The 111,817-nt window shown below is 71.4% G+C and carries 114 protein-coding genes (2 of these 114 running past the window's edge); 61 read left to right on the forward strand and 53 right to left on the reverse strand.

From position 1 onward, the window contains the following. The 6 genes in view from VA596_RS32745 to VA596_RS32770 are tightly spaced (at most 31 nt apart) and all read left to right on the forward strand, a layout consistent with a single transcriptional unit that may run on beyond the window. Positions 1–154: the final stretch of a carbohydrate ABC transporter permease gene (locus tag VA596_RS32745; protein WP_323332083.1), read on the forward strand. 737 nt of this gene lie to the left of the window's left edge; the window shows 154 of its 891 coding nt (coding positions 738–891); its start codon lies off the left edge, out of view; it ends in the stop codon at positions 152–154. A gap of 7 nt (positions 155–161) precedes the next feature. Continuing rightward, on the forward strand, positions 162–1,043 hold the full coding sequence (locus tag VA596_RS32750) for a carbohydrate ABC transporter permease (protein ID WP_323332084.1): 882 nt from the start codon (positions 162–164) through the stop codon (positions 1,041–1,043). Beyond that, complete coding sequence (locus tag VA596_RS32755; protein WP_323332085.1) at positions 1,040–3,325, forward strand: glycosyl hydrolase family 95 catalytic domain-containing protein; 2,286 nt, start codon at positions 1,040–1,042, stop codon at positions 3,323–3,325. Before VA596_RS32750 ends, VA596_RS32755 begins: the two co-directional genes overlap by 4 nt. After that, positions 3,325–4,275 carry an acetylxylan esterase gene (locus VA596_RS32760; protein ID WP_323332086.1) on the forward strand — a complete coding sequence of 317 codons (951 nt, stop codon included), beginning with the start codon at positions 3,325–3,327 and terminating at the stop codon, positions 4,273–4,275. Before VA596_RS32755 ends, VA596_RS32760 begins: the two co-directional genes overlap by 1 nt. Before the next feature lie 22 nt (positions 4,276–4,297). Next, positions 4,298–5,644, forward strand: coding sequence for an ABC transporter substrate-binding protein (locus VA596_RS32765; protein ID WP_323332087.1), 1,347 nt, complete (start codon positions 4,298–4,300; stop codon positions 5,642–5,644). Positions 5,645–5,675: 31 nt separating this feature from the next. Beyond that, on the forward strand, positions 5,676–6,347 hold the full coding sequence (locus VA596_RS32770; protein WP_323332088.1) for a GntR family transcriptional regulator: 672 nt from the start codon (positions 5,676–5,678) through the stop codon (positions 6,345–6,347). A gap of 126 nt (positions 6,348–6,473) precedes the next feature. On the opposite strand, the gene VA596_RS32775 is transcribed toward VA596_RS32770, so the two are convergent. Continuing rightward, positions 6,474–7,037, reverse strand: a complete 564-nt coding sequence (locus tag VA596_RS32775) for a snapalysin family zinc-dependent metalloprotease (protein WP_323332089.1) — start codon at positions 7,035–7,037, stop codon at positions 6,474–6,476. A gap of 187 nt (positions 7,038–7,224) precedes the next feature. Next, the gene (locus VA596_RS32780; RefSeq protein ID WP_323332090.1) at positions 7,225–7,716 is read right to left on the reverse strand and encodes a winged helix-turn-helix transcriptional regulator; all 492 of its coding nucleotides are present in this window, start codon (positions 7,714–7,716) and stop codon (positions 7,225–7,227) included. Positions 7,717–7,816: 100 nt separating this feature from the next. On the opposite strand from VA596_RS32780, the gene VA596_RS32785 reads away from it, so the two are divergent. The 3 genes from VA596_RS32785 to VA596_RS32795 all read left to right on the forward strand — a co-directional run bounded on the left by VA596_RS32785 (position 7,817) and on the right by VA596_RS32795 (position 10,520). Then, positions 7,817–8,521, forward strand: coding sequence for an SDR family oxidoreductase (locus VA596_RS32785; RefSeq protein ID WP_323332490.1), 705 nt, complete (start codon positions 7,817–7,819; stop codon positions 8,519–8,521). A gap of 144 nt (positions 8,522–8,665) precedes the next feature. Beyond that, positions 8,666–9,229: a TetR/AcrR family transcriptional regulator gene (locus VA596_RS32790; protein WP_323332492.1), complete on the forward strand. Its 564-nt coding sequence runs from the start codon at positions 8,666–8,668 to the stop codon at positions 9,227–9,229. Positions 9,230–9,326: 97 nt separating this feature from the next. After that, positions 9,327–10,520 carry a cytochrome P450 gene (locus VA596_RS32795; protein WP_323332091.1) on the forward strand — a complete coding sequence of 398 codons (1,194 nt, stop codon included), beginning with the start codon at positions 9,327–9,329 and terminating at the stop codon, positions 10,518–10,520. 213 nt (positions 10,521–10,733) lie between these two features. Here the strand turns inward: VA596_RS32795 and VA596_RS32800 are convergent, their stop codons facing one another. From VA596_RS32800 to VA596_RS32810, 3 genes are all read right to left on the reverse strand, one after another. Beyond that, positions 10,734–11,630 (reverse strand): phosphotransferase, encoded by an 897-nt coding sequence (locus tag VA596_RS32800; RefSeq protein WP_323332092.1) that lies wholly within the window; start codon positions 11,628–11,630, stop codon positions 10,734–10,736. Positions 11,631–12,434: 804 nt separating this feature from the next. Next, a complete protein-coding gene (locus tag VA596_RS32805) occupies positions 12,435–13,226 on the reverse strand; it encodes a siderophore-interacting protein (RefSeq protein WP_323332093.1) in 792 nt (263 codons plus the stop codon). After that, entirely contained in the window at positions 13,223–15,496 is a 2,274-nt protein-coding gene (locus VA596_RS32810) for an excinuclease ABC subunit UvrA (RefSeq protein WP_323332094.1), read from the reverse strand. Before VA596_RS32810 ends, VA596_RS32805 begins: the two co-directional genes overlap by 4 nt. Before the next feature lie 76 nt (positions 15,497–15,572). Here VA596_RS32810 and VA596_RS32815 point away from each other — a divergent pair, with 76 nt between their 5' ends. Beyond that, positions 15,573–16,358 carry a TetR/AcrR family transcriptional regulator C-terminal domain-containing protein gene (locus tag VA596_RS32815; RefSeq protein ID WP_323332095.1) on the forward strand — a complete coding sequence of 262 codons (786 nt, stop codon included), beginning with the start codon at positions 15,573–15,575 and terminating at the stop codon, positions 16,356–16,358. Here VA596_RS32815 and VA596_RS32820 read toward each other — a convergent pair. The 8 genes from VA596_RS32820 to VA596_RS32855 form a co-directional block, all read right to left on the reverse strand. Then, the gene (locus VA596_RS32820) at positions 16,345–17,100 is read right to left on the reverse strand and encodes a class I SAM-dependent methyltransferase (RefSeq protein ID WP_323332096.1); all 756 of its coding nucleotides are present in this window, start codon (positions 17,098–17,100) and stop codon (positions 16,345–16,347) included. The two genes, VA596_RS32815 and VA596_RS32820, sit on opposite strands and share 14 nt — an antisense overlap. 10 nt (positions 17,101–17,110) lie before the next feature. After that, a complete protein-coding gene (locus VA596_RS32825; RefSeq protein ID WP_323332097.1) occupies positions 17,111–17,341 on the reverse strand; it encodes a putative acetyltransferase in 231 nt (76 codons plus the stop codon). Further along, positions 17,338–17,568 (reverse strand): glutaredoxin domain-containing protein, encoded by a 231-nt coding sequence (locus VA596_RS32830; RefSeq protein ID WP_323332098.1) that lies wholly within the window; start codon positions 17,566–17,568, stop codon positions 17,338–17,340. The genes VA596_RS32825 and VA596_RS32830 overlap by 4 nt, the downstream gene beginning before the upstream one ends. Beyond that, positions 17,565–19,685, reverse strand: a complete 2,121-nt coding sequence (locus VA596_RS32835) for a phage holin family protein (RefSeq protein ID WP_323332099.1) — start codon at positions 19,683–19,685, stop codon at positions 17,565–17,567. The genes VA596_RS32830 and VA596_RS32835 overlap by 4 nt, the downstream gene beginning before the upstream one ends. Further along, on the reverse strand, positions 19,682–20,284 hold the full coding sequence (locus VA596_RS32840; RefSeq protein WP_323332100.1) for a DedA family protein: 603 nt from the start codon (positions 20,282–20,284) through the stop codon (positions 19,682–19,684). The genes VA596_RS32835 and VA596_RS32840 overlap by 4 nt, the downstream gene beginning before the upstream one ends. Continuing rightward, entirely contained in the window at positions 20,281–21,075 is a 795-nt protein-coding gene (locus VA596_RS32845) for an MBL fold metallo-hydrolase (protein WP_323332101.1), read from the reverse strand. Before VA596_RS32845 ends, VA596_RS32840 begins: the two co-directional genes overlap by 4 nt. A 206-nt stretch (positions 21,076–21,281) precedes the next feature. After that, a complete protein-coding gene (locus VA596_RS32850; RefSeq protein WP_323332102.1) occupies positions 21,282–21,467 on the reverse strand; it encodes a hypothetical protein in 186 nt (61 codons plus the stop codon). A gap of 1 nt (position 21,468) precedes the next feature. After that, complete coding sequence (locus tag VA596_RS32855) at positions 21,469–23,646, reverse strand: terpene synthase family protein (RefSeq protein WP_323332494.1); 2,178 nt, start codon at positions 23,644–23,646, stop codon at positions 21,469–21,471. A 317-nt stretch (positions 23,647–23,963) separates the two neighbouring features. Here VA596_RS32855 and VA596_RS32860 point away from each other — a divergent pair, with 317 nt between their 5' ends. Continuing rightward, a complete protein-coding gene (locus VA596_RS32860) occupies positions 23,964–24,260 on the forward strand; it encodes a GNAT family N-acetyltransferase (RefSeq protein ID WP_323332103.1) in 297 nt (98 codons plus the stop codon). Positions 24,261–24,566: 306 nt separating this feature from the next. Further along, positions 24,567–25,583: a S1 family peptidase gene (locus VA596_RS32865; protein WP_323332104.1), complete on the forward strand. Its 1,017-nt coding sequence runs from the start codon at positions 24,567–24,569 to the stop codon at positions 25,581–25,583. 76 nt (positions 25,584–25,659) lie between these two features. Here the strand turns inward: VA596_RS32865 and VA596_RS32870 are convergent, their stop codons facing one another. Next, complete coding sequence (locus VA596_RS32870) at positions 25,660–26,283, reverse strand: SAM-dependent methyltransferase (RefSeq protein ID WP_323332106.1); 624 nt, start codon at positions 26,281–26,283, stop codon at positions 25,660–25,662. Between the two features lie 77 nt (positions 26,284–26,360). After that, positions 26,361–27,941 (reverse strand): discoidin domain-containing protein, encoded by a 1,581-nt coding sequence (locus VA596_RS32875; RefSeq protein ID WP_323332107.1) that lies wholly within the window; start codon positions 27,939–27,941, stop codon positions 26,361–26,363. A gap of 214 nt (positions 27,942–28,155) precedes the next feature. On the opposite strand from VA596_RS32875, the gene VA596_RS32880 reads away from it, so the two are divergent. Further along, a complete protein-coding gene (locus VA596_RS32880; RefSeq protein ID WP_323332108.1) occupies positions 28,156–29,373 on the forward strand; it encodes a cytochrome P450 in 1,218 nt (405 codons plus the stop codon). A 320-nt stretch (positions 29,374–29,693) separates the two neighbouring features. Beyond that, positions 29,694–30,926 (forward strand): glucuronyl esterase domain-containing protein, encoded by a 1,233-nt coding sequence (locus VA596_RS32885; protein ID WP_323332110.1) that lies wholly within the window; start codon positions 29,694–29,696, stop codon positions 30,924–30,926. On the opposite strand, the gene VA596_RS32890 is transcribed toward VA596_RS32885, so the two are convergent. Then, positions 30,923–31,786, reverse strand: a complete 864-nt coding sequence (locus VA596_RS32890) for an SDR family NAD(P)-dependent oxidoreductase (protein ID WP_323332112.1) — start codon at positions 31,784–31,786, stop codon at positions 30,923–30,925. The genes VA596_RS32885 and VA596_RS32890 overlap by 4 nt on opposite strands. A gap of 399 nt (positions 31,787–32,185) precedes the next feature. On the opposite strand from VA596_RS32890, the gene aspS reads away from it, so the two are divergent. The 3 genes from aspS to VA596_RS32905 all read left to right on the forward strand — a co-directional run bounded on the left by aspS (position 32,186) and on the right by VA596_RS32905 (position 35,085). Then, positions 32,186–33,421 (forward strand): aspartate--tRNA(Asn) ligase, encoded by a 1,236-nt coding sequence (aspS, locus tag VA596_RS32895; protein ID WP_323332113.1) that lies wholly within the window; start codon positions 32,186–32,188, stop codon positions 33,419–33,421. A gap of 10 nt (positions 33,422–33,431) precedes the next feature. Further along, the gene (locus VA596_RS32900; protein ID WP_323332115.1) at positions 33,432–34,265 is read left to right on the forward strand and encodes an SCO6745 family protein; all 834 of its coding nucleotides are present in this window, start codon (positions 33,432–33,434) and stop codon (positions 34,263–34,265) included. 64 nt (positions 34,266–34,329) lie between these two features. Further along, a complete protein-coding gene (locus VA596_RS32905) occupies positions 34,330–35,085 on the forward strand; it encodes an SDR family NAD(P)-dependent oxidoreductase (protein WP_323332116.1) in 756 nt (251 codons plus the stop codon). On the opposite strand, the gene VA596_RS32910 is transcribed toward VA596_RS32905, so the two are convergent. Both VA596_RS32910 and VA596_RS32915 read right to left on the reverse strand, forming a co-directional pair. After that, positions 35,082–35,489, reverse strand: coding sequence for a VOC family protein (locus VA596_RS32910; protein ID WP_323332117.1), 408 nt, complete (start codon positions 35,487–35,489; stop codon positions 35,082–35,084). The genes VA596_RS32905 and VA596_RS32910 overlap by 4 nt on opposite strands. Positions 35,490–35,512: 23 nt before the next feature. After that, the gene (locus VA596_RS32915) at positions 35,513–36,049 is read right to left on the reverse strand and encodes a CGNR zinc finger domain-containing protein (RefSeq protein WP_323332118.1); all 537 of its coding nucleotides are present in this window, start codon (positions 36,047–36,049) and stop codon (positions 35,513–35,515) included. 104 nt (positions 36,050–36,153) lie between these two features. Here VA596_RS32915 and VA596_RS32920 point away from each other — a divergent pair, with 104 nt between their 5' ends. Next, complete coding sequence (locus tag VA596_RS32920) at positions 36,154–37,005, forward strand: alpha/beta fold hydrolase (protein WP_323332120.1); 852 nt, start codon at positions 36,154–36,156, stop codon at positions 37,003–37,005. 339 nt (positions 37,006–37,344) lie between these two features. On the opposite strand, the gene VA596_RS32925 is transcribed toward VA596_RS32920, so the two are convergent. From VA596_RS32925 to VA596_RS32950, 6 genes are all read right to left on the reverse strand, one after another. After that, a complete protein-coding gene (locus VA596_RS32925) occupies positions 37,345–37,749 on the reverse strand; it encodes a hypothetical protein (protein ID WP_323332121.1) in 405 nt (134 codons plus the stop codon). Continuing rightward, positions 37,749–38,567, reverse strand: coding sequence for a heavy metal-binding domain-containing protein (locus VA596_RS32930; protein WP_323332122.1), 819 nt, complete (start codon positions 38,565–38,567; stop codon positions 37,749–37,751). The genes VA596_RS32925 and VA596_RS32930 overlap by 1 nt, the downstream gene beginning before the upstream one ends. Before the next feature lie 9 nt (positions 38,568–38,576). Then, the gene (locus VA596_RS32935) at positions 38,577–39,374 is read right to left on the reverse strand and encodes a heavy metal-binding domain-containing protein (protein WP_323332123.1); all 798 of its coding nucleotides are present in this window, start codon (positions 39,372–39,374) and stop codon (positions 38,577–38,579) included. Between the two features lie 76 nt (positions 39,375–39,450). Beyond that, complete coding sequence (locus VA596_RS32940) at positions 39,451–40,269, reverse strand: heavy metal-binding domain-containing protein (RefSeq protein ID WP_323332124.1); 819 nt, start codon at positions 40,267–40,269, stop codon at positions 39,451–39,453. 570 nt (positions 40,270–40,839) lie between these two features. After that, positions 40,840–41,553, reverse strand: a complete 714-nt coding sequence (locus tag VA596_RS32945; protein ID WP_323332126.1) for a heavy metal-binding domain-containing protein — start codon at positions 41,551–41,553, stop codon at positions 40,840–40,842. Continuing rightward, positions 41,550–42,581, reverse strand: coding sequence for a carbohydrate kinase family protein (locus VA596_RS32950; RefSeq protein ID WP_323332128.1), 1,032 nt, complete (start codon positions 42,579–42,581; stop codon positions 41,550–41,552). The genes VA596_RS32945 and VA596_RS32950 overlap by 4 nt, the downstream gene beginning before the upstream one ends. 117 nt (positions 42,582–42,698) lie before the next feature. Here VA596_RS32950 and VA596_RS32955 point away from each other — a divergent pair, with 117 nt between their 5' ends. Further along, complete coding sequence (locus VA596_RS32955; protein WP_323332129.1) at positions 42,699–43,457, forward strand: DeoR/GlpR family DNA-binding transcription regulator; 759 nt, start codon at positions 42,699–42,701, stop codon at positions 43,455–43,457. Continuing rightward, positions 43,454–44,749 (forward strand): 6-phospho-beta-glucosidase, encoded by a 1,296-nt coding sequence (locus tag VA596_RS32960; RefSeq protein ID WP_323332130.1) that lies wholly within the window; start codon positions 43,454–43,456, stop codon positions 44,747–44,749. Before VA596_RS32955 ends, VA596_RS32960 begins: the two co-directional genes overlap by 4 nt. On the opposite strand, the gene VA596_RS32965 is transcribed toward VA596_RS32960, so the two are convergent. After that, a complete protein-coding gene (locus VA596_RS32965; RefSeq protein WP_323332132.1) occupies positions 44,726–45,451 on the reverse strand; it encodes a nucleotidyltransferase domain-containing protein in 726 nt (241 codons plus the stop codon). The two genes, VA596_RS32960 and VA596_RS32965, sit on opposite strands and share 24 nt — an antisense overlap. Before the next feature lie 10 nt (positions 45,452–45,461). Further along, a complete protein-coding gene (locus VA596_RS32970) occupies positions 45,462–46,169 on the reverse strand; it encodes an SDR family NAD(P)-dependent oxidoreductase (protein WP_323332496.1) in 708 nt (235 codons plus the stop codon). A 225-nt stretch (positions 46,170–46,394) separates the two neighbouring features. Between VA596_RS32970 and kstD the strand changes: the two genes are divergently transcribed. Further along, entirely contained in the window at positions 46,395–48,128 is a 1,734-nt protein-coding gene (gene kstD, locus VA596_RS32975) for a 3-oxosteroid 1-dehydrogenase (protein ID WP_323332134.1), read from the forward strand. On the opposite strand, the gene VA596_RS32980 is transcribed toward kstD, so the two are convergent. From VA596_RS32980 to VA596_RS33000, 5 genes are all read right to left on the reverse strand, one after another. After that, positions 48,125–49,153: an LLM class flavin-dependent oxidoreductase gene (locus VA596_RS32980; protein ID WP_323332136.1), complete on the reverse strand. Its 1,029-nt coding sequence runs from the start codon at positions 49,151–49,153 to the stop codon at positions 48,125–48,127. The genes kstD and VA596_RS32980 overlap by 4 nt on opposite strands. A 7-nt stretch (positions 49,154–49,160) precedes the next feature. Then, positions 49,161–50,360, reverse strand: a complete 1,200-nt coding sequence (locus VA596_RS32985) for a Glu/Leu/Phe/Val dehydrogenase dimerization domain-containing protein (protein WP_323332137.1) — start codon at positions 50,358–50,360, stop codon at positions 49,161–49,163. 20 nt (positions 50,361–50,380) lie between these two features. Further along, the gene (locus VA596_RS32990; protein WP_323332139.1) at positions 50,381–50,968 is read right to left on the reverse strand and encodes a TetR/AcrR family transcriptional regulator; all 588 of its coding nucleotides are present in this window, start codon (positions 50,966–50,968) and stop codon (positions 50,381–50,383) included. 32 nt (positions 50,969–51,000) lie between these two features. After that, positions 51,001–51,828: a hypothetical protein gene (locus VA596_RS32995; RefSeq protein WP_323332140.1), complete on the reverse strand. Its 828-nt coding sequence runs from the start codon at positions 51,826–51,828 to the stop codon at positions 51,001–51,003. Positions 51,829–52,749: 921 nt separating this feature from the next. Next, positions 52,750–54,450 carry a TIGR03086 family metal-binding protein gene (locus tag VA596_RS33000; RefSeq protein WP_323332141.1) on the reverse strand — a complete coding sequence of 567 codons (1,701 nt, stop codon included), beginning with the start codon at positions 54,448–54,450 and terminating at the stop codon, positions 52,750–52,752. An 87-nt stretch (positions 54,451–54,537) separates the two neighbouring features. Here VA596_RS33000 and VA596_RS33005 point away from each other — a divergent pair, with 87 nt between their 5' ends. Next, a complete protein-coding gene (locus VA596_RS33005; RefSeq protein WP_323332142.1) occupies positions 54,538–55,167 on the forward strand; it encodes a TetR/AcrR family transcriptional regulator in 630 nt (209 codons plus the stop codon). Positions 55,168–55,316: 149 nt separating this feature from the next. Further along, a complete protein-coding gene (locus VA596_RS33010; RefSeq protein ID WP_323332144.1) occupies positions 55,317–56,144 on the forward strand; it encodes a hypothetical protein in 828 nt (275 codons plus the stop codon). A gap of 63 nt (positions 56,145–56,207) precedes the next feature. Here VA596_RS33010 and VA596_RS33015 read toward each other — a convergent pair whose 3' ends face one another. Both VA596_RS33015 and VA596_RS50730 read right to left on the reverse strand, forming a co-directional pair. Next, entirely contained in the window at positions 56,208–56,978 is a 771-nt protein-coding gene (locus tag VA596_RS33015) for a trypsin-like serine peptidase (RefSeq protein WP_323332146.1), read from the reverse strand. 138 nt (positions 56,979–57,116) lie between these two features. Beyond that, positions 57,117–57,209, reverse strand: a complete 93-nt coding sequence (locus VA596_RS50730) for a helix-turn-helix domain-containing protein (protein ID WP_410171945.1) — start codon at positions 57,207–57,209, stop codon at positions 57,117–57,119. Positions 57,210–57,283: 74 nt separating this feature from the next. Here VA596_RS50730 and VA596_RS33020 point away from each other — a divergent pair, with 74 nt between their 5' ends. Next, positions 57,284–57,850, forward strand: coding sequence for a hypothetical protein (locus VA596_RS33020; RefSeq protein ID WP_323332147.1), 567 nt, complete (start codon positions 57,284–57,286; stop codon positions 57,848–57,850). A 160-nt stretch (positions 57,851–58,010) separates the two neighbouring features. Here VA596_RS33020 and VA596_RS33025 read toward each other — a convergent pair whose 3' ends face one another. After that, on the reverse strand, positions 58,011–58,631 hold the full coding sequence (locus tag VA596_RS33025) for a rhomboid family intramembrane serine protease (protein ID WP_323332498.1): 621 nt from the start codon (positions 58,629–58,631) through the stop codon (positions 58,011–58,013). Between the two features lie 232 nt (positions 58,632–58,863). Here VA596_RS33025 and VA596_RS33030 point away from each other — a divergent pair, with 232 nt between their 5' ends. Genes VA596_RS33030 through VA596_RS33040 form a run of 3 tightly spaced genes read left to right on the forward strand, consistent with a single transcriptional unit; the run spans position 58,864 to position 61,744 of the window. After that, on the forward strand, positions 58,864–59,991 hold the full coding sequence (locus VA596_RS33030; protein WP_323332148.1) for a sigma-E factor regulatory protein RseB domain-containing protein: 1,128 nt from the start codon (positions 58,864–58,866) through the stop codon (positions 59,989–59,991). Then, positions 59,988–60,905 carry an ABC transporter ATP-binding protein gene (locus tag VA596_RS33035; protein ID WP_323332149.1) on the forward strand — a complete coding sequence of 306 codons (918 nt, stop codon included), beginning with the start codon at positions 59,988–59,990 and terminating at the stop codon, positions 60,903–60,905. Before VA596_RS33030 ends, VA596_RS33035 begins: the two co-directional genes overlap by 4 nt. Beyond that, entirely contained in the window at positions 60,902–61,744 is an 843-nt protein-coding gene (locus VA596_RS33040; protein WP_323332151.1) for an ABC transporter permease, read from the forward strand. Before VA596_RS33035 ends, VA596_RS33040 begins: the two co-directional genes overlap by 4 nt. Here VA596_RS33040 and VA596_RS33045 read toward each other — a convergent pair. Then, positions 61,734–62,540, reverse strand: coding sequence for an esterase/lipase family protein (locus VA596_RS33045; RefSeq protein WP_323332153.1), 807 nt, complete (start codon positions 62,538–62,540; stop codon positions 61,734–61,736). The two genes, VA596_RS33040 and VA596_RS33045, sit on opposite strands and share 11 nt — an antisense overlap. 102 nt (positions 62,541–62,642) lie before the next feature. Between VA596_RS33045 and VA596_RS33050 the strand changes: the two genes are divergently transcribed. From VA596_RS33050 to VA596_RS33060, 3 genes are all read left to right on the forward strand, one after another. Continuing rightward, positions 62,643–62,990, forward strand: a complete 348-nt coding sequence (locus tag VA596_RS33050; protein WP_323332155.1) for a VOC family protein — start codon at positions 62,643–62,645, stop codon at positions 62,988–62,990. A 46-nt stretch (positions 62,991–63,036) separates the two neighbouring features. Beyond that, positions 63,037–65,400: an excinuclease ABC subunit UvrA gene (locus tag VA596_RS33055; RefSeq protein WP_323332156.1), complete on the forward strand. Its 2,364-nt coding sequence runs from the start codon at positions 63,037–63,039 to the stop codon at positions 65,398–65,400. Positions 65,401–65,488: 88 nt separating this feature from the next. Continuing rightward, complete coding sequence (locus VA596_RS33060; RefSeq protein WP_323332158.1) at positions 65,489–65,662, forward strand: hypothetical protein; 174 nt, start codon at positions 65,489–65,491, stop codon at positions 65,660–65,662. On the opposite strand, the gene VA596_RS33065 is transcribed toward VA596_RS33060, so the two are convergent. The 3 genes from VA596_RS33065 to VA596_RS33075 form a co-directional block, all read right to left on the reverse strand. Beyond that, entirely contained in the window at positions 65,655–66,851 is a 1,197-nt protein-coding gene (locus VA596_RS33065) for a glycoside hydrolase family 64 protein (protein WP_323332160.1), read from the reverse strand. The two genes, VA596_RS33060 and VA596_RS33065, sit on opposite strands and share 8 nt — an antisense overlap. A 146-nt stretch (positions 66,852–66,997) precedes the next feature. Beyond that, positions 66,998–67,948: an MBL fold metallo-hydrolase gene (locus tag VA596_RS33070; RefSeq protein ID WP_323332162.1), complete on the reverse strand. Its 951-nt coding sequence runs from the start codon at positions 67,946–67,948 to the stop codon at positions 66,998–67,000. A gap of 250 nt (positions 67,949–68,198) precedes the next feature. Beyond that, positions 68,199–69,464, reverse strand: coding sequence for a ricin-type beta-trefoil lectin domain protein (locus tag VA596_RS33075; RefSeq protein WP_323332164.1), 1,266 nt, complete (start codon positions 69,462–69,464; stop codon positions 68,199–68,201). Positions 69,465–69,876: 412 nt separating this feature from the next. Between VA596_RS33075 and VA596_RS33080 the strand changes: the two genes are divergently transcribed. From VA596_RS33080 to VA596_RS33095, 4 genes are read left to right on the forward strand one after another with little or no spacing between them, the layout of a single operon-like run. Further along, positions 69,877–70,353, forward strand: coding sequence for a PTS system mannose/fructose/N-acetylgalactosamine-transporter subunit IIB (locus tag VA596_RS33080; protein ID WP_323332166.1), 477 nt, complete (start codon positions 69,877–69,879; stop codon positions 70,351–70,353). A gap of 7 nt (positions 70,354–70,360) precedes the next feature. After that, positions 70,361–71,983: a PTS system mannose/fructose/sorbose family transporter subunit IID gene (locus tag VA596_RS33085; RefSeq protein WP_323332168.1), complete on the forward strand. Its 1,623-nt coding sequence runs from the start codon at positions 70,361–70,363 to the stop codon at positions 71,981–71,983. A 9-nt stretch (positions 71,984–71,992) separates the two neighbouring features. Next, positions 71,993–72,385: a PTS sugar transporter subunit IIA gene (locus VA596_RS33090; protein ID WP_323332170.1), complete on the forward strand. Its 393-nt coding sequence runs from the start codon at positions 71,993–71,995 to the stop codon at positions 72,383–72,385. Then, entirely contained in the window at positions 72,382–73,680 is a 1,299-nt protein-coding gene (locus VA596_RS33095) for a hypothetical protein (RefSeq protein WP_323332172.1), read from the forward strand. Before VA596_RS33090 ends, VA596_RS33095 begins: the two co-directional genes overlap by 4 nt. On the opposite strand, the gene VA596_RS33100 is transcribed toward VA596_RS33095, so the two are convergent. Further along, positions 73,677–74,444, reverse strand: a complete 768-nt coding sequence (locus VA596_RS33100) for a GntR family transcriptional regulator (RefSeq protein ID WP_323332174.1) — start codon at positions 74,442–74,444, stop codon at positions 73,677–73,679. The genes VA596_RS33095 and VA596_RS33100 overlap by 4 nt on opposite strands. A 429-nt stretch (positions 74,445–74,873) precedes the next feature. Between VA596_RS33100 and VA596_RS33105 the strand changes: the two genes are divergently transcribed. Continuing rightward, positions 74,874–75,221 (forward strand): hypothetical protein, encoded by a 348-nt coding sequence (locus VA596_RS33105; protein WP_323332175.1) that lies wholly within the window; start codon positions 74,874–74,876, stop codon positions 75,219–75,221. A 13-nt stretch (positions 75,222–75,234) separates the two neighbouring features. Then, entirely contained in the window at positions 75,235–75,501 is a 267-nt protein-coding gene (locus VA596_RS33110; RefSeq protein WP_323332177.1) for an SH3 domain-containing protein, read from the forward strand. A 1-nt stretch (position 75,502) separates the two neighbouring features. Here the strand turns inward: VA596_RS33110 and VA596_RS33115 are convergent, their stop codons facing one another. From VA596_RS33115 to VA596_RS33130, 4 genes are all read right to left on the reverse strand, one after another. After that, positions 75,503–76,396, reverse strand: a complete 894-nt coding sequence (locus VA596_RS33115; protein ID WP_323332179.1) for a Kelch repeat-containing protein — start codon at positions 76,394–76,396, stop codon at positions 75,503–75,505. Between the two features lie 62 nt (positions 76,397–76,458). After that, entirely contained in the window at positions 76,459–77,685 is a 1,227-nt protein-coding gene (locus tag VA596_RS33120; protein ID WP_323332181.1) for an RNA polymerase sigma factor, read from the reverse strand. Beyond that, positions 77,676–77,990 (reverse strand): YciI family protein, encoded by a 315-nt coding sequence (locus VA596_RS33125; protein WP_323332183.1) that lies wholly within the window; start codon positions 77,988–77,990, stop codon positions 77,676–77,678. Before VA596_RS33125 ends, VA596_RS33120 begins: the two co-directional genes overlap by 10 nt. Before the next feature lie 3 nt (positions 77,991–77,993). Then, positions 77,994–78,323: a YciI family protein gene (locus tag VA596_RS33130; protein ID WP_323332500.1), complete on the reverse strand. Its 330-nt coding sequence runs from the start codon at positions 78,321–78,323 to the stop codon at positions 77,994–77,996. A 440-nt stretch (positions 78,324–78,763) separates the two neighbouring features. Here VA596_RS33130 and VA596_RS33135 point away from each other — a divergent pair, with 440 nt between their 5' ends. The 10 genes from VA596_RS33135 (at position 78,764) to VA596_RS33180 (ending at position 87,954) form a co-directional block, all read left to right on the forward strand. After that, positions 78,764–79,744: an ABC transporter substrate-binding protein gene (locus VA596_RS33135; RefSeq protein ID WP_323332185.1), complete on the forward strand. Its 981-nt coding sequence runs from the start codon at positions 78,764–78,766 to the stop codon at positions 79,742–79,744. A gap of 235 nt (positions 79,745–79,979) precedes the next feature. Beyond that, the gene (locus tag VA596_RS33140) at positions 79,980–80,771 is read left to right on the forward strand and encodes an ABC transporter ATP-binding protein (protein WP_323332187.1); all 792 of its coding nucleotides are present in this window, start codon (positions 79,980–79,982) and stop codon (positions 80,769–80,771) included. 89 nt (positions 80,772–80,860) lie between these two features. Beyond that, on the forward strand, positions 80,861–81,568 hold the full coding sequence (locus VA596_RS33145; RefSeq protein ID WP_323332189.1) for an ABC transporter ATP-binding protein: 708 nt from the start codon (positions 80,861–80,863) through the stop codon (positions 81,566–81,568). 43 nt (positions 81,569–81,611) lie between these two features. Beyond that, the gene (locus VA596_RS33150; protein ID WP_323332191.1) at positions 81,612–82,463 is read left to right on the forward strand and encodes a branched-chain amino acid ABC transporter permease; all 852 of its coding nucleotides are present in this window, start codon (positions 81,612–81,614) and stop codon (positions 82,461–82,463) included. 2 nt (positions 82,464–82,465) lie between these two features. Further along, on the forward strand, positions 82,466–83,542 hold the full coding sequence (locus VA596_RS33155) for a branched-chain amino acid ABC transporter permease (RefSeq protein WP_323332193.1): 1,077 nt from the start codon (positions 82,466–82,468) through the stop codon (positions 83,540–83,542). Then, complete coding sequence (locus VA596_RS33160) at positions 83,529–84,842, forward strand: ABC transporter substrate-binding protein (RefSeq protein WP_323332194.1); 1,314 nt, start codon at positions 83,529–83,531, stop codon at positions 84,840–84,842. The genes VA596_RS33155 and VA596_RS33160 overlap by 14 nt, the downstream gene beginning before the upstream one ends. A gap of 61 nt (positions 84,843–84,903) precedes the next feature. Further along, entirely contained in the window at positions 84,904–85,488 is a 585-nt protein-coding gene (locus VA596_RS33165; protein ID WP_323332196.1) for a TetR/AcrR family transcriptional regulator, read from the forward strand. 20 nt (positions 85,489–85,508) lie between these two features. Then, positions 85,509–86,444: a GlxA family transcriptional regulator gene (locus VA596_RS33170; RefSeq protein WP_323332197.1), complete on the forward strand. Its 936-nt coding sequence runs from the start codon at positions 85,509–85,511 to the stop codon at positions 86,442–86,444. After that, positions 86,441–86,707 carry a hypothetical protein gene (locus tag VA596_RS33175; RefSeq protein WP_323332198.1) on the forward strand — a complete coding sequence of 89 codons (267 nt, stop codon included), beginning with the start codon at positions 86,441–86,443 and terminating at the stop codon, positions 86,705–86,707. Before VA596_RS33170 ends, VA596_RS33175 begins: the two co-directional genes overlap by 4 nt. 158 nt (positions 86,708–86,865) lie before the next feature. Continuing rightward, positions 86,866–87,954 carry a Cmx/CmrA family chloramphenicol efflux MFS transporter gene (locus VA596_RS33180; protein ID WP_323332199.1) on the forward strand — a complete coding sequence of 363 codons (1,089 nt, stop codon included), beginning with the start codon at positions 86,866–86,868 and terminating at the stop codon, positions 87,952–87,954. Between the two features lie 331 nt (positions 87,955–88,285). Here VA596_RS33180 and VA596_RS33185 read toward each other — a convergent pair whose 3' ends face one another. Next, positions 88,286–89,407, reverse strand: coding sequence for an erythromycin esterase family protein (locus tag VA596_RS33185; protein WP_323332200.1), 1,122 nt, complete (start codon positions 89,405–89,407; stop codon positions 88,286–88,288). A 71-nt stretch (positions 89,408–89,478) separates the two neighbouring features. Here VA596_RS33185 and VA596_RS33190 point away from each other — a divergent pair, with 71 nt between their 5' ends. Continuing rightward, complete coding sequence (locus tag VA596_RS33190; RefSeq protein ID WP_323332202.1) at positions 89,479–90,168, forward strand: TioE family transcriptional regulator; 690 nt, start codon at positions 89,479–89,481, stop codon at positions 90,166–90,168. Here VA596_RS33190 and VA596_RS33195 read toward each other — a convergent pair. The 3 genes from VA596_RS33195 to VA596_RS33205 all read right to left on the reverse strand — a co-directional run bounded on the left by VA596_RS33195 (position 90,141) and on the right by VA596_RS33205 (position 92,246). Beyond that, positions 90,141–90,320, reverse strand: coding sequence for a hypothetical protein (locus tag VA596_RS33195; protein ID WP_323332204.1), 180 nt, complete (start codon positions 90,318–90,320; stop codon positions 90,141–90,143). The genes VA596_RS33190 and VA596_RS33195 overlap by 28 nt on opposite strands. A gap of 85 nt (positions 90,321–90,405) precedes the next feature. Beyond that, positions 90,406–91,056 carry a response regulator transcription factor gene (locus VA596_RS33200; protein ID WP_323332206.1) on the reverse strand — a complete coding sequence of 217 codons (651 nt, stop codon included), beginning with the start codon at positions 91,054–91,056 and terminating at the stop codon, positions 90,406–90,408. Continuing rightward, positions 91,044–92,246 (reverse strand): sensor histidine kinase, encoded by a 1,203-nt coding sequence (locus VA596_RS33205; protein WP_323332208.1) that lies wholly within the window; start codon positions 92,244–92,246, stop codon positions 91,044–91,046. The genes VA596_RS33200 and VA596_RS33205 overlap by 13 nt, the downstream gene beginning before the upstream one ends. A 133-nt stretch (positions 92,247–92,379) precedes the next feature. On the opposite strand from VA596_RS33205, the gene VA596_RS33210 reads away from it, so the two are divergent. The 5 genes from VA596_RS33210 (at position 92,380) to VA596_RS33230 (ending at position 97,680) form a co-directional block, all read left to right on the forward strand. Next, positions 92,380–93,114, forward strand: a complete 735-nt coding sequence (locus VA596_RS33210) for an ABC transporter ATP-binding protein (RefSeq protein WP_323332210.1) — start codon at positions 92,380–92,382, stop codon at positions 93,112–93,114. A 2-nt stretch (positions 93,115–93,116) separates the two neighbouring features. After that, complete coding sequence (locus VA596_RS33215; RefSeq protein ID WP_323332502.1) at positions 93,117–95,663, forward strand: ABC transporter permease; 2,547 nt, start codon at positions 93,117–93,119, stop codon at positions 95,661–95,663. Between the two features lie 215 nt (positions 95,664–95,878). Next, positions 95,879–96,223: a hypothetical protein gene (locus VA596_RS33220; RefSeq protein WP_323332212.1), complete on the forward strand. Its 345-nt coding sequence runs from the start codon at positions 95,879–95,881 to the stop codon at positions 96,221–96,223. 137 nt (positions 96,224–96,360) lie between these two features. After that, on the forward strand, positions 96,361–97,020 hold the full coding sequence (locus tag VA596_RS33225) for a glycoside hydrolase family 11 protein (protein WP_323332214.1): 660 nt from the start codon (positions 96,361–96,363) through the stop codon (positions 97,018–97,020). Between the two features lie 3 nt (positions 97,021–97,023). Further along, positions 97,024–97,680, forward strand: coding sequence for a polysaccharide deacetylase family protein (locus VA596_RS33230; protein ID WP_323332216.1), 657 nt, complete (start codon positions 97,024–97,026; stop codon positions 97,678–97,680). A gap of 33 nt (positions 97,681–97,713) precedes the next feature. Here VA596_RS33230 and VA596_RS33235 read toward each other — a convergent pair whose 3' ends face one another. After that, positions 97,714–98,388, reverse strand: a complete 675-nt coding sequence (locus tag VA596_RS33235) for a hypothetical protein (RefSeq protein ID WP_323332218.1) — start codon at positions 98,386–98,388, stop codon at positions 97,714–97,716. A 75-nt stretch (positions 98,389–98,463) separates the two neighbouring features. Here VA596_RS33235 and VA596_RS33240 point away from each other — a divergent pair, with 75 nt between their 5' ends. Next, on the forward strand, positions 98,464–99,312 hold the full coding sequence (locus VA596_RS33240) for an alpha/beta hydrolase (RefSeq protein ID WP_323332220.1): 849 nt from the start codon (positions 98,464–98,466) through the stop codon (positions 99,310–99,312). On the opposite strand, the gene VA596_RS33245 is transcribed toward VA596_RS33240, so the two are convergent. After that, positions 99,309–99,911, reverse strand: a complete 603-nt coding sequence (locus VA596_RS33245; protein WP_323332221.1) for a response regulator transcription factor — start codon at positions 99,909–99,911, stop codon at positions 99,309–99,311. The two genes, VA596_RS33240 and VA596_RS33245, sit on opposite strands and share 4 nt — an antisense overlap. Further along, a complete protein-coding gene (locus VA596_RS33250) occupies positions 99,908–101,050 on the reverse strand; it encodes a sensor histidine kinase (RefSeq protein ID WP_323332223.1) in 1,143 nt (380 codons plus the stop codon). Before VA596_RS33250 ends, VA596_RS33245 begins: the two co-directional genes overlap by 4 nt. 108 nt (positions 101,051–101,158) lie before the next feature. Between VA596_RS33250 and VA596_RS33255 the strand changes: the two genes are divergently transcribed. The 8 genes from VA596_RS33255 to VA596_RS33290 all read left to right on the forward strand — a co-directional run bounded on the left by VA596_RS33255 (position 101,159) and on the right by VA596_RS33290 (position 109,119). After that, a complete protein-coding gene (locus VA596_RS33255) occupies positions 101,159–102,043 on the forward strand; it encodes an ABC transporter ATP-binding protein (protein ID WP_323332225.1) in 885 nt (294 codons plus the stop codon). A gap of 14 nt (positions 102,044–102,057) precedes the next feature. Further along, on the forward strand, positions 102,058–102,777 hold the full coding sequence (locus VA596_RS33260; protein WP_323332227.1) for an ABC transporter permease: 720 nt from the start codon (positions 102,058–102,060) through the stop codon (positions 102,775–102,777). 404 nt (positions 102,778–103,181) lie between these two features. Beyond that, entirely contained in the window at positions 103,182–104,009 is an 828-nt protein-coding gene (locus VA596_RS33265; RefSeq protein ID WP_323332503.1) for a phosphotransferase, read from the forward strand. A gap of 51 nt (positions 104,010–104,060) precedes the next feature. After that, entirely contained in the window at positions 104,061–104,228 is a 168-nt protein-coding gene (locus VA596_RS33270; protein ID WP_323332229.1) for a CopG family transcriptional regulator, read from the forward strand. Then, positions 104,228–104,566 carry a VOC family protein gene (locus VA596_RS33275; protein ID WP_323332230.1) on the forward strand — a complete coding sequence of 113 codons (339 nt, stop codon included), beginning with the start codon at positions 104,228–104,230 and terminating at the stop codon, positions 104,564–104,566. The genes VA596_RS33270 and VA596_RS33275 overlap by 1 nt, the downstream gene beginning before the upstream one ends. Beyond that, positions 104,563–105,846 (forward strand): MFS transporter, encoded by a 1,284-nt coding sequence (locus tag VA596_RS33280; RefSeq protein WP_323332232.1) that lies wholly within the window; start codon positions 104,563–104,565, stop codon positions 105,844–105,846. The genes VA596_RS33275 and VA596_RS33280 overlap by 4 nt, the downstream gene beginning before the upstream one ends. A gap of 13 nt (positions 105,847–105,859) precedes the next feature. Beyond that, on the forward strand, positions 105,860–108,970 hold the full coding sequence (locus VA596_RS33285) for a BTAD domain-containing putative transcriptional regulator (protein ID WP_323332234.1): 3,111 nt from the start codon (positions 105,860–105,862) through the stop codon (positions 108,968–108,970). Then, on the forward strand, positions 108,967–109,119 hold the full coding sequence (locus VA596_RS33290; protein ID WP_323332236.1) for a hypothetical protein: 153 nt from the start codon (positions 108,967–108,969) through the stop codon (positions 109,117–109,119). Before VA596_RS33285 ends, VA596_RS33290 begins: the two co-directional genes overlap by 4 nt. A gap of 221 nt (positions 109,120–109,340) precedes the next feature. On the opposite strand, the gene VA596_RS33295 is transcribed toward VA596_RS33290, so the two are convergent. The 3 genes in view from VA596_RS33295 to VA596_RS33305 are tightly spaced (each overlapping or abutting the next) and all read right to left on the reverse strand, a layout consistent with a single transcriptional unit that may run on beyond the window. Beyond that, entirely contained in the window at positions 109,341–110,084 is a 744-nt protein-coding gene (locus VA596_RS33295; RefSeq protein ID WP_323332237.1) for an ABC transporter permease, read from the reverse strand. Beyond that, entirely contained in the window at positions 110,081–111,004 is a 924-nt protein-coding gene (locus tag VA596_RS33300) for an ATP-binding cassette domain-containing protein (RefSeq protein ID WP_323332239.1), read from the reverse strand. Before VA596_RS33300 ends, VA596_RS33295 begins: the two co-directional genes overlap by 4 nt. After that, positions 111,001–111,817, reverse strand: the 3' portion of a protein-coding gene (locus VA596_RS33305; protein ID WP_323332241.1) for a cytochrome P450. It continues 410 nt past the right edge of the window; the window shows 817 of its 1,227 coding nt (coding positions 411–1,227); the start codon falls outside the window, past its right edge; the stop codon is at positions 111,001–111,003. Before VA596_RS33305 ends, VA596_RS33300 begins: the two co-directional genes overlap by 4 nt.

The raw sequence follows: 111,817 nt of genomic DNA on the forward strand, positions 1-111,817 counted from the left end.
GAAGGTGCTGCAGATGTACATCTACGACAAGGCGTTCGGCCAGTTCGACTTCGGTTACGCCGCGACGATGTCGCTGGCCCTGTTCGTCCTGCTGGCCGCCGTCACCTTCGCCCAGCTCCGGATGGCTCGCGCGGGCGAGTCCGACACCAACTAGGAGGGTCGTGCGCAAGCGGATCTCCCCGGGCCGGGTCGTCGCCTGGGCCTACCTCGTGATCGTCCTCGTGGTGACGATCTTCCCGTTCTACTGGATCGTCCGGACCGCGCTGTCGAACAACTACGCGATGGCGACGGACCCGTCTTCGCTGGTCCCGGTCGACGTTACGGTGGGCGCGTTCAAACGCGCGCTGGGCCTGGCGTCCCCGGCCGAAGCCGCGGCGCAGGGTGGGTCGGCCGCATCGATCGATCTGCTGTCGGCGTTGCGGAACTCGATCGTCTACGCGGTGCTGCTGACCGTCTGCACGGTGTTCTTCTCCGCGCTGGCCGCGTTCGCCTTCGCGCGGCTGCGGTGGAAGGGCCGCAACGCGCTGTTCGCGGTGCTGCTGACCGCGCTGATGGTGCCGCAGGTGCTGACGCTGCTGCCGAACTTCGTGCTGATCAAGGACCTCGGGCTGCTCAACAGCTTCGGCGGGATGATCCTGCCGACGGCGTTCTTCTCGGCGTTCAACATCTTCTTCCTGCGCCAGTTCATGCTCGGCCTCAGCAACGAGGTCGAAGAGGCCGCGATCATCGACGGCGCCGGCCCGCTGCGCGTCTGCTTCCGGATCGTCCTCCCGATGAGCGCCGCCCCGATCGCGACCTTGGGCCTGCTGACGTTCATCAACACCTGGAACGACTACCTGTGGCCGCTGCTGGTCACCAACGACGACACCGTCCGCCCGCTGACCCTGGCGCTCGCGGTGTTCAAGCAGTCCTCGCCGCAGGCGGCGCTGGACTGGGCCGGCCTGATGGCCGCCACGCTCGTCGCCGCGCTCCCGATGCTGCTGCTGTTCGTGGCGTTCGGCCGCCGGCTGGTGAACTCGATCGGCTTCACGGGGTTGAAATGACGGATCTCCAGCTCTCCTGGCCGCACCCGGCCGCGGAATGGACCGAGGCCATGCCGATCGGCAACGGCCGGCTCGGCGCGATGGTCTTCGGCGGCGCCGGGCGCACGCGGATCCAGGTCAACGACGCCACGGTCTGGTCCGGCACGCCGCATGGTCCCGCATCGGCGTTGAAGGACATCGACGCCGGGCCGGAGCGCCTCGTCGAGGTCCGCGAGGCCGTGTTCGCAAAGGACTTCCGTCGCGCCGAAGCACTCCTGATGGCCTTCGAAGGCCCGTACAGCCAGGAGTTCCTGCCGTACGTGGACCTCTGGCTGACCCTGCCCGAAGGCACCTCCCACGGCCGGACGCTGAACCTGGACAACGGGATCACGACCGAGCACCTGACCGTCGACGGCCACGACGTCGAGCGGACGACCTGGGTGAGCCGTCCCGCGCAGGTGCTGTGCGTCGCGCTGTCCGGCTCGATCGAGGTCGACGTCGACGTGTCGACACCGTTGCGTGAGGTCTCGCGAGACGGTCTCGACCTGGGCATCGAGATCCCGATCGACGGCGCACCCAGGCACGAACCGCAGGTGGAGGAGCCGCTGCGGTACGGGACCGTCGAGGGCTACGACCCGTTCGGCGCGGTTTCCGTCCGCGTCGCCCGGACAGAAACGGGCGTCCTGATCGTCCTGGCCAGCTCGACCAGTGCGTACGACGCCTGGATCGGCGATCGCCAGCACACCCGCGACGAACACCGGCGACGCGCGGCCGTGCTGGCCGAGCAGGCGATCGAGACCGGGATGGCGGAGCTGCGTCGCGCGCACGAGGCCGACCTGCGCCCGCTGCTGAGCGCGTCCTCGCTGAGGATCGGCGAACGACGCGGCGGCACCCACGACGTCGCCGAGCTGCTGTCCGGAAAGGACGAGCAGCTCACCGCGACCGTCCTGTTCCAGTTCGGCCGTTACCTCCTGGCCAGCGCGTCCCGGCCCGGGGCGCCGCCCGCGAACCTGCAGGGCATCTGGAACGACGACCTCCGCCCGGCCTGGTCGTCCAACTACACGATCAACATCAACACCCAGATGAACTACTGGGCCGCCGAGACGACTGGCCTCGGCGAATGCCACCTCCCGCTGTTCGACCTGCTCGGCAAGCTCGCGGTCACCGGCGCCGACGTCGCGCGTGAGCTGTACGGCGCGCGCGGCTGGGTCACCCACCACAACACCGACCCGTGGGGCTGGGCGCTGCCCGTCGGCATGGGGCACGGCAACCCGTCGTGGGCGCTCTGGCAGTTGGGCGGCGCGTGGCTGGTCCAGCACGCCTGGGAGCACTGGGACTTCACGCGCGACCGCGCGTTCCTGGCTTCCACGGCTTGGCCGATGCTGCGTGGTTGCGCCGAGTTCTGCCTCGACTGGCTGGTTGAGAAGGACGGCCTCCTCGAGACATGCCCGTCGACGTCCCCGGAGAACCTCTTCCTCTCCGAAGCCGGGACGAAGGAGTCGCTGACGTACTCGGTGACGATGGACGTCGCGCTGATCCGCGCGGTGTTCGAGCGGTGCCTCGCCGCGGCCGACGCGCTCGACGTCCACGATCCGCTGTGCGCCGAGATCGCGCTGGCGTTGCCGCGCCTGCGTCCGCTCACCGTCACCGAAGGCGGCTGGCTGCAGGAATGGGCGGAGGACTTCCCGGAGGACGACCCCGCCCACCGGCACATGTCGCAGATGGTGGCGCTCTACCCGCTCGGGCAGATCGACGCCGTCGCGACGCCGGACCTCGCCTCCGCCGCGCGTGCCCTGCTCGAACGGCGTGGACCAGGGGCGATGGGCTGGTCGTGGGCGTGGAAGATCGCGTTGCGCGCCCGGCTCGGCGACGGCGAGACCGCGCGCGAACTGCTGAGCGAGGCGTCGCAGCCGTTCACCGGCGACCGCCACCGCGACGCCCCGGTCGACGGCTCCGAGTGGGGCGGGCTGCTGCCCAACCTGTTCAGCACGCACCCGCCGTTCCAGATCGACGGCAACTACGGCTTCCCCGCGGGGCTCGCGGAACTGGTGCTGCAGAGCCAGAACGACGTTGTCACGCTGCTCCCGGCATTGCCCGCGGACTGGCCGTCCGGCGAGGCCCGCGGGCTGCGGTGCCGCGGTGGGCTCGCGGTGGACCTCGAATGGCGCGAAGGTGAGCTGGCCTACGCCGTGCTGCGGCGGCTGTCCGGCGACCCGGCCGACGTGGTGCGCGTGCGCTACCGCGGCCGGGAGACCGAGCTGCGGCTGCGGGCCGGCGAGTCCACCGTCCTGAAAGGACTTTGATGCTCACCGACCTCGGTCTCGCCGCGCTGCAGGAGTACCGCAGCGACTACGCCGCCCCCGCCGACTTCGACGAGTTCTGGACGTCGACCCTCGACGACGCCCGGGACCACGACCTGGCCCTGGAAGTCACACCGGTCGAGACGCCGCTGCGCACCCTCGACGTCTTCGACGTGACGTTCGCCGGGTTCGGCGGCCACCCGGTCCGAGCCTGGCTGCGGCTGCCTCGCGGCATCCAACAACCCCGGCCCGCGATCATCCAGTTCCACGGCTACGGCGGCAGCCGGGGGAGCGCGCTGCAGGAGCTGACCTGGGCGTCCGCCGGGTACGCGCACCTGCAGGTCGACGTCCGCGGCCAGGGCGGCGTGACCCCCGACCCGGTCGGCAGCGGCCCTGCGTACCCCGGCCACCTGACCCGCGGCATAGAGAGCCGCGAAACCTATGTCTACCGGCGGATCTTCACCGACGCGGCCCGCGCGGTGGACGCCGTGCGCGCGCTCGACGCCGTCGACCCGGCGCGGGTCGCGGTGCTCGGCAACAGCCAGGGTGGCGGCATCGCGCTCGCCACCGCGGCGCTCGTCCCGGACGTCGCCGCGCTGCACGCCCAGGCGCCGTTCCTCTGCGATTTCAAGCGGGCCAGCCTGGTCGCGGGGGAGCGGCCGTACCTCGAGCTGACGCGGTACCTGGCCGACAAGCGGGACGCCGTCGCGAGGACGTTCGAAGTGCTGTCCTACTTCGACGGCGTCGGCTTCGCGGCCCGCGCGACCGCGCCCGCCTGGTTCTCCGCCGGGCTGATGGACGGGATCGTGCCGCCGTCCACGGTGTTCGGCGCCTACCACGCCTACAAGGGCCCGAAGCGGATCGGCGTCTGGGAATACAACGGCCACGACGCCGGCGGCGCCGACGACGTGCAAGCAGTGCTCGACGGGTTCCGGCCGATTCTGCGGCCATGACCATCCACAATGGAGTGATCTGATGAGAGTTTTGGCGATCGGCCTGGTGGCGACGCTGGGCGCGCTGGTGGCCGCCTGCGGTGGCGGCTCGGCGAGCGGCGGCGGGAACACGGTCAACTGGTGGACCTGGGACGACAAGCAGGCGGCGGCCTACCAGACTTGCGCGTCGGCGTTCGAGAAAACCAACCCCGGCACCACGGTGAAGATCACGCAGTACAACGTGGACGACTACTTCACCAAGCTGACCGCCGGGTTCGTCGCGGGCACCGCGCCCGACGCGTTCCAGAACAGCGTCCAGTACTTCCAGGCCTACGCCTCGCAGCACCAGCTACTGCCGCTGGACGACCTCATCGCCCGCGACAAGTTCGACCTGAAGCGGTTCTCGGTCGGCGTCGACGCGTGGAAGTTCACCGACGGCAAGCAGTACGCGCTGCCGCTCGACTGGTCCGCGACCGGGCTGTACTACAACGTCGACACCATCACCAAGGCCGGCTACACCCCCGCGGACCTGGCGAACCTGACGTGGAACCCCGACGACGGCGGCACGTTCGAGAAGGTCGCGGCGCACCTGAGCGTCGACAAGAACGGCGTCCGCGGCGACCAGCCCGGCTTCGACAAGGACCACGTCGCGACCTTCGGCACCGGTCAGCTCGCCTCACGCGACTTCATCGGCGAGTCCACGTGGAGCTCGTTCGCCATGACCACCGGCTGGCGCCTGGCCGACAAGCAGTCCTGGCCGACGAAGTTCGGGTACGACGACCCGGTGTTCGCCAGGACGATGCGCTGGGTGCGCTCGCTGACCGACCGCGGGTTCGCGCCGAAGATCGGCACGTTCACCACCGGCGGCCAGGCGACGATCAGCGACACCGACCTGATCGGCTCGGGCAAGGTGGCGATGGAGACGGCGGGCTCGTGGACGGCCGGGACGTTCGCGAAGCTGCCGGGCGTGAAGGTCGGGATCGCGCCGACCGTGCTGGGGCCGTCCGGCAAGCGCGCGCTGCTGTCCAATTCGAACGGGAACAACGTCTGGGCCGGCACGAAGAACCCGGACCTGACCTGGAAGTGGGTCTCGTACATGGGTTCGCCGGAGTGCCAGTCGGCGGCCGGCGCGAGCGGCACGTTCTTCCCGTCGATCCCGGCGTCGATGGACGCGGCGGCCTCGGCGATGAAGGGCCAGGGCGTCGGCCTGTCGGTGTTCACCACGATGATGAAGGACGGCTCGCTCGTCCCGGCCGTCGTCTACGGCAACGGCGCGGCCCTGCAGGACGCGGAACGACCGCTGTTCGAGGCGTACTTCGCGCACCAGCGCGACGACGACGTCTTCGCCGAGATGGCGCAGAAGAGCGCCCAGGTCCTGGGCAAGCAGTAGCCTGTAGTCACTACCGGTGAGGGGAGTCAGGGTGAGTTCCGGACGACGGCTCGAGGCACTGCCGAACAGGCAGGTGCTGGCGGACGGCGTCTACGAGCAGATCCGGGCGCTGATCATGAACGACGGCATCGAGCCGGGCGCGCGGGTGAACATCGACGAGATCGCCCGCGAGCTCGGCGTCTCCGGCACGCCGGTGCGGGAAGCACTGGCGCGGCTGGAGTCCGAGGAGCTGGTCAGCCGGCTGCCGTTGCGCGGCTACCGCGTCACGGAGTTGCTGAACCGCAAGGAAGTCGACGACATGTACGCGCTGCGGCTGCTGCTGGAGCCGCCGTCCGCGGCGCTGGCGGCGGCGGCGATGTCGGACTCGCGGGTCGCGGCATTGGAAGCCGAACTGGCGACGTGCCCGGCGGCCCCGGCCGACGACGCGTACAGCGACTACAAGGCCCTGACCGCGCACGACGCCCGGCTGCACGAGCTGATCCTGCACCTGGCCGGCAACGTCGCGGTCGAGCAGGCGTTCGCCCGCACCCACTGCCACCTGCACTTCTTCCGGCTGAACTACAACCAGCCGTTCGGCGAGCAGACGATCGCCGAGCACCGCACGATCGTCGACGCCCTGGTGGCCGGCAGCGCGTCCGGCGCCCGCAAGGCAATGACGACCCACCTCGAAGTAGCCCGAGACCGCCTGGTCTCCCGCCTCTGAACGCCGTGTCGACCCTTCAATCACGCGTGTCGACTCCCCCATCACGCGTGTCGACCCTTCCGTCACGTGCGAAGGCCGCACCGGACACTGCCCGGTGCGGCCTCCCCCGACGACGTCAAGCGCTGGTCACTTGACCGGCATGGTCACTTCGTAGATGCGGGTCGGCGTGGCGGCCGCCGCGCGGAAACCGCTGGCCCACAGGGATTCCACCTGAGCGGACTCGTCGGCGTTCGGGTTCGCGTTGGTGCACGACGGGCCGGGGCCACCGCCCGACATCAGCTCGGAGCACGGGCCCTCGTAGTGGTCCGGCAGGCCCAGCGCGTGCCCGGTCTCGTGGGCCGTGATGCGGGTCTGGTTGTACTGCTCGGCCTGCGTGTAGTCGATGAAGATCGTGCCGCTGCCGTGGCCGTCGGTCTGGGCGTACGAGCCCTGCGGGTCGTTGCCTTCGGTGTAGTGCAGCGTGGCGCCCGAGGAGCTTTCTTCGAGCTTGACGTTCGACACGGCCGCGTTCCAGTTCGCCGCGCCGGCGTTGATCTGGGCGCGGAAGGTGGGGGCGTCCGAGGTGTCGTAATAGACGATCGTGGCCGCTTCGGCCTGGGCCGGGGCCGCGAAGGCAGGCGCGGCGGTCATCGGGGTGGCGATCATCGCCAGTGCGACAGCGGCTCCGGGCAGCAGGTACTTCCTGGACATCGGGACGGCTCCTCGCGGTAGGGGCAGCTGTGGGGAATTTGCCGGGTTTGCGTGTGCTGGGTTCCGAATTTACGGATCCGGACGCGGCTTGTGACCCGACTTTCGTACCGCGTGTTTAGTAGTGATTTACCAACCATTTCGCAGTGTTGACATGCGCCACAGTGCATACGAGGATGCGCCGCCCGGGTCAGGCGACCGGGTCGGCCAGCGGGATCTCGCCCTCGGACAGCCACGAGCCGCGCCACGCCAGATCGTCCCTGACCAGCGGTTTCCCGCAGGCGTCGCAGCTTGCGCCCGGCCGGGTCAGCTGCCCGCAGCCGACGTGGACGAGCTGCATTGGGCCGTACGCGCTCACCGAGTCCGTGTGGGCGTCACCCCACGTGCCGAGGGCGTGGAGCACCGGCAAGGCGTCCGAGCCGGCCTGCGTGAGCCGGTACTCGTGCCGGGTGCGGCCGCCGTCGCGATAGGGGAGCTTCGTCAGCAATCCGCGGTCGACGAGCTTGCCCAGCCGGGTCGTCAGCACGTTGTCGGCGATGCCGAGCTCGCTGCGGAAGTCCTCGAACCGGGTCGTGCCCGCGGTGGCGTTGCGCAGGATCAGCAGCGTCCACGGCTCGGCCAGGACGTCGGCGGCGCGGGCGATCGGGCAGGAGGCGTCCTCCCAGGTGATGCGGCGGCTCATGTGTGATCCCTTCGAGCTGGCTTGCTTGGAGCAAGTTTACGCCGTACTGTCGGCCGTAGCTAGCTTGCAACGAGCAAGCCAGATGCGAGAGGAGCTCGACATGGAGATCAAGGGTGCGGTGGCGCTGGTCACCGGGGCCAACCGCGGGCTCGGCCGTCAGTTCGCGGCCGCCCTCGTCGAACGGGGAGCGGCGAAGGTCTACGCGGCCGCGCGCAACCCGGAGTCGGTGGACCTGCCGGGCGTGATCCCGCTTCAGCTCGACGTCACGGACCCGGAGTCGATCCGCGCCGCCGCCGCGGTCGCCGGGGACGTCACGCTGCTGGTCAACAACGCCGGGTCGTCCACCGGGGCGTCGGCGCTGGGCGGGTCCCTCGAGGACATCCGGCTGGAGATGGACACGCACTACTTCGGCACGCTGGCCGTGACGCGCGAGTTCGCGCCGATCCTGGAGCGCAACGGCGGCGGCGCCGTGCTCAACGTCCTTTCGGTGCTGTCGTGGTTCACCTCGCCGCAGGTCGCGGCCTATTCCGCGGCGAAGTCGGCGGCCTGGTCGCTGACCAACGCGCTGCGCCTGGAACTGGCGCCGCAGAAGACGCGGGTGACCGCGCTGCACGTCGGGTACATGGACACGGACATGGCCAAGCACGTCGACGGCCCGAAGGTCGACCCGGCGTTCGCGGCCGGCCTCGGAATCGATGCTGTCGAACAAGGTCGTTTCGAGGTGCTCGTCGACGACCTCAGCCGCAACGTCCGCGCGGGGCTGGCCGGTGACCTGACCGGGCTGTACCCGAGCCTGACCGCCTGAGTCCACTGAGGACAGTGCTGGGCCGCCATGGTCATTCCGGGACCCCCGGAACACACCCGTGGCGGCCCCGGGCGTATGAATATCCGAGTGGCGGACAGCGCCGGAACCGGCCGCACCAGGAATCGCTGGGGTGAAGGCGAACGACTGCGCGGGGAGATCCTGGCGGCTGCCGCCCGGCTGCTCGCCGAGCTCGGCGGCGAGGACGGGCTGACGATCCGCGGTGTCGCCCGCGCGGTCGGCATCGCCCCGGCGAGCATCTACCAGCACTTCGCCGACCGCGCGGAGCTCGTGCAGGGACTGCTGGACCACGAATACACGCGGCTGCGGGAATCCATGCGCGCCGCGGAGGAGTCGTACGGCGAGGCCGACGTCGTCGGCCGGATCCGGGCGCAGATCCACGCCTACTGCGCGTTCGCCATGGAGAATCCCGGACATTACCGCCTGATGCTCGCGAACGGCGCGTCCCAGCCCGATCCGGACGGGCGGGCGGAAGGCCCGCTGCTGGACGTGATCGACGGCCTGGCCGCGGGGTTCGAGCGGTGCGTCGAAGCCGGTCATCCGCTGCGGGTTTCGCCAGGTCGGGCGGCCGCGGTGGTGTTCGTCGGCGCGCACGGGCGGGTCGCCCTGTTCCACAGCGTGCTGCACCGGACCGGCGCCGAGCTGGTCGAACCGTTCGTCGACGAGCTGCTCTCCCTCGTGTTCGAGTGATCCATCGCCTGAACGGAGTGTGGCGGAGTCGCGGCAAGATGCTTAGCATAGCTATGTAATTCTTTGCCGAACTGTGCGGCGACTTCGGGAGGTCCTCATGACGGACGGTGTGCCGGCGTTTCCGATGACCCGGCGGTGTCCCTTCGACCCGCCGGCCGAGCTCGGGGAACTGCAGCGTGACGAGCCGGTTTCCCGCGTCAAGCTGTGGAACGGCAGCACGCCGTGGCTGGTGACGCGCTTCGAAGACGTGCGCACGGTCCTGCGCGACCCGCGGGTGAGCGCCGACTCCGACCGGCCCGGTTACCCGCACCAGAGCGCGGCTTCGGCGGCCCGCCGCAACCGCGTGAAGTCGTTCATCAACATGGACGGCGCGGAGCACGCGGCCCAGCGCAAGCTGCTGACCGGCGACTTCCTGGTCAAGAAGATGGAGGCGCTGCGCCCGGCCATCCAGAAGATCGTCGACGACCTGATCGACGACCTGCTGGCCGGCCCCAACCCGGCCGACCTCGTGCCGTCGTTCGCGCTGCCGGTGCCGTCGCTGGTGATCTGCGAGCTGCTCGGGGTGCCGTACGAGGACCGCGCGTTCTTCCAGGACATCACCAAGGTGATGATCGCGATGGACGCGACGCCCGAGGAGGCGGTGAAGGCCACCGACGAGCTGCTGGCCTACCTTTCCCGCCTGGTGGAGCGGAAAGCGGTCGCGCCGGGCGACGACGTCCTGAGCCGCCTGGCGGTTTCCCAGCTGGGCACGATGACGGCGGAGCAGATCGCCGGGATGGGTCAGTTGCTCTTGGTGGCGGGCCACGAGACGACGGCGAACATGATCGCCCTAGGCACGGTGGCGCTGCTGGAGAACCCCGCTCAGCTGGACCTGGTCCGTGACGGTGATCCCGAGTTGCTGCGCAGCGCGGTCGAAGAGTTGTTGCGGTACCTGAACATCACGCACTCGGGCCGCCGCCGGGTCGCCGTCGAAGACTTCGAACTGGGTGGCCAGACCATTCACGCGGGCGACGGCATCATCGGCGCCTCGGACGTCGCGAACCGCGACGACTCGGTGTTCGACTCCCCGGACGAGCTGGACGTGACGCGCGGAGCCCGCCACCACGTGGCCTTCGGCTACGGCGTGCACCAGTGCCTCGGCCAGACGCTGGCCCGGGTCGAGCTGCAGGTGGTCTACGGCACGCTGTACCGCAGGATTCCCTCACTGCGGCTGGCGGTTCCGGTGGAGGAGCTGAAGTTCAAGCACGACATGCTGGTCTACGGCGTCCATTCGCTACCGGTCACGTGGTGACGATTCCCGGTTTTGTCGGTGCTCACCGGTAGCCTGGAATTCGGGGGCTTCTTGTCGGGCTCACGCTGCTGATTCGCTTGTGCCGCAACGAAATTCGCGTTCCTGTCGTGCTTGTGTGGATCACCCGATTTAGCGATGGTGTTCGCACACGTGTTCGGTAACGTGGAATGCGTGACGACGATTCGTGTGTTCCGGTTCCTGCGCCGCGCCTGGTCAGAGCGCTCGCTGCGCCGCGTCGAGATCCGCGGCCAGGTGGCCGGCGAGGAACTCGGCGCGGCCCGCGTCGGTGTCCTGCCGTGGCACCATTTCCACGAGCATGATCAGATCCAGGTAGACCCGGTACAGCGCAAGCCGCCGCGCGGCGGCTGGATCGAACGGCGCCGGTCCACCCGCCGCGCGATAGGCGTCAACCAGTTCTTGGTCCAGATCGCGGAACAACGTCAGCGAAACGAACTCGGCCACCGGGTCGCCCCAGAACGCCCGCTCGGCGTCGATGATCCCACTGACGTGCTCGCCGTCGACGAGGATGTTGCCGGGCCACAGATCGAAGTGCACCAGCACCGGCGTCGTCACCAGATCCAGAAGCGGCCCGTGGCGGCGGACGAGGTGGGCGATCTCGGCAGCCGGCCGCGGCAGCCGGACGTCGTAGTGCAGGGCGTCCGCGAGCACCGCGTCCGTCATGGCGGTGAACGCCGAGGCCCACGTCCGGTGCGGCGGATCCTGCGGATAGCCGAACGTCTCACCCGTCACGCCGTGCAGCCGCGCCACGATCGCCCCCAGCTCTCCTCTAAGCCGAGCCCGATCGACGTCGGCAACGTCCCAGTTCGTGCCGGGCAGCTCCGTCATCAGCAGAAACCCCGACCCGGCACCGACAACGGACGGCAGCGGCCCCGAGGCGAGCCGGTAGTACTCGGCCTCGGTAGCGAGCAGGTCATGCTCGTAAGCCAGCCCAGCGGCGCCCGGCGCGACCTTGAGCACGAGCCGCCTGCCATCGGCAAGCGTCAGCCGCGTGGCGGTGTTGTAGGTACCCCCACCAACATCTTCGGCGACCACAACGGACGCCGGGTCAATCCCCGACGAGGCCAATGCCGCCGCAGTTTCCGCACGCACCAGGAGGAGTCTGCCACCGCCCTCCCACCGGCCGCCGCCCTTCCGGTCACCGGGCTCATCCCCGGCACCCCACGGCCAGCCTCCATACGGCACTCGGACGCCATCGCCGACCAAGGCAACCCGGCGCACCAAACCTCAAGTGAGACTGTCACCGCAGACAGGACCACCCGCCACCGCCCGGAGACGCGCCCTCGGCCAGCCACCGCCGAGCTTCTCAGCAGCGCCCGCCATGCCTCCGGGCGTGGCCGCGTCGTGGTGGGCGAGCTGGCGTCGACGGTGCCCGGTGAACGTGATGTCCCCGTGCCAGCCGTGGGGCCCCGCTCAGCCGAGCTTTTCGGCGGCGTCCGCCAGATCCTCGGGCGTAGTCGCGTCGTCCTGGGTGAGCTGACGCTGCCCGTAGCCGGTGAGCTTGATGCCGCCGCGCCATCCGTGGAGCGCCGCTCGGCCGGGTTTCTCCGCGGCGTCCGCCAGATCCTCAGGTGTGGGCGCATCGTCCAGGCTGGGTCTGTGCCGCTAGCAGCCGGTGAACTTGATGGCGCCCCGTCGGCCGTGGGGCCCCGTTCAGCCGTCGTCGAGCTTCTCGGCCGCGTGCGTCAGGTCTTCGGGCGTGGGCTAGTCGACTTGGGTGAGCTGGCGCCGCTGGTACCGGGTGAGCTTAATGGCGCCCCGTCGGCTGTGGAGCCCCGTCCAGCTGCCGCCGAGTTTTTCGGCCGCGTCTTGAGGCGAAGTCGCGTCATCGTGGGTGAGCTGGCGTCGCCGGTAGCCGGTGAGCGTGATGTCGCCGCGCGAGCCTCGGAGCCACGCTCAGCCGAGCTTCTCGGCCGCGTCCGCCAGGTCCTCTGGCGTAGGCGCATCGTCCTGGGTGAGCCGACGCCGCCAGTAGCCGGTGAACTCGATGGCGCCCTTGTCGACACCCCGCTCACCCACCAGATGACGGCGCAACTCCCGGACCATCCCCGCCTCCCCAGCCAGCCACGCCGCCACCGAGCCCTCGACCTTCGCCGAGCGCACGGCGTCGACCAGCTTCGTCCCGTGCGGAGCGCCGTCCCGGTGCAGCCAATGCACCTCACCTGGAAGAGGCTGCTCCTCCGCTGCGTCCGGGACCTCCAGGAACACCACCGCATTGTCCACTTCGGACAGCAACGACCAGACCGCGGGGATCGCCGTCTCGTCCCCGGCCAGCAGTACCGTGTCGGCCGCGGGAACCGAGCGGCGGTAGGCGGCGTCCGGCCCGTACCGGCCCAGGACGGCACCCGGGGCCGCCGTGCGGGCCCAGCTGGTGGCCGGGCCCGCGGTTTCCCCGTGCAGCACGAAGTCGACGTCGATTTCTGCGAGAGCCGGTCGCCGGTCGCGCACCGTGTAGCTGCGCATCACCGGCCGCTCCTCCGCGGGGATCGCGAGGTACGCCTGGTACCAGCGCATGACATCGCCGTCGGCGGAAGGCAGGAGCACCGGGCGTCCCGGCGGCGGGAACAGCAGCTTCAGCTGCTGGTCCGGCCACGCCTCCAAGATGTCCAAGCCCTCGCCGGTGAAGGTGACCCGCACCGTGCGCGGGGTCACCCGGTGGACCGCCGTCACCTCGAGCAGGCCCGTCACCGCTTCTCCAGGTACTCGCGCAGGTGGCGGGCGGTCAGGGTGGTGGCGTCGGCGACCAGCGACGCCGGTGTGCCTTCGAAGACCACCCGGCCGCCGTCGTGGCCGGCGCCGGGGCCGAGGTCGATGATCCAGTCGGCGTGGGCCATCACGGCCTGGTGGTGCTCGATGACGATCACCGTGTTGCCCGCGTCGACGATCCGGTCCAGCAGCGCGAGCAGCTGGTCGACGTCGGCCAGGTGGAGGCCGGTCGTCGGCTCGTCGAGGATGTACGTCGAGCCGTGCTCGGCCATGCGGATCGCCAGCTTCAGCCGCTGCCGTTCGCCGCCGGAGAGGGTCGTCAGCGGCTGCCCGAGCGTCAGGTAGCCGAGGCCGACGTCGGCCAGGCGGTTCAGCACCGCCCGGGCGTTGCCGGACGGGAAGAACTCGCGCGCCTCGGTGACCGGCATCGCCAGGACCTCGCTGATGTTCCTGCCCCGCAAGGTGTACGTCAGGACGTCCGGGGTGAACCGCTTGCCTTCGCACTCCTCGCAGACCGACGCGACGCCGGCCATCATCGCCAGGTCCGTGTAGACGAGCCCGAGGCCCTTGCACTTCGGGCACGCGCCTTCGGAGTTGGCGCTGAACAGGCTCGCCTTCACCCCGTTGGCCTTGGCGAACGCCGTCCGGATCGGGTCGAGCACGCCGGTGTAGGTGGCCGGGTTCGACCGCCGGGAACCGCGGATCGCCGACTGGTCGACCACCACGACACCGTCGCGGTGGGTCAGCGAGCCGTGGATCAGCGACGACTTCCCGGACCCGGCGACCCCGGTGACCACGGTCAGCCTGCCGAGCGGGACGTCGACGCTGACGTCACGCAGGTTGTGCAGGCTCGCGCCGGTGATCCGGAGCTGCCCGGCAGGCGTGCGGACCTCCGGGCGCAGCGTGACGCGGTGGTCGAGGTGGCGGCCGGTGAGCGTGCCGGACGCGCGGAGGCCGTCGAGGTCGCCGGTGTAGCAGAGCCGGCCGCCGGCCTTGCCGGCGCCGGGGCCGAGGTCGACGACGTGGTCGGCGATCCGGATCGTCTCCGGCTTGTGCTCGACGACCAGGATCGTGTTCCCCTTGTCCCGCAAGCAGAGAAGGAGGTTGTTCATCCGCTCGATGTCGTGCGGGTGCAGGCCGACGGTCGGCTCGTCGAAGACGTACGTGACGTCGGTGAGGCTCGAACCGAGGTGGCGCACCATCTTCACGCGCTGGGCCTCGCCACCGGACAGCGTGCCCGACTCGCGGTCGAGCGAGAGGTAACCGAGGCCGATCTCGACCAGCGAGTCGAGCGTGTCGCGCAGGTTGCCCAGCAGCGGCGCGATCGACGGCTCGTCGAGCTTCCGGACGAACTCGGCGAGGTCGCTGATCTGCATGGCCGAGCAGTCGGCGATGGTGCGGCCGTCAATCTTTGCCGACAGCGCGGCCTGGTTGAGCCGGGCGCCGCCGCACGCGGCGCAGGTGCTGAAGGTGGCCGCCTTGTCGACGAACGCACGGAGACGCGGTTGGAGCGACTCCCTGTCTTTTTGGAGGTAGAGCCGTTTGACCTTGAGCGCGAGACCCTCGTAGGTGACGTTGGTCTTGCTGAGCTTCACCTTGCAGGAGTCCTTGTGGAGCAGGTCGTCGAGCTGCTGCGGGGTGTAGTCGCGGATCTTGGCGTCCGGGTCGAAGAAGCCGGACACGAGGTAGGTCTGCACGTACCAGTTGTCCGGGGTGAAGCCGGGCACCAGGATCGCGCCGTCGTTCAAGGACCTGTCGAAGTCGAGCAGCGCGGTGACGTCGAGGTCGGACACCCGGCCGAGGCCCTCGCAGGCCGGGCACATGCCCTCGGGCAGGTTGAAGCTGAACGCGCCGGACGTGCCGACGTGCGGTTCACCGAGCCGGGAGAAGGCGATCCGCAGCATGGTGTGCGCGTCCGTTGCGGTGCCGACGGTCGAGCGGGAGTTGGCCCCCATCCGCTCCTGGTCGACGACGATGGCGGCGCTGAGGTTCTCGAGCAGGTCGACGTCCGGGCGCGAAAGGTTGGGCATGAACGATTGGAGGAACGCGCTGTAGGTCTCGTTGATCATGCGCTGGGACTCGGCCGCGATGGTGCCGAAGACGAGGGACGACTTGCCGGAGCCGGACACGCCCGTGAACACCGTCAGGCGGCGTTTCGGGATGTCCAGGTCGATGCCGGTGAGGTTGTTCTCCCGGGCCCCCCGGACCTCGATCACGTCGTGGGTGTCGGCGGCCCGCCTGGGTGAGGTCATACCGTCCTTCTCGATAGTTTAGGCTGTAAAGTGATGATCCAGGTTACATTACTTTAGGCTGTAAGGAGTCGGCAAGGTGGTCGTCTTCGCCGGTCAGGGCGACGCCCGGCGGTCCATGGAGCTGCTGTGGGGCCCGCGCGTCGGCGCACCGCGCACCGGCCCGGGGCCCAAGCCGGGCCTGAGCGTCGAGGCGATCGTCGCCGCGGCGATCGAGATCGCCGACGCCGACGGCATGGGGGCGCTGTCCATGCGCTCGGTCGGCGAACGGCTCGGGCGCACGGCGATGGCGCTCTACACGTACGTGCCGGGCAAGACCGAGCTCGTCGACCTGATGTACGACCGGACGCTCGGCGAGCTGCCGGGCGAGTTCGCGCCCGACAGAAGCTGGCGGGCGGTGGCGCTGGCGCTGGCCGACGAGCTGTGGGACCTGCACCTGCGGCACCCGTGGCTGCTGCAGGTCTCCCCGGCACGCCCGGTGCTCGGGCCGGGGGAGTTCCACGTGCAGGAGACGCTGCTGCGCGTCCTGGCCGAGACGGGCCTGCCGCTGCCGCGCGTGCGCTGGGTGGTGTCGGCGCTGTTCAACGTCGTGCGCGGCTCGGTCCAGTCGGCGGCGGAGTCCCGTCAGGCGTCGCGCGAGACGGGCCAGTCCGAAGAGGACTGGTGGTACGCCCGGTCGGCGTTGCTCGGCGAGCTGGTCCCGGACCTCCCGGCCCGGTTCCCGACGGTGTCGGCCCTCGGCGCGGACATGGCCGCGGTCCCAGCCGGCGAGCCCTACCTGGAACGCGAAGCGCGGCTGGCGTTCGAGGCCGGGCTGGAGCTGCTGCTGGACGGCGTGGAGGCGGCGATCGTCAGGGCTTCCTAGCCTCGATCAGGAACCGGGTGGTGTGGGCGAGGAAGGGGCCGTCGCGCTCGATGAGGTCGTGCAGCTCCCGCAGCCGCGGGCGGTACTGCTCGACCGTGAAGCCCGGGACCATCCAGATCACCTTGCGCAGGAAGTAGACCACCGCGCCGATGTCGTGGAACTCGGTGCGCAGCGACTCCGAGCGCAGGTCGACGACCTCGAGGCCGGCCTCCGCCGCCGCTGCGACGGCGTGGTCCGGGTGCCGGCTTTCGCGCGCTGACGCGGGTTGCGGGCCGCGGAAGAATTCGATCAGCTCGAACACGCTCGCCGGGCCGACCTGCTGGGAGAAGTACGTGCCGCCCGGGCGCAGGACGCGGGCGATCTCGGCCCACCACGTCCGCACCGGGTGGCGGCTGGAGACGAGGTCGAACAGCCCGTCCGCGAACGGCAGCGGCGGCTCGTCCGCGCTCGCCACCACCACGACTCCCCGTGGCCGCAGCAACTCCGACGCGACGGCGACGTTCGGCGGCCACGACTCCGTCGCGGCCATCAGCGGCGGCAGGGACGGACAGCCGTTCAGCACCTCGCCGCCGCCGGTTTCCAGGTCGAGGGCCGCGTGGACGCCGCCGAGGCGTTCGCCCAGCAGCCGCTGGTAGCCCCACGACGGGCGCTGCTCCGAAGCCCGGCCGTCGAGCCACGAGAAGTCCCAGCCGTCGACCGGCACCGCGTCGGCCTCGGCCACCAGGTCGTCGAAGCTCGTCATGGCTTGATCGTCACAAAGCCGGGGGCGCGCCGCCAGCCGATTTCCGCACCGGCGCCGGCGGTACCGGCTTGGCCAGGGCGACGGCGTCGAAGTCCACCACGACCGGGCCGCGCCGGGTCTCCACCGTGCACGTCGTTGCGTCGCGCGCGACCAGCGGGCCGAGCGCGTCGGTGAACCCGCCCTCGATCCGGTACCGCACCACGACCCGCGTGCCGATCGGCAACTCCCGCAACAGTTTCACAGCCGCGCGCTCAACTCGGCGTCCGACGGCTCGACCAGGAAGGTGCCGTCGTCCCACACGATCGTGGGAATCCGGCGTTCGCCGTCCTGCAACGCGCGGACCCGCTGCTCGGCGTCCGCGTCCTCTTCGACGTCCACATAGGAGTACTCGACGCCTTCGCGGTCGAGCAGCGCGCGGCTGCGCTTCACGTCCGGGCACCAGGAAGCGCCGTAGACCGTCAACTTCACGAAACAACCTCCGAAACGGCGGATTCCACGGGAGCGGGGTCGGGCGCAGGATGGCCCAGGTGCGTCAGCCAGCCGCGGAACACGCGGTGCAGGGCCTCCGCGCCGACGACCTCGCCGGGCGGCGGGAACTCACGCGGGTGCACGACGAACCCGCGCTGCTGCGGGCCGCCGAGACCGCCGTGCGAGCCGACGTGCGTCTCGAACGGCGACGACTGGTCCGTCTCCGGGTCGTAGTTGCTGTTGATCATCACATCGGCGCAGTGCGGGAACGTGTCGACGCGGCGGACCAGGTCCGCGGCGTGCGGGCCGTAGCGCAGCAGCGGGTCCTCGCCGATGACGACGCCGGTGGCGAGCCGGTGCAGGCCGTCGCGGCCCAGCACCACCGGGCCGAACTCGCGGCTGCGCACCAGCAGGAACCCGACACCCGGGTGGTCCACCAGCGACGGCAGCAGGTCGGGGAACTCGCGCTCGATCGTCTCCAGCTCGACGCGGCCCTCGTGCTCGGTGAACGACACCATCGCGGTGTGCCCGGAGACGACCGCCACCACCCCCGGCGCCACCCGCGTGACCGCCCCGGGCGAGCCGGACTCGGTGCGCGGCCGGTTGCCCCCGGCCTCGGCGTTCTCGACGCGGCCCCGCAGCCGGCGGGCGATCAGGCCGCCGCCCTTGGTGGCCTCGGCCAGCGCGGCGTTGATCTGCCAGCTCTCGGCCTGCCGTCGCTTGTCGCCGGCCGGTGACGGCGAGCCGCCGCACAGCCGGCCGACGTACGCCTCGATCGTCTCGCCGAAGCGCTGCGAGAACGCCTGGCCCTGGGTCTGGCCGTGGTCCGACAGCGCGACGACGTGGTAGCGGCGCGGCGCCAGCCGGCTGGCCCGGTGCAGCCGCGCGATCTGCTGGTCGATCGAGCGCAGCACCGACAGCGTGTCGAACCGCTCGATGCCGGAGTGGTGCGCGACCTCGTCGTAGCCGAGGAAGTCCGCGTAGACGACCGGGCGCCCGGCCAGCATGTCGCCGAGGATGGCCGAAACGACGACGTCGCGCGCGATCACCGTCGTGCCCGGCCGGGCCAGCGGGTACCAGCCGCCGCGCGGGATCCGCGGCACGACGCCGGCGCGGCGCTGGCGGACCGAGGCGCTGATCTCGCGGAAGACGTCGACCAGGGCGACGACGAGCGTGCGCAGCGCGTTGATCGGGTTCGCGAAGTAGGCGTAGTAGCCCGCGCCGAGGCGGTCGCGGTGGCGGTGGCGCAGGCCCTTCGGCACCAGCACGGGGATCGAGCTCATGGTGAGGCTGACGTGGTCGGCGTCGCCGGAGAACAGGTTGCCGCGGCTCGCGCCGTCGCCCGACAGCAGACCGCGGCCGTCGGAGTGACGCCGTTCGATCTCGGCCGCGTCGGTCGGGTGCGCGCACGCCATCACGTGGTCGCGGTCCTTTTCGTACCAGCGGAACCCGAGGATGTCGTGGTTGGAGCCGTGCAGGATGCCGCAGACGCTCGCGCCGGTCTGGGAGCTCCAGTCGGTGTGCCACTGCGTCAGCGCGTGGCTGTCCTCGGCGAGCCACGCGGCGAACGTCGGCATGTCGCCGTCGCGGATCGCGCGGCGGACGGTGTCGTACCCGAGGCCGTCGATCTGCAGGAACAGCACACCCGGCGGCAGCTCGGCGTCGCCGGGCTCGGCGGCGTGCCGGCGGCGACGGCGGTTGGCGCGGCGGAAGAAGATCTCGTCCTCGTCGATCGCGAGGAGGCTGGAAATGAGGGCGCCGACCCCGGCCATGGCGACGGTGACGATCACCGCCGTCCGGAAGCCGACGATCTCGACGCCGGGCACGGTCTTGAACACCGCGAGCGTGCCCGCGCCGAGCAGCAGGAACCCGAAGAGGCCGAAGGTGACGAATGCGAGCGGGTAGGCGATCCGCATGACCAGCGGCCAGACAAACGCCACCAGCAGCCCGAGCAGCAGCGCGCACACCGTCGGCTGCCACCAGTGCGTCATCCGGAACCCGGACAGCAGGACGTCGAGCAGGCGCAGCGCGCCGGTCACCGCCGCCCACACCAGCAGGACGCGGGCGACGACCCGGCCACCCCGCAGCAGCCGGCCCTTCGGCGCGGTCGTCGTCAAGCTCGGTCTCCCGTCTTCTCTTTCGCCTCGGCCTTGTTACGCCGCCAGCGGGCGATCAGGTTCAGCAGCACGGTGACCAGCAGGACCAGCACCGTCGCCAGCAGCGTCGCGATGAGCGGTGAGTCGAAGATGCCCCCGCTGACGATGCCGAGCAGGCTGTAGGCCACCGCCCAGAGCACGCACGCGACGAGCGCGGCGGGCACCAGCCGCCGCCACGGGTAGCTCAGCGCGGCCGCCGCTAGCAGCACTGGGATCCGGCCGGCCGGGACGAGCCGGCCGATCACGACGATCTGCCAGCCGCGCCGGGTGAACTGCTCGCGGGCCTTTTCGAGCCGTTCGGCGGGCTGGCGGCGGCTGATCCAGCGGAACGCCGCTTCGCTGCCCAGGCGCGGAACGCCGAACGTGACGACGTCGCCGACGAACGCGCCGAGCGTGGCCAGGACGATCACCAGCGGCAGGGACAGGTGGTCGGTGGTCGTGGCGACGGCCGCCGCGGCGCCGACCACCGCGCCGGTCGGCACGATCGGGATGATCGAGCCGAGCAGCACGCCGCCGAACAGCGCCGGGTACCCGATGGCCGCCGGGTCGGTCCAGTTCACGCCCGGTCCGTCGAGGCGGGGAGCACGACGTCGGCGCCGGGCTCGGTGAACAGGACGTCGGTGGCGATCTTCGCGGCGGCCACGTGGGCGGCGAACTCCCGTGGCGGGTCGGCCAGCAGCCGCCGCATCCGCGCGGTGCGCTTCAGCCCGGGGACGGCGAGCGTGCCCCAGTGCACCGGCACGACCGCGCGGGCCTGCAGCACCCCGGCCGCCTCGGCGGCGCGAGCGGGGTTCAGGTGGCCGGGGCCGAGGTTCGGACCCCAGCCCCAGACGGGCAGCAGGGCGACGTCGACCGGGCCGAACGCGGCCATCCCGTCGAAGAGGTCGGTGTCGCCGGCGTTGTAGACGCTCGTGCCGTGGTCGCTCCGGACGAGGTGGCCGATGGCCGGGCTCTGCGGTCCGTGGGTGAGGCGCGGGCCCCACCGGTGTCCGGAGTGGACGGCCTCGGTCGCGGTGATGGTCAGCCCGCCGTCGGTGAGGGTTTCCCCGGGGGCGATCTCCTCGACAGCCGTGAAGCCCTTCTTCGCGAGCCAGCTCCCGGCCCCGCGCGGCACCACGATCCGGGTGCGCCGGCCGACGAGCTTCAGCGACGGCACGTGCAGGTGGTCACCGTGCAGGTGCGACAGCAGCACGAGATCAACGCCGCCGTACGCGGCCGGTTCGGGCGGTGGCACGACCCGGGTCAGCCCGCCGACCCGGGCGGTGAGCACCGGATCGGTGAGGACGACCCGGTCACCGAGTTCGAGCCGGACCGTCGAATGGCCGAGGAAACGCAGGTTGAAGCCGCTCACGTCCTTGAGTATCACCTTCTCGGCGGCCAAATGCCCGGCGGAGTGGCACGAACGACGCCACCGGCGTGATCGAGGCGCCGGCACCCGTGATCAGAGGGTCGACACGCGTGATTGAAGGGTCGACACGGCGGCGCGGAGCCGGCGACGCCGTGTCGACCCTCCAGACACGCGAGCCGACTCGGGAATCACGCGAGTTGGCGTTTCCGTCACACCCGGACTTGGCGGCGGAGTCTTCGGGACGAGCGGATCAGGCGGACTTTGAGGCGGCGGCGGCCGCGGCGCAGGCGGGCCCGGAGGTCCGTGCGGAGCGCCTGCTCGGCTTCGTGGTGCAGGCCGATCGCGCGCAGCAGCCGGGCGATTTCGCACTGTTTCGTCGTCGGGGAGCCCGGCACGTCACCGCCCGGTCGGGAGGAGGTCGGAGATGCGCAGGGACGACGTGCCGATGCCCGTCGGGCCGCGCAGCGCCGTGGCCGCCATCGGGTGGTAGTTCAGCTCGCGCTCGGTGTAGCGGCCCACGTTCTCGTGCCAGTGGACGATGCCCGCCATCCAGTCGCGGAACTCCTCGACGTACTCCAGCAGCATCTCCTGGACGTCCGGGGCGACCCCGTAGTCGCGGAACAGCGCCGGCAGCTCGATCGCCGCCGCGTGCTTGAACTCCGCCAGGCGCGCCTTGATCAGGTCCTCGACCACGCCGAACGCGCGTTCCTCGGAGCAGTCGAGGAAGTTCTGCACGACCAGGACCGCGTTGTGCAGCTCGCCCTCGTACTCGATCTCCTTGCGGTAGGAGAACACGTCGTTGACCAGGCACGCGAAGTCCGTTGCCGCGTGCTCGATCGCCTGCACCGGCCGCGTGCGGTACAGCTCCGGCGGCACCGCGCGGCCGTGCGAGAAGCGCGACAGGCTCATCGTGAGGTCCGAGCCGAACGTCCGGCGCCGCATCTCGATGTAGTCGATCGGGTCCGGGATGCGGTTCTGCGCCTGGTTGACCAGTTCCCACAGCCAGCTCGACGTCATCGAGTCGACGGCTTTCCGCACCGCGCGGCGGTTTTCGGGCGCCATCCCGTCGGTGGTGCGCAGCCAGACGTCGGCCAGCCCCACCTCCAGCGCGTTCGTCGGCGACGGCGTGGGTTCGCCGTCCACCGGCATGAACAGCGACAGCCGCGCGTTGCACGCCTTCGCCCCGGCGAGGTCGCGGGTCGCGCCGAACACGATCGGGTAGTAGTCGTCGGCGAACGTGCCCCAGGTCAGCCAGTCACTGGTGACGTCGAGCTGGTCGGGCTCGGCGTCCGGGTGAATGCCGGCCGCGCACAGCGGGAGGTCGGTGGCGCGCAGCTTCCGCTCGTCCCACACGACGCCGTCGAGGAAACCCATCCGCCGCGCCCAGTCGACGTTGCGGACGCGGCACGCGTCCAGGTGCGGGCTCAGCCGCAGCGGGAACGGCAGCTCGACCGGCGGCCGCTGGACCTGCACCGTGCGGAACGGCGTGCTCGAGTACGACCGCAGCCGCTGCGGCGCGGTCGCGAGCACCGATGAGAAGATGCGCGCGGCCGACGTCCCGAGCCCGGTGGCCGTGCCCAGCTCCGGGCCGCCGCGGGACTCGAGCGCGCCTTCGTTCATGTACCGGCTCGAGCGCAGGTGCCACTCGTGCCCGCCGGACTGCCAGTCCTGCAGGCCCTTGACGTAGGCGAACGTCGCGAGCCGCGCGGCCGGGTCGACGGCGTGCTCGTCGAACAGCCCCGGGACCTCGGTCAGCGCGGTGTGCTCGAACTGGTGCAGCCGGGAGGTGATCAGGTCGTTGACGGCCTCGGCCGCCTCCTGCGTCGTCAGGTCCAGGAACTTCTCGAACACGAGGACGCCGTTGGACAGCTCGCCTTCGTCCTCGACCTCACGCTGGTAGGAGAACAGGTCGTTGCGCAGGTGGACGCTGTCGGCGAAGCAGTCGCGCAGCACCTCCATCGGCCGGGACGCGGCGATCTCGTCCGGCACCTCGGCGTGCACCGAGTGCTCGACGAGGTTCGCCGACCACGGCGCGCCGCCGACCTTCCGGCGCATCTCGATGTACTCGATCGGGTTGGAAAGGCGGCCTTCGTTGATGTTGGCCAGTTCCCAGAGCGACTCTTCGAGCAGCGCCTTCGTGCTTTCGATGAACCGGCGCCGCCAGCCGTCGGAGCGGTGCGGGATCGTCCGGTTCCAGAGGTCGGTCAGGCCGCGTTCGACCGGGTTCTCCGGGGTGTCGGTGATCGCGCCTTCGCGCGGCATGAACAGGTCGAGCCGGTCGAGGTACGTGCGTGCGCTCTCGATGTCACCCGTGCGCTTGTACAGCTCGAGGAAGTGGTCGTCGAAGTAGAAGACCCACACGTACCAGTCGGTGATCAGGTCGAGCTCTTCGGCGCCGGCGTCCGGGTGGGTGTAGGCGCAGAGCAGCGCGTAGTCGTGGGAGTCGAGGTCGTGCTCGTCCCAGATCACCGTGCCGTGCTGCGGGACGTCGATCATGTCCATCGCGTACGCCCAGGCCTTGCTGTGCTCGCGGGCGCCCTCGAGGTGCGGGTTCAGCCGCGCCGGGTAGGGCATGTAGAACTCGGGGAGGACGAACGGCTGCTGCGGCACGCGGGTGAGGCCTTTCCGTTGCGGCTACGGCGGTTTCCGCCACTGACTTCGGGGGTCCGGGTGGCGGAGCCCCCGGCTCGGGGCGAAGCCCCGCATACTCCAGTGAGGCAACCAAACGCGGCAGGGCGAGCCAAGGGGATCGGCCGGGTTGCACACGAACGAGCAGGGTGCGTCCCCCGGGCGGCCCAGTGCGCCTTCACGGCCTGGGTCCGTCCATCGCTCGATGGGGGAAGGTCCGGCGGCCGTCCGGTGTTCACCCCGCACACACCGAAGGAGTGCGCATGAGCAAGGTGATCGACAACCCGGCGGAGAGCCGTTACGAAGTGTGGTCGGACGAGAAGCTGGCGGGCTTCGCGGCGTACGACCAGCGCGGCGAGCTGACCGTGTTCACCCACACGGAGATCGACGACGCCTTCGCCGGGCAGGGCCTGGGCAAGGTCCTGGCGGCGGGCGCGCTGGACGACGTCGTCGCGAAGGGCCGGACGATCGTGCCGGTGTGCCCGTTCATCGCCGGCTACCTCCGGAAGCACCCGGACTACGAAGAGCACGTCCGCTGGCCGTCCGGCTCCGGCGCCTGACCGCGGGCGCGGCTGGGTGCGCTCGGACTGTGCGGAATTGACAACAGCACCCCGAACGCAACCCCCGGCCGGCGCCTGAATCGGCCGCGGCCCGCTGCGCCGAACGCCGCAACCCCTCCGGTGGCGTCTCGTCGCACCAGGCGTTTGTTACGCCGAACGCAGCAGTGGCACTGGGCCTTTCGGATCCGAAGTGCGAGGTATGTCCGATTCCGCTGGTTATTAACCAACCTTAGTCGGTGGTGCGTTGGTTGCTCGGCAACGAAAGTGACCGGCGCAGGCTTCGAACCGGCTAACTGGAGGAAGTTGATGACTCCCCGGAAGACCGCCCTCAAGACCTTCGCCGTCTTGTCGGCCGCCGCGCTGACGTCCGGCGTGTGCGCGTCGGCGGCCACCGCGTCCCCGCTGGCCTTCGCCGAGATGCAGGCCCACGCCGTCAGCAACGCCACCCAGGTGGCGAGCTCCCTCGGTGCCACCTCCGGTGGCATCTACCTGGAGAACGGCAAGGCCGTCGTGAACGTCACCGACGACGCGTCGGTGCAGAAGGTCGAGGCCGCCGGCCTCACCGCGAAGAAGGTCAAGCACACCTTCGCCGCGCTGACCGGCGTCAAGAACTCGCTGGACGCCGTGAAGAACGTCCCGCAGACCGCGTGGGGCATCGACACCAAGACCAACCAGGTCGTGGTGAAGGTCTACGACGCGGCCAGCAAGGCCACCTCCGACAAGGTCGCCGCGGCCGCCGCGCAGTACGGCGACAGCGTCCGGGTCGAGCACCGCACCGGCAAGCTGGAGCTGTACATCGCCGACGGCGACGCGATCCAGAACGACCAGGGCCGCTGCTCGCTCGGCTTCAACGTGACGCGCGGCGGGTCGCCGTTCCTGCTCACCGCGGGCCACTGCACCAACCTCGGCGGCACCTGGGCCGGCGGCGACGTCTCCGGCGCGCAGGTCGTCGAGAGCGACTGCCCGGGCGCCGACTCCGGCCTGCTGACCCGCCCGAACGGCACCGGCCCGAGCGAGATCAACACCGGCCAGGCGATCACCAGCGCGGCGGAGCCGACGGTCGGCGAGCAGATGCAGAAGCAGGGCTCGACCACCGGTGGCGGCAGCGGCGAGGTCACCTCGGTCGACGAGTCGGTCAACTTCGACGTCGGCGTCCTGAACCACGAGTTCGGCACCACCGCGCACACCGACCACGGTGACTCGGGCGGCCCGGCCTACGACGGTTCCACGGGCCTCGGCACGCTGTCCGGTGGCGACACCGTGACCAGCTACTTCTACCCGCTCACCCTCGAGCTGCAGTCCTACGGCCTGTCGCTCGCCTGATCCAACTCCGGTGGGTAAAACCCGCGAGGGCCTCTTCACACGCGTCGAGGGCGCGTGAAGGGGCCCTCGCGGCATTTCAGAGGCGCTTCGCGCGGTAGACGGCGTCGGTGTGGTGGCCCTCGCCGCGCGTCTCGCAGGTCTCGACGACCCACTCCCACGCGTCGCCGAGGTAGCCGGTGATCTCCTCCGGCTCGAAGAACAGCTCCAGCGGGGGCGCCTGGCCGTCGAACTCCCGCATCGCCCTCGGCGAGTGGCCGACGACCAGCAGTGAGCCGCCGGGCCGGATCGCCGCCGCGGCCGCGGTGAACACGTTCTTGCGCAGGTCCGGCGGCAGGTGCATGTACTGCGCGGAGATCAGGTCGTAGGTCTCCTCGGGTTGCCAGGTGAGGATGTCGCGGTGCAGCCACCGGACGTCCACCCCGCGCTCCTTGGCCGCGGCTTCGGCGCGGGACAGCGCGAGGGTCGAGATGTCGGCGCCGTCGACGGTCCAGCCCTGCTCGGCCAGCCAGATCGCGTCGCCGCCTTCACCGCTGCCGAGGTCGAGGGCGTGCCCGGGTTTCAGCCCGGTCACCTCGCTCTCCAGGTTGCGGTTCACGTTCCCGCTCCAGATCCGGTGCTCGTCACGCTGGTAGAGCGCTTCCCAGAACTCCTGCTTGAGCATGTTCTCGACGGTCATCGGCTGCTCGTGGGTGTGGGCCATGGTTCCTCCTCGGGGACGTCCTCCCACCATGCGGAGAACGTCCCCGGGAAGGCAAATCCAGTTGCCGGTTCGGCAACTCAGGCGGTGCCGTACACCTGCATTTCGTACAGGGAGTAACCGTACGCCGTGCCGCGCGTGACGCCGTTCATCCGCACGTACCGGCCGGTCCCGGAGAGCCCGGTCAGGTCGTCCGTGGCGCCGTTGCCGGTGGTCGTGCTGTAGATCGTCGTCCAGGTCGTGCCGTCGGGCGAGGTCTGGATGCTGTACGCCTTCCCGTACGCGGCCTCCCAGGTCAGCTTGACGTGCGAGACGGACTTGGATGCGCCGAGGTCGACGCGCAACCACTCGGACGCCGTCTCCTTGCTGGCCCAGCGGGTGCCGGTCAGGTTGCCGTCGAAGGCCGCGCTCGCCGGGTAGGACGACGATTCGGTCGACGACGCCGTCGCCGTCTTGCCCTGGGAAAGCAGCGTCTCGGTGCCACCACCGCCGCCGGTGACCGTGACGCCCAGTGACGCGGTCTTCGTCCCGCCCGTGATGGTGACCGTCGCTGTGCCGGGGGTGGCATTCGCGGCGGCGGTGACCGTGGCGGTCGAGGTTCCGCCGGCCGGTACCGACGTCGGGGAGAAGGAGACGGTGACGCCCGCGGGAGCGCCGCTCGCGGCCAGCGTGACCGCGTCCGTGGACGTGACCGTGGCGGTCGTCGAAGCGCCGGGTGCCACCGAGACCGACGACGGCGTCACGCTCAGGCCGGACGGGGTGCCGGCCGCGGTGAACGTCCAGCGGGCCTGGTCACCGGAGCAGCTGCCCGCGGTGAGCGTCGTGCCCGAAGCGCGGAAGCACTTCTTGCTCGTCTGGATGTCGGAAATGGTGCCGTCCGGGTTGATCGACCACTGCTGGGCCGGGCCGCCGGTGCAGGTCTGCAGCACGATCGAGCTGCCGGAGATGCCGGCGCACTTGTCGTTGTTCACGAGGAACGCGCCGTGGAAGGTGAACCGCTGGGCGTCACTTCCGGTGCAGGCGGCGACCTTCAGCGTCGTCCCGCTGCTCGGCGCCTCCAGGCAAGTGCTGGTCGAGTTGTTGCGGTACTGGCCGACCGTGGTGTTCGGCTGCGCGCCGCCGTAACACGCGCCGGTGCTGGTGTTGAAGATCGGCGTCGAGTCGTACGGTTCGGTCGACGGCGGGTCGACCACCACCGGCTCCAGCACCGGCGTGTTGTCGGCGTTGTAGTGCGTCAACGCGTCTTCGCAGTCGATCGCGTCGAAGGCGCTGCCGCCCTGGCCGCCGAGCCAGAGGTCGATGTGCCGCAGGTTCGGGCCGCCGTTGGGGCCCTGGCCGTTCCAGTCGTCGGAGCACTCGTCGCAGCCGTCCTCCATGATGAAGTACTTCTTCACCCGGGGCACCCAGACCTTGGTGCCGGCCTTGAGCTCGGACGTACTGGTGGCGAACGTGATCGGGTCGGCGTAGGTGCCCTTGCCGCCGGCCGTGTCGTGGATCTGCGGGTAGGCGATGTCGCCGCCGGGCGGGGTGTTGTCCCACCAGCCGTAGAAGGTGAGGAAGGTCGGCTGCGTGGTCTCCGCGTTCGCCGGCGTGCCACCGGCGAGAGCGCCGGCCAAGGCGAGGAAAAGGGTCACGACGAGCACAAAAGCGCGCCGGGTCATGCTGCCTCCGGGAGAACTGGACGGACGATGACTGCGGCGTGGGTCCAGGTTCGCGGTGCGGCGGCGGCCCGTCAAGACCTATTCGTAAAGTTCTCTAACGAACGCCGTCCGGACTGGGCCATCCGGGTCGGATGTGGGTCGGACGTCCCACGACGACGCCGGACGTCTCCATGGTGGAAGTGTCCAGACCATTGGCAGAGAGGCGTGATCCGCTGTGACGGCAGCATCCGAGACCCCGGCCCTCCCGACGACGCGACCGGCCGGATGCCCGTACGACCCACCCGAGACCTACGCGACGTTGCGCGAAGAGGCGCCGACGTCGCAGGTGCGCTGCCCGGCCGGGATGGACGCCTGGCTGGTGACGCGCTACAGCGACGTCCGCGCGGTGCTCGCCGACCGCACGATGAGCTCGCGCGGCGCGTCTTCGGTGCACGTGAACGCCGGCGCCGACCTCGACGGCGACTTCGAAGTGGAGGTCAGCCCGGGCTCGATCATCCAGCTCGACGGCCGGGACCACTCGCGGCTGCGCAAGATGGTGCTCGCGGAGTTCACCGTGCGGCGCGTCGAGGCGATGCGCACCTACGTCCAGGAACTGGTCGAGAGCCACCTCGACGCGATGCTCGCGAAGCCCGGCGAGGCCGATCTGGTGCGGGACTTCGCGTTGCCGATCCCGTCGCTGGTGATCTGCGAGCTGCTCGGCGTCCCGTACGCCGACCGCGAGCGGTTCCAGCACCAGAGCGGCGTGCTGGTCAGCACCGACACCACCCGTGAACAGGGACAGCAGGCCTACGAAGAGATTTCCGGGTTCCTGGCCGGGTTGTTCACCGACAAGCGGAAGAACCCGCAGGACGACCTGTTCAGCCGGCTGATCGCCCGCGGTGAGGCGACCGGTGACGCGCTCGGCATGGAAGAGCTGGTCATGCTCGGGCTCAGCCTGCTGGTGGCCGGGCACGAGACGACGGCCAACATGATCGCGCTCAGCACGCTGGTGCTGCTGGACCACCCGCAGCAGCGCGACGTCGTGCTGGCGGCGCCGGAACGCGCCGTCGAGGAACTGCTGCGGTACCTGTCGGTCGTGCAGTTCGGGGTGCTGCGCTACGCCACCGAAGACGTCCAGGTCGGCACCCGTGCGGTGAAGGCGGGGGAGTGGCTGGTCGCCGCGCTGAACTCGGCCAACCGTGACGAGGAGCTGTTCCCGGCCGCCGACAAGCTCGACTTCCACCGCGAGTCGCCGCGCACGCACGTCGCCTTCGGGTTCGGCGCGCACCAGTGCATCGGCCAGCAGCTGGCGCGCGTCGAACTGCAGGAGGCGTTGACGCGGTTGTTCCGCCGGGTGCCGGACCTGCGGCTCGCGGTGCCGCGGGAGTCGTTGGCGTACAAGCACAACACGCTCGTCTACGGCGTTCGCGAGCTGCCGGTCGCCTGGGGCTGATTCATATCCCTGAATACGAAACTTTCGAAAGGTTTCGTATTGCTGCTCTTCTTGACGGTGTCCGGGAAACGCGCCTAACGTTTCCCGGGCACCATTCCTCCGGAAGGGAGAAAGTCCGTGCGGCGCTCCCGGGTTCGTGGCCGGCCAGCACCAAGCTTCCCGATCCCTTCAAGAGGATCGACGGCACGCGCATCACCACCACGAGCGACTGGCGGTGCCGTCGCGAGGAGATCAAGAAGCTGGCGGAACGGACGGTCTACGGCGAGAAGCCCGCGAAACCGTCGAGTGTCACCGGCACGGTTTCGAGCACGAACATCACCGTGAACGTCACGCAGAACGGGCGGAGCGCGAGTTTCTCCGCGGGGGTCCAGCTGCCCAGCGGTACCGGTCCGTTCCCCGCCGTTTTCGTCGTCGGCGGATTCGGCGCGGACACCGCCACCATCAAAGCCGCCGGGGCCGCCGTCATCACCTACGACCCGCTCGCCGTCGGCAAGGAAGGCACGGCCCGGAACAACAAGCAGGGCGCGTTCTACAGCCTTTACGGCGCGACGAGCAGCACCGGCCTGCTGGCCGCTTGGGCGTGGGGCGTGAGCCGGCTCATCGACGTCGTCGAGCAGTCCGGCGGCTCGGTCCTCAAGGCGGACGCGCTCGGCGTCACGGGCTGTTCGCGGTACGGGAAGAGCGCGTTCGCGATCGGCGCGTTCGACCAGCGGATCGCGCTGACCATGCCGATCGAGTCGGGCACCGCCGGTGTCCCGATCCTGCGCGGGATCCCCGGGGAAAGCGGCTCGCAGCCGCTGTCCAACGCCTACGGCGAGCAGCCGTGGTTCGGCGACGCGTTCAGCGCGTACACCGGCAACCCGGCCGCGCTGCCGGTGGACACGCACGAACTCGTCGCGATGGTCGCGCCGCGCGGGCTGTTCGTCATGGAGAACCCGCACATCGACTGGCTGGGCGCGCGGTCGGGCAGCGTGGCCGCGCTGGCCGGGGCGGAGGTCTACCAGGCGCTCGGCGCGGGGAGCAACATCAGCTACTGGTCCGACGTCCAGGACGGCACGCACTGCGCGTCCCGGCCCGAGTGGAAAACGCCGCTGCAGCAGAACATCCAGAAGTTCCTGCTGAAGACCGGCACCACGGCCGGTACCTTCCGGATCTCCAGCCTGAAGGCCGGGAACCTCGCCGACTGGCGCGACTGGACCACGCCCACCCTGACCGGCTCGGGGACGACCACGCCTACGACCCCCACCACGCCCACGACGCCCGGGGGTGCCGGGTGCACGGCGACGACGTCGATCAACCAGTGGACGGGCGGGTTCGTCACGACGGTCCGTGTCACGGCCGGCGCCGCCCCGATCACCGGCTGGACGGTCACGGCCGGCCTGCCCGCGGGCGCGGTGATCACGTCCGGCTGGAACGCCGGGCGCAGCGGGGACAGCGGCACGGTCCGGTTCACGAACGTCGGCTTCAACGGTGCCCTGGCGCCCGGGCAGTCGATCGAATTCGGCTACCAGGGCACCGGAACCGGGACGGGCACGACCGTCTCCTGCGCCTAGTTTCGCGCGAGGCTGCTGAAGTCCCGCTGCTCGGCGTCGTCGGCGTCGGTGCGGCGGGACGTCTCGGCCCACGCGTCGATCTCGGCGATCTTGGCCTCGTCGGTGGCGCGGATCAGCAGGACGGCGTCGGAGCCCAGCGGCAGCCGCAGCGGCGGCTCGGCCAGGTCGGCGAGCTCGGTGATCACGCGGCCGGCCTTGGCGGGGTCGCCGGTGGCGAGCTGCTCCGGGCCGCGGATGTGCTCGATCATCGGGTTCAGCACGGGCTGATAGGCCTCGCTCGGCTCGATGAACGCCATCGACGACCCGGCCCAGTCGGTGCGGAACCCGCCCGGCTCGACGATGGTCACCTTGACCCCGAACGGCTTCAGTTCGTTGGCCAGCACGCCGGAAAAGCCTTCGACGCCGTGCTTCGCCGCCGAGTACGCGGCCAGGCCGACGCCCGGCGCGATCCGGCCGCCGACGGTGGAGATCTGGATGATGTGCCCGTGGCCCTGCTCGCGCAGCACCGGGATCGCCGCGCGGGTCACCGTCACGACGCCCATCAGGTTCGTCTCGATCTGGGCGCGGAACTGCGCGGCCGGAGTGTCCTCAATGGACCCGAAGTCGGCGTAACCCGCGTTGTTGACCACGACGTCGATGCGCCCGAACCGCTCGACGGCGGCTTTGATGGCCCGGTCGGCCGCGGCTTCGTCGGTGACGTCGAGCGCGACGGCCAGCGCGCGATCCGCGGGCAGGTCGCCGAGGCTGCGCGGGTCGCGGGCGGTGGCGACGACGGAGTCGCCCCGCTCCAGGGCGGCGTTGACGATCTCCCGGCCGAGGCCGCGCGACGAGCCGGTGACGAACCAGACTTTGCCGGTCATGAGAAGTCCTCTCTTAACTGAATACTCATTCAACAGCGACGGTAGGCTTGCCCGTCGGCGGTGTCAACTGAACGTTCATTCAAGAGTGGCGTGACGTCGGCCACGCCCGAAAGTGCCGCGCGCCCTTCGCCGCGGTCGGGCTAACCTCCCGGTCAACGCGCTGATGGAGCCGAGTAGCCCCGGGAGCGCACGGGTCCAGAGAGCCGCCGGCAGCTGGGAAGGCGGTCCCGTGCCCCGCGGTGAAGACCCTCCGGAGTGCGGGGAGGAAATGCCCCGCCGGCCGGCCCCCGTCACGGGCCATGAGAGGCCGTCTCCCGAGACGGCGAAAGTGCGGTGGCACCGCGAGTTCCCTTATCGCCCGCACTCCCAAGGGGTCACGTCGCCTGCGAAGGGCCCACGATGATCTCCCGAACCTTGACCGCCGACCTGCCCCGGCACGTCGGTGCCCCCGTCCGCGTCGCCGGCTGGGTGCACCGCCGTCGCCGCCTGAAATCCGTCACGTTCCTCGTGTTGCGGGACCGGTCCGGTACCGCGCAGGTCGTGCTGCGCTCCGACGCCGCGCCGCCGCCGGAGGAGACCGTGGTCGAGGTGCACGCGACCGTGACGGCGAACCCGCGCGCGCCCGGCGGTGTCGAGCTGACTTCGGCGACCCTGGTTCCGCTGTCGGAACCGGCGTCGCCACCGCCGTTCGACCTCTACCGGCCCGCGGTTTCCGCGTCGCTGCCGACGATCCTCGACCACGCCCCGGTCGCGCTGCGGCATCCGCTGCTGAAGGCGCGGTTCGCGGTGTCCGCGGCCGCCGTCGCCGGGTTCCGGTCCACTTTGGACGGCCTGGGATTCACCGAGACGCACACGCCGAAGATCGTCTCGTCGGCCACCGAGTCCGGTGCGAACGTCTTCGGCATCGACTACTTCGGCCGCCAGGCGTACCTCGCCCAGTCGCCGCAGTTCTACAAGCAGGCCCTGGTCGGGGTGTTCGAGCGGGTCTACGAGGTCGGCCCGGTCTTCCGCGCCGAACCGCACGACACCGCGCGGCACCTGGCGCAGTACACCAGCCTCGACGCCGAGCTCGGGTTCATCGAGGACCACCACGACGTCATGGCCGTGCTGCGGGAGGTGCTCGCCGGGATGGCCGAATCGGTCGCCTCGCTCGGCGTCGCCGTCCCGGAGGTGCCCGCCGAGATCCCGGAACTGTACTTCGCGGACGCCCAGGCGATGCTGGGGAAGGACGAACCCGACCTGGCGCCGGCCGACGAGCGGTGGCTGTCGGACTGGGCGGTGCGCGAGCACGGGTCGGAGTTCCTGTTCGTCACCGGGTACCCGATGGCGAAACGGCCGTTCTACACGCATCCGGACCCGGCGCGGCCCGCGTACTCGAACAGCTTCGACCTGCTGTTCCGCGGGCTGGAGCTGGTGACCGGCGGCCAGCGCCTGCACCGGCACGCGGACTACCTCGCGGCGCTCGGGGACGACGTCGAGGCCTATGACGACTACCTGGCGGTGTTCGCGCACGGCATGCCGCCCCACGGCGGTTTCGCGCTGGGCCTGGAAAGGTGGACGGCGCGGCTGCTCGGAGTCGCGAACGTCCGGGAGGTCACGCTGTTCCCGCGCGACCTGCACCGGCTGACCCCGTGAGGAGCGCACGATGACGTTGCCCCGCCGGCTCTGGGCCGCGGTCGAGCCGCTGCACGCCGTGGTCTACTTCGCGCCGGAGACGGCCGTGGCGGCGAAAGCGGTCGGTTTGCGGGGCTACTGGATGGGCTACTTCGCCGGACGGCTCGCGCCGCTGGGCCCGATCGGCCCGGCGGCGGCGACGTCGATGCTCTTCGGCTTCGCCCCGGCGATGGTCGCGCGGGCCCTGCCGGACGCGTGGTCGTTCGCCGCGCCCGCCGACGTCGTCGACACCCGGCTTTCGGCGGTGGAGACGGCTCTGGCGCGCGTGCTGTCCGAGGTCGACGAGCTGGCTGCGTTGCTGGAGCGGGCGGTGGACGCGTGCCGGTTCGACGGGCGTCCGCTGGCCGCGGCGTGGTCGGCCGTACCCCGCCCGTCCGGCGTGCTCGGCCGGCTCTGGCTGGCCGCGACGATCCTGCGGGAGCACCGCGGCGACGGTCACGTTCTGGCGGCGGTGCACGCGGGCCTCTCCGGCCTGGAGACCACGCTCACCCACATCGGCGACGGCGTCATCGGCCGCGACGACGTCCAGCCCCACCGCGGCTGGTCCGACGAGGACTGGGCGCAGGCGGTCGCCCGGCTGCGGGACCGTGGCGTGCTCGACGCCTCGGGCTCGCTGACCTCGGCCGGTGCTTCGCTGCGTCGCGGCATCGAGGACGACACGGACCGGCTGGCGTCGGCCCCGGTCGAGGCGCTCGGCGAGGCGGGGGTGGCGCGGGTGCTGGAGCTGGCGGTCCCGCTGAGCCGCGCGGTGATCGACGCCGGTGTGGTGCCGGTGCCGAACCCGATGGGCGTCCCGCGGCCGTGAGCTGTCGAATCCGGCCCCGCTCGTTCGACGCAGGGGTGAACGCACCCGGACAACGGAGGTCATCATGAGCTTGCTCGCCGGCAAGAACGCCATCGTCTACGGCGGGGGCGGCCGGATCGGCAGCGCCGTGGCCAGCGCTTTTGCCGAAGAAGGCGCCCGCGTCTTCCTCGCCGGGCGGTCGCTCTCCCGGCTCGACGCCGTCGCCGAGCGGATCCGGGCGGCCGGTGGGTCGGCCGAAACCGCGTCCGTCGACGCGCTGGACGAGCGGGCCGTCGACGAGCACGCCGAGGCGGTCGCCGCCCAGGGCGGGATCGACGTCTCCTTCAACCTCATCAACCACGGTGACGTGCAGGGCACGCCGCTGGTCGACATGTCGCTCGCCGACTACGAGCAGCCCGTGGTGACCGCCGTGCGGACGAACTTTCTCACCGCGCGCGCCGCCGCGCGGCACATGACCAAGCAGCGCTCGGGGGTCGTGCTGTTCTTCGGCGGCGCGGGTGACCCCGTGCGCGAGTTCTCCGTCGGCGGGCTGCAGGTCGCCTTCCACGCCCTCGAGGCCATGCGCCGCCAGCTCGCCGCCGAGCTGGGCCCGCACGGCGTGCGCGCGGTGACGCTGCGGACCGGCGGCATCCCGGAGACGCTCCCCGCGGACTTCGAGGCCCGCCAGGTGGTGGAGGACAGCATCAACGGCCAGACGATGCTGGGCCGCGCGGCAACCCTGGCCGACGTCGGCGCGGTCGCGGCCTTCGTCGCCTCCGACCGGGCCCGCTCGATGACGGCATCCACGGTCAACATCAGCTGCGGCGCGCTGGTCGACTAGGCGCGGGCGGTGATCTGCTGGATCGTCCAGCTGTTGCCGTCCGGGTCGGCGAAGTGCAGGAAACCCACGTTGTTCAAGTCCGCTTCGCCGTCCCACGTGCCCATGCCGTGGACCTGGATCTCGCTGACCGCGACGCCGCGTTCGGTGAGGATCGCGTGGGCCTTCGGCAGGTCGTTGACCACCAGCTGCAGCCCCTTGAACGAGCCCGGCGGCATGTCCGGCACCGCGCCGCGGCCGAAGACGATCGAGCAGCCCGAGCCCGGCGGGGTCAGCTGGACGATCCGGACGCCGTCGGCCGGCGCGATGTCGTGGTCGAGGACGAAACCCAGCTGGTCGGCGTAGAACGCCTTCGCGCGGTCCACATCGGACACCGGCACGATGACCACTTCGAGCGTCCAGTCCATCGGGCGTCCCTTCGTCGGCGGGCTCACACGGTACGCCGCTCGACCACCAGGCGCTGGTGCCGCGCGGCGCGGACCCGGTCGCCGCACGTCGTCGAGCACCAGCGGCGGCGGGCGTGCTCGCGCAGGAAGAACCGGACGCAGCCGTGCGCTTCGCAGGGGTGCACCAGCTGCCCGAGGTCGCCGCCGACGACGTCGATCGCGTCCCGGGCCAGTGCGGCCACGGCTTCGTCGAGGCTGCCCGGCCGGGTGCTGCGCCACGCTCGCCGCGGGCCGTCGTCCCAGGTGAGCTGCGGTGCGGCGGAGTCGGCGCGGGCGGCCGCGTTCACCGCGTGGACGGCGTCTTCGGCCGGCGCCCGGTCCTCGGCCAGCGCGGCCAGCAGCTCGCGGACCGCGGCCCGCAGGTCCGTCAACGGCGTGACGTCGTCCACCGCCGTCACCCGGAACCCGTGCGCGTGGAGCCAGGTGCCGGGGTCGTCGAGGTCGTCGGCGTCGCCCACCCGCCGGGTGTTGACCAGTGCCAGCGCGAGTGAGCGTTCCTCGCCGGGTGCCGCAATGACCACGTTCGCCTCCCGAGTCCGGCCTCCAGTTTCCCCGACCCGTTGACAGCGTACCTCGTCTCATGGATAAATAAGAAAGTATCCATGAGACGTTCGAGGGAGTGACCATGGTCGCCGTGCACCACCGCTACGCCACCGTCAACGGGCACCGGCTCTTCTACCGGGAGGCCGGACCCGCCGACGCGCCCACGATCGTGCTGCTCCACGGGTTCCCGACGAGCTCGCACATGTACCGGCACCTCATCCCGGCCCTGGCCGACCGCTACCACGTCGTCGCCCCGGACTACCTGGGCGCGGGCGCCTCCGACGCGCCGCCCGTCGGCGAGTTCACCTACACCTTCGACGCGCTGGCCGAGCTGACGCAGGGCCTGCTCGACCAGCTGGGCCTGACGGAGTTCGCGCTCTACATCCAGGACTTCGGCTCACCGGTGGGCCTGCGGATCGCCACGGCGAACCCCGGCCGCGTCACGGCGATCGTCACGCAGAACGGCAACGCCTACGTCGAGGGTCTCGGCGCCGGCCTGCCGCAGAAGCTCGCCGCCGGCACCCTGACCGAGGACGACCTGCGCGCGATGGTCACCCTGGAGGCCACGAAGGGGCAGTACCTCGACGGCTCGCCCGACCCGGAGCTGGTCAGCCCGGACGTCTGGATCCACGACCAGGCCCTGCTCGACCGGCCGGGCGCCGCGGAGACCCAGATGGCGCTGCTCGCGGACTACCACCACAACATCGGGCTGTACCCGAAGTTCCACGAGTACTTCCGCACCAGCCAGGTGCCGGTGCTGGCGGTGTGGGGCGGCAACGACGAGATCTTCATCGCCGACGGTGCCCGCGCGTACGCCCGCGACCTGCCCGACGCCGAGATCCACCTGCTGGACGCCGGGCACTTCGCGCTGGAGACGCACTTGGACACCATCGCCGGCTACATCCGCGGCTTCCTGGGCCGGGTGCTGAGCTGACGGAAAACCCGACGGGGGCAGGATCTTCGGATCTTGCCCCCGGGATCACCGGGTGCAGAAGGTCCAGGCGTCGGCGACGATGTCGTGCAGAGCCGGCCGGCCGTGATCACGGCGTCGCCGTCACGCCGAGGGGCGAGCACCACCGGGATGGGGTGCCCGGTGACCTCTGGAACGCCACGCCGTCCGGCACGCTCGGCCGGTCGACAGGTCGTCCAGCCCTCCACGTCGCGCCTGGATGTCAGGAGCGCTCCGGTCACCACGCTCCCGATGTCACCCGAACCATCCGTGACCAGCAGCTTCACCGCGAGATCCGCCCCCGCTGAATGGCCCCGGCGAGGCTCAGCCGCCGAGGAGGCGGGAGAGGGCGTCCCGGGCTTTTGCGTCCTTCTCGGCCAGCGTGGTCAGCTCCTGGGCCAGCGCCGCCAGCCAGTCGTCCACCGCGGCTTCCTTGCGGCTGATCACCACTCCGCGCACGACCTGGCGGATCTCCGCCGCCACGCCGCCGTGTTTACCCGCCGAGAGCACCAGGACCCGGTCCGGCGTGGTCACCTGGACCGACACCACCTGGCCGTCGCGGCCCGCCACCCGGTCGGCGAACGTCTTGCGCCGCGCCACCTCGACCATGCCCGGCGGGAGCGCGTCGCCCAGGGTCTCCGACAGGACCCGGTGGTACGACTCGACGTCCGCCCGGTCGGTGCGCAACGCCGCGACCAGCAGGTGGAACTCCAGCTCCGCGCCGGCCATCAGTCGGTGAGCGGCAGCACGAGCTGCGGTTTGGCGATGTGGTGGTCCTCCCGCAACGGTTTCACCGCGGTGCCGATGGCGAAGAACTCCGTCGTGTGCCCGCCCCAGCGGTGCGGCAGCGAAAGCAGCTGGACGCCGACGATCCCCTCCGCCTCGAGCTGTTCGGCCTCGGTCTGCATCCGCGACATCGCGAGCTCGCGCGCGTCGTAGAGCGCCTCGGTGTACTGCGGGATCTCGACGTTCTGCCCGATGTTGCCCATCATCTGCCGGAACCGCTGGTGCGCGATGTGGTAGACGCAGGTGCCCATGACCATGCCCAACGGCGCGTACCCGGCCTGCACGAGCGTCCAGAAGTCCTGTCCGGACAGGTCGGACGTGAACGGCTTCCCGGTGTTGTTGCGCCATTCCCCGGGTTCGTCGGCCTTCACCGCGGTGCCGACGGCGATGAACTCGGCGAGGTCGCTGCCGAACTCCTTGAACTCGATCTCGAGCCGGACCGCGACGATGCCGTCCGCGCCCAGCACGTCCGCCTCCGCCTCCATCCGGGACATCGCGAGCTCGCGGGCGTGGTACATCGCCTGCGAAAGCCGGTCCAGCTCCTGGTTCTTGCTCCACCGGCCCATCTGGAAGCCGACGTGGTAGATGCTCGACCCGAGCACCAGCCCGAGCGGCCGGAACCCGGCTTCGCGCACGAGCAGGAACTCGTTGACGCTCAGGTCCGAGGTGAAGAGGCTGGTCTTCTGCCCCGGGCGCATCTCGGCGAGCCGGCGCATCGCATCCTCGGGGATGTGCTGCGCGGCGGGATCCGCGGTGGTCACGAAGCCTCCTCAGGAACGGTTCAACGGCAGGATCTTGAGCGCGCTGGTCGGGGCCGCGCGCCCGGTGTGGAAGCGGGCGATCGCCGTGCCGACGACGGACGCGAGCCCGACCACCCCGATCTCCTGGAACGGCCACGCCCGCAGCCGCATGTCCGAGACGATGCCGCCGTCGGCGCCGCTCTCGCGGATCGCGCGCCCGAACTCGGCGCGGGCGGCGGCGCGGACCTCGGTGACGACCTTCGTCGGCGCGTCCACTTCGGTGTTCCCGGCCCAGGTGTTGGTCTGGTACTGCATGTTGTAGTCGAAGTGCGCGCGCCCGGCGACGCCGACCGCGACGCGCACCGGCACCCAGCCCGCCTGCATCAGCTTGGCGACGTCCTGGCCGGGCAGGTCGGTGGTGAACAGCCGCCGCGGCCGCTGCGTGGTCTCGGCCCGCACGGCGGTGCCGAGCGCGACGAACTCCTGGTTCGTCTCGTCGAGCGCGGTGATGGTGAGGGTGATGCCGAGCACGCCGTCGGCCCCGAGCGCGGTCGCTTCCTGCGACAGCCGGTCGAGCGCGGTGGCGTACCCCTGCCGCAGCATCCCGGACAGCAGGTTGACCTGGTCGGCGGCCCAGGTGCCGGGCCCGGTCCAGCCGGCCTGCTGCACGACGCAGCCCATGACCTCGCCGACGGGCGTGAAGCCGACGACCTCCGCGCCGATCGCCCCGGGCACGCTCAGCAAGGACGTCTTCAGCCCGGAGGCGGCGAACCGGTCGACCCGGGCCTGCGCCACGGGCGGCAGGCCACGACCGTCCCAATCGGGCACCGCGGACCTCCTTCGCCGGTCTCTCTCTCCGCCATCGTGGCACGGATCCGCGCGCGGGGCGGCGAGGCCGGGGTGATCAGTCCGGAAGGTCCCGGTTCAGCGGCAGGATCGTGAGCGCGCCCACGTGAGGGATGCCTTCGCGGAAGCGGGCGATCGCCGTGCCGGTCACGGTGGCGATGGCGGCCGCCGCGACGTCCTCCACCGGCCACAGGTCGAAGGTCGTGCCGGAGACGATGCCGCCGTCGGCACCGCACTCGCCGATCTCCCGGGCGAACTCCGCCCGCGCCGCGGCCCGGACCTGCGTGGCGAGCGCCGTCGGCAGGTCGATCTCGGCGTTGTCGTACACCCCGGCGAGCATGCTCCAGCTGTAGCCGAGTTCGAAGTTGGAGTTGGTCATCGCCTGGCCGTCGACGCCGATCGCGACGCGCACCGGGACCCAGCCCGCCTGGATCAGCTTGGCGACGTCCTGGCCGGGCAGATCCGTGGTGAACGGCCGGTGCGGCCGCTGTTTCGTCCCGGCGCGGACCGCGGTGCCGAGGGCGACGTACTCCTGCGCTTCGCCGTCGAACGTGGTCCTCGTGAGCCGGATGCCGAGCACGCCGTCGGCGCCGAGCCCGGCCGCTTCCTCCTCGAGCCGGTCGAGCGCGGTTTCGTACCCCTGGCGCAGCAGGTCCGCCAGCACCCTGATCCGGTCGGCGGCCCAGCGGCTCGGACCGGCCCAGCCGACCCGGTGCACGACGGCCCCCATGACCTCGCCAACCGGCGTGAAGCCCGCCGCTTCGGCCCCGACCGCACCGGGGACGCTCAGCAGCGACGTCCTGGCCTGGCCGGAACGGTGGCGAGGTGCCGGGTCGCGCGCGAGCGGCGGCCGGTCGGGACCATCCCACTCGGGCACCTCGCACCTCCTCCGGACGCGCCGATCCATCGTGGCACGGTTCGAGGGGCAGGTACGGCGGTAGCACAGCGATCGCGGTGCCGAAGACGCCGCCAACCGCCGCGGTGCCGGTGGGCTCAGGCGCTCGGCGTTGCCGCGGAGGTTCCCGGCCGCGGTCGGCCCGGGAGGCACTGTTTCGGCGTGGGGTGCGGCGGTGCGAACGGCGTCTCGGGGCCACCGTCGGCCTGGGAGGAGTCGTTCCGGCTCAGGTACGGCGGTCCAGGATTGCGAGGGCATCTCGGGGCGCGGGGTCGTCGTGGCAGCGGGCGGTCGCCGCCAATCGCCGCGGTGCCGGTGGGCCCAGGTGCGCTCAGCGTTGCCGCGGAGTCGTTCCGGTGTCAGGCGCGGCGATCCAGCGGTACGACGGCGAGGGCCTCCCGGAGCGCCGGGTCGTCGTGGCAGCGGGCGGTTGCCGCCAATCGCCGCGGTGCCGGTGGGCCCAGGTGCGCTCAGCGGTGCCGCGGAGTGGCAGCGGATGATCGCGTGTCGAAGCAGTCCCGCCGCCGTCGGCCTGGGAGGAGTGGTTCCGGCTCAGGCGCGGCGATCCAGCGGCACCACGGCGCGGGCGTCCCGAGGCGCCGGGCCGTCGTGGCAGCGGGCGATCGCCGTGCCGAAGACGCCGGCTACCGCGGCCGCGCCCGTGGGGCCGAGGGCCCAGGCGCTCAGCGTCGTCGCGGACACCAGGCCGCCGTCGGCTCCGGACGCGCGCACCGCCTCCAGGAACTCCGCGCGGGCCGCGGCCCGGACCCGGGTCACCAGTTCCGTCGGGGCCACGAGCTCCCGGGCCGGGCGCTTCGGCATGGCGATGTCGGACACCGTGCCGCCGTCGACGCCGATCGCCAGCGTCACCGGCACCCAGCCCGCCGGCAGGAGCTTCGCCACGTCCGGCCCGGACAGGCTCGTGGTGAAGACCTGCCCGGCCCGCTTGCCACCAGTCGCGCGGACGGCCGTGCCCAGCACGACGAACTCCCGCAGCGTCCGGGTGGCGCGGGTCACCGTGCAGCGGATGCCGAGGACGCCGTCCGCGCCGAGGGCCCGGGCCTCCGCACGCAGCCGGTCCAGCGCGGTGGCGTAACCGCGGCGCAGGGTCGACGCCGGATCGTCGACGCCGGCGTGCTCGACGACGCAGCCCATCACCTCGCCGATCGGCCGCAGCCCCACCGCCTCGGCCCCGACCGCGCCCGGCACCGACAGCAGCGACGTCCGCAGCCCGGACGCCGTGTAGCGCGCGGTCCGATCGGTCAAGGCTGGCCCCAGCCGTCCTCGGTGCCGAAGCCGAGCGTCACCGGGCCGCGCCGCGAAGTGCCGGTTTCGGTGTCGGCGGGCAGGACCTCGTCGAGGAAGGCGTAATCGCGGCGCCGGGTGCGCGCGTGCCACTGGGCGATCTCGTGCCAGCCCGGCGCGGCGAGCGCGCCGCCGAAGTGCTGCACCGACAGGCTCGCGGTCAGGCTCGCGAACCGCAGCCGGTCCGCCAGCGGCCAGCCGGTCAGCGTCGCGGCGACGAACCCGGCGCCGAAGACGTCGCCCGCGCCGGTGGCGTCGAGGACGTCGACCGGCAGCGCGGGCACGTCCGCCGTCTCGCCCGTGGTGCTGTCGACGGCGAGCACCCCCGCGCCGCCGCGGGTGATCACGGCGATCGGCACGAGGTCGGCCAGCGTCGACAACGCCGCTTCGGGGGTGTCCGTGCGGGTGTAGCGCATGGCTTCGATCTCGTTGGGCAGGAACGCGTGGCAGCACGCGAGCTGGTCGAGCAGGGCCGCCGACCAGGCTTCCGACGGGTCCCAGCCGACGTCGGCGAACACCAGGCTGCCGGACTGGTGTGCCGTGTGGACCCACTCCGCGGTGTCGAGCCCGATGTGCGCGACGGTCGCGCGGCTCGACGGCGGCGAGCCCGCCAGCTCCGCGACGGGCACGGGCGGCGGGTGGCCGTGGGTGATCATCGCGCGGTCGCCGGCGTAGGCGAGCGAGACGGTGACGGGGGAGTGCCACCGCGGGAACTGCTGCGAGTGCGAAAGGTCGATGTGCTCCTGCCGCGAAAGAACGTCCCAGCAGTAGCGGCCGTAGACGTCGGTGCCGAACGCGGCCGCCAGCGACGTCCGCAGCCCGAGGCGGCTGAGCGCGACGGCGAAGTTCGCGATCCCGCCCGGCCCCGACCCCATGCCGCCCGTCCACACCTCTTCACCCGGTGCGGGCGGCTTTTCCAGCCCGGTGAAGACGAGGTCGAAGAACAGCAGACCGGACAGGAAGACGTCGACGTCGGGTTCAGCCGGCACGGGCGCCTCCCAGCACTGCGCAAGGTTGCGCACGACACTGCTTGAGCCGCGCAGATTTTGCAAGAGCTGCGCAAACTCGTCCGTGTGATGAGCGAGTTTGACTGCTATCGTCGCCGGATGCTGCCCCAGCGCCGGCACGACCTGATCCTGCGGACCCTGCGCGCGGAGGGTCCGGCGCCGGTCGGCGTGCTGGCCGAGCGGCTCGGCGTCAGCCCGGCGACGGTGCGGCGTGACCTGGGGCAACTCGATCGCGAAGGCCGGCTGACCCGCGTCTACGGCGGCGCGGTCGCGTGCGCGGACGACGACGAGCCGTTCGCGCAGGTCGCCGGGGAAGACGCCGAACGCGCCGACGCGAAGGAAGCCGTCGCCCGGCGCGCGTCCGCACTGGTCGCCGACGGTGACACCGTCCTGCTCGACATCGGCACCACCGCGCACCGGCTGGCCCGGCAGCTGCGCGACCGGGCGTTGACCGTGATCACCAGCAGCCTCGCCGTCTACGAAGAGCTGAAGGACGCCGAAGACGTCCAGCTCGTGCTGCTCGGCGGGGTGGTGCGCCGCAGCTGCCACTCGATGGTCGGGTTCCTCACCGAGGACGCGCTGCGCCAGGTGCGCGCCGGCACCGTCTTCCTCGGCGCGAGCGGGGTCCGGTGCGACGGCCAGGTGATGGACTCGACGGTCGTCGAGGTGCCGGTGAAGCGGGCGATGGTCGCCGCGGCCGACCGCGTGGTGCTGCTCGCCGACGCGGGCAAGTTTCCCGGCACCGGGCTGGCCAAGGTCTGCGGGCCGGACGCCCTCGACGTCGTCGTGACCAGCGCCGGAGCCGACGCAACCACCTGTGCGGCCCTCGGCGAGGCCGGCGTCGAGGTGCTGCGGTGAGGCTGGCGCTGCTCGGCGGCGGCGGGTTCCGCGTGCCCCTGGTGCACGGCGCGCTGCTGACCGGCGGCGACGTCACCGAGCTGGTGCTGCACGACGTCGACGCCGGGCGGCTCGCGGCGATCGAACGGGTCCTCGCCGAGCAGGCTCGCGGCGTGCCCGGCGCGCCACGGGTGCGGACGACCACGGACCTGCGCGACGCACTGTCCGATGTGGACTTCGTGTTCTCCGCGATCCGGGTCGGCGGGCTGCGCGGGCGCCGGCTCGACGAGCAGGTCGCGGCCGCGGAAGGCGTGCTGGGGCAGGAAACCGTGGGTGCGGGCGGGATCGCGTACGGGTTGCGGACGGTCCCCGTCGCCGTCGCGCTCGCCCGGACGATCGCCGAGGTGGCGCCGCGCGCATGGGTCATCAACTTCACCAACCCGGCCGGGATGGTGACCGAGGCGATGGCCGGGGTGCTCGGCGAGCGTGTGATCGGCATCTGCGACTCGCCGGTCGGGCTCTGCCGCCGGGTGGCGCGCGCCCTCGGCGTCGACCCGGCGGACGCGCGGTTCGACTACGCGGGCCTGAACCACCTCGGCTGGCTGCGGGCCGTGCACGTCGGCGGCGAGGACGTGCTGCCCCGCCTGCTGTCCGATGTGGACGGACTGGAGTCGTTCGAGGAGGGCAAGCTCTTCGGCGCCGGCTGGCTGCGCGCGCTGGGTGTCGTGCCGAACGAGTACCTGCACTATTACTACCTCGCGCGGGAGGCCGTCGGCGGGGAATCCCGCGGGGCCTTTCTGCTGGAGCAGCAACGCTCGTTCTACGCGGAACCGTCGCTGGCGTCGTGGGAACGCACGCGCCTGGAGCGCGAAGCGACGTACATGGCCGAGACGCGCGAAGGCGAGCGCGAAGACCTCGAGGGTGGCGGCTACGAGAAGGTCGCGCTGGCGTTGATGCGGGCCCTCGCGCGCGGCGAGCCCACCACGCTGATCCTCAACGTCCGCAACGGATCCGCGCTCCCGGGCGTCCCGGCGGACGCGGTCGTCGAGGTGCCGTGCGAGGTCGACGCCGGCGGCGCGCGCCCGTTCGGCACCGGGCCGCTCCCGGACCACGCGCTGGGGCTGGTGACGTCGGTGAAGGCCGTCGAGCGGGCCGTGATCGAAGCGGCGACGACGGGCTCGCGGGAGGCGGCGCTGCGGGCGTTCGCGCTGCACCCGCTGGTCGACTCGGTGTCCGTGGCGCGCCGGTTGCTCGACGGGTACGTCGCCGCGCACCCGGAACTCGCGTACCTAGGACGTCAACGCGCGGAGTAGCGGAGCCAATCGTTCGGCGAGGCCGGCGTCCAGGTGGCGGGTCTCGGTGATCAGGAGTTCGGTGACGGCGCGGAAAGCCCGCGCGAGGTCTTCGAGTCCGCGCGGGAGGGTCGTCTCGAACTCCGCCAGGATCGCCGCGGGCAGCCGGTCGAGCCCGCGGCCCTCGCCCGCGGGCAGGTCGTGCCTGATGCAGGCCAGGGCCAAGGCGTGGTCGCGGACCCGGCCGATCATGTACTCGGCCTGCCAGCCGCGGCCGCGGTGGATGCTCGACCGCGCGTGGAGAGCGTGCAGCCAGGCGAGGTCGACCAGCCGCCGCGCCTCCGGCGGCGGGGACGGCTCGCGCTCGTTCGCGGTGCCGAAGAGCAGCCGGAACTTCGGTGAGGTCGCGCCGAAATCCGCTTCGGGCCAGAAGGACAGATCGACCTGGAGGGTGTTCTCCAGCAGGAACACGCGGTAGACGGTCCGTTCGAACACGACGTCCATGTGGTGCCGCGCGCCGTGTTCGCCGTACATCAGCGCGGTGAAGTCCGCGAGCACCGGCTCGGGCGCCGTCGCCTTGAAGGCGAGGTCGATGTCCGACCAGGCGTCTTCGGCGTCGAGCGCGGCCGAACCGGTGAGCGCGGCCCCGGTGACGCGCTCGTCCGCGCGGGCGGCCTCGATCAGCTTGTCCCGCAGGCGGTTCCGTTCCCCAGGGGTGTACACGATCGCCAGGCTAGGCGACCAGCGTGTTGAACTCCGCTTCGGCCTCGTCGCGCTCGGTGTGCAGGGCCCACGCGCGCTCGGCGATGGCGTCGGGATCCAGCGTGCCCGGCATGGAGTCGGGCGCCTGCTCGGTGAACATCCGGTGGATGTCGCCGCGTTCGATGACGCCGCCGATGGTGAGCGTGCCGGCGTAGACACTCGTGCCGCGCAAGGCCGCGTTGAGCGTCAGGACGTACATGCGCAGCGCCGCGGCCGCCGGGGCGAAGCTGCCGAGCAGCGGGATCGGGTACTTGCCGCTGATGCCGCCGGCGAACAGCAGCGAGCCCGCGCCGCGCTCCAGCATGCGCGGCAGCACGGCCTGGGTCACCTGGGCGGCCGGGAGCACGATCGACTCGAACGGCACGCGCAGGTTCCCGGCCCCGGCTTCGGGCAGCGGGGTGATGGCCGAGCCGATGCTGAGATCGGCCGGGCCGAAGTACACGGTGTCGATCTCGCCCGCTTCGTCCGTGATGCGCGCGAGGACAGCGTGGACCTGGGCTTCGTCGGTGACGTCGGCGGTGAACGCATGCGCCGCGACGCCGGCTTCGGCCAGCGACGCGCGGTAGGCCGCGTGCCGCGTGCCGGAGCGCGAGACCAGCGCCGTCGTGAAGCCTTCGCGGCCGAACCGGTGCGCGATCGACAGGCCGAGCCCGGGACCGGCACCCAGGACGGCGAGCACTTTCGACAAGAGAACCTCCTGAACGAGAACTTGAGACTGATCTCAAGTTAGCCAGAAGGTGAGGGTATCGTCAACTTAGGCGGCCGTGCGCCGAATGCCGTCACCGGTTGGCGCCACCGGTCCATCCGGGACGGTCGCCGCTGCTCCAAGCGGGTAGAACAGGTTCCAGTTTTCTGCCGGTGCCGACACCATGACCTTCGCCGTTCCGCGAGCGAGGAGTGCGCCATGGAAACCGACCTGACCCGCCGCCAGATCCTGCGCGGCACCGCGGCGGGCGTGGGTTTCGCCGTCACAGCGGGAATCGCGGGGGCGCCGGCCGCGGGCGCGGCACCGCTGGCCGGGGAGTACGACGTCGTCGTGGTCGGCTCCGGCGCGGCCGGGATGACCGCCGCGCTGACGGCGGCCAAGCGCGGCCTGAGTGTCGTCGTGGTCGAGAAGGCGCCGACGTTCGGCGGGTCCGCCGCCCGCTCCGGCGCGGGCATCTGGATCCCGAACAACCCCGTGCTGCTCGCCGCCGGGGTGCCGGACACCCCGGCGAAGGCCGCGCAGTACCTCGCCGCCGTCGTCGGCCCGGACGTCCCGGCCGCACGCCAGGAAGCGTTCCTGCGCAACGGACCCGCGATGATCGCGTCCGTCATGGCCAACAGCCCGCTGCGGTTCCGCTGGATGGAGGGCTACAGCGACTACTACCCGGAACTGCCGGGCGGCCTGCCGAACGGGCGGTCCATCGAGCCCGACCAGTTCGACGGCAACCTGCTCGGCGCCGAGCTGGCGAACCTGAACCCGGCCTACCTCGCGACACCGCCGGGGCTCGTCGTGTTCAGCGCCGACTACAAGTGGCTGAACCTCGCCGCGGTGAACGCCAAGGGCGCCGCCGTCGCCGCCACCTGTCTCGCGCGGGGGACGGCCGCTGCGCTCGCCGGGCAGAAGCCGCTCACCATGGGACAGGCGCTCGCGGCCGGGCTGCGGGCCGGGTTGCTCGCCGCGAACGTCCCGGTGCTGCTGAACACCCCGCTCACCGATCTGAACGTCGAAAACGGTGCGGTCACCGGGATTCTCGTGCCGCAGGGGCTGATCCGGGCGCGGCGCGGGGTGATCGTCGGCTCGGGCGGGTTCGAGCACAACGCGGCCATGCGTGCGCAGTACCAGCGGCAGCCGATCGGCACGGCGTGGACGGTCGGCGCGAAGGAGAACACCGGCGACGGCCACCTCGCGGGCCAGCGCGCCGGCGCCGCGCTCGACCTGATGGACGACGCCTGGTGGGGCCCGGCCATCCCGACGCCGGGCGACCCGTACTTCTGCCTGGCCGAGCGGACCCTGCCCGGTGGCCTGATCGTCAACCAGGCCGGGCAGCGGTTCGTCAACGAGGCCGCGCCCTACAGCGACGTCGTGCACACGATGTACGACAAGAACCCGTCGGCGCCGGACATCCCCGCGTGGCTCGTCGTCGACCAGAACTACCGGAACAAGTACCTGTTCCGCGACATCCTGCCGCTGCTGCCGTTCCCGGACGCCTGGTACGGCGCGGGTGCGGTCTTCAAGGCGTCGAGCATCCCGGCGCTCGGCTCGGCGATCGGCGTGCCGCCGGCCGCGCTGACCTCCACGGTGAACCGGTTCAACGGCTTCGCGTTCGCCGGCGTCGACCGCGACTTCCGGCGCGGCGCCAGCGCGTACGACCACTACTACACGGATCCGCTGGTGCTGCCCAACTCCTGCCTCGCGCCGCTGTGGGCCCCGCCGTTCTACGCGCTCAAGCTCGTCCCCGGCGACCTCGGCACGAAGGGCGGCATGCGCACGGACGCCCGGGCGCGCGTGCTCCGCCCGGACGGCTCGGTCATCCCCGGTCTCTACGCCGCCGGCAACGCCAGCGCGGCCGTGATGGGGCACAGCTACGCGGGCGCGGGCTCGACCATCGGACCGGCGATGACGTTCGGCTACATCGCCGCGAACGACGTCTAGAACTCCTTGTCCACCAACGGTTTGACCTCGGTGCCGAGCAGCTCGATGGCCTTCATGACGTCCTGGTGCGGCACGCCGGACCAGTCCATCTGCAGCGCGTACCGGTCGGCGCCGGTGAGCCGGCCGACGGAGATCAGCCGCTCGGCGATCTCCTGCGGGCTGCCGACGAACAGCGCCTGCGCGTCGCGGGTGTAGGTGTCGTATTCGGCGCGGGTCGGGACGGCCCAGCCGCGGGCCTTCGCGCCGTACTTCATCGTCTCGAGCCAGTACGGGTAGAAGGTCTCCTTGGCGTCCTGCGAGTTCGGTGCGATGAGGCCGATGGCGCTCATCGTGACGTGCAGGTCTTCGGGCTGGTGCTCGCCCGCTTCGCCGGCCCGGCGGTACAGGTCGACCAGCGGCGCGAACCGCTCGGGGCGGCCGCCGATCACGGCGTAGACCACGGGCAGGCCGAGCAGGCCGGCGCGGATCGACGACTCGGGGTTGCCGCCGGTGCCGACCGAGATCCGCAGCCGCCTGCCGTACGGGCGGGGGAGGATCCGCACGTTGTCCAGCGGCGGCCGGAACTTGCCGGACCAGGTGAGCGGGTCCTCGCGGTCGATCCGCAGGAGCAGCGCGAGCTTCTCCTCGAAGAGCTCGTCGTAGTCGCCGAGGTCGTTGCCGAACAGCGGGAACGACTCGGTGAACGACCCGCGCCCGGCGAGCAGCTCGGCGCGGCCGTGGCTGAGCTGGTCGAGCGTCGTGAACTGCTGGTAGACGCGGACGGGGTCCTCGGTGCTCAGCACGGTGACGGCGGAGCTGAGGGTGATCTGGTCCGTGACGCTCGCCGCCGCGGCCAGTACCGTGCCGGGGCTCGAGATGGCGTACTGGTCGAGGTGGTGCTCGCCGAGGCCGTAGAAGCCGAGGCCCAGCTCGTCGGCCAGCTTGATCCGCTCGAGGGTGTTGGCCAGCTGCTGGGCGACGGAGAGCTGCTCACCGGTGCGGGGGTCCGGCGGCCGGTCGCCGAAGCTGTAGATGCCGAGTTTCATAGAGCGTTCAACTATCTGGGCCGCCGATTCGTTCCCGGCACCCGAACCGGGCCTCGATGGCCTCGAGGTTCTTCTCCGACAGGGCCAGCGCGGCGGCGCGCAGGCCGAGGCCGTCGAGCGCCGCCCGCTCGAACATGCCGGTCACCAGCTCGCGCATGCGGGTGCGGACCTTCCCGAAGGCTTCGCCGGCGTCCGCGCCGACGTCGCCGAAGAGCGTCCACCACCACCAGGAGTTGGTCGCCGAGTTGGCCACGAAGTCCGGCACGACGCGGATGCCGCGCGCCGCGAGCAGCTCCTCGGCCTCCGCGGTCACCGGCATGTTCGCCGCCTCGACGACGAGCTTCGCGCCGATCCGGACCTGGTTGTCGGCGTCGACGCAGTAGGAGACGGCCGCGGGCACCAGCACCTCGGCCGGCACGTCCAGCCAGGCTTCCGGCGGCAGCAGCTCGTCACCGGGTTTCAGGTGGTCGCGGTCGATGCCGCCGAAGCGGTCGCGGTGCCGGAGCAGGTGCTCGACGTCCAGGCCGGCCGGGTTGGCGACGACGCCGCGGACGTCCGAGACACCGACCACCCGGAGCCCGGCCTCGGCGAGGAACCGCGCGGTGGCCCCGCCCATCGAGCCGAACCCCTGCACGACGACCCGGTTCGGGCCGCCGAGGCCCAGCAGCTCCAGGGCGGTGAGCGCGGCCTGCGCGACGCCGAGGCCGCCGACCAGTTCGTCGAGCCCCAGCCCGCCGACCTCGATCCGGAACGCGTCGGCGAGCCGGGCGGTCGCCGCGTCCCGGTCTTCGAGCAGCGGGTAGACCGCCTGGACCGAGCTGAGCAGGCCGATCTCGGTGATCACCCCGTCGATGACGTCCTGCCGCAGCCCCAGGTCCTCGCCCATGGTCCAGTAGCGCTCGATCAGCGGCCGCATGGTGTGCAGGTAGCGCGCGACGACGTCGCGGGCGCGGTCGTCGTACGGGTCGAAGTCGATGCCGCCCTTGGCGCCGCCGAGCGGGACGTACCGGCCGTCCGGGTCGTAGTTCAGGCCCTCCTTGAGGGTCATGCCCCGGGCCAGGCCGCGGACCTCGAAGAGCGTGCAGCCGCGGCGCATCCGCAGCCCGCCGCTGGCCACGCCGCGGACGAGGCGGTCGATCACCAGGTAGCCCCGGCACCCGGTGACGGGGTCGGTCCACGCCACCTCGAGCAAGCCCGGTTCGGTCATCACCCCTCCTGAGTGGCGAGTCAGCAGTAGCCCAGCTCATGCGTCATCGCCTGCTCGACCCAGCCGGCGCAGTCCGCCGCGCTGACGGTGCCTTCGCGCGCGACGACCTGCAGGGCGAGGCCGTCGAGCAGCGCGGTCAGCCGCCAGGCGGCGCCGTGCGGGTCCGGGCACCGGAACTCGCCGGCCCCGACCCCCTCGGCGATCAGCGCGACGACGGCGTCCCGCCACCGCAGGTCCAGCCGCTGCAGGACGGCACGCAGCTCGCTGTCCCGCATCGCCGCGGCGCTCGCCTCGATCCACAGCGTCCAGCCGTGGGCGGGTTCGCTGGGGCCGTAGAGCGCCAGGACGGCCCGCAGCCGTTCGCCGGCCGGGCCGCCGCGGTCGAGCTCGCCGCGCAGGACCGCGAGGTTGTTCTCGGCGGCCTGCCGGAACGCCTCGATGATGAGGGTTTCGAGCGTGCCGAAGTGGTAGAAGATCAAGGCGGTGCTGACGTCGAGCGCCTTGGCGACGTCGGCCGCCCGCACCCCGGCGATGCCGCGTCCCCGGACCTGTTCGAGCGCGGCGAGGACGATCTCCTCCCGCCGCACCGAAACCGCCTTCCGCGCCATGCGGCTCACCGTACCTCCTGCTGACCGGCCGGTCAGTAGCGCAGTTCGGTGACCAGCGTCCGCAGCCACGACTCGGCCATCGCGGGCTCCCGGGTGACGGTCCGGACGAGCTGCTCCCGCGTCCGGGCCTGCCGGCCAGCGTCGACCAGCGCGAACGCCTCGGCGAGGGCGCTCCGGGTGGCCTGCCCGCGGTCGGGCGTCCGGACGCTCTCGTTGGTCCACCGCTGCCGCGGGAACGACGGCGTGAGCTTCGGCTGGTGGTCGCCGAAGTAGTACCAGACGTCGCGGTCGAGGGAAACGTTCCGGACCGCGGCCGCGGGCAGCTCGGCCGGCCAGCCTGCGTCGTCCCGCCACCGCCAGGACAGCCGGCGGGGCGTGACGCCGAGGAACCGCAGCTTCCGCCGGATCACCGGCCACGCCTCCCGGTCCTCGACGATCCACCGGCGCAGCTGCAGGTACAGCTCGGTGAAGGTCTCGCCTTCGTGCACGAGGTCGACGAACACGGTGGGCCGCGTCCCCCGCGCCAGCCGGTACGGAGTGATCCCGGCGGCCGCGAGGTGCTCCCGTAGCAGCGCGGTGTCGCGGCCGGTGAAGTCCCGCCGCGGTTTCAGCGACATCGGCAGCTGGTGGACGCGGTCGTGCCAGGAGGTGCGTTCCAGGGCCCCGCCGAGGAGGTCGTGCATGCTGTCGAGCGAGCGGCCGACGAAGTGCAGCTCGCCGTTCCCGCAGCGGGCCAGGACTTTGGCGGTGGCCTCGGTGAGCGCGGGCAGGAACCAGAGGCGGGGTTCTTGGGCGTTGTCGAGGAGCGTCCCGACCTGATCGGGACGCACGAGGTCCCAACGGAAGGGCCGGTTCGTCATGAGCCGAGGTTAGGATCGCGGTTCCTTGCGGGGCAACGGATTTTCTTGGCTTGCCCGGTGGTGGGTGTTTCGTCAACGGAGATTCCCGAGTGAGTCCATTGTGGAGTGATGGGTCTGTGATGGGCCGAAGTGTTTGCTGTGGTGGGGTCTGGGTGCTTTGGCGGGTTGATGTCGAAGACTTGCCGCCGGGGTGAAAGCGGTCCTCGGTGAAGGAACGTGCCGCGTGGCTGTGGTTTTTGCTGCGGCGCAGGAGTTTCAGCCGCGCTGCTGCGAGGGGGCGGTCCTGAGCGGTTCGCGAGTCGTGCCGATGCCCGGCGCCGGGCTCTATGGCGGGTCGAAGTCGGACTCGGGTCATACCGGCGTGGGGGTGGGCGGTCGCTGGTGAAGGGAACGTGCCGCTCGAGTGTGGAGGTTTACCGCGGTGGGAAGGTTCTCAGTGAAGGGGATGGGCCGCATGGTTGTGGGGTTCGCTGCGGTGTGGGGGTTCGGCCGCGTGCTGCGGTGAGGGCGGGCTTGAGGTTGGTCGCGGGAGGTGTCGTTCTCGGGTGCGCCGGGCGCCGGGCTCTTTGGTGGGGCGAAGTCGGACTTGAGCTATCCCGGCGTGGGAGAGGTCGGTCGTCGGTGAAGGGAGCGCGCTGCTCGGATGGGGAGGTTCACCGCGGTGGGAGGGTTCTCGGCGAAGGGGAGGCGCTACTTGGCTGTGGAGGTTCGCCGGGGTGGGGAGGTTCTCGGGGGAGGGAGCGAACCGCATGGTTGTGGGTTTGCTGCGGTGCGGGGGTTTTTGCCGCGCGCTGCGGCGAGGGGTTCCGGTTTGGCCTCCGTGAAGATCAGGGCTGGTGCGGGTCGTGGTCTAGCGGGAGCGAGGTGGGCGTGTTTGCCCAGCCTCGTAAGGGCTCCCGGGGATCGTCGCGGAGGAGGGGGTCAGACTGTCCAGTGCGGGTCGCGGCCCAGGTAGCGCAGGAGTGTTGATGCTGCGTCGTCCTCGGCGTGGGTGGGCAGTGCTGGGGCGTACGCGAAGCCTCGCAGCGGTTCTGCCAGTTCCTGGGCCACCGGCAGCAATGCTGCCGCCAGGTCTGGGGTCAGGGGGGACTGCGCGCCTGTGGCTGCTGCTATGTCCCATGCGTGGACTGCTGCGTCCAGGGCGGCTGCGCCGACCGCTACCTGGGCCGGTAGCGCGCCCTGGGGGAGGGGGGTCGGGACTGCGGTGGCGTCCGGGGTCACTGTGGCGAACGCGGCCTTGGCCGCGGCCAGTTTGGGTTCCAGGAAGTCGGCCGCCGGGAGCGTGAGGGTGCCCGACGGGGCGAACGGGTTGAAGTCCGGGCCCGGCTCGCCCGTGATGGATGCCGCGTAGCCCAGCTGGTCGGCCGCCGCGTGCTGGAAGACCTGTGTGACGTTCCAGTCCGCGCACGGGGTCGGTGCCGACCAGTTCACGATCCCGGCGACGGCCGAGCGCAGCGCGGCGTGGGCCTGCTCCAGGACGGGCCAGGTGCGAGACAGGCCGGCGAAGAACCGCCGGATGTCGGCCACCAGGACGTCGGGAGCCTCGTGTGCCGCGTAGTGGCCAGCGGCGTCACGCGGGCCGCCGCTGCCGCTGCCGGCGTCGTAGGCGTTCCAGCTGACGATGTTCTCGTGGTCGCGCTCGGCGAACCGGCGGATCGACTGGAAGTCGCCCTTGAACATCGCCAGGGCCGTCGGGACCGTGGTCGGCTCCGAGGGGTGCGACGTCGTGTGCGCGTCCTCGTAGTAGAAGCGGATCGACGAGCCGCCCGTGCCCGTCAGCCAGTACAGCGCGACGTTCGCCAGGACGAAGTCCGCGTCGAGGTGTTCGCCGAACAGCTGCGCGTTCCACGCCAGCAGCCCCAGCGGTGAGTCGGCGAGGGCGAACGCCAGGGTGTGCGGCTGCTGGCTGTGCAGCTGGTTGAAGGAGAACATGTTCTCGTAGAACCACTGCAGGTGCGCCAGCCCGGCCTGGTCGGCCTCGCTCAGGTCCGCCATCTCCGCCGGGTCGCCCGACGGGAACGAGAACAGCTGCGTGACGTGCACGCCGACGACCTTCTCCGGCGCGAGCCTGCCGATCTCCGGCGAGATCATCGAGCCCGCGTCGTTGCCCGCCGCGCCGTACGACTCGTAACCCAGGCGGCTCATCAGCTCGGCCCACGCCGCCGCGGTGCGGTGCGTGCCCCAGCCCGCGGACTTGACCGGGCCCGAGAAACCGAAGCCCGGCAGCGACGGGATCACCAGGTGGAACGCCGGCGCCCCGGGCGCTTCCGGCTCGGTCAGCGGCGCGATGACGTCGAGGTACTCGGCGACCGATCCCGGCCAGCCGTGCGTCAGCAGCAGCGGGGTCGCGTCCGCGCGGGACGAGCGGACGTGCAGGAAGTGGATCGTCTCGCCGTCGATCTGCGTCAGGAACTGCGGGTACGCGTTGAGCCGCGCCTCGAAGGCCCGCCAGTCGAACTTCTCCAGCCAGTACTCCGCCAGCGCGCGGACCCGCTCGTTCGTGACGCCGTACCCGGCGGGCAGGTCGTCCGGCCAGAGCGCGCGCTGGAGCCGCGCCCGCAGTTCGTCGAGCGCGGACTGCGGGACCTCGGCGCGGAACGGGCGAAGGGCGGGGACCGTCATGGCTACTCCTCGAGAACGCTGGAACGGAATGCTTCGTTCCGAACTGTAGCAGAGCGGAACGATCCGTTCCAGTGCTATCCTCGGTTCATGAGCGAGACCGCCCTGCCCGGCCGCCGCGGCCAGGCCGCCCGCAACGACGTCGTGATCCTCGACGCCGCCCGTGACGTCTTCCTGCTGGACCCGAAGGCCCCGATCTCGGCCGTCGCCGAGCGGGCCGGCGTCGGCATCAGCGCGCTCTACCGCCGTTACCCGAGCAAGGAGTTCCTGCTCTGCCGGCTCTGCCACGACGGCCTCCGCCGGTTCATCTCCGAAGCCGAGGCCTCGGCCGGAGAACCGGACGCCTGGGCGGCCCTCGCCGGCTTCCTCGGCCGGGTCGTCGAGGCCGACGTGCACTCGCTGACCGTCCACCTCGCGGGCACCTTCACGCCGACGGACGAGATGGGTGCCGACGCCCGCCGCGCGAACGAACTCGCCGCGGGGCTCGTCGCCCGCGCGCACGAGAGCGGGCGGCTGCGCCGTGACGCCGTCACCGAAGACGTCGGCATGATCCTCGAGTGCTGCGCGGCGATCCGCGTCGAAGATCCGGTGCGCACCAGCGAGTTGCGGCGCCGCTACCTGGCGTTGCTGCTCGAAGGGCTGGCGTCGGGTGACGGTCCGGATCTGCCCGGCCCGCCGCCGCGCCCGGGTGAGATGAACGGCCGCTGGCGTCCGTCCTGACGGAGGTGCCGGGGCGCCGCCGGATGGCGGTAACGAATTCCGGGGACGCGACGACTGAACAGCAGCATTGTCAGAGCGGCATTCCTCGACTGAACGGCGAGAAAACCACTATGCGAAGAAGCTGGCGACGGGCAACGATTCTGTCTTCGGTGGCCGCTTTGGCCACCGCGTTCATCGCGATGGCGCCCGCCGCGAACGCGGCCCCGCCCACCAGTTCTGTCGACGTCAGCCAGACAACGGTGCTGCCGGGACAGACTTTCACCGTCGCGGAAACGGTTTACAACCCCGAAGATTTCACGGTGACATTCGCGAAGGCGGCCATTTACGGCTCGCCCACCCCGATCACCGACGTCGTCGACGTCGTGGGCTGCTCCGGTACGACGGAGGTCGGCTGCTTCCGGGAAGGCAGCAGCTACCGCGCCGCGTTCGGCGACCTCGCCGCGGGCGGCACCAAGACCGGGACGTTCACGTTGCGCGTCAAGGACACCGCCGCGCCGGGCTCGTTCACGCTGCAGCACCAGTTCGTCGGCGACAACTTCGCGTTCGAGACCCTCGACGGGCCGGTCATCACCATCGGCAACCCGTCGACCATCGCCGACGTCAAGGTCGCGCTCGCCGCGACCGGCCACGGCGGGCTCAACGCGCGCATCGACTACACGCTGACCGTGACGAACGTCGGCCCGTCGGCCGCGTCCGGTATCCGGGTCGTCGCAACGTATGCGTCGGGTCTCTCGTACGGCAGCTCGACCGGGTGCGCCCACGTCGGCACCACCCGGACGCTGAACTGTGACGTCGCGTCGCTGGCTTCCGGCGCGTCGGCCACGGCGAAGTTCTCGGTCAACGGCGGCCTGCTCGCGCTCGGCTCGTACACCACGACGGTGCAGAAGACCACCAGCTCGCCGGCGGATCCGACCAGCGCCAACGACAGCGCGTCGAAGACGTGCTCGGCGCTCACCGGGCTCATCGTGACCTGCTGAGGGTTCACGAGGGGTCGAACCGGGCTCGCGTCCTCCGCCAGGGGCGCGGGCCCGGTTCGCGTTTCAGCCGGTGACCGACGCGTAAAGCTTCTGGATGTCGTCGTCGAAATAGGCACTGTAGGAGACGTCCGGGGTGTCGCCGCCGAGCTGGTAACCGCCGATCACGCCGATGACTACGCCATTCGTGACCCACGGCCCGCCGCTGGTGCCGTCCGGGAAACCGGGGCACGCGACGCGTTGCTGATAAGTGTCCGAACGGGTTGTCTCCCCGGTGCAGACGACCGGGGAATCGGTACTGTCGGGGTAGCCCGTAAGAGTGATTTCGTGGTCGAATCCCTGAGCGATTCCCAGGGTGTTCGCGCCGGTCAGGCTTTCCAGCGAAGCGGTGTTCCCCGGTTGCGAAACGGTGAGGAACGCGAAGTCGAGATCCGGATCGGCGGACGACGTCCAGCCGTCCGCGACGGCCACGTCCGTCACGGTCCACGTTCCGAGCGGCGCGACACCGTCGTGGTAGCCGGGCGCGAAGGTCATCCCGTCCTTGACGCAGTGCGCGGCGGTCAGGACGAGGTCGCCGGCGTCGGAGTGCACGACGCTGGCGCTGCAGAAGTGGCTCCCGTTCGCGAACAGCGCGCCGACCGGCTGCGGCGCCGAGCGCGGGGCCGGGGCCAGAGTCGGTGTGGTCGGCTTGGCCGGTGCGGTCGGCTTGGTCACGACCGGTGCGCTCGCGGCGTAGGCGTCGTCGGCGGTCGAGTTCGCGCCGACGGCCACGCCGGTCCCCAGGACCAGCAACGACGCGCCCGCGAGGACCGCGCTCCGGAGAAACTTGTTCGCCACCGATCTAGATCACCACAGCGACGCCGGGTCGGCATCTCGCGGAGGCCGATCCACAGCGTTCTCACAGCGGTTCACATCCGGGACCCAGGATTCGGTCCCCGGTGAACGTCCGTGGCTCGGAAATCCACTGTGGACGGTCTACGCCCGCCCGTGGCGGTGCACCCAGGTCGCGATCTCCGTCCGGTTCGCCAGCCCGAGCTTGGCCAGCACACTGCGGACGTGACTCTCCACCGTGCGTTCGGACAGCACCAGCCGGCGCGCCCGTCACCGCGGGTGAGGAGCACCGAAGCCAGCCGGACGCGGTTGTGGACCACGTACGGGAGGGCGCGGGGGCGAGTGTCCCACGCGATCGACTTCTCGAAGAGCCGGACGGCCTCGTCGTGGCGGTCCAGCAGCGCGGCCAGGCGGGCCGACCAGCTGCTAGAACAGTCGACGCAGAACGTGCCCGCGCCGCCCGAGGCGAACGGGGGTTCGCCGTCGAACCGCTCGGCCAGCCACTCCGCCGTTTCGAGGTCGCGGAACTCCTCCAGCAACGGCACCAGGTTGACGCCGACGCCGGGCGCCTGGCCGAGGAAATCGGGGTCCCGCAGCAGGGGGCGCAGCGCGTCGTAGCCGGCTTGGGCCTCGTCGCGCTGGCCGAGGACGAGGGCCACAGTGGCGGGGCGCCGGGGTCGTCGACGCAGCGGCCCCAGACGGCGTCGGCGTCCACGACGGTCTCGACCAGCCGGGTCTTGCCGATCCCGGCCGGGCCGCCGACGAGCACCAGCGCGGCCACGCTCGACCTCGGCGCGCTCGACACGAAGAACCCGCGCCGCGACACCGACCTGCGGAAGCCGCAGCCGGGATCCGGCGACGCGAAGGCTGGGAGGTGACCGAAACGCTGAAGCTGCGCGGGACGTCCTGTCCGTTGACACTCGCCGTCGCGCTGCCCACCGACGGGAACGCTGGACCGGGCGCCGCTCGGCGTGCGGGCGCCGCGGCCGGTGATCGGCCGGTACGTGTGGGTCGTCGTCGACGCCTGGCTCGAGCCGCCTAGGTGAGGTCCTTCGGGAGCAGGACGGTCGCCGGGTCGGTCGCGTCCGGTCCGGGGACGGTCTTGGGACGGCGGTCGCGGAACAGCCAGCCGCCGATGATGCCGCCGGCGAACCCGAACATGTGGCCCTGCCAGCTGACCTGCTCGTCGCCCGGCAGCAGCGACGAGAACTGGTAGGCGAAGCACAACGCCATGACGAGCCCGATCACGATGTCGATCGGGTGCCGGTCGAACAGGCCGCGCACGATGATGTACCCGAAGTAGCCGAACACCAGGCCGCTGGCACCGACGGTGACCGAGCTCGACGGCGAGATGAACCAGACGCCGAGCCCGCTCGCGACGATGATCAGCACGCTCACGCCGAGCCACTTCTTCACGCCGCGGTAGGCCGCGAGGAAGCCGAAGACGAACAGCGGGCCGGAGTTCGCCTCGATGTGGTCCCAGCCGAGGTGCAGGAACGGCGCGCTGAAGATCTCCGGCAGCGACGCCGGTTCGCGCGCCTCGATGCCGAACTGGTGGCTCAGGCCGTAGTCGTCGAGGGAGTTGAAGATCTGCAGCACCCACAGGACGGCCAGCAGGCCGACCATCACCCACAAGGCGCGTTTGGCCTCGGCGATCATCGCCTCGGCGGTGCTCTGCGGCGTGCCGTCGCTGGTCGTGCTCACTTCGTCCCCCTAGTCGTGTTTCCGCCCAGAGAATAGCCGGGTCGCGGCCCGGATCCGGGGTTGTGGACCGAGCCGTGACCCGGTTGTTCGCGCGCGACGCAGCGTCCGGTGGCCCCGGATTCACAGCCCCTCGTAAGGACTGATGCCCGAGTTCATGGCGTAGAAAGGACGGCAGAGGTGATGCCGGATGACGCCCTCGGTGGTGCGGCACGAAAAGCGGCGCCGGTGGGCGGTGGTCGCCGCGGTGACCCTTGTCCTGGTTTCGGTACCCGCCGTCGTCGCCGCGCTGCCGTCCGCGGGGGAGTCGATCGACGCGGGCCGCCTGCGTGCCCTCGTGCTGGCGTCGGCGGGCCGGCCGTACCAGGGGTACGCCGAGAGCTCCGGCTCGCTCGCCCTGCCGGAGCTGCCGAACCTCGCCGACGTCGCCGCGCTCTTCGCCGGGACGACGCGGATGCGCGCCTGGTACGCGGGCCCGGACCGCTACCGCTTCGACGTCATCGGCACCGCCGGTGAGCACGACGTCTACCGGCTGCCCGACGGCGAGTACACCTGGGACTACGGTGCCAACGCGCTGACCGAGCTGATCGGCGAACCAACCGTGCGGCTGCCGCGGGCCGGGGACCTGCTGCCGCCCGAGCTCGCGCGGCGGGTCCTGACGGCCGCGAAGAACGACCCGGTGACGACGCTGCCCGCGCGGCGCGTCGCCGGGGTCGACGCGTCCGGGCTGCGGCTGGTCCCGGCCGACCAGGACACCACGATCGGCCAGGTGGACCTGTGGGCCGACCCGGCGACGGGGCTGCCGGTGCGGGTCGAGGTGACCGCGCGCGGGCAGCAGGCGCCGATCCTCAGCACCGCGTTCCAGCAGGTCGAGCAGACGACGCCGGCCGTCGAAGCGCCGCGTCCGGTGCTCGGCTCCGGCTTCTCGGTCGCCAGCGCCCCGGACGTCACGGACGCGCTCGGCGCGCTGGGCCAGGCGGTGCTGCCGACCACCCTCGGCGGGCGGCCGCTGGCGTCGTCGAGCTTCGGCGGCGTCTCCGGCGCCGCGCTCTACGGCACCGGGCTGGCGGCCTTCGCCGTGATCGCCGTGCCGCGCAACGTCGGGAACGCCGCGAGCGACGCGGCCGGGAAGGCAGGCGGCGTGGAGGCCAAGCTGGCGGCGGGGACCGTGGTGCAGCTGTCGATCACGCCGTTGTCGCTGGCGATCGTCCGCTCGTCGTTCTCCCGCCGCTCGTACCTGCTGGCCGGGACGGTGACGCCGCAGGTGCTGCGGACGGTCGCGGACGAGCTGTCGCGGCTGCGCCGGAGCGGCCGATGATCGTCACCCGCGGCCTGACCAAGCGCTACGGCCGGGTGCTCGCCGTCGACGCCGTCGACCTGGACGTGCGCGAAGGCGACCGCTACGGCTTTCTCGGCCCCAACGGCTCGGGCAAGACCACGCTGGTCCGGATGCTGCTCGGGCTGGTCTACGCGACCGGCGGCGAGATCGAGGTGCTCGGGAAGCCGGTGCCGAAGCGGGTCTCCGAGGTGCTGCCGGACGTCGGCGCGCTGGTCGAGGGCCCGGCCGCGTACCCGCACCTGTCCGGGCGCCGGAACCTCGCGCTGCTCGACGCCTCCGGGCGCGGCGGGGGACGGCGCACCCGGCAGCGTCGCATCGACGACGCCCTGGAGCAGGTCGGGCTGGGCGCGGTCGACCAGCGGCCGGTGAAGGCGTACTCGCTGGGCATGCGGCAACGGCTCGGGCTGGCCGGGGCGCTGCTGCGCAAGCCGCGCCTGCTGATCCTCGACGAGCCGACCAACGGGCTCGACCCGCAGGGCATCAAGGAGATCCGTGAGCTGCTGGTCGCGCTGAACGCGGGCGGGACCACGGTGTTCCTGTCCAGCCATCTGCTGGCCGAGGTCGAGCAGCTGTGCACCCGCGTCGGCGTCGTCGACCGCGGCCGGCTGGTGCTGGAGGAGGACCTGACGTCGTTGCGGGCGCTGACCGGCCGGGTGCTCGTCGGCACGCCGGACGGGGCCGCGGCAGCCGCGGTCCTCGACGGGCAGCTCGAGTCCCGCGACGGCGACCGCCTGGTCATCCGGCACGAGGACCCGGCCGCGCTGAACGCGATGCTCGTCGAGGCCGGCGTACGCGTGACGTCCATCGACGCCGAGCGGCGGACCCTGGAGCAGGTGGTGCTGGAGTTCACCGGGCCCGGGTCGGACCGGTTCGGGGAGGTGGCGGCCGGGTGATCGCCGTCGAACTGCGGAAACTCGTGCTGCGGCCGCGGATCTGGGTCAGCGTGCTGCTGCTGTGCCTGCTGCCCGCGATCGTCGGGATCTTCCTGGCGACGGCCGACTTCGCGCCGCCGCCCGGGCAGGGCGGGGCGTTCCTGTCGGCCGTGGTGAACGACGGCGCGCTCTACCCGGCGGCCGCGCTCGCCCTGGTCCTGCCGCTCTTCCTGCCGATCGCGGTCGCCGTCGTCGCGGGGGACTCGGTCGCCGGCGAGGCGTCCGGCGGCACCCTGCGCTACCTGCTGGTGCGCCCGGTCGGCCGGACGCGGCTGCTCGGCGCCAAGATGATCGCCATCGCCGTGTACGTCACCGCGGCGATCGTGATCGTCGTGCTGACGTCGCTGGTGCTCGGCGTGATCCTGTTCGGCACCGGCGGCACCCCCGGCGTCGCGGGTCCGGGCGGGCAGCCCGCCGGGGTGACGTCGCTGTCGGGGCAGTCGCTCAGCTCGTCCGGGCTGGGCCTGCGGCTGCTCGGCGCGGTGAGCTACATCGTCGTGTCGATGCTCGGCTTCGCCGCGATCACGGTGTTCCTGTCGACGGTCACCGTCTCCTCGCTCGGCGCCGCGCTGGGCGGGCTGGCCGTGCTGATCACCAGCTCGGTGCTGGAAACGCTGGACGCGGCGGCGTCGGTGAAGCCCTACCTGCCGACGCACTACTGGCTGTCGTGGATCGACTTCTTCCGGGACCCGGTGCTCTGGCGCAACATCGACCACGGCCTGCTGCTGCAGGCCGGTTACATCGTGGTGTTCTTCGGCGCGGCTTGGGCGAACTTCGCGACGAAGGACGTCACGAGCTGAGGCACTCCGATGGTGCTTCGAGCGGTGAGGTGCCCAGCGCCTGCAGGACCAGCTCGGTGACGGCCGGGTCGGTCGGCAGGTCGCCGTGGCCGGCCTGGTTTCCGGGGCAGACCTGCTGCAGCGCGACGTTCACCGCGCCGTCGACGCGGGCCGAGTCCGGTGGGGTGACCGTCTCGTCGCGTTCGGTCCACAGGGACAGCCACGGGAGCGTCGAGGGGATCGGGTCCTTCGCCATCTCCTGCAGCAGCGCGCTGCCCGGTGCCAGCTGGACGCACGCGGTGGGACAGGCGCCGGGGACGAGCGCCCCGCCCGCCGTTGCCAGGCCGGTGCCGTGCATCGGGGCGCCCAGCGTCACCACCCGGCGGGCCTGGTGCTCACCACCGTCGCGGCCGACCCACAGCCGGGCGACGACGCCGCCCGCGGAGTAGCCGATGACGTCGACCGACGGCGCCCCGCCCGCGTACGCCCGCTCGACGGCGTCGGAGAGGACGGCGACCTGTTCGAGCAGGTCACCGGTGCCGTCGCCGGCCAGGGTGAGCACCTCGGCCGTCCGCCCGGTGGTCTGCCGGATCCGCGCGGCCAGCTCGTTCAGCGCGCCCTGGCCGCCGCCGTAGCCGGGCACCAGCAGCACCGGCCCCGGCCGGTCCTGGTCGGGCGTCCCGGCCTGCGGTGCGGCGCTCGTGCCGGAGGTGACGACGACGGCCACGACGACCGCGAGCACCACGACGACGGCGACGCCGCTCAGCATCAGGCGCCGCCGTGGGCTGATGCCGCGCCACCAGGCCGTGATCCGCATGCCTCCATCATGCACGCGCGAGACCGATCAGGAATCGAGAAGCGCAGGTCATCGCCCCGGTCGTAGCGTCGGTGCCACAGCACACGACAACCAGGAGTGACCATGAGCACCGAAGGCATCAAGACCGTCCTGCACCCCGTCTCCGACGTGGAGAAGGCCAAGGCCGTGTACACGGCCCTGCTGGGCGCCGAGCCGACGGCCGACTCGGCCTACTACGTCGGCTACGACGTCGGCGGCCAGCACATCGGGCTGGTGCCGGGCGGCGGCCCGCAGGGCATGACCGGGCCGGTCAGCTACTGGCACGTCGCCGACATCGAGGCGAAGCTCGCCGAGGTCACCGCGGCCGGCGGCACCGTCAAGGACGCGCCGAAGGACGTCGGCGGCGGCCGTCTCGTGGCCACCTTCACCGACGCCGACGGCAACGTTCTGGGTGTGCTGCAGGACAGCTGACCTGGTTGGATCGACCGCAGGCCCGCCCGGAGACACTGGAGAGAAGATGAGCAAGGCCCCGCACGAAGCCGACAGCCACGACCTGATCCGGGTGCACGGCGCGCGCGTGAACAACCTCAAGGACGTCACGGTCGAGCTGCCGAAGCGACGGCTGACCGTGTTCACCGGGGTCTCCGGCTCGGGCAAGAGCTCGCTGGTCTTCGGCACGATCGCCGCGGAGTCCCAGCGGCTGATCAACGAGACCTACAGCGCGTTCGTACAGGGGTTCATGCCGACGCTGGCGCGCCCCGACGTCGACGTCCTCGACGGGCTGACGACCGCGATCATCGTCGACCAGGAGCGGATGGGCAGCGACCCGCGCTCCACGGTCGGCACCGCGACCGACGCCAACGCGATGCTGCGGATCCTGTTCAGCCGGCTGGGGAAGCCGCACATCGGCTCGCCCCAGGCGTTCTCCTTCAACGTCGCCTCGATCAGCGGCGCCGGTGCGGTCACCCTCGAGAAGGGCGGCCGCACCACGAAGGAGCGTCGCAGCTTCAACATCCTGGGCGGCATGTGCCCGCGCTGCGAGGGCCGGGGTGCGGTCAACGACATGGACCTCACCCAGCTCTACGACGAGACGAAGTCGCTCAACGAAGGCGCGATCACCATCCCGGGGTACAGCATGGAGGGCTGGCACGGCCGCATCTTCCGCGGCAGCGGCTTCTTCGACCCGGACAAGCCGATCAAGAAGTTCACCAAGCGCCAGCTCGACGACCTGCTCTACAAGGAGCCGACCAAGATCAAGGTCGAGGGCATCAACCTGACGTACTCGGGGCTGGTGCCGTCGATCCAGCGGTCCATGCTTTCCAAGGACGTCGAGTCGATGCAGCCGCACGTCCGCGCGTTCGTCGAGCGGGCGGTCACCTTCACCACCTGCCCCGAGTGCGACGGGACGCGGCTCGGCCCGGAGGCCCGGTCGTCGAAGATCGGCAAGGTGAACATCGCCGACGCCTGCGCGATGCAGATCAGCGACCTCGCCGAGTGGGTCCGTGGCCTGAAGGCGCCTTCGGTGGCGCCGCTGCTGGAGGCGCTGGGCCACACCCTCGACTCGTTCGTCGAGATCGGCCTCGGCTATCTGAGCCTCGACCGGCCCTCGGGCACGCTGTCGGGCGGGGAAGCCCAGCGCACCAAGATGATCCGGCACCTCGGGTCGTCGCTCACCGACGTCACCTACGTCTTCGACGAGCCGACGATCGGCCTGCACCCGCACGACATCCAGCGGATGAACGAACTGCTGCTGCAGCTGCGGAACAAGGGCAACACGGTGCTCGTCGTGGAGCACAAGCCGGAGGCCATCGCGATCGCCGACCACGTGGTCGACCTCGGTCCGAAGGCCGGTTCCGAAGGCGGCGAGGTCGTCTTCGAGGGCACCGTCGAGGGCCTGCGCGCGAGCGACACGATCACCGGCCGCCACCTCGACGACCGGGCCGCGCTCAAGGACGAGGTCAGGAAGTCCGAGGGCGCCCTGGAGGTCCGTGGGGCCGACACGCACAACCTGCGTGACGTCGACGTCGACATCCCGCTCGGGGTGCTCGTCGTCCTCACCGGCGTGGCGGGTTCCGGGAAGTCGTCGCTGATCCGCGGTTCGGTCGAGGGCGCCGAGGGGGTCGTCTCGATCGACCAGGCCGCGATCCGCGGTTCGCGGCGCAGCAACCCGGCGACCTACACCGGGCTGCTGGAGCCGATCCGCAAGGCCTTCGCCAAGGAGAACGGCGTCAAGCCCGCGTTGTTCAGCGCCAACTCCGAAGGCGCCTGCCCCAACTGCAACGGCGCCGGCGTGATCTACAGCGACCTCGGGATGATGGCCGGCGTCGCGACGCCGTGCGAAGTCTGCGAGGGCAAGCGGTTCCAGGCCGAGGTGCTGGACTACAAGTTCGGCGGCAAGGACATCAGCGAGGTCCTGGCGATGTCGGTGGCCACGGCGGAGGAGTTCTTCGGCGACGGCACGGCCAAGCTCCCGGCGGCGCACAAGATCCTCCAGCGCCTCGCCGACGTCGGCCTCGGGTACCTCCGGCTCGGCCAGCCGCTCACCACGCTCTCGGGCGGCGAGCGCCAGCGGATCAAGCTGGCCACGCAGATGGGGGCCGCGGGTGACGTCTACGTCCTTGACGAGCCGACCACCGGCCTGCACCTGGCCGACGTCGAGCAGCTGCTCGGCCTGCTGGACCGGCTCGTCGACGCGGGCAAGTCGGTGATCGTCATCGAGCACCACCAGGCGGTGATGGCGCACGCGGACTGGATCATCGACCTCGGCCCCGGCGCCGGCCACGACGGCGGCACGGTCGTCTTCGAAGGCACCCCGGCCGAGCTGGTCGAGTCGCGCGCCACGCTCACGGGTGAACACCTGGCGGCTTACGTGGGGGCGTGAACCGCGCCGGTCCGGGCCTCGTGTTCTCCATGGGAGTGGTGGAGCAAAAACGGGGTGAGCCGTCATGCGGATTCGTACGATGCTCGTTGTGCCGTTGCTGGTACTGGACCTGGCCGCGTGCGGCGGCCAGTTGAGGGAAGTCACGGTGGGCACGGCGGTGCCCGTCCCGGCATACACCGTCGAAACCCACGGGAGCGTCGATCTCGACGTGCTCGGGGATACGCCGGTGGCGCCGGAGACGGGCGCCGTCAAGCTCAGTTGAACGGGTCGAGCGTCAGGTAGGCGGTCGCCGGGTTTCCGTCGTTGACCAGGGATTCGAAGTGGCCGACGTCGTCGAAGGCGAACGCGTACGCCTTGCCGTCCGCCATCTGCGCGTGGATCTTCTTCGCGTACTGGTTCGTGACGGCGTCCTGGTAGAACCCGGCCGAGCTCGTGTCGGGCTGGTTGGCGTTGGTGAGCAGCGTCGAGCGGTTGAAGCCCGCGCAGAGCGTGCGCGAGATCTGGCCGCGGACGTCGTTCGGCGCGTCGAGGTTCTTGTAACAGCCGAAAACGCTGTCGGAGTCAGGTTTCTGGAACGCCGTCACGAACCCGCCGGAGGTGTTGGTGAAGTTCATGACGTTGCCCGAAACCCGGCCGGAGTACTTCACGCTCGGCTGGTCGGCGACCGGGGTCACCGTCAGCGTCGACGAGCTGTACTTCGTCCAGACGCGGTTGATGTAGTCCTGCAGCACGGTCGCGGGCAGCACGCCCATCTCGATGCCGTGGCCCGGGGCGAGCGCGCGCAGGACCGTGCCGTCCGAGCGCGTCCGGATCAGGTTGGCCCAGCCGCCGGCCTGGCCGCGCAGCGAGGAGTAGAAACCGTTGTAGCCGCCCGCTTTCAGGTGCCCGGTGCTCTTCGTCGTGCCGCCGACGGGCTGGACGCCGACCGCGTACGGCGCGGAGAACATGTCCACCTGCGTGCTGTTGAGCCAGAGCCCGCCGTCGTTGAGCGTGTACTCGGACCAGTTGAAGAGGATGTTGACGTTCGGGTCGGACGGGTTCTGGATCGCGGGCTGCACCAGGCCGCCGGTCGTCAGCTTGAACACCAGCTTCTGCCCGTAGGAGAAGTAGATCCGGCCGGAGAACTTCGGGATCCGGATGGTGACCGACTGACCGTTCGCGGGGCCGGGGATCGACGCGTCCGGCGCCGGGGTCGGCGGGTTCCCGCCGGCCGGCCAGGCGTGGAACGTGCCGTTGGCGTCGGCCCAGCCCTGCTGCCCGGTCGCCAGGTACGTGCCGAGGTCGTAGAGGTAGATCGGGTCGGACCGGCCCGAGTTGTTGGTGATCTTCAACGGGATGGTGGCCGGGACCGCGTCGGCCGCGGGGGCGAGGGCGGTCATGAGCCCGGCGGCGACGGCGAGCGCCGCGGCCATGGCTCCGAACCGCCGTCGGAAGGGAAGTCTCGTACGCACGGGGCGCCTCCTCGTCGAGGGCCGGTGATCACAAGTTGTTCAGACCACTTCAGAGTCGGCGAGGCGCGGAGACCTTGTCAAAGGCTGATGGTTATTAGCCGCCGTCCGGCCCAGCGTCCGTCGCCGAGCGGTTCGTCACGGGGGCTTCAGGAGATCTGGCGGGCCGGTTCGGCGCCCAGCAGGTAGTCCAGGTCGATGCGCCCGCCCGCGGCCGCGATCACCGCGTCGATCGCCAGGTCCACGTCCAGCTTGCGGCCGTGCTGGTCGGCGTAGGCGCGCATCAGGTTGCCGATGTGGCGCTCCGGGTTGCTCCAGGTCGGCCAGCGCAGCGACGCCTGGGTCGCGAGCTTCGAGAAGTCGCGGCTGCGCGCGGTCGCCTCGAGCAGCCACTCGAGGTAGACGCGCATCGTGTGCACGGCGGTGTGGCCCGGGTTCGCGACCGGGCCGTGGCCCGGCACGAGCGTGCGCGGGCGGAAGGTGTCCTGCATCCAGTCGAGCGCGTCGAGCCAGCCCGGGATCGAGCCGTGCACCGCCATCGGCGTGCTGCCGATGAACACCAGGTCGCCGGTGAACAGCGTGCCCGAACGCGGTTCGTGCACCACGAGGTCACCCGCGGTGTGCGCGGTGCCCGGCACGGCGACGACGTCGGCGACCGCGTCACCGAGGTCGATCCGCCGCCAGCCGACGACCGGGCGGACCGCCGCCGGCTCCGGCGGCTCCAGCACGCCCCACTGGGTGCAGGTGAAGACGTTGCCGTAGGTCTGCGGCCCGGCCTTGACGACCTCGACGCTCGCGGGCGCGGCGAGCACCGTCCCGCCGTCGCGCAGCGCGACCCCGACGCCGTTGTGGTGCTCACCGTGCGCGTGCGTCACGACCACGGTGAGTTGCTTCGCGCTTTCCGGCGCGTACTTGCGGACGTCCCGCACCAGCTCCAGCGTCGCCTGCTCGGTGCCGCACGTGTCGATCAGCGCGACGCCTTCACTGCCCTGGATCCACCCGCTGTTGGCGACGAACCATTCGTCCGGGCTCTTCACGTACGCCACGACCCCCGGGCGCGCGTGCCGGAGCGGGACGATGTTCGCGGTGACGGCCGGCATTGCTTTTCCTCCCTCGGCGAAGCCGTAACGGCCCGGCTTCGCAGCGTGCCGGCGCCCGCCTGGGCGGAACGTCCGGCGATGCCCTTAACGACGAGGACGCGGCCAGGTTGCGCGCTTTTCGCCGGGATTTCGCCGGGCTCCCGGCGAGTTCTGGATCGGTTCTGGATTCGGAGGGAAACCGGCAGGTCATCGGGCATTCTGCCAGTTTCCCTCCGAATGGGAACCTCTTTCGGAGAAAATCACCTTCGCGTCAGGCCGGCACCTGCCACCGCTGGTTCGCCGTGCCCGCGCACGTCCAGATCTCCAGCCGGGTGCCGTCGGCCGACGCATTGCCCGTGGCGTCGAGGCATTTGCCCGACTGCGGGTTCAGCAGCGAGCCGTCGGACCGCGCCTGCCACGTCTGGGCGCCGGTGCTGTTGCAGTCCCACAGCTGCACGAGCGTGCCGTCCGCGGTGCCGCTCGAAGCGACGTCCAGGCACTTGCCGAGCGCCCGCAGCGTCCCGCTCTGCACGGTCCACCGCTGCGCGCCGGTGTTGTTGCAGGTCCACAGCTGGATCGCGGTGCCGTTGGCGGTGCCGGACGCGCTGACGTCGACGCACTTGCCGCCGATCCCGGTGATCGCGCCGGACGGATTCGTGGCCCCGGTGGTGATCAGGTACGCGCTGTTCGCGACGTTCCAGTGCGTCGCCAGGTAACTGCCGGCCGGCGGGTTGGTGTTGAAGTAGTCGTCGCCCAGGCAGTCGATCTGGTTCTCCGGCGCGCCCGGGCAGACCTTCACCAGGCCGCCCGGCGGGTTCGGGATGCCGCCGTCGTCGTAACACATGATGTCCTCGTCGTCCCAGCAGTGGCCGTACGGCGTCGAGTGCGGCGCGCTGCCCTGGACGGCGCCGAGGGTGTGCAGCAGCTCGTGGCCGGTCGCCTGCCACGACCAGCAGCCGGTGCCGACCGTGGCGTAGTGCGGGCCGGCGTTGTACGGGTTGCTCGCGCCCGGGCTGTCGTTGCCGCCGTTGCCGAACGCCAGGCCGCAGCCGTCCTTGTCGTACCAGACGATGTACTTGCGGTCGGCCCGGTTGTAGCCCTGCGCCTTGATGGCGTTGGTGATCGTGTCGACGGTCGCCATGTCGCCCTGCGCGATCGTCACGTTCGCGATGGTGGCGCGGCAGCTGGAGTCCGTGACGTACCGGAGGTGCCGGACGCCGCCGCCGAGCCGGCTCGCGGCTTCGACGAAGGCGTCGTCGATCTGGCTCGTGAAGGTCTGGAACTGGGTGGCGAACTGGGAGTACCGGTCGGCCTGCCCGTTCCCGCGGACGTACAGCGCCTGAACGCGCTTACCGCTGGTGCCGTCGCCATCACAGACGGTCGACTGCGGGGCCGCGGCAGCGGCCGCGGGTGTCCGGAGGTGGTCTGGGAGCTGCTCGGTGCCGTCGTGGCCGGCGGCCCCGGCGGACGGGAGCAACGCGGTGGCGAACACGAGGGCGGTGCTGAGCGCGGCGAGGCGCCAGGTTCTTGCGGTCACGACGATTCCGCCTTCCCGATGCGGCAGTGGACGAGAAGTACGCTCGCGGTCTAGACCACTGGGAATGATAGGAGCGGGCGCCGATGGCTGTCACTGACAAGAACGGACAGCTTGGGGTGAACCGCCCACGAGCCGCGACCCGGTCATGACCGTCGCGGTCCGCTGAGCGGTACGGGTCTTGACAGTCGATCTAGACGGTCCATACTGGTATATACCTTTATGGGAGGGTCCGGGAATTTCCATCCGGGGTACCAAGAGGGGGCTTCGCGCGCACGGGGCCGACGGGAGGTCTGAGGGGTCCTGCCGTCGGCCCGCGCGGAGCTGTCCCTTGGTTCATGGCTTTGGTCACACGCAGTATTGACACCGCTACGGGCGCGAACCAGGATGTCTCCTGCCACTGGGGAGGAGAAACATGGCGGGGGCACACGTCCGGATCGACAACCGGCTGGTTCACGGGCAGGTCACCGTCGCCTGGACCCGCCGCCTCGGCGTGCGCCGGCTGCTCGTCTGCAACGACGAGGTCGCCGCCGACGACCTGCAGCGGACACTGCTCCCGCAGGCCGCTCGCGGGCTGCCCACCGACGTGCTGTCGGTGGCCGACACGCTGCTCGCGCCCGCCGGCGACGGCGTCATGATCATCACCAAGCACCCCGAGGACCTCTTCCGCCTGGTCGAGGGCGGGCTGCGGCCGGAAGTCGTCAACGTCGGCAACGCCGCGCCCCGGCCGGGCCGCGACTACACCATGGTCACCCGCTCGATCGCGGTCACCGCGGACGAGGCCGCCGGCTACCGGAAGCTGGCTGCGGCCGGCGTCCCGGTCGTCACCCAGCTCATGCCCCAGGACAAGGCCGCCGACTTCGTCGCGCTGCTCGATCGAAAGGGGCTGTGAGCCCGGAATGCTCGTCGCTCTGGCCCTGACCGTCTGGGCCGTCTACTGCACCTACGACGGGCTCGGCCCGTTCCTCATCTACGCTCAGCGCCCGCTGATCGCCGGTTCGGTCGCCGGCCTGATCACCGGCAACCCGCTGCTCGGCCTGCTGATCGGCGCGACGCTGGAGCTGGCCGCGCTCGGCGTCTACACCTACGGCGGGGCGACGATCCCGGACTACCAGACCGGCACGATCGTCGGCACCGCGCTGGCCGCGAGCGCCGCCGGGGGCACGTCCGCGCAGGTGGCGGTCGGTCTCGGGGTCGGGCTGCCGGCGGCGGTCCTGCTGTCCGCGCTGGACCCGGTCGGCAAGATGGTGACGACCGGCCTGGTGCACCGCGCCGACTCCTACGCCGCCGACGGCAACGCGCGCGGGATGGCGATGATCCACTGGGTCAGTCTCATCCCGTGGGTCGCGGTGCGCGCGATCCCGACGTTCCTCGCCGCGCTCGCCGCGTCCGGCGGGCTGGTCAAGGACATCACGGCGAACATCCCGACCGGGTTCGTGAACGGCATGACGCTGGCCGGTTCGCTGCTGCCCGCGGTCGGGTTCGCGCTGCTGCTCGGCATGATGGAGCTGCGGAAGTACTGGTACCTGCTGCTCGTCGGGTTCGTCGGGTTCGCCTACCTGCACCTGCCGGTGCTGGGCGTCGCGCTGGTCGGCGTCGCGATGGCGATGCTGTTCGTGACGTTCAAGCGCGAGGAGCCGGCGGTCGTGACTACCGCGGCGGAGTCCCCAGAAGAATCCACTGTGGACCCCCGGCTGACGAAGCAGGACCTGCGCCGCGCCTACCGCCGGTACTTCTGGTCGAGCCAGATCTCGTGGAACTACGAGCGGATGCAGGCACTCGGCTTCGCCTATTCGATGGAACCGGTGCTGCGCCGCCTGTACCCGGACAAGGCCGACTACGCCGCCGGGCTGCAGCGGCACATGCAGTTCTTCAACACCTCGGTGCTCGTCGGCGGGCCCCTGATCCTCGGCTCGACCGTCGCGCTGGAGGAAGCGGGCACGCCGACGTCGGCCGCCAGCACGAAGGTCGCCCTGATGGGCCCGCTCGCCGGCATCGGCGACACCCTCGTTTTCGCGCTGTACAACAGCATCATCTTCACCATGGGCGCGTCGTGGGCGCTGCAGGGCAACTGGCTCGGCCCGGTGTTCGCCGCCGTCATGGTGCTGGTGCCCTACGCGCTCATCCGGCGCTGGCAGTTCGGGTTCGCGTACCGTGAAGGGAAACGGCTGGCCGGGCACCTCGCGGCCGGCGCGCTGGCCCGCGTCGCGCAGGGTGCGACGGTGCTCGGGTTCGTGGTGCTCGGCGGCTTCATCCCGTCGATCGTCAAGGTCGTCACCACGCTGACCTACCGGCAGACCACCACCGTCCAGGGACAGGCGGTGACGCAGGCGGTGGCGATCCAGGACCGGCTCGACGAGCTGGTGCCGTTCCTGCTGCCGGTGCTGGTCACGGCGGGGGTGTACCTGCTCGCGGCGAAGGCGCGGATGCGGCCGATCTGGATCATCGCGGTCGTCATGGTCGTCGGCGTCGCACTGGGGTGGCTCGGCTGGTTCGCACCCGCCGGGCCTGCGAAGAGTTAGGAGCCCGTCATGTCGATCCCGATCATTCTCGCGGGGCACGGCAGCCTGCCTTCGGGCGTCGGCGAGGCGGCCGAGATGATCCTCGGCCCGCAGTCGCGGCTGAAGGTCTGCGCGCTGAGCCCGAGCGACCGCCCGGAGGACTTCGGCGCCCGGCTGGGCGCCCTGGCCGGCGACGCGGCCGAGCTGCTCGTGCTGGCCGACCTGCACGGCGGCTCGCCGTTCAACGCCGTCCGCGCGCTCGCTGCCCAAGGACCGGCCCGCATCGAGCTGGTGTCCGGGCTGAACCTGCCGATGCTGCTGGAGGTCCTGCTGCACACCACCGGCGACGTGACCGAGCTGGCCGGGGTGGCACGCGCCGCCGGCCGCGACGGCGTCGTCGACGTCCTGGAGTCCACCTGGTGACCGCCTCGCTCCTGCTCGCCGCGCAGGACGTGCGGATCACGCCGGGCCCCGGGCACCCGCTCGGCGGCTACCTGGCCCGCCACGGCGTCGCGACCGGCACCCACGACGACCTCGAAGCGTCGCTGATCTGGCTGTCCACCGAAGACGACCCCGGGGTGCTGTGGGTGGCGCTGGACGCGCTGGCCGTGGACGCCGGGCTCACCCGCACCCTGGCCGGCGCCGTCGCCGAGGCCGTCGGCATCGCCCCGCAGCGCGTGCTCGTCTGCGCGTCGCACACCCATTCCGGGCCCGAGGGCTGGACCGGCCAGCTGCACCCCGGGCTGCCGGGGCAGCGGGACAACGGCCTGGTCGACCGCATGACGGAGAAGATCACCGGCGCCGCGGCCCTGCTGCGCGCCTGCCGAAGACGCGTGCGGGCCCGGTGGCACGCGGGGGAGACCGAGGCCGTCGGCAGCAACCGCTACGACCCCGACGGCCCGCACGACACGTCGTTCGGCGTGCTCGAGCTCCGGCGGGACGACGACACCCCGGCCGCGCTGCTGTTCGACTACGCCAGCCACCCCACGGTGCTGGGCCCGGACAACCTGACCTGGTCCGCGGACTGGCCGGGCGCGACCCGCCGCGAGCTGGCGGCGCTCATCGGCCGTCCGGTCGCGGCGTTCCTGCAGGGTGCGGCGGGCGACGCGAGCTCCCGGTTCGTCCGGCGAGGCCGCGACCACGACGAGGTGGCCACCCTGGGCGGCCACCTCGCGACGTCGATCGCCCGCACGCTCGAGGCGGCGTCCTCGTCGGCGGCCACCGGCCCGGTCAGGCTGACCCGGTCGTCGCTGCACCTGCCCTACCGCGACGTCCCGTCCATCGAGGACAGCCTGGAACTGCGCCAGGCGGCCGAAGGCGAATGGCGGCGCGAGCTCGCTCTGCATGGTGAGGACCACCCGGCCGTCCGGATCGCCCAGACCCGTTACGAAGGGTGCGCGATGCTCGCCTCGATGGCGGCCACCGACCGCCCGACGGGCTGCGCGGAGGTGCCGGTCAGCGTCGTGTCACTGGGCGAGATCGCCTGGCTGCACACGCCGTTCGAGCTGTTCGCGTCCCTGGGCCTGCGCATCCGCCGCGGCAGCCCGTTCCGCCACACGAGGGTGATCGGCTACACGGACGGTTACCTGGGCTACCTGCCGGACGCGGCCGGGCACCGCGACGGGATCTACGAGTCGTACGTGACCCTGTTCGGCCCGGAGGCGGCCGACGTGCTGGTGGAGCACTGTTTGAAGCTGCTCCGGAGCCACTACGCCTAGCTGCCGTTGCGCCGGGCCTGGGTGAAGACGGTGTAGCGATCGGCCCGGTACAGCGAGCGGCCCGCTTCGATCACACCGCCGCTCTGGTCGTGCAGCGTGCCCTGGATGATCAGGCACGGCTGGGTGGCCTCGATGCCCAGCAGCCCGGCGTCGTGGCTGGTGGGCAGGGCCGCGGAGATCGCCGTGTCGTTCCAGTCCGCCCGGACGCCCCAGCGCTCCTCGAGCGTGCGGTGCAGCGACTGGGTCTCCCAGTCGAACAGCTCGATGTCCGGGAACCGGTCGACCGACAGGTTGGTGCGTTCGACCGCGAACGGCTCGTCTTCGACGTAACGCAGCCGCTCCAGCCGGAACACCCGCGCCCCCGGCGGCACGTTCAGCCGCCCGGCGATGCGCGGCCCCGCGCTCTCCACCTCGGCGTGCAGCACCTTCGTCTTGGGGACGACGCCCCGGGCCTGCATGTCCTCGGTGAACGACGTCAGCATGTCGATGTGCGCGGCCTGCCGCTGCGCGGTGAAGGTCGCGGTGCCGTGCTGGCGGTAGAGCACACCGTCGGCGACCAGGCGATTGATCTCCTGCCGCACGGTGCCGCGGGCCACCTGGAAGTGCTCGGCGAGGAACCGCTCGGACGGCATCAGCCGCCCCGGCCCGGCCTCGGTGGCGACGCTCTCGATGATCTCGCGGAGCTGGTCGCCTTTCGGCCGCCCCGGCTCCAGTGCGTCCGGAAGCCGAAGATCGCTCGCGGGGACGTGCTTCGGACGGGGCATGCCTTCAGTATGTCGCGCCACCCCGGGTGAGGTAACACCCACGCTCGGCTGAAGTCCGTGGTGCGGCGGCTCGCCCGGTGGTGCGCTTGGCTCTTGGTGCGGGCGGTCGGGCGGCGGTGTGCTCGGCTCGGCGGGTGGTGCGGGGCCTGGTTCGTGGCGCGGCCGGTTCGGCCGCGACGCTCCCGGTTCAGCCGAACGCGTGGGTGGCTTGGCCGGCGGCGGTCGGCGCGGCCGTTCAGCGCCTGGCGCGCTCGCAGCGCGAGTGGCTTACGCAGGGAAGGCGAGCGGCGAAGGCAACGAGCGCCCGACCTGCGCCGCTGCTCAAGCGGACACGAACCGTGCACGCCTGGTCACGACCCGCACTTCCGCCGCGCAGCCAAACTCGGTACTTCTTTTCCGAGAAGCGGAGAAACCGCTGAGGAAAGGACCATGATGACGTTGACCAGCGTCAAACGCGCCTGCGCGGTCGCGGTGATGGCCGTCGCGGCGGGCGGGCTGACCGTCGCCCCCGCCGGGGCCGCGACCGTCCAAAGTGGATCCGGCACGATCGGCGACCCGTGGGTGCCGACCCGGGCCGCGCACATCACCTGCTCGACCGCCACGCTCTTCGGCAACTACACCGCCGGGCAGGGGCACTCCGACCCGATCGACACGCTCGTGCAGGGCAACTACATCGGCGTCCGGTACATCACGTCGGACCACAACTCGGCCGACGTCTTCTGGCACGGCGCGAGCAAGTGGGGCTTCCTGCTCCGCAGCTGCTTCTCACTGGACTGACGGGGAGGAAGACATGACCAAGGCAAGCATCGCCGCCGCGGCCATCGCCGTTTCCGCGGCGATCACGCTCGCCCCCGCCGCCTCGGCGGGGACCGTCCACGAAATCTGCGCCACGGACCTCTACGTCCGGACGCAGCCTGCCGGCGTCATCGTCGGCACGCTCTACCGCGGCGACCACTTCGAGCTGTCGCGGTACTCGCCCAGCGGCGACTGGGCCGAGGGGTACGCCATGGGGAACGTCAACAAGCGAGGCTGGGTCCAGTCCGGCTGGTTCTGCTGAGTCACGGCACCTTCAGCGAGAGCACGTCGGACACCGTCGCCTGACGGCCGAAGACGTTCGCGCGGCCGCCGATCGCCAGGATCCGGTGGGCCGGGCCGGCGACGCAGACCACCGACGACCGGCCGTGGGGGAGCAGGGTGCCGAGCAGGTGCCACGCTCCGGTGCCCAGGTCGAGGACCTCGGTCGTGCGGTCGCGCGCGCCGGGGTCCTCGGCCGCCGGTGCGCCGCCGACGACCACGATCCGGTCGCCGAGCAGCGCCACGCCGGGGAGCACGCGCCGCTTGTGCATCGGGGCCACGGTTTCCCAGGTGTCCGTCTCGGGGGAGTACCGCTCCACCGAGTCGAGCACGTCCCACGGTCCGCCGGTCAGCCCGCCGATGGCGTACAGGTGGGTTTCCGTCGCCAGCAGCCGGAACCGGGCCCGCGGGGTGCGCATCGGGGCCACCGGGTCCCAGCGCTTCTCCTCCGGGTCGTAGCCGAGCACCGCGTCCGTGGCGGGTTCGCCGGTGCCGCTGCCGCCCGCGACGTAGAGCTTGCCGCCGAGACCGGCGGCCGAAGCCGAGGCGAGCGGAGCGGGCAGGGGTGCCGCCGGGCTCCACTCGTCGAGCAGCGGGTCGTAGCGGTCGACGACGTCGGTGGCGGCCTCGCCGACGGTGCCGCCGGCGGCGTAGACCCGGCCGCCGGCCACGCCGACGGCGAGGTCGGTGCGCGGGACCGGCATCGGGCTGGCGTGCTGCCACTCGCCGCTGCCCGTCACCTTGCGGGTCTCCACCGAGCCGTGGGCGGTGTTCCCGTCGGTGCCACCGATGACGAAGAGGTCGTCGCCGGCGCGCGCCACCTCGTGGGCGAACCGGGGCGACCGCAGCGGCGGCCGGTGCTTCCAGGACTCGGTCATCGTTCCCACCCTCTTTCCCGCGTCGCGATTCGCGGCCAGAGTCTCCGGGGCGGGGTGGTTTGTTACTGGAGTTCGCCGATTCGTCGCGACAGATAACGACGCTCGGCGTCGGTGGGCGCGAGTTCCAGCGCCTCCCGGTACGCCGCCTCCGCCTCTTCGGCACGGTCGAGGCGGCGCAGGAAGTCGGCCCGGGTGGCCGGCAGCAGGTGGTAGCCCGCCAGATCACCGCTCGCCGCGAGCGTGTCGGCCAGCGCCAGGCCGGCCGCAGGGCCTTCGGCCATGGCCACCGCGACCGCGCGGTTCAGCTCGACCACCGGTGACGGGTTCAGGCGCGCGACCAGCTCGTACAGCCGGGCGATCCGGGCCCAGTCCGTCTCCTCGGCGCGGGCCGCCGTCGCGTGGCACGCGGCGATCGCCGCCTGCAGCTGGTACGGGCCGGGCCTGCCGAGCGCGAGCGCGGCGTCCAGGACGCCGACACCCTCGTCGATCGACGCGCGGTCCCAGCGGGTGCGGTCCTGGTCGGCGAGGGTGACGAGGTCACCGGCGTCGTCGGTGCGCGTCGCGCGGCGGGCGTCGTGGAACAGCATCAGGGCGAGCAGGCCGCCCGCTTCCGGCGCGTCCGGCAGCAACCGGACGACGACGCGCGCGAGCCGGATCGCCTCGGCCGTCAGGGCCTGGCGGACCAGGTCGGCGCCCGCACTGGCCGAATAGCCCTCGTTGAACAGCAGGTAGAGCACGCCGAGCACCCCCGACGTCCGCTCGGGCAGCAGCTCGGCGGGCGGGACGCGGTAGGGGATGCGGGCGTTGCGAATCTTGCGCTTGGCGCGCACGATCCGCTGCGCCATCGTCGGTTCGGGCACCAGGAACGCGCGGGCGATCTCCGGGGTGGTCAGCCCGGCGAGCGTCCGCAGCGTCAGCGCCACCTGCGCCTCCAGCGGCAGCGCCGGGTGGCAGCAGGTGAACATCAGGCGCAGCCGGTCGTCGGGGACGTCGTCGGGTTCCGGGGCCGGCTCGTCGGCCGGCGTCGTGACGGCCAGGTCACGCAGCCGGCCGGCCTCCGCGGTGCCGCGCCGCAGCTTGTCCAGGGCCCGGTTGCGGGCGGTGGTCGTCAGCCACGCCCCGGGACGGCGCGGCACGCCGTCCCGGGGCCACGTGGCCAGTGCCTGGGCGAACGCCTCCTGGGCGCACTCCTCGGCCAGGTCCCAGTCGCCGGTGACCCGGATCAGGGTGGCGACGACGCGTCCCCACTCGGTGCGGAACGCGTCGTCGACCGCTTCGGCTACGCCCACACGGGCCGCAGTTCGATCGCCCCGAACTTCGCGACCGGGTGCGCCGCGGCGATGTCGATCGCCTCGGCCAGGTCGGCGCATTCGAGGATGTCGTACCCGGCGATCTGCTCCTTCGTCTCGGCGAACGGGCCGTCCGAGACGAACGTGCCGCCGTCACGCGGCCACAACGTCGTCGCGTCGCCGACCGGCCGCAGCTGGCTGCCTTCGAGACGGCGGCTTCCGGCCAGGGCGACCCAGTCGTCCGGGGCGTCCTCCGCGGTGCCGACGAGCTCGGGGTCGACGCACACCCACATCAGGAACTTCATGACTCACTCCTCCCAGAACGGCCGGATCTCGATGGGGAACCGCCCCGCGGCGGGGTGCGCGGACGCGATCGCGATGGCCTCGTCGAGGTCCTCGCACTCGACGACCTCGCAGCCGGCGACCCATTCCTTCGTCTCGGCGAACGGGCCGTCCGACGTCAGCCGCTGCCCGTCGCGCACCCGCACGGTGACGGCTTCGGCGGGCGGCCGCAGCAGCGTCCCGGCGTGGGTGGCGCCGCGGGCTTCGACGTCGCGCAGCCAGGCGACGAACTCGGGCTGGGCGTCGATCTCGGGCGGGCTGAACAGCTCCGCGCCGTCGTCGCAGATCATCAGCATGTACCGCAAGGCTCCTCCTGGTCGTCCGGTGCAGCTTCTCACCCACTCGACGCCGCCGTGGGCCGGAATCGACAGGCTTCCCGAAAGTTTTTTCCGGTGCCCTGTCGATCCGGGCGCACCGCGGCGTCGACGGGTCGCCCGGTGGACGCGGCGACTGCGTCGGCCGCGAGTTCGCCGATGACGGACCACACGCACATCGAGATCCTTCTCGACGGGAAAACTCTTTCTGCAATTTGCCGTTACTCATTTCCAGGGCTGTGTACCGGTGGGTTGCTGACGTTCCCCGTCCTGAACGGTGTCCGGTGAATCTTTTCCGAAAATAACGTGTTCTCCTTTGTGGGCAACACATTTGCGACTCCGGAAAGCGTCATCTACAGTCCCGCAGATCACGGCCATACCGGCCGGTTTCCCTGATCTGTCCAGTGTTTTCCGGGAGTGTCATGTTCCGACGCGCCTTGCTACGGCGATCCGCCGTGCTCTTTTCCGCCGCGCTGTTGCTGGCCGGGTGCAACCAGGCCGGGGGAAGCGTTTCCACGGGCGGAAACGTCGAGAAGCCGGCCATCCGGGTCGCCATCTTCACCGCCGTCGACCTCGCGACCCTGTGGCTCGCCCAGCAGGGCGGCTACTTCAAGGCCGAGGGTCTCGACGTGCAGACCGACGTCGCCTCCAGCGGCCAGGAATCGCTGACGCGCATGACGAAGGGCCAGGACGACATCGCGTTGTCGACGTACACGCTGTTCTTCCTGGCCAAGAGCATGGGTTCGGCCGACGTCCAGCTGGTGGCCGACGCGACTTCGGCGAGCCCGCTCAGCAACGAGGTCGTCACCGTGCCGAACTCGCCGGTGAAGACCGTGAACGACCTGGCGGGCAGGCGGATCGCGATCAGTTCGAAGAACGCCGCGTCGGACATCCTGACCCGGTCGGTGATGCGCGACCACGGCGTCGACTTCGGCAAGGTGCAGTGGGTCCCGATGCCGCTGCCGGAGATGGGAGCCGCCCTGGCGCAGGGCAAGGTCGACGCCGCGTACCAGCCGGAGCCCTTCCTCACCCAGGCCGCCAAGGTGTCCGGCGCGTACCCGGTCGTCGACGCCGCCAGCGGGAGCACGCAGTCGTTCCCGCTGACCGGGTTCGGCGCCACCGGCAAGTGGGTCCAGGAGCACCCGAAGACGATGGCGGCGTTCCAGCGCGCGATGCTCAAGGCCACCCGCGACTCGGTGGACCGCGGCCGGATCGAGCCGCTGGTCGTGCGCAACGCCCGCGTCGACCAGGACGTCGCGAGCCTGATGGTGATGCCCGCGTTCGGGTCCACGCTGGACGCCCGCCGCATCCAGCGCGTGCCGGACCTGATGCAGCAGCTGGGCATCATCCAGACGAAGATCGACGCCTCGGAGATGATCGCGCCGCAGTCCAGCAGCGGCTGAGCCCAGGAGTTCCCCGAGCCGAAGGCGGGTGCGCACTCTGCGCACCCGCCTTCGGCGTTTTTGCGTACGTCGGCGCTTGGCCCGGCGAGGCGCCTTCGCGAAATTTTCGGACCGGCCGGGAAGATCCGGATGTTGCCGGTTCGCACCTTGACACGGCTGGCGCCGCGCACCACCCTCTTCATACCGACCGCGCGGTACGGACTGGTCCACATAGTGAGAATCAGAGGGGTCATCGATGACACTTCCCGGCGAGGGCCTGCTCGTGGTCGACGGCCTCACCGTGCGTTTCGGTGGCCTCACCGCGCTGCGCGACGTCCGGATGAGCGTCGACGAGGGCACGGTCGTCGGCGTCATCGGCCCCAACGGCGCCGGGAAGACGACGCTGTTCAACGTCGTCTGCGGGTTTGTGCGACCCCAGTCCGGGCGCGTCCTGTGGCGCGGGACGCCGCTGGTCCGCCACCGCCCCGAGCACCTCGCCGGGCTCGGGATCGTCCGGACGCTGCAGGGACTCGGCCTCTTCGCCGGGCTGACCGTGCTGGAGAACGTGATGGCCGGCGCGGGCCGTCACGCTCGCTCCGGCGTGCTCCCGGCGCTCGCCGGAGCCGGCCGCTCGGCCCGCGACGAGGCCGATCTCGCCCACCGGGCCCGGGCGACCCTGGCGGAGCTGGGCATCGCCGACCTCGCCGACCGCCTGCCCGGCGTGCTGCCCTACGGCGTGCGCAAGCGCGTCGCGCTGGCCAGGGCGCTGGTCGCCGAGCCCGATCTGCTGCTGCTCGACGAACCCGCGAGCGGGCTCTCGGCCGCCGAGCTGATCGAGCTCTCGACGCTGATCCTGTCGCTGCGGCGGCACATGGCGGTGGTGCTCGTCGAGCACCACATGGACCTGGTGATGCAGGTCTGCGACCGCGTCGTCGTGCTGAACTTCGGCGAGGTGATCGCCGCGGGCACCCCGGCCGAGATCCAGGCCGACCCCCGCGTGGCCGAGGCCTACCTCGGCGACCCCGCCGAGGAGGCGCCCGGTGCTTGAGGTGAGGGACTCTTCCTTGGTGTACCAAGCAGTCCGGCCGAGTTGCCGGGCGCTCGACGTCGACGCGTTCCCCGCCGAGGAGGCGCCCGGTGCTTGAGATCGAAGGGCTTTCCGTGGCCTACGGGGCCGTCCGCGCGCTCGACGGGGTCACCATGACCGTCGACCGCGGGGGCATCACCGCCGTGCTCGGGGCGAACGGGGCCGGCAAGACCACCCTGCTGCGCACGATCAGCGGCCTGCACCCGGCCCGCGAAGGCCGGATCACCTGGGACGGCACGGAACTGACCGGCCGGGCCCCCGACCGGATCGCGCGCGGCGGGGTCGCGCACGTGCCCGAAGGCGGCGGGGTGATCACCGAGCTGACCGTCGAGGAGAACCTCCGCCTCGGCGCGCTGTGGCGGCGTGACCGCGCCGACCGCGCCGCCGCGAAACGTGAGGTGTACGAGCTTTTCCCGCCGCTGGAAGAACGTTCGGCCAAACTCGCCGCGACGCTCTCCGGCGGCGAGCGGCAGATGCTGGCCATCGGCCGGGCCCTGATGAGCCGTCCCGAGCTGCTGCTGCTGGACGAGCCGTCGCTCGGCCTCGCGCCGTTGATCACCGCGCGCATCATGCGGATCCTGCGTGACCTGCGGGCCTCGACCGGGCTCACCGTGGTGCTCGTCGAGCAGAACGCGCACAGCGCACTGTCCATTGCGGACAACGGGTACGTCCTCGCGCTCGGCAGTGTGGTGGCCCTCGACTCCGCGGCGGAACTGCTGGCCGACGACGGCCTCCGCCACGCCTATCTCGGCTTCTGAAGCATCTGACGCTGACCATCAAACGGGAGGTGAACGGTCCGGTATGCAGGAATTCCTCGACCTGACCCTCGGCGGGATCTCCGCCGGTGCGGTCTACGCGGCCCTCGGGCTCGCGCTGGTCATCATCTACCGGGCCACCCGGGTGGTGAACTTCGCGCAGCCCGCGCTCGCCCTGATCTCGACGTACCTCGCGTACTCGGTGACCAAGGGGACCGGTAGCTACTGGCTCGGTTTCGCCGTCGCGATCGTGGCCGGGACGCTGCTGGGCGTCGTGACCGAACGGCTGCTGATCCGCCCGCTGCGCCACCGCTCCGAGCTCAGCTCGATCATCGTCACCCTCGGGCTGCTGCTGGTGCTGCAGGCGGTCGCCGGGATGATCTGGTCCAACGAGCCGCTGGCGTACCCGTACGCCTTCGACTTCGTCGGCCGGTTCTCCGCCAACGACCTGTTCGTCGTGCTGGTGGTGCTCGCGATCGCCGCGCTCGTGCTGGTGGTGTTCAAGTACACGCCGCTCGGCCTGCGGATGCGGGCGGCGGCGTTCGCGCCGGACGTCGCGCGCACCCTCGGCGTGCGGGTCGGGCTGATGCTCACGGTCGGCTGGGGGATGGCGGCGGCCGTCGGGTCGCTGGCCGGGCTCCTGGCCACCCCGCCGTTCCTCTTCCCGAACGTGCTGGACGGCGTCTTCGTCTACGCGCTCACCGCGGCCGTGCTCGGCGGGCTCGACAACCCGCTGGGCACCATCGCGGGCGGGTTCGTGCTCGGCGTCGGACTGTCCTATGTGTCCGGCTACTTCGGACCGGAGACGGTGACGATCGCCGCGCTGGCCATCCTGGTGATCGTGCTGACGCTGCGGCCGGCCGGGTTGTTCGGCCGCGCGAAGGCGAGGCGGGTGTGAGCGTGCGCACGAGTCTCCCGGAGGCCCCGGCCGGTTCGCCCGCCAGCACGGGGAAGCGCCGGCTGCCGCCCGTGGTCCTGCACGTCCTGGCCGCGCTGGGCGCGCTGGCCGTCGTCGTGGTGCTCACCCTGGTCACCGACGAGTTCACCAACCTGCGGATCGCGACCGTCGGGTACTACCTGATCGCGGTGGCCGGCCTGACCCTGCTGACCGGCCTCACCGGGCAGGTTTCCCTGGGGCACGGCGCGTTCATGTTCATCGGGGCCTACACCGTCGCGTTGCTGGTGCGCCGCGTCCCGACGTTCCCGCTGTGGGCCGACCTGCTGCTCGCCGCGGCCGCCGGTGGCCTGGGCGGGCTGCTGGCCGGGGCCGCCGCCGCCCGGCTGCGCGGGCCGTACCTGGCCGGGGCGACGCTCGCGCTGGCCGTCGGCCTGCCCGCGCTGACCCGCCGGTTCCAGGACTTCCTGGGCGGCAGCAACGGGTTGAACTTCACCGTCCACAGCAGACCGTCCGGTTTGGCCGGTGTGGTCCCGGAACTGCGCTGGCAGACCTGGATCGTCTGGCTCAGCGTGCTCATCGCGCTGGTGTTCGTGGTGAACATCGTGCGCGGCAAGCTCGGCCGGACCTTCCGCGCCGTCCGCGACGACGAGGTCGCCGCCGCGCTCAGCGGGATCCACGTCGGCCGGACGAAGATCCTGGCGTTCCTCGTCAGCGCGGTGTGCGGCGGGCTCGCCGGTGGCCTGCAGGCGTTCCTGCTCGGCACCGCCGCGCCCGGCTCGTTCACCCCCGCGCTGTCGCTGAGCCTGCTGGCCGCCGTGGTGCTCGGCGGGCTCGGGTCGCTCTGGGGCGCGCTGTGGGGCGCGATCGCGCTCGTCTACTTCCAGGCGTGGTCGGAGGACCTCGCCGACGCCCTGCACCTGAACACCGACGTCGCCAACAACCTCCCGCTCGCGGTGTACGGCGTGATCCTCATCGTCGTCGTGCTCGCCTTCCCGCGCGGCATCCAGGGCGGCTTCCAGTGGTTACGAGGACTTCTCCGTCGATCCGCCGAGCAAAAGGAGACCCATGAGAAGCACTAGAACCGTCGCGGGAATCGCGGTCCTGGCCTTGGCGCTCAGCGCGTGCGGCGGTGCGGGGGAGTCCGACACCAGCGGCACGCAGGCCGCGGACTCGGCGGTCGGCGTCACCAAGGACTCCGTCGTGATCGGCACCCACCAGCCGCTCACCGGCCCGGCCGCGCCCGGGTACAGCAAGATCTCCGTCGGCGCCCGCGCGGTCTACCAGGCGATCAACGACGGCGGCGGGATCAACGGCCGCAAGATCGACTACAAGGTCGAGGACGACGGCTACAACCCGACGAAGACCGTCGAGGTCGTCAAGAAGCTCGTGCTGCAGGACAAGGTGTTCGCGATCGTCGGCGGGCTCGGCACGCCGACGCACTCGAAGGTCGTCGACTACCTGAACACCGAGGGCGTGCCGGACCTGCTCGTGTCCTCGGGCGCGCTCGCGTGGGACAACCCGCAGAAGTCGCCGATGACCTTCGGGTACCAGCTGGACTACGCGCGCGAGGGCAAGATCCAGGGCAAGTACATCAAGGACACCTTCGCCGGCAAGAAGGTCGGGTACTTCACGCAGAACGACGACGTCGGCCGGGACACCCAGAGTGGGCTCGACCAGTTCGTCAAGGACCAGACGGTGGCCAAGCAGGGCTACGACAGCGCCAACACCGACGTCACGCCGCAGCTGTCCGCGCTCAAGGCGGCCGGCGCGGAGATCGTCGTGTGCGAGTGCATCCCCGCGTTCACCGCACTGTCCATTTTGGCCGCGGCGAAGATCGGCTACAAGCCGCAGTTCGTCGTCAGCAGCATCGGCGCCGACCCGGCGACGCTTTCCGGGCTGCTGCAGGACTTCGCCAAGCGCGGCGGCGCGAGCGTGTCGAGCGCGCAGCTGCTCAACGGGCTGATCGGCACCGGCTACCTGCCCGACGTCGCGCAGACGTCCGACCCGTGGGTCGCCTACTTCAAGGGCATCCACGACAAGTACATCCCGAAGGAGCCGCTCACCAACACGCTGTTCTACGGCATGGTGCAGGCCTACACGTTCGGCGAGGCGCTGAAGGCCGCCGGGCCGGACCCGACGCGCAAGAAGATCGTCGACGCGATGAGCTCCGGCGCGCTCAAGGGACCGGGCCTGACGCCGTTCGGGTTCTCGAAGGACTCGCACTCGGGCTACACCGGCGCGTACGTGTTCAAGATCAACCCGGACACGTCCACGACGGTGATCCAGCCACCGGCCGTCACCGACCGGGGCACCGGCGCGATCACGCCGTACAGCGGCGAACGCGCCACCCCCGACCAGGTGAACCTGCTGGGGAAGTGAGAGACGTGGGCCGGCTCGCGGCGCCGCGCGAGCCGGCCCACCCCTCACTTAAGGTGAAGACATGGCGGTCAGGGAAAAGGTCGTGCGGGCCGCGGTGCGGTTGTTCGCCGAGAAGGGGTTCGAGGCCACGACGGTCCGCGAGATCGTCGAGACGGCCGGTGTCACCAAAGGTGGCCTGTACCACTACTTCGAGTCCAAGGACGACCTGCTGTTCGAGATCTACACCGCCATGCTGCGGATGCAGACCCAGCGGATGCGGACCATCGCCGAATCGGACATGCCGCTGCCGGAACGGTTGCACGCCATCATCGCCGACGTCGTCGTGACGTCCATTGCGGACCTCGACGCGGCAACCGTGTTCTTCCAGTCGTTCCCGCTGCTGGAAAAGTCCAAACAGGTCCAGGTGCGCGCCGAACGCCGCCGCTACCACGAGCGGGTGCGCGGCCTCGTCGAGGAGGGCCAGCGAGCGGGCCTCTTCCGCGCCGACGTCCCCGCCGACCTGGTGATCAACTACCACTACGGCGCGATCCACCGTCTCGGCATGTGGTACCACGCCGACGGTGAGCTGTCGGGCGAGCAGGTGGGCGAGCACTTCGCCAACCTGATGCTGCGCAGCCTCCGGCCGGAGCCGCCGATGGCCGGGTAGGCCGGGCCTATCGTGGTGGCATGCACATCGTGGCCGTCCTCGCGCTGGACCGGGTCGTGCCCTTCGACCTGGCGACCCCGATCGAGGTGTTCTCCCGGACGCTGCTGCCGAGCGGACGTCCCGGGTACGAGGTCCGGATCTGCGGCGCGAGCCCCGAGGTCGACACCGGCGCGTTCACGCTGCGGCCGCCGTTCGGCCTCGGCGGTCTCGACGACGCGGACACGATCATCGTGCCGGGCCGCGACGCGAACCCGCCGGTGCCCGCCGAGGTCCTCGACGCGCTGCGGCGGGCCGCCGCGAGGGGCGCGCGGATCGCGTCGATCTGCTCGGGTGCGTTCATCTTCGCCGAGACCGGGCTGCTCGACGGCCTCCGCGCGACCACCCACTGGGTCGGCGCGGCGGAGCTGGCCCGGCGGCACCCGGCGATCGACGTCGACCCGGACGTCCTCTACGTCGACAACGGCCAGTTCCTGACGTCGGCGGGCGCGGCGGCCGGGCTCGACCTGTGCCTGTACCTGATCCGCCGCGACCACGGTTCCGCGGTGGCGGCCGACGCGGCCCGGCTGTCGGTCATGCCGTTGGAGCGTGAAGGCGGCCAGGCCCAGTTCATCGTCCACGACCAGCCGCCGACCCCGCGCGGCTCGGCGCTGGAGCCGGTGCTGGCGTGGATGGAGGAGAACTGCGCGAAGGAGCTGACCCTCGAGGACGTCGCTGCGTACGCCGGGATGAGCACCCGGACGCTCAACCGCCGCTTCCGCGAGCAGACCGGCACGACGCCGCTGCAGTGGCTGCTGCGGATCCGGGTCCGGCGCGCGCAACACCTGCTGGAGGCGACGGCGTACCCGGTGGACCGCATCGCCGGCGAGGCCGGGTTCGGGTCACCGACGGCGTTCCGGGAGCGGTTCAAGCGGGTCGTCGGCACGAGCCCGCACGCCTACCGGGCGAGCTTCCGGTGACCCCCCGGCGGGTGCTGCCCGAGAACTTGCGTTACCTGCTGAACCAGTGGGATCCGATCGGTGTCGTGGACGAAGTGGACGACGAGTACGACTGCCTGATCGCGCCGCTGCTGTCGCGGCTGGCCGCCGGAGGTGGGCGCGCCGAGATCGGCGAGTTCCTCTGGTACGAGCTCACCGATCACTTCGGGCTGAGCGATCCCGAGACCCTGGGCACCGACCGGCTGGTGGCGTGGTGGGCCGCGGTCGGCGGGCCTTCGCGGTAGCCCCACGGTATCGTCGAACGCATGTCGAGCCCCGAAGCGTCCAGGACCGGGCTGTCGGTCGTCCCGGCAGCCCGGTAGCTCGCTTTTTCGCGCCGCTCGCCCGGGTCCCCCGGGAGACCACGAAGTCGTTGCCGATCTCGTGATCCCTGGAGCCTTCTGTGCCCGTTCCTGTCTTCTTCCTTGCCCTGGCGGTGTTCGCCATGGGCACGTCCGAGTTCATGCTCGCCGGGCTGGTGCCCGAAATCGCCGATGCGCTGGGGGTTTCCCTGGCGCAGGCCGGATTGCTGACGTCCGCGTTCGCCGTCGGACTGGTCGTGGGCGCGCCCCTGATGGCCGCCGTGGCCCGTTCTTGGCGGCGTCGCACGGCGTTGTTGTGCTTCCTGGCCGTCTTCGTCGTGACGCACGTCGTCGGCGGCCTCACCGGATCGTTCGCGGTGTTGCTGGTGACGCGGTTGCTGGCCGCGGTGGCGTACGCGGGATTCCTGGCCGTCGCGCTGACCGCCGCGGCCGAGCTCGTGCCGCCGGAGCGGACGGGCCGCGCACTCGCCGTGCTGCTGGGCGGCACGACGATCGCCTGCGTCGTGGGCATTCCGGGTGGCGCGCTGCTGAGCGCCGCGTTCGGCTGGCGGGCGGCGTTCTGGGCCGTCGCGCTGTTGTGCATGCCCGCGGTCGCGCGGATTCCCGACCCGCCGGTGACCGCGAAGCCGTCCGGTCTGCGGAAGGAACTCGCCGAGCTGCGACGTCCCCGGCTCGCCGGGACGCTCTTGCTCGGCGCCCTGGTCAACGCGGCCACGTTCGGCGTCTTCACCTACCTGGCACCACTGGCCGCCGGGCTCGCCCCGGTGCCGCTGGTCCTCGCGCTCTTCGGCGTCGGCTGCTTCGCCGGGGTGACCGCGGCGGGCCGGCTCGCGGACCGGTGGCCCGGCCGGGTCGTCGCGTTCGGCGGGCTCCTGCTGCTCGCGGGCTGGGTGGTGCTGGCACTGGTCCCGGCCGTGCTGCCGTTGTTGGCCTTCCCACAGGGCGCGTTGTCGTTCGCCGTCGGAGGCACGGTGATCACACGAATCCTGCGGCTGGCCACGGGCGCACCGACAATGGCGGGCTCATACGCGACGGCGGCCCTGAACGTGGGTGCGGCGGCCGGACCGGTGCTGGGTGCGATGGTGGCACCGGTCTGGGCGGCTGTGGCTCTGGTGGCGGTGGCTCTCGTTCTGGCTGTGGGACTGAGGTTGCGCTGGCGGTGGTGCTGATTGTCGGCGCCGCGGTCGCCCGTGCGCGGCGCCGGTCCTGGTGACCGCGGCCCTTGTTCTGGCTGTGGGCTTAGGTCGCGCTGGTGTCGGTGGCGCTGATGGTCGACGCTGGCCGGTGTGTGGCTGTGGCTCTGGTGGCGGTGGCCCTCGTTCTGGTTATGGGACTGAGGTTGCGCTGGCGGCAGTGCCGAATGTCGGTGCCGCTGTCGGCCGGTTCGGGCGGCCGTGGTCCTGGTGACGATGGTCCTCGTTCTGGCTGTGGGACTCAGGCCGCGTTGATGTGGAGGGCGCCGCCGCCGGGCTGATGCTCGGCGGCGGCCCTCCCGCCGAGTCAGGTCGTCGCGCTGATGTGCAGGACTGCGTCGGCGCCGTTCAGGATCTCTGCCGTGAGCGGGAAGTAGCCCGTCTCCGGGATCGCGTCGGTGCGAGTCCGGGCGGGGGCGACCTCGCGCACCAGGCCCCAGCCGTCGACGCGGTTCTGCAGAGCGGCCTCGTACGTCTCCGGCTCCGGCTCTCCGAGCCGGAGCGCCTCGCTGCGTCCGACGCTTCCGGCGACGAAGACGTACTGCTCACCCAGCAGTGACCCCACGATGGCGCCGGCGCCGGACCACACCAGGTTCGCCACCGCCGAATTCCAGGTGCTCGTGCTTCGCTGCAGGTGGCTGTTGTGCGCGAAGACCATCGTCGGGCCGCGCCGGGCCTCCAGGTCGCGGATGTCGAGGAGGTTCACGGCCATGATCGCGTCGCGGGTGCCGCTCAGGCGCGAATACCGCTCGGCGCCGTCGATCGCCGCCTGCTTGTGGTAGCGCAGCAGGCCGAGGCCGGCGGTCAGATGCGTCCGGACGCGGACCCACTCCGCACGGGACGTCGCCGCGATCCGCTCCGGCGCTCGGCTGTGGAGCGTGGTCAGCAGGTCGTCGGCTATCGCGCGCAGGGCGTCGGCCTCCGGCGTCGCGCCGGGGGAGGCCGCTGGGTCCATGACGGCTTCCGTGCGGCTCCACCGCTCGTCGTCGCCGGCGAGAGCTGCCACGTCGACGTCCAGGCCCAGGTAGTCGCGGGCGTGTTCTAGGTAGCGTCGCGGGCTCGGCGCGCTCATCATCTCGGTGGACGCGTCGAAACCGTGGAACGCCAGGCGATCCGCGGCCGGGAGGTGCTCGTTGTGGTCCCGCATCCAGGCGACCAGGCGCCGGTTGGCGTCCAGCTCCCCGAAGCTGTGCGAGAAGCCTTCCTTCATCGCGGTGTCGAGGGTGCCGACGCCGTCGCGGACGAAGCCGTCCACGGCGAGAGCGGCCACGCGGTCGGTCTCGAGGGCGATCGACCGGAAGCCGTGCCCGGCCAGCTCGGCGAAGAGTGCGTTGCGCCGCAAGGGAAACGCCGGTTCCTGGTGCGACGGCTCGCCGTAGCCCAGCAGGGTGCACGACGCGGGGGCGAAGTCTCGGATGTCCTGACTCATGAGACTCAACCGTATCGTTGAAAGGACGGTTGAGACTTGCTCGAAACAAGACCGGGTAAAGTCTCAAGTAGATGAGACCCGCCGACCTCGCCCGCGAGCACGGGCTCTCCACGCAGGCGGTCCGCAACTACGAGGCGGACGGCTTCCTCCCGCCCGCGGACCGCACCCCGAGCGGCTACCGGATCTACACCGGGACGCACGCGGCCGCGCTGCGCGCCTACCTGGCCCTGATCAGGGCATACGGCCATCCGACGGCGGGCCGCGTGATGCTCGCGGTGCACGAGGACAACCTCGACGACGCCCTGCTCGTCATCGACCGCGGCCACAGGCAGCTGCTGCGCGACCGCGAAACCCTCGAGTCGGTGCGGCGGGCCGTCGGCGACCTGACCGGCGAGCCCGCGCCGGACCCCGGCACCCGGACGATCGGGGAGCTGGCGCACCGGCTGCGCGTCACGCCGGCGACCCTGCGCAACTGGGAGGAGGCCGGCATCCTGACGCCCGAGCGCGACGCGGCCACGGGCTACCGCGTCTACCGCGCGGAGGACGTCCGCGACGCGGAACTCGCCCACCTGCTCCGGCGCGGCGGTTACCTGCTGGAGCACATCACGACCGTGGTGGCGCAGATCCGGACGGCCGGTGGCACGGAGGAGCTGTCCCGTGCCCTGGCCGACTGGCAGGCGCGGATCACGGCCCGGGGCGTCGCGATGCTCGACGCGGCGGCCCGGCTCAGCGACTACCTCAGCTTGCGACGGCGCACGTAGTGAGTGATCAGCAGGACGGTGCAGACCAGGGCGACCGAGCCCGCGATCATGCGGAGGGTGAAATCCAGTCCCGTCGCGGAACCGACCGCGTTGGTGCCGGCGCTGACGACGAGGACCACCCAGAGGACGGGGGCGATGGCGTTGTTTTCCATGCCCGGAACGCTAAAGCGGCGCGGCGGCCGCTTCGATGGCCTGCGCACCCGGATCCGGGGTAGCGCCAGCACTACTCCGGCGACGTCAGCTGTCGCGGCCGAGGTAGGCGAGCACGGCCAGCACCCGCCGGTGGCCGCCCTCGTCCGAGGGCAGGTCGAGCTTCTGGAAGATGTTGCGGATGTGCTTGAGCACCGCGCCGTCGCTGACGACCAGCAGCTCGGCGATCGTGCCGTTGTTGTAGCCCTCGGCCATCAGCGCCAGCACCTCGCGCTCGCGCGCGGTGAGCGCGGCCAGCGGGTCGGTGGCACGGCTGCGGGACATCAGCTGGCCGATCACCTCGGGGTCCATCGCGGTGCCGCCCTTGGCGACGCGCTGCAGCGCGTCGAGGAACCGCTCGACCTTCCCGACGCGCTCCTTGAGCAGGTACCCGACCGCGCCGACGCCGTCGGCCAGCAGCTCGACCGCGTAGCTCGTCTCGACGTGGGCCGAGAGCACCAGCACCGGCAGGCCCGGGTGGATCTCACGGGCCCGGACGGCGGCGCGCAGGCCCTCGTCGCGGTGCGTCGGCGGCATGCGGACGTCCATCACGACGGCGTCCGGCCGGTCCTTCTCGACGAACTCGAGGAAGTCTTCCGCGTTGTCGAACGACGCGGCGACCTCGATGCCCGACGTCTTCAGCAGCAGCGACAGCCCTTCGCGCAACAGGGCGTCGTCCTCGGCGATCACGACCCGCATGGCAGCTCCACTCGCAGCTCGGTCGGCCCACCGGGTGGGCTGGTCAGGGTGAGGGTCCCGTCGAAGGCCTCGGCGCGCCGCCGGATCCCGGCGAGCCCGCTGCCGCCGGTCTCTTCGGCGCCGCCGCGGCCGTCGTCGCGGATGTCGATGGACAGCAGGCCCGGGGTGCCGCCGAGGGTGATCTCGACCTTCGACGCGTCGGCGTGCTTGGTCACGTTGGCCAGCGCCTCGGCCACCACGAAGTACGCGGCGGCCTCGACCGCGGCCGGGCGTCCGCTGTCGTCCTCGACGGTGAGCGCGACCGGCACCGGGCTGCGTTCGCCGAGGGCGCGCACCGCGCCGGCCAGCCCGCGTTCGCTCAGCAGCGGCGGGTAGATGCTGCGCACGACCGTCCGCAGCTCGGCCAGCGCGTCGGTCGCGGTGTCCTGCGCCTTGACTAGCAGCTCCCGCACGGTTTCCGGGTCACGCTCGTAGAGCTGCCCGGCGATCCCCAGCTGCAGCACGACCGCGGCGATCCGCGCCTGTGTGCCGTCGTGCAGGTCACGCTCGATGCGGCGCAGCTCGGCGCCGTGCGCCTCCAGCGCGGCGGCCCGGGTCGCGGTCAGTTCGGCGACGCGGTCGGCGAGCACGACCCCCGGCCCGGGCTTGAGCAGCGACCGCGCGGTACGCGCCTGCCAGCGTGCGACCACCGGCGCGAGGAACAGCGTCACCGCGGCCATCGCGATGCCGCTGAGCACGGCCAGCCCGGCGGTCGGCCACGACGTCACGACGATCCCCATGGACCCTTCGAGCCCACCGGGCACCGCCGGCCAGACGACGGCCGTGACGACCTGCTGGACCGCGCCCAGCGGCAGGCCGACCGCCATCGCGCCGATGAGCATCCCGGTCGCCGCGTGCAGCGCGAGCCACGCGACGTCGCGGCGCGTTGCCGGATCGGTCACCGGGTTGCCGTCGCGGTAGGGCTCGGGGATCGGCTCGCCCAGCGCGCGGGCGGCGCGGCGGCGGTCCAGGCCGACGACCTTGCGCGACAGCCGGATCGCGGGCGCGACCGACGGGATCCCGATGCCGAACGGGCACAGCGCGAGCACGACGAACAGGCCGACGAGGGCGAGGATCGACAGCATCGACGTCGCCGCCCCGACAACCAGGTAGCGCACCGCCGACCAGCAGGCAAGCAAGCGGGTCGTCACGCCGACAGTGTCCCACCGAGGCGCACCCCCCTGCGGTGGTGGTGCTGGCGCTACCCCCGATCCACCTCCCCACGGGATCGATCGGAGGCCGTCGCGATCCTAGTTTTGGTGGTACAGAACGAAAGGGATCGTGATGACCACAGGGTATGCGCTGGAGCTGGCCGGGGTGCGGAAGGTGTACGGCCGCGGCGACGGCGCCGTCACCGCGCTCGACGGGGTGTCCGTGGGGGTGCCGCGCGGGACGTTCACCGCCGTGATGGGGCCGTCCGGCTCGGGGAAGAGCACGTTCCTGCACTGCGCGGCCGGCCTCGACCGGCCGACGTCGGGCCGGGTGCTGCTGGGCGACACCGAGATCGGCAAGCTGAAGGAAACCGCGCTCACGCAGCTGCGGCGCACCCGCGTCGGGTTCGTCTTCCAGGCCTACAACCTGCTGCCGTCGCTGAACGTGCTGCAGAACATCACGCTGCCGATGCGCCTGGCCGGCCGGAAGCCGGACCCGCAGTGGCTGCGGGAAATCGTCGAAGGCGTCGGCATCGCGAAGAAGCTGGAAGCCCGGCCGTCGGAGCTGTCCGGCGGGCAGCAGCAGCGCGTCGCGATCGCGCGGGCGCTGGTCACCCGGCCCGAGGTCGTGCTGGCCGACGAGCCGACCGGCGCCCTCGACACCCGCACCGGACGGCAGGTGCTCGACCTGCTCCGCGCGATCGTCGAGGGCATGGGGCAGACCGTCCTGATGGTCACGCACGACCCCGTCGCGGCCTCGGCCGCGCACAGCATCCTGTTCCTCGCCGACGGCAAGCTCGCCGGCCACCTCACGCACCCCACGCCCGAGCGCGTGGCGGAGCGCATGACGCACCTCGGGGAGTGGTGAGCGTGCTTACGCTGGCCTGGCAGACGATCCGGACGCGCATCGGCGGGTTCGCCGGCGCGTTCATCGCGATCCTGTGCGGCACGGCCCTGGTGGCCGCGTGCGGGATCCTCATGGAGTCCGGCCTGCGTGCCGGAGTGCCGACGCAGCGGTACGCCGACACGGCCGTCGTGGTCGGCGGCACCCAGTCGGTGCACCCTCCCGGCGCCGACGCGCTGTCGGCCGAGCAGGTCGGCGAGCAGGCCACGGTGCCCGCGGAGCTGGCCGGCCGGCTCGCCGCGGTCCCCGGCGTCCGCGCGGCGGTGGGGGAGGAGAGCTTCCCGGCGCAGGTGGTGACCGGCGACGGGCAGGTGCTGACCGGCGTCCCGTCGCTGGGGCACAACTGGGACGCGGCCGTGCTGGCGCCGTTCACGCTGAGCGCCGGCCGGGCGCCCACGGCGAACGGCGAAGTGGTGCTCGACGCCGACCTGGCCCACCGCGCCGGGGTCGGCGTCGGCGGCGAGGTGCGGGTGATGACCCGATCCGTGCCGTCGCCGTTCCAGGTCGTCGGGATCGCCACTGCGGCCAACCTGTCCCGGCAGTCGGCGCTGTTCTTCACGCCTTCGCAGGCCACGCTGCTGGCCGGACGTCCCGGCCAGGTGCACGCGATCGGCGTCCTGGCCGACCCCGGCGTGTCCCCGGACGCGCTCGCCGACCGCGTCCGGGCCGCGACGGCCGGGACGCCGGTCGAGGTCACCAGCGGCATCGAGCGCAGCACCGTCGAGTTCCTCGACGTCAGCCAGACCCGGACGCTGCTGCTCGCGATCGCCGGTTCGTTCGGCGGGTTCGCGCTGATGGTGGCGGTCTTCGTGGTGGCCAGCACCCTCGCGCTCACGATCAACCAGCGGCGGCGCGAGTTCGCGCTGCTGCGGGCCGTCGCGGCGACGCCGAGGCAGATCCGCAAGCTGATCGGCGTCGAGACGACGCTCATCGCGCTGGTCGCCGGGGTGCTCGGCAGCTTCCTGGGGCTGGCGGTCGCCGGCGGGATGCGCGACGCGTTCGCCGCGATCGGCGTCGTCCCGGCGGACTTCGGCCTGGCGATCGGCCCGCTGCCGCTGGTGGCCGCGGTGGTCCTCGGCCTGGGCGCGGCGCGGCTGGCGGCCTGGACGGCGTCGCGGAGGCCGTCGACGATCCGGCCCGTCGAGGCGCTCGGCGAGGCGGCGGTGGAACGGCGCGAACTCGGCAAGGTCCGCATGGTCACGGGGTGGACGCTGGTGCTGATCGGGCTGGGCGGCGCGGCGGTCCCGCTGTTCGTGCACGGCGACGCGGGGCTGGCGGCGTCGTCGATGGCGACGCTCGTGGCGGTCATCGGGCTTTCGGTCGTGGGGCCGCAGGTGGTCGGGCTGATGGTGCGGGTGCTGGCGCCGGTCGTGTCGCGGGTGTCGCGGATCAGCGGTTACCTGGCCGCGGCGAACAGCCAGGCCAACACCCGGCGCCTCGCGGCGGCGGTGACGCCGCTGATGCTGGCCGTCGCGTTCGCCCTGTCGATGTTCTACAGCCAGACGTCGAGCGCGGCGGCCGCCGCGCAGCAGACGGCCCGTTCGACGACGGCGGACTACGTCCTCACCAGCGCGTCGGGCGGCATCTCACCCGAGGTCGCCGAGGCGGCCCGCCGGGTGCCGGGCGTGGTGGCCGCGAACCCGGTGGTCCACACCCAGGTGATCGTCTCGACCCCGATGGGTGAAGACATCGACGTCCAGCGGTTGCCGGCCCAGGGCCTGGCCGCCGAGCAGACCGGCGCGACGCTGGACCTGGGCGTCTCGTCCGGGCGCATCGAGGACCTGACGGGCGACACGGTGGCGCTGAGCAGCTCGGAGGCGAGCTGGCTGGGCAAGAAGATCGGCGACAAGGTGGATTTTTATTACGGCGACGGCACTCCGGCGTCGCTGCGCCTGGTCGCGACGTACACGCACGAATTGGCGTTCGGCGACTTCGTCCTGCCGGTTTCCCTGGCCCGCCTCCACACCGGAGACCAGCTGGACGACTCGGTACTGGTCCGCCGTTCCCCCGGCGCGGACGCTTCGGCGGTGTCGGCTGCTCTGCAGTCGGTTTCCGGGCAGTACCCGGGTCTGGTTCTGGGTGCCGTGACGGCGGCAGCCCCGGAGAGCGAGCGTCAGGCGCAGTTCTACCTGAACCTGGTGGCGGTCGGGGTGCTCATCGGGTACGTGGCGATTTCGGTGGCCAACACGCTGGTGATGAGCACGGCCCAGCGAGGCCGCGAGTTCGCCCTGCTGCGCCTGATCGGCACAACCCGGCGCCAGGTGATCCGGATGATGCGCCTGGAGGCACTGGCGACGGTCTTCGTCGCGGTGGTGGTGGGGACGCTGGTTCCGTTGGTGCCGCTGGCATTGCTGAACCTGGGCCTGCGGGGGACGGTACTGCCGTCGGGCTCGCCGACCGTCTACTTGGGAATCATCGCGGGTGCGGTGTTGCTGGGGGTGCTGTCGATGGGCCTGTCGACCCGGGTGGCGCTGCGGGCCCGGCCGATCGACGCCATCGGACTGCGGGAGTAGCTGGTTCAGATGTCCGTGAAGGCCACATTGAGGGACTCAGAGTCCCTCAATGTGGCCTTCACGGCAGGTGGACGGTCGCGTGCCGTTACGTTCACCGGCCCGCACGCGATATCCGGAACAGGCTCGGTGCAGGTGCTGATCCCGGCGATCCAAGAATGGACAACGTGTCGGACTCGAGGTTTCGGATCTTCCGGTTCGTATGTGTAGGTGCTGGCTTGCTCGGGCTGCTCGCCGCCGTCTTGCTGATGGTGCTCCCGCTGCCGCCTCAGGACCTCGGAGTCCTTGCGGAGCCGCTGTACTGCGGGCCCGGGGCGTCGTCCGACAGCGCGCTCGAAGTCATGCTGCACCCCGAAGTCGTCAACCAAGGTGGTCAGCGGGAGTCGTCCGCACAAGAGACCGAAGAGGAGCGGCGTGCCCGGCAGGACCATGAGACTCTGGCCATCCAGATTTGCCTGAGTGCCGCCAAACCTCGCTTCATCTGGGCTGGGGTCGCGATCCTTCTGGCTGTCGCGATCGGGCTCGCGGCGCCGTCGATTCTCCGGCCTCGAAGGCCCGCCTGAACGCTCGCCCGAAAGTTTCGTGAACTCCGAAACTTTCGCCGCCGAAACGCATGTCGAAAGGTTTCGAGAATCGTTGACACTTCGGCGAAATCGGACCAATACTCGCCGTGTCGGATCATCCTCAGCGAGGAGGAAACATGCGCAGGACGAGTCGGGTCAGGGTGTTCGTCGGCGGGTTGGCCGTCGCGCTGGCTGCGGCGCTCACTCCGGGCGTTGCCCATGCCGATACCGTCATCACCACCAACCAGACCGGTACCAACAACGGCTACTACTTCTCCTTCTGGACCGACGGTGGTGGCTCGGTTTCGATGACGCTCGGGTCCGGGGGGAACTACCGCACCCAGTGGAGCAACACCGGGAACTTCGTCGCCGGCAAGGGGTGGAGCAACGGGAGCCGGCGGAACGTGAACTACTCCGGGAGCTTCAACCCCTCCGGCAACGGCTATCTCGCGCTCTACGGCTGGACCTCCAACCCGCTCGTCGAGTACTACATCGTCGACAACTGGGGCACCTACCGGCCGACCGGCACCTACAAGGGCACCGTCACCAGCGACGGCGGCACCTACGACGTCTACCAGACCACGCGGTACAACGCACCGTCCGTCGAGGGGACCAAGACCTTCAACCAGTACTGGAGCGTCCGGCAGCAGAAGCGCACCGGCGGCACCATCACCACCGGCAACCACTTCGACGCCTGGGCCCGCTACGGCATGCGGCTCGGGAACTTCAGCTACTACATGATCCTCGCGACCGAGGGTTACCAGAGCAGCGGCAACTCCAACCTGACGGTGGGCTGAGCGATGCGCAGATCCCTGGTGGCCGCCGCCCTGCTGGCCGCGGCGAGCGTGCTCTCAACCGGCCCGGCCCAAGCGGCCGCCTGTTCCGGGTACGTCGGCCTCACCTTCGACGACGGGCCCTCGAACGCCAACACTCCCGCCCTGCTGAACGCGTTGCGGCAGAACGGGTTGCGGGCGACGGTGTTCAACGAGGGCCAGTACGCCGCCGCGTACCCGGCCCAGGTGCGCGCCGAGGTGAGTGCCGGGATGTGGGTCGGCAACCACAGTTACACGCACCCGCACCTGATCCAGCAGAGCCAGTCCCAAGTGGACTCGGAGGTCTCGCGGACGCAGCAGGCGATCGCCAACGCCGGCGGCGGCACCCCGCGCCTGTTCCGGCCGCCGTACGGCGAGACCAACGCGACACTCCGGACGGTGGAAGCGAAGTACGGCCTGACCCAGATCATCTGGGACGTCGATTCGCAGGACTGGAACGGCGCGAGCGTGGACGCGATCGTCGCGGCCAACGCCCGGCTCCAGAACGGGCAGATCATCCTCATGCACGAGTGGCCGGCCAACACCCGGACGGCGATCCCGCGCATCGCGCAGGGCCTCGCCTCCCGCGGGCTGTGCGCCGGGATGATCTCGCCGCAGACGGGCCGCGCGGTGGCTCCGGCCTGACCCGAGGTGGCGCGGCACCCGCCGCGCCACCTCCTAGTTCACGTACCACTCGACCCGGACGGCGGTCGCCGAGAGCGTCCGCAGCTCGGCGCACACCTCGTGCGTCACGAGCACGCCGGTCCGCCGGCAGAGCCGCGGAACCCCACTGATCTCGCGCGCGGGCGTGTAGCCGTGGGGCACGAGGTACTCGCGCATGACGTCCGGGGCGCGGTCGCCGGTGGCCTCCAGGACACCCCAGCAGTTACCCGACCCGCAGGCGTAGTCCCGGGCGATCGTCAGCTGAGACGGCCCGGGCGCGACGCCTTCGTCCCCGGGTGGAGCGTCCCAGTGCAGGGCCAGGACGCCGCCGGCCGCCACGAACCCGACGACCACCATCGTCGGCAGCAGGGGACTGGGCCGCGCCCGTTCCACCAGCGTGCCGACGGCGCACACCACCGCCGCGAGCGTCGTGTGGAACCAGTAGACCTCGATCGAGGCGGGCACCCACGGCCCGGTCAGCCCGAGCCCGCGCGGCACGGTGAACCAGGCCAGCAGCACCAGCAGGACCAGCCCGGCGACGACCCCGGTCCGCGCCGACTTCGCCAGTACGCACCACAGCAGGATCGGCAGCACACCGAACAGGGCCACGAAGGGCTGCTCCCAGGCGAACGCGGCGACGCCCACCGCGGTGGCAGCCAGGGCGAAGCGCCACCAAGGTACGTCGGACATGAGCCGATTATCCCGGGAAGGGGGTGGAACCTTCGCGCCGCGTGAGGCAGGGTGGGCGGTGGTGAGGAGGCGACGATGCCCGACGAGACGTTCACCCTGCCCGACGCCGTGACGGCGTACCGCTGGGACCCGGCGGGGCCACCGGTCGGCGTGCTGCAGCTGACCCACGGCATGGGGGAGCACGTGCTCCGCTACGACCGGGTCGCCCGCGCGTTCACCGAGCGCGGGTTCGCCGTCTACGGACAGGACCACCGCGGTCACGGTGCGTCCATCCGGGACGTGCCCGGCGACCTCGGCCCGGACGGCTGGCCGGCGCTGGTGGCCGACATCGGCGTGCTCACCCGGCACGTCCGGGCGGAGCGGCCGGGCCTGCCGGTCGTCCTGCTCGCGCACAGCATGGGCTCGTTCGCGGCCCAGCAGTACCTGCTCGACCACTCCGCGGACGTGGACGCGGTGATCCTGACCGGCACCGCCGCGCTCGACGTCCTGGAGCCGGCGCTGGACCTCGACCAGCCGCTGGACCTGGCGATGTTCAACGCGCCGTTCCAGCCGCCGCGCACGGACTACGACTGGCTCAGCCGCGACGAGTCCGAAGTGGACGCCTACGTCGCGGACCCGTTGTGCGGCTTCGGGATCGACCCGGCGAACACGAAGGCCATGTTCGCCGGCGCGCGGCGGCTCGCGGACCCGGCGGCGGTGCACGGGATGCGCGAAGACCTGCCGATGTACCTCGCCGTCGGCGACCAGGACCCGGTCAACGGCAACCTCGCGCTGTTCGACGTCCTCGTGCAGCGGTACCGGGACGCGGGCATCAAGGACCTGACCGCCAAGGTCTACCCGGGCGCCCGGCACGAGATCCTCAACGAGACGAACCGCGCCGAGGTCGTCGCGGAACTCCTGGCGTGGGCGGAAAAGGTGGTCTAGAGCCAGTCGTGCTCGCGGGCGTACCGCGCGGCTTCGTGGCGGGTGCGGGTCTGGGTCTTCTGCATCGCGTTCGAGAGGTAGTTGCGGACCGTGCCCTCCGCGAGGTGCAGCTGGAGCGCGATGTCGGCGACCGCGAACCCCTCACGGGTCGCGCGCAGGACGTCGACCTCGCGGTCGGTGAGCGGGCAGTCGTCGACGACGGCGAGCGCGGAGACGTCCGGGTCGATCCAGCGCTTGCCCTCGTGCAGGGTCCTGATCACCGACGTGATGTGCGCCGGTTCCGCCGACTTGCTGACGAACCCCTGGACGCCGAGCTTGAGGGCCTTGCGCAGCACGCCGGGCCGGGCGTGCCGGGTGAGCATGAGGATCACCTGGTCCGGCCGCGCGCGGCGGATCTCGGCGACGGCGCCGAGGCCGTCCACATTGGGCATTTCGAGGTCGATCACGAGCACGTCCGGCCGGTGCTCCAGGGTGGCCCGCACGGCTTGTTCGCCGTCTTCGGCCTCGGCGAGCACGGTGATCTCGCCTTCGAGGGGCAGCAACGCGGCCAGCGCCTTGCGCAGCAACGCTTCGTCGTCGGCGAGCACCACGGTCGTCATCGGACGTCCTCCCGTCGGGGGAAGGCGGCCGCCGTCAGGAACCGGCCGTCCTGCTGTTCCACCTTCAGCTCGCCCCCGCCCTCCGCCAGCCGCTGGCGCAGGGTGGCGAGCCCGTTGAGCTCGGGCGGTCCGTCCTCCTGCGCGCCGTCGTTGACGATGGCGATCCCGGACTCGGTGAGCGTGATCCGCACCTGCTTGGCCTGGGCGTGGCGCAGGATGTTCGTCGTCGTCTCGCGCAGGACCTGGCCGAGCAGCTCGCCCGCCCGCGCGTCGACCTCGGCTTCGCGGTCGACGCGCACGTGGATGCCCGCGGCCTCGAAGAGGTTCTTCGCGTTCTCCAGCTCCGCGGACAGGTTGAGCCGCCGCTGGGCGTAGGCCAGCTCCTTGGTCTGCAGGATGGTGTCGCCGACCAGGGTGTGCACCTCGCGCAGTTCCTCTTGCGCCTTGTCGACGTCGCTGCGCAGCAGCTTCTCGGCCAGCGCGACCTTCAGCTTGACGACGTGCAGCGTGTGGCCCTGGATGTCGTGCAGGTCGCTGGCGAACCGCATGCGTTCGCGGATGACGGCCAGCTCCGCCTCGCGGTCGCGGGACTGTTCCAGCTCGGCCACCAGGTCGTAGAACCGCTGGCTGGCGAACGTGAACGCGGTCGACACCACAACGGAGACGGCCGGGACGACGACGAACTGCATCAGCCGCCCGATGCCGTGTCCGTGGTCGCTGTACACGAGCAGGTTGGTCGAGCCCAGCGCCGCGACCAGGGCGGCCAGCCCCAGCAGGGCCGCGATGCGGCGGCGGGGCAGCGGCGGGATGGTGAACGAGCCGACGACGCACAGGCCGTAGAACGAGGAGGAGTCGTCGTTCATCACCCCGGCCAGCCAGACCGCCGCGGTGATGGCCACGCAGGGCCGCGCGACGCGGATGAAGTCGCCCGCGGTCCAGCGCTCCGCGGTCGCCAGCGCGGCGGCCAGGCCGATGACCTGCAGGACGACGTGCCACCAGGTGCGGGCGGTGAACACCACCAGCAGCACCCCGACGAACGCCAGCGGCGGCACGGTCGTGATGAGGTTGAGCCGGCGCAGCCGTTCCTGCACCGCCCCACCGGTCCAGGTCGCCCGGCGCGCGAGCGTGGTCACCTCCATGAACCCGAGCGTAACGGGCACAGCGGACACCACCAGTGACACCACGTCATGTCCCGTGGTGACGTGGCCGCACTGCCGCCGGGGCGCGAACGAGGCTGGAATCGGAGCATGTCCACGACACCAGTCATCGACGTCGACCACCTGAACCTCACCTACGGCGACTTCCACGCCGTCCGGGACCTCTCGTTCCAGGTCGAGCGCGGGGAGCTGTACGCGCTGCTCGGCACGAACGGCGCCGGCAAGACCTCGACCCTCGAGACCGTCGAGGGCCATCGCGCGCCGACTTCGGGTGCCGTGCGGGTGTTCGGGAAGAGCCCGCGCGACCGCGCCGCGGTGCGGCCCCGGATGGGGATCATGCTGCAGGAGAGCGGGTTCTCCCCGGACCTGACCGTGCGCGAGTCGGTCCGGCTGATCGGGAGCCTCACCGAACGCACGGACAGCGTCGAGCGCGTGCTCGGCGTCGTCGACCTCACGCGCAAAGCCGGGACGAAGGTGTCCCAGCTTTCCGGCGGCGAGAAGCGGCGACTGGACTTCGCCACCGCCGTCTACGGGACGCCCGAGCTGATCTTCCTCGACGAGCCCACCACCGGCCTGGACATCCAGTCCCGCGACGCCCTCTGGGACGCCGTCGACCGGCTGCGCGAGGACGGCTCGACCATCGTCCTCACCACGCACTACCTCGAAGAGGCGCAGCAGCGCGCCGACCGCATCGGGCTGATGCACGAGGGCACCTTCCACCGGGAGGGCACCGTCACCGAGCTGACGCGGACGCTGCCGGCGACCATCCACTTCGCCCTCCCGCCGCACGCGCCGGCGCCCCCGCTGCAGGCCACCCGCGAGCACGACGGCCGGTTCCTCATCGAGACGTTCGGCCTGCAGAAGGACCTCCACACCCTGCTCGCCTGGGCGCAGGACCACGCGGTCGAGCTGCGCGGGCTCGAAGCCGGCCCGACCCGCCTCGACGACGTCTTCCGCGCCATCAGCAACTCCTGAAAGGACTCGTTCCCATGCTTTCGATCGCTCGCGGCGAGCTGATCCAGATCTTCCGCAACCGGCTGGTCCTGGTCACCGCCCTGCTCCTGCCGGCCGCGTTCAGCGTGTTCCTCATCAGCCGCCACGAACTGTTCACCGAGGTGGGCAGCCTCGGCTACATCGCGGCGCTCGCCCTGTTCTTCGTGGTGAGCATCGGGCTGTACACGACCTCGGTGACGACGCTCGCGTCCCGCCGCCAGAACCTCTTCCTCAAGCGGCTGCGCTCCACCGCGGCCGGTGACGTCGGCATCCTCACCGGGCTGCTGGTGCCGGTCACCGTGCTCACGGTGGTCCAGGTCGGCGTGATCCTGGGGGTGCTGGCCGCGGTCACCGACCGGCCCGACAACCCGCTCCTGCTGGTGGCGGCGGTCGTCTCGACGATCGTCATGATGCTCGCGCTGGGCCTGGCCACGGCCGGCCTGACGAACTCCCCGGAGCACGCCCAGGTCACCACGCTGCCGGTCACCGTCGGCGTCGTCGCGGTGGCCGGCTGGGTCGGCGCCACCGGCACCGAGAAGCTCACGCTGCTCAAGCGCCTGCTCCCCGGCGGCTCGGCCACCGAGCTGATCCTCAACGCCTGGAACGGCGGGGTCGCCCTGGGTGACTCCCTGATCCTGCTCGCGCCGACCCTGGCCTGGGTGGTCGTCGCGGTCGCGCTGGCCACCCGGCTGTTCCGCTGGGAACCGCGCCGCTGACCCGCCGGGCCGGCTTCGCCTTCTCGCGGGGGAGGGGCGGACCACGGTCCCGGTTTCCCGGCCGGTGCCGCCACGACGACGCTCGTGGCGGCACCGGCCTTTCGTGCAGCGGATGTCGGCGGTTCTCGGCCGGCGGTCGGCGGATGGGCGCGAGTTCGTGCCGAAGGCCGCCGCGACGCTCGTGGCGGCACCGGCCTTTCGTCGCCGAGTCGTCGTGGTGCTGGGGAGTGGTGCTGCGATCACTGGGTGAACCCGCCGAGGAAACGGCATGCCTGCGGCCGGCGGACGGGCGCGAGTTCGTGCCGAAGGCACCGGCCCTTCGTGGCAGAGTCGCCGTCGTGCTGGAGGACTGGTGCCGCGACCACCTGGGCGAACCCGCCGAGGTGCTGTTCCGCGTCCAGCGGATGTCGACGGTCCTCGGCCTCCGGCTGGCCGACGGTCGCGAGGTCGTGCTGAAGGCCCGCCCCGACGACGGCCGGGCGGCGTCGTGCGTCACGGCGCAGGCGTGGCTGGCCGAGCGCGGGTTCCCGTGCCCCCGGCCGCTCACCCCGGCGGTCGCCGTCGGCTCGCTGGCCGTGCACGCCGAGGAGTACCGGCCCGGTGGTGAGCTGCTGCCCGGGGACTCGCCGGACGTCGCCGTGCGGTACGCGGAGGTCTTCGCCCGGCTGATGGCCGGACTGGACGGCCTGCGTGTCCCGCCGCCGCTGCCGAACCCGCGCTGGGCACGCTGGGACCACGACGGTCCCGGGTTGTGGCCGTCGATCGGCTTCCTCGACGACCGCGACCAGGGCGTGGTGCCCGGGTACGTCGTCGAGACGGCCTCCCGGGCCCGTGCGCGACTGCTGGCGGCCGATCTGCCGTGCGTGCTGGGCCACGCCGACTTCGAGGCGCAGAACCTCCGCTGGCGTGGCACCGAAGTGTGGACGGTGCACGACTGGGACAGCCTGGCGTGGCAACCGGAGGCGGCCCTGGCGGGCGCGGCGAGCGGGTCGTTCGCCGGTGCCGGCCCGCCGACGCTGACACCGATCGAGAGCTCCGCGGCGTTCCTGGAGTCCTATCAGGACATTCGTGGGCGAACTTTCTCTTCCGTGGAAAGGGAAATCGCCTGGGCGGCCAGTCTGTGGCCGGCCGCGCACAACGCCCGCTGGGAAGCACTCCACGGCGACACCCCGGTGTCCGGCGACGCGGTCCGCGTGCAGGCGGCCGAACGTCTCCGCCGGGCCAACGCGTAACGCGGCACTCAATGCGTGCAAGCGGGCATGCCCATTTGCTAGCATGCGGGCATGACCCAGCCCGCCAAACGGCAGTTCAGCGTCTACCTGCCGCCCGAGCTCATCCGGCGGGTCAAGCACGCGTCCGTCGACGCCGACGAGTCGCTCTCGTCGTTCGTCGAGCGCGCGCTCGAAGACCACCTGCGCCGCAGCGACACCCCCAGGGAGGAACGACCGTGATGCGCGTGATGCCGATCCGCTACAGCTCGGACGTCGAGGCCGTGACGCGGTTCTACCGGGTGCTCGGTCTCCGGGCCGGGCCGGTGTCCCGGCCCGGCAGCTGGGTCGAGCTGCCCGCCGACGGCGGTGTCCTGGCCGTCCATCGCGGCGACGCCGGCCGGTGCGAGCTGGCGTTCGAGACCGACGAAGCCCTGGAGGACGTCGCGGCGCGCCTGCGGGAGGCCGGGTTCGAGCCGGGGGCGCCGGCCGACGAAGGCTTCGGGTACTCGCTGCGCGTCCGGGACCCGGACGGCGTGTGGGTGCAGATCAACCAGTACGACCGAGAGCTGTACACGTGAGCGGTGGCCGGCCCCTGGTCCTCGCGACCGGGATCGTCGCGCTCGAGTTCGCGGCCGCCGTCACCGGCTTCGTCGCTTCCACCCTGCTGCCGATCGTCGCCGGTGACCTGGACGCGCGCGGCGAGCTGGGGCTCCTGATCGCCGGCTCGACGCTCGGGTTGTTCGTCGCGCTGCCGCTCGCGAGCCGGGTCGTGGACCGGCTGGGCGCGCGGGGCACGCTCGCCGCCGGGATGGCCGCCTACCTGGGCGGCCTGGCGCTGGCCGCCTCCGCGCGGACGGCGTGGATGTTCGCGCTGGGCCAGTTCGCCGGCGGGCTCGCCGGCGGCCTGCTCGCCGTTTTCGGGATCAGCTCGGCGATCCGGCACCTCGACGAGCGGCTGCGCATCCGGGTCGTCGCGGCGTCGTCCGCGATGTGGATCGTCCCGGCCCTGGTGGGCCCGGCCGCGACCCTCGGCCTGGCGCACCTCGTGGGCTGGCGCTGGACCCTGCTGGTGCCGGTGCCGTTCGTCCTCTTCGGACGGTTCCTGGTCGTGCGCGCCGCCGGTGACGACCCGGCCGGCGAGGAGGCGCCACGGCCGCTGGGCCGGACGTTGCTGGTGCCGCTGGGTGCCGCGGGTGTCGTGCTGAGCGCCGGGTTCTGGCCGCTCGCCGTGGCCGGAGCGGTACTCACCGTGGTGGGCACGATCTCGATCCTGCCCGCGGGCACCGCGCGCCTGCGGCGGGGCACCCCGGCGGCGCTCGGGGCGATGGTGCTGTTCGCGGTGGGTTACTTCGGCGCGGACAGTCTCATCACCGTGCTCCTGACGAGCGGGTTCGGGCTGGGCCTCGGGCCGGCGGCGGTCGTGCTGAGCGCCGCGCCGCTGGGGTGGGCCGTGACGAGCCTGCTGGCCACCCGTCTCACCGTGAAGCGCTTTCCCGTGACGGGACTGGGCATGACGGCCTTCGGCACGGCCGTGCTGGCCGTCGAACTCGCGACGGACGGACCGTTCGCCGTGGTGCTCGTCGCCTGGGCAGTGGCCGGAATCGGTGTCGGGCTCGCGTATCCCGGGCTGTACATCAGCGCCACCACCGCGGGTTCGAGCGGTTTCAGCGCCGCGGAGCTGGCCACCGCGGTCATCACGGCCGAATGCGTCGGGCAGCTGCTGGGCCGCGCCGTCGGCGGCGCGCTGAGTTCGGCCGGCGGGCTGTTCGCCGCCTACCTGCTGTTCGCCGTCGCGCTGCTCGCGGCGGCGGGCGCGGCGACCCGGGTGAACACCAGGACGCCCGCTGATCACCCGTGACAGAATCGGCCGCGTGCAGATCGGGATACTGGGGCCGTTCGAGGTGCGCACCGACGACGGTGCCCTCGCCGACGTGCCGGGCGCGCGGTTGCGCGGGCTGCTGGCCGCCCTCGCGCTCGAACCGGGGAACGTCGTCGCGAAGGCGACGCTCGTCGACTGGATCTGGGGTGAGCACCCGCCCGCGGAAGCGGCGAACGCCTTGCAGCGCCTGGTTTCCCGGCTGCGGAAGGCGTTGCCGGACGGCGTCGTCGAAGGGCAGCCGGACGGCTACCGACTGCGAGTGGCGCCCGACGCCGTCGACGCCGTGCGGTTCGCACGTCTCGTCGCCCGCGCCCGCGAGGATCCCCGGCTGCTGCGCGAGGCGCTCGGCCTGTGGCGCGGTGCGGCCCTGCAGGACGTCGGCCTGACGGACAGCATGGCCCTCGACGCGGCGGTCACCCGGCTCGACGGCCTGCGCGTGGCCGCGCTGGAGGACCGGTACGACACGGAGACCGGCGGCGCGGAGCTGGTCACGGAACTGACCGACCTGGTGGCCGCGCACCCGTTGCGCGAACGGCTGGTCGCCGCGCTGATGCGCGCCCTCGTCGCGGCCGGGCGCGACTCCGAGGCGCTGCTCGCCTACCAGCGCACGCGGGAAGCCCTGGCCGACACGCTGGGCGTCGACCCGTCGCCCGAGCTGGCCGCGGTGCACGTCGCGCTGCTGCGGGGCGAGCTGGGCGGGCGGGAGGAGACCCGGAAGACCAACCTGCGCGCCGAGCTGAGCAGCTACGTCGGCAAGGATGCCGACGTCGCCTCGGTCCGGGAGCTTGTCACCTCGAACCGGCTCACCACGCTGATCGGCCCGGGCGGCTCGGGGAAGACCCGGCTGGCCACGGAAACCGCGCGCACCCTGCTCGGCGACGCGCCGGACGGCGTCTGGCTGGTGGAGCTGGCGGCCATCGGCGCGGAAGGGGACGTCGCGCAGGCGACGTTCGCCGCGCTGCGGCTGCGGGACGCGCTGCTCACCGAGTCGCCGGACGCCGACCCGGTGGACCGGGTGATCGCCGCCGTCCGCGAGCGGGACATGGTGCTGGTCCTGGACAACTGCGAGCACGTGATCGAGTCGGCGGCGGCGTTCGCCCACCGGGTGCTCGGGGAGTGCCGCCGGCTCCGGATCCTCGCGACGAGCCGCGAACCCCTCGGCATCACCGGCGAGGAGCTGTGGCCGGTCGTGCCGCTGGTCCTGCCCGCGGCCGACGCCGGGCCCGGCGAGATCGAGGCCGCGCCGGCCGTCCGGCTGCTGCGCGACCGGGCCGGCGCGATGCGCAAGGACCTCGGGACCGACGCCCGTACGTCGTCGACCCTGGCGCGCGTCTGCCGGGCGCTGGACGGGATGCCGCTGGCCATCGAACTCGCGGCCGCCCGGTTGCGCACGATGTCCCTCGACCAGCTCGCCGACCGGCTCGACGACCGGTTCCGCCTGTTGACCGGCGGCAGCCGGACCGCGTTGCCGCGGCACAAGACCCTGCGGGCGGTGGTCGACTGGAGCTGGGAGTTGCTGAGCGACGCCGAACGGACGGTCCTGCGCCGGCTCTCGGTGTTCGCGGGCGGGGCGAGCCTCGACGCGGCCGAGCGGGTCTGCGCGGGCGACCCCGTCGAGCCGTACGAGGTGCTCGAGCTGCTGACCGCGCTGACCGAGAAGTCCTTGGTGGTCACCGAAGACGGCGGCGCCCCGCGCTACCGGATGCTCGGCACGATCAAGGAGTACGCCGCGGACCGGCTCGCCGAGGCGGGGGAGACGGAACAGGCGCGTCACGCGCACCTCGCGTACTTCACCGAGCTGGCGGAAACCGCGGACCCGCACCTGCGCCGCGCCGAGCAGCTGGACTGGCTCGCCACGCTTTCGGCCGAGCACGACAACATCACCGCCGCGATGCGCGGCGCGATCGCGGCGGGCGAGGCGCAGGGCGCGATGCGGCTCGCGGCGGGCGCCGCCTGGTACTGGTGGTTCGGCGGGCACAAGGCGGAGAGCAACGAGCTGATCATGGCGGCCGTCGCGTTGCCCGGCGAAGTGGCCGACGACGTCAAGGCCACGGTTTACGGGTACGCCACGATGTTCCTGAGCTCCGGGCGCAGTGGGGACCAGTACCGGGCGGAGGAGTGGATCCACCAGGCGTACGAGTTCACGCTGCGCGGAACGCGCCGGCACCCGGTGTGGGGTGTCGTCGCCGCGCTGGAACGCCTGCTGCGCGACCCGGCGGCGCCGGTGTGGGAACCGCTGCTGGACGACGAGGACCCGTGGGTGCGCGCCCTGGCCCGGCTGCACATCGGCAAGCGGGCGATCGAACTCGGCCGGGACGGGCAAGCGGCGGACGCGGACCTCGAGAAGGCGCTCGCGGAGTTCCGCGCGCTCGGCGAACGGTGGGGGATCTCGTTCGCCCTGATGGAGCTGGCGAACCGGATCGCCGTGCGCGGCGAGTTCGCCGTCGCGTGCGAGCACTACGAACAGGCGATCGCGGTCGTCACCGAGGCCGGGGCCCTCGACGACGTCGTGCCGATGCGGTCGCGGCAGGCCCAGCTGTACTGGCTTTCCGGCGACGAAGAGGCGAGCGCGGCCGCCATGGCGGAGGCCCAGCGGCACGCGGAACGCGTCGCCTGGCCGAGCGCGCTGGCCGAGCTGGCACTGTCCAAAATGGAGCTGGCCCGCTGGCGCGGCGACACCGAGCAGGCGTCCCGGCAGCTGGGCGTCACGACGGCGATGCTGGGGGAGGACGCCGCCCTGCCGAGTTTCCGCGCGATGACCCAGAACCTGCTGGCCTACCTGGCCGACGATCTCGACGAGTCCCGCGAGCACCGCCGAGCGGCCTTCCGGGCGGCGTCCGAGGTGGGCCACCCGCCGACGATCGCCCAGGCGCTGGTCGGCCTCGCGGACCTGGCGCTACGGCGCGGAGCCCCCGACCAGGCCGCGCGCCTGCTCGCCGCGAGCGCCGGGGTCCGCGGGCTACAAGACCGCTCCGACCCGGACGTGACCCGCATAGAGCGGGAAGCCCGGACCCACCTGGGCGACGAGGGGTACGCCAAGGCGGCCCGGGCAGGCGCGGAGGCCGACTGGACCGAGCTGGCCGAGGCCACGCTGGCTTGGTGAAGGTGGCCCAGAGGTATCCGGCGAGGGTGGTCCCGGCGCACTACGCGACGGTGGCGGCTGACTGGATCGTGCTGGCCGAGGTGTCCGGCGAGGGTCACGCGACCGCGGATGGCTGGGCCGAGCTGGCCGAGGTCACGCTGGCTTGGTGAGGTGGTCCAGAGGTATCCGGCGAGGGCGACCTGGGTGAGTGCGGCGGTCGGCCGGAGCGTGCTGCCGAGGTATCCGGCGGTGGTGATCCCCGCGGTCCGGGCGACCGCGGCGATCGGCCGGCCGAGCTGGCCGAGGTCACGCTGAGCGCAATGCCGTGAAGGCCACATTGAGGGACTCAGATTCCCTCAATGTGGCCTTCACGGACCGGTGCCGGCCGAGGTCATGCTCGCTTCTTGAACGTCGACCGCGCCCACAGATACCCCACCAGCGTGATCCCGGCGCACCAGGCCACCGCGGCGATCGCCGTGCCCGCCGAAGGCGCCCCGCGCAGCAGGCCGCGCATTGTCTCGATGATCGGGGTGAAGGGCTGGTACTCCGCGAACTGCCGGAGCCCCGGCCCCATCTTCTCCGCCGGGACGATCGCGCTGCTGAAGAACGGCAGCATCACCAGGGGCACGGACGCCAGTCCCGCCGTCTCCGGGGACTTCGCCGCCAGGCCCAGGGCGATCGTGAGCCAGCCGGCCGCGAAACCGAGCAGGACCACCATGCCCGCGACGCCGAGCCAGTCGAGGAAACCCGCCGACGGGCTGAAACCCAGCAGGAACGCCACCCCGACGAGGGCCGCGATGGCGACCACGTTGGTCAGCAGGCTCGCGACGACGTGCCCGGACAGGATCGCGCCGCGAGAGACGTCCATGACCTTGAACCGGTTGATGATGCCCTTGGTCATGTCGGAGTTGACCGACGTCGCGGTGGCCCCCAGCCCGTAACAAACGGCCAGCAGGATCAACCCCGGTGTCGCGTAGTCGATGTAGTCGACTCCGACGTCGAAGGCGTCTCCCATCATGTACACGAACATCAGCATGATGATGATCGGCATCAGGACCGCGTTGAACACCGAAGTCGGGTTCCGCGCGATGTGCTTGAAGTTGCGGCGCAGCATGACCAGCGCGGGGGCGCTCATACCGTGGTCACCTCCGTGGTGTGGCCCGTCAGGGCGAGGAAGACGTCGTCGAGGTCCGGGGTGTGGACGGAGAACTCTTCGGCGGCGACGGAGTATTCGTCGAGCCGGTCGAGCAGGGCCCGCAGGGATTTCGTCCCGCCGTCGCCGGGCACCCGCAGGGTCAGCGCCTCGTCGTCGCGCGTGGCCTCGGGGAGGATCCGCGCGGCCGCGTCGAGTTCCGCGACGGTGGAGAACCGGAGGCGGACGTGCGTGCCGGGCAGCCGGCGCTTGAGCTCGTCCGGCGTGCCCTCGGCGACCAGCCGGCCGTGGTCGAGGACGGCGACGCGATCGGCGAGCTGGTCGGCCTCCTCGAGGTACTGGGTGGTGAGGAAGACGGTCACGCCGTCGGCCACCAGCTCGCGGATGATCGTCCACATCGTACGGCGGCTGCGCGGGTCCAGGCCGGTCGTCGGCTCGTCCAGGAAGATGATCCGCGGGCCGCCGACCAGCGTCATCGCCAGGTCCAGCTTCCGGCGCATGCCCCCGGAGTAGGTCGACGCCGGTTTCCGCGCCGACTCCACCAGGTCGAACCGCTCCAGCAGCTCCGGGACCACCCGGCGGTCCGCGCGGTTGAGATCGGCCATCAGTTGCAGGTTCTCCTGTCCCGTCAGGAGTTCGTCCACGGCCGCGAACTGGCCGGTGACGCCGATCGCCGCGCGCACCGCCTTCTCCTCGGCCGCGACGTCGTGCCCGGCGACGCGGACCATCCCGGCGTCGGCCTTCGTCAGCGTGGTCAGCACGTTCACCGTCGTCGTCTTGCCCGCGCCGTTCGGGCCGAGCAGGGAGAAAACCGTGCCCGCCGGGACGTCCAGGTCGACGCCGTCGAGCACGACCTTGTCCCCGAACGCCTTGCGCAGCCCGGAAACCTCGATGGCCGTCACTGGTCCGCCGCCGTCCAGGTCACCGGCAGCGCGTGGACGCCGTAGATGTTCATGTCGGTCCGCAGCGGCACCTCGTCGGCGGGAACGGCGAGTTCGAGCGTCGGGAACCGGCGCAGCAGGGCCTCGAAACCGGCGCGCATCTCGATGCGGGCCAGCTGCTGGCCGAGGCACTGGTGGACGCCGTGGCCGAAGGACAGGTGCCCGCGGGCCGTGCGGTGGACGTCCAGGCTGTCGGGGTTCTCGAACTTCTCCGGGTCGCGGTTGGCGGCCAGCAGCGAGACGACGACCGTCGAGCCCTCGGGGATGGTCTCCCCGCCGAGCTCGATGTCCTCGGTGGCGTAGCGGTAGAAGATGTCGGCGACGGACAGGTAGCGCAGCAGCTCCTCGACGGCACCGGGCAGCAGCCCCGGGTCGGCGGCCAGCTCCGCCCGCTGCTCGGGGTGCTCCAGCAGCGCGAAGGTGCCCAGTGACAGCATGTTGGCCGTGGTCTCGTGACCGGCCAGCAACAGCAGGAAGGCGACGCCGGTCAGCTCCTCGATGGTGAGGTCCTCCTGGACGGCCAGGTCGGACAGGATGTCGTCCTCGGGCTCGGCGCGCTTGCGCGTCACCAGCTCGGCGAGGTAGGTGTTCAGCGCGATGTAGGCGCCCATCTTCTGGTCGAGCGGCTGGTCCTTGACCATGAACTGGGCCGAGTTCGCCTGGAACTCCGCGCGGTCGGCGTAGGGGACGCCGAGCAGTTCGCAGATCACCAGCGACGGCACCGGCAGGGCGAACTCCGCGACGAGGTCGATCGGCGGGGTCAGCTTCGCCATC

Origin of the sequence: Amycolatopsis heterodermiae, from assembly GCF_034929455.1 — a bacterium.
GTDB lineage: Bacteria > Actinomycetota > Actinomycetes > Mycobacteriales > Pseudonocardiaceae > Amycolatopsis > Amycolatopsis heterodermiae.

Excerpts from the sequence above, each read along its gene's own strand:
- VA596_RS32755 (WP_323332085.1), top strand. The coding sequence starts at position 1,040 with ATGACGGATCTCCAGCTCTCCTGGCCGCACCCGGCCGCGGAATGGACC.
- VA596_RS32760 (WP_323332086.1), top strand. The coding sequence starts at position 3,325 with ATGCTCACCGACCTCGGTCTCGCCGCGCTGCAGGAGTACCGCAGCGAC.
- VA596_RS32765 (WP_323332087.1), top strand. The coding sequence starts at position 4,298 with ATGAGAGTTTTGGCGATCGGCCTGGTGGCGACGCTGGGCGCGCTGGTG.
- VA596_RS32775 (WP_323332089.1), bottom strand. The coding sequence starts at position 7,037 with ATGTCCAGGAAGTACCTGCTGCCCGGAGCCGCTGTCGCACTGGCGATG.
- VA596_RS32780 (WP_323332090.1), bottom strand. The coding sequence starts at position 7,716 with ATGAGCCGCCGCATCACCTGGGAGGACGCCTCCTGCCCGATCGCCCGC.
- VA596_RS32785 (WP_323332490.1), top strand. The coding sequence starts at position 7,817 with ATGGAGATCAAGGGTGCGGTGGCGCTGGTCACCGGGGCCAACCGCGGG.
- VA596_RS32795 (WP_323332091.1), top strand. The coding sequence starts at position 9,327 with ATGACGGACGGTGTGCCGGCGTTTCCGATGACCCGGCGGTGTCCCTTC.
- VA596_RS32810 (WP_323332094.1), bottom strand. The coding sequence starts at position 15,496 with ATGACCTCACCCAGGCGGGCCGCCGACACCCACGACGTGATCGAGGTC.
- VA596_RS32820 (WP_323332096.1), bottom strand. The coding sequence starts at position 17,100 with ATGACGAGCTTCGACGACCTGGTGGCCGAGGCCGACGCGGTGCCGGTC.
- VA596_RS32855 (WP_323332494.1), bottom strand. The coding sequence starts at position 23,646 with ATGCCCTACCCGGCGCGGCTGAACCCGCACCTCGAGGGCGCCCGCGAG.
- VA596_RS32860 (WP_323332103.1), top strand. The coding sequence starts at position 23,964 with ATGAGCAAGGTGATCGACAACCCGGCGGAGAGCCGTTACGAAGTGTGG.
- VA596_RS32865 (WP_323332104.1), top strand. The coding sequence starts at position 24,567 with ATGACTCCCCGGAAGACCGCCCTCAAGACCTTCGCCGTCTTGTCGGCC.
- VA596_RS32870 (WP_323332106.1), bottom strand. The coding sequence starts at position 26,283 with ATGGCCCACACCCACGAGCAGCCGATGACCGTCGAGAACATGCTCAAG.
- VA596_RS32875 (WP_323332107.1), bottom strand. The coding sequence starts at position 27,941 with ATGACCCGGCGCGCTTTTGTGCTCGTCGTGACCCTTTTCCTCGCCTTG.
- VA596_RS32890 (WP_323332112.1), bottom strand. The coding sequence starts at position 31,786 with ATGACCGGCAAAGTCTGGTTCGTCACCGGCTCGTCGCGCGGCCTCGGC.
- aspS (WP_323332113.1), top strand. The coding sequence starts at position 32,186 with ATGATCTCCCGAACCTTGACCGCCGACCTGCCCCGGCACGTCGGTGCC.
- VA596_RS32900 (WP_323332115.1), top strand. The coding sequence starts at position 33,432 with ATGACGTTGCCCCGCCGGCTCTGGGCCGCGGTCGAGCCGCTGCACGCC.
- VA596_RS32905 (WP_323332116.1), top strand. The coding sequence starts at position 34,330 with ATGAGCTTGCTCGCCGGCAAGAACGCCATCGTCTACGGCGGGGGCGGC.
- VA596_RS32910 (WP_323332117.1), bottom strand. The coding sequence starts at position 35,489 with ATGGACTGGACGCTCGAAGTGGTCATCGTGCCGGTGTCCGATGTGGAC.
- VA596_RS32920 (WP_323332120.1), top strand. The coding sequence starts at position 36,154 with ATGGTCGCCGTGCACCACCGCTACGCCACCGTCAACGGGCACCGGCTC.
- VA596_RS32925 (WP_323332121.1), bottom strand. The coding sequence starts at position 37,749 with ATGGCCGGCGCGGAGCTGGAGTTCCACCTGCTGGTCGCGGCGTTGCGC.
- VA596_RS32955 (WP_323332129.1), top strand. The coding sequence starts at position 42,699 with ATGCTGCCCCAGCGCCGGCACGACCTGATCCTGCGGACCCTGCGCGCG.
- kstD (WP_323332134.1), top strand. The coding sequence starts at position 46,395 with ATGGAAACCGACCTGACCCGCCGCCAGATCCTGCGCGGCACCGCGGCG.
- VA596_RS32980 (WP_323332136.1), bottom strand. The coding sequence starts at position 49,153 with ATGAAACTCGGCATCTACAGCTTCGGCGACCGGCCGCCGGACCCCCGC.
- VA596_RS32985 (WP_323332137.1), bottom strand. The coding sequence starts at position 50,360 with ATGACCGAACCGGGCTTGCTCGAGGTGGCGTGGACCGACCCCGTCACC.
- VA596_RS32990 (WP_323332139.1), bottom strand. The coding sequence starts at position 50,968 with ATGGCGCGGAAGGCGGTTTCGGTGCGGCGGGAGGAGATCGTCCTCGCC.
- VA596_RS32995 (WP_323332140.1), bottom strand. The coding sequence starts at position 51,828 with ATGACGAACCGGCCCTTCCGTTGGGACCTCGTGCGTCCCGATCAGGTC.
- VA596_RS33000 (WP_323332141.1), bottom strand. The coding sequence starts at position 54,450 with ATGACGGTCCCCGCCCTTCGCCCGTTCCGCGCCGAGGTCCCGCAGTCC.
- VA596_RS33005 (WP_323332142.1), top strand. The coding sequence starts at position 54,538 with ATGAGCGAGACCGCCCTGCCCGGCCGCCGCGGCCAGGCCGCCCGCAAC.
- VA596_RS33025 (WP_323332498.1), bottom strand. The coding sequence starts at position 58,631 with ATGATCGCCGAGGCCAAACGCGCCTTGTGGGTGATGGTCGGCCTGCTG.
- VA596_RS33030 (WP_323332148.1), top strand. The coding sequence starts at position 58,864 with ATGACGCCCTCGGTGGTGCGGCACGAAAAGCGGCGCCGGTGGGCGGTG.
- VA596_RS33035 (WP_323332149.1), top strand. The coding sequence starts at position 59,988 with ATGATCGTCACCCGCGGCCTGACCAAGCGCTACGGCCGGGTGCTCGCC.
- VA596_RS33045 (WP_323332153.1), bottom strand. The coding sequence starts at position 62,540 with ATGCGGATCACGGCCTGGTGGCGCGGCATCAGCCCACGGCGGCGCCTG.
- VA596_RS33050 (WP_323332155.1), top strand. The coding sequence starts at position 62,643 with ATGAGCACCGAAGGCATCAAGACCGTCCTGCACCCCGTCTCCGACGTG.
- VA596_RS33055 (WP_323332156.1), top strand. The coding sequence starts at position 63,037 with ATGAGCAAGGCCCCGCACGAAGCCGACAGCCACGACCTGATCCGGGTG.
- VA596_RS33070 (WP_323332162.1), bottom strand. The coding sequence starts at position 67,948 with ATGCCGGCCGTCACCGCGAACATCGTCCCGCTCCGGCACGCGCGCCCG.
- VA596_RS33080 (WP_323332166.1), top strand. The coding sequence starts at position 69,877 with ATGGCGGGGGCACACGTCCGGATCGACAACCGGCTGGTTCACGGGCAG.
- VA596_RS33085 (WP_323332168.1), top strand. The coding sequence starts at position 70,361 with ATGCTCGTCGCTCTGGCCCTGACCGTCTGGGCCGTCTACTGCACCTAC.
- VA596_RS33090 (WP_323332170.1), top strand. The coding sequence starts at position 71,993 with ATGTCGATCCCGATCATTCTCGCGGGGCACGGCAGCCTGCCTTCGGGC.
- VA596_RS33100 (WP_323332174.1), bottom strand. The coding sequence starts at position 74,444 with ATGCCCCGTCCGAAGCACGTCCCCGCGAGCGATCTTCGGCTTCCGGAC.
- VA596_RS33105 (WP_323332175.1), top strand. The coding sequence starts at position 74,874 with ATGATGACGTTGACCAGCGTCAAACGCGCCTGCGCGGTCGCGGTGATG.
- VA596_RS33110 (WP_323332177.1), top strand. The coding sequence starts at position 75,235 with ATGACCAAGGCAAGCATCGCCGCCGCGGCCATCGCCGTTTCCGCGGCG.
- VA596_RS33115 (WP_323332179.1), bottom strand. The coding sequence starts at position 76,396 with ATGACCGAGTCCTGGAAGCACCGGCCGCCGCTGCGGTCGCCCCGGTTC.
- VA596_RS33125 (WP_323332183.1), bottom strand. The coding sequence starts at position 77,990 with ATGAAGTTCCTGATGTGGGTGTGCGTCGACCCCGAGCTCGTCGGCACC.
- VA596_RS33130 (WP_323332500.1), bottom strand. The coding sequence starts at position 78,323 with ATGCTGATGATCTGCGACGACGGCGCGGAGCTGTTCAGCCCGCCCGAG.
- VA596_RS33135 (WP_323332185.1), top strand. The coding sequence starts at position 78,764 with ATGTTCCGACGCGCCTTGCTACGGCGATCCGCCGTGCTCTTTTCCGCC.
- VA596_RS33140 (WP_323332187.1), top strand. The coding sequence starts at position 79,980 with ATGACACTTCCCGGCGAGGGCCTGCTCGTGGTCGACGGCCTCACCGTG.
- VA596_RS33150 (WP_323332191.1), top strand. The coding sequence starts at position 81,612 with ATGCAGGAATTCCTCGACCTGACCCTCGGCGGGATCTCCGCCGGTGCG.
- VA596_RS33160 (WP_323332194.1), top strand. The coding sequence starts at position 83,529 with ATGAGAAGCACTAGAACCGTCGCGGGAATCGCGGTCCTGGCCTTGGCG.
- VA596_RS33165 (WP_323332196.1), top strand. The coding sequence starts at position 84,904 with ATGGCGGTCAGGGAAAAGGTCGTGCGGGCCGCGGTGCGGTTGTTCGCC.
- VA596_RS33170 (WP_323332197.1), top strand. The coding sequence starts at position 85,509 with ATGCACATCGTGGCCGTCCTCGCGCTGGACCGGGTCGTGCCCTTCGAC.
- VA596_RS33185 (WP_323332200.1), bottom strand. The coding sequence starts at position 89,407 with ATGAGTCAGGACATCCGAGACTTCGCCCCCGCGTCGTGCACCCTGCTG.
- VA596_RS33190 (WP_323332202.1), top strand. The coding sequence starts at position 89,479 with ATGAGACCCGCCGACCTCGCCCGCGAGCACGGGCTCTCCACGCAGGCG.
- VA596_RS33195 (WP_323332204.1), bottom strand. The coding sequence starts at position 90,320 with ATGGAAAACAACGCCATCGCCCCCGTCCTCTGGGTGGTCCTCGTCGTC.
- VA596_RS33200 (WP_323332206.1), bottom strand. The coding sequence starts at position 91,056 with ATGCGGGTCGTGATCGCCGAGGACGACGCCCTGTTGCGCGAAGGGCTG.
- VA596_RS33210 (WP_323332210.1), top strand. The coding sequence starts at position 92,380 with ATGACCACAGGGTATGCGCTGGAGCTGGCCGGGGTGCGGAAGGTGTAC.
- VA596_RS33225 (WP_323332214.1), top strand. The coding sequence starts at position 96,361 with ATGCGCAGGACGAGTCGGGTCAGGGTGTTCGTCGGCGGGTTGGCCGTC.
- VA596_RS33230 (WP_323332216.1), top strand. The coding sequence starts at position 97,024 with ATGCGCAGATCCCTGGTGGCCGCCGCCCTGCTGGCCGCGGCGAGCGTG.
- VA596_RS33235 (WP_323332218.1), bottom strand. The coding sequence starts at position 98,388 with ATGTCCGACGTACCTTGGTGGCGCTTCGCCCTGGCTGCCACCGCGGTG.
- VA596_RS33240 (WP_323332220.1), top strand. The coding sequence starts at position 98,464 with ATGCCCGACGAGACGTTCACCCTGCCCGACGCCGTGACGGCGTACCGC.
- VA596_RS33245 (WP_323332221.1), bottom strand. The coding sequence starts at position 99,911 with ATGACGACCGTGGTGCTCGCCGACGACGAAGCGTTGCTGCGCAAGGCG.
- VA596_RS33250 (WP_323332223.1), bottom strand. The coding sequence starts at position 101,050 with ATGGAGGTGACCACGCTCGCGCGCCGGGCGACCTGGACCGGTGGGGCG.
- VA596_RS33255 (WP_323332225.1), top strand. The coding sequence starts at position 101,159 with ATGTCCACGACACCAGTCATCGACGTCGACCACCTGAACCTCACCTAC.
- VA596_RS33260 (WP_323332227.1), top strand. The coding sequence starts at position 102,058 with ATGCTTTCGATCGCTCGCGGCGAGCTGATCCAGATCTTCCGCAACCGG.
- VA596_RS33265 (WP_323332503.1), top strand. The coding sequence starts at position 103,182 with ATGTCGACGGTCCTCGGCCTCCGGCTGGCCGACGGTCGCGAGGTCGTG.
- VA596_RS33270 (WP_323332229.1), top strand. The coding sequence starts at position 104,061 with ATGACCCAGCCCGCCAAACGGCAGTTCAGCGTCTACCTGCCGCCCGAG.
- VA596_RS33275 (WP_323332230.1), top strand. The coding sequence starts at position 104,228 with ATGCGCGTGATGCCGATCCGCTACAGCTCGGACGTCGAGGCCGTGACG.
- VA596_RS33295 (WP_323332237.1), bottom strand. The coding sequence starts at position 110,084 with ATGAGCGCCCCCGCGCTGGTCATGCTGCGCCGCAACTTCAAGCACATC.